We start from the raw sequence: 111751 nt of genomic DNA, 5'->3' as shown, positions 1-111751 counted from the left end.
ACCTTTATTTAACCTGCAAAAATCAATTTTATTGCAGGCTTGTTTGTCATGCAATAAAATATTCAAACTTATATAATTTTCAAAGAGCGAGCAATTCTATGAAAAATCAAGCTATTTTTTCATATCAACTTAACAGATTCCAGTAATTTATTTTAACTATATTTTACCACATCTCTATTTTGTCCGTTAGAGTTATTATGTAGTTTATACTACCTATAAAATTATAAAGATTTAATAAATAATAAACAGGAGCACTGCTCCTGTTTTACATTAAACCTATATATTCTTTATTTATTCTTCACATCATCTATATAGCTTTGAAGCTCCTCAACACACTTAAAAGTTGCTTCTTTACCAAATCAATATCATACTCAACCTCTCTAGCTTCCACTAATTTATTATCCTAGAATAACACTCAGTATTCCACTTTAAAATATATTCAAGCTTATCAGTATCCCATCTATCAAATATACCATCATACTCAAACATATTTGTATCAAAGATAAAATTAACTCCATTATAGTCATTACGAAGTTCCATTTTTCTTTTAACATATCAAGCTGCGGATAGCGCGATTTCTTCATTTGGCGCTTTATATACCTTTTTTAAATCAGCAACAAATATGTTCCTATCCTTATAAGGAACATATCTCATTGAACTTCTAATTTGATGTATTATACAACTTTGAATACTTACATTAGGAAATACTGTTTTTATCGAATCTAGAAGACCTCTTAAACCGTCCATACATGCAATGCATATATCCTTAACTCCTCTATTATTTAAATCATTACATACACTTATCCAGAACTTTACGCTTTCTGATTCACCAATCCAAATTCCAAGTATATCTTTATACCCATCCATATCAACTTCTAAGCATATATACGCTGCTTTAGCCACTATTCTATGGTCATCTCTAACTTTGAAATGAATAGCATCCATATATACAATAGGATAAACCTCGTCTAACATTTTTCTTTGAGTAACCATTTCTATAATTTTTTTTCTTCATCTTCATAGGATTCTGATTTTCTTTCATATTTTCCATGTCCTATTGTTTCCTCCATTTCAGCTTCTAAAAGTTGTTGCATAACATCTTTAAATAATCTTTGTAATAATCCATTTTTACCTGTAACATCTTCAAGAGTTTTACATTTTTTTAATTTCAGCTTCATTATCAATGTTTGGTACTTTTATTTCTTTCATTTGGAATCCTCCTTTTAATTATAAGAATATTATTCCAAATCTACTGCTTAAAAATACATAAAAGGATGTAGTAGATTTGCTTTTACATAAATCTTTCTACATCCTCCAATAATAATAATAATAATAATAATAATAATAATAATATATAGATTAATAAACCCTCTTCCGAAATTGGATAATAAATAAGGAACCACAATTTAACCTTGCAGTTCCTATAATTCATTACTTTTTTATTAGTTTTACTACACCTTCTAAATGCGGAGTGTTTGGGAACATATCCTTAACGCAGCTTTCCACTACCTCATAGCCTGAATCTAATAATACTTTTAAATTATCTACTAAGGTCTTTGGATTACATGATACATAAATTATTTCCTTAGCATTAAATTTAATAACGTATTCTAAAGCTTTTGGATGTACTCCACTTCTTGGTGGATCTAGAATTATTACATCTGGTTTATCTTTAACTGTTTTGATTATTTCTGCTACATCTCCAGCTAGGAATTCACAGTTATTTAAATTGTTAAGTTTAGCATTTTCCTTTGCTGCTTCAACAGCCTCTTCTATAAGTTCAATTCCAACTACTTTTTTAGCATTAGCAGCTGTTATTTGCCCTATAGTTCCTGTTCCACAGTAAAGGTCAAAAACAACCTTATCCTTTGATTCTCCTATATAATCTCTAACTATACTATAAAGGCTTTCTGCTCCCTTAGTATTAGTTTGGAAGAATGAGAAAGGAGATATTTTGAACTTAAGGCCTAACAGTTCTTCAATTATATAATCTTTACCATATAATAAATTAACCTTTTCAGGAACTACTGCATCTGAAAAAGAGTTATTTTCAGTATGTAATATAGATACTAAACTGCCTTTATAATTTTGTTCCTTTAGTACTTCAACATAATCTGATAAGTCAAAATCAATTTGAGTTGTAGTTACTAAGTTAACCATTAACTCTCCAGTATTAATAGCTTTTCTTATTACTAAGTGTCTTAAATAACCTTCTCTTTTCATTACTCTGTAATAAGGTAGGTCTTTATCTTTAAAGTAATCCACAGTAGCCTTAACTATAGTTCTGAAATCTTCATCTACTATTAGACATCCATCTACCGTTACTATACCAAAAGATTTCCCCTTCATATGCATCCCTAATGTAAGTTCTCCACCTTTTTCAAAATCTCCAAAGGTAAACTCCATTTTATTTCTATATTCCCATTGTTCCTTACTTCCAATTATTCCTTTATAATTATCAATAGGAAGGTTTGCATCTATAAATAGGTTCTTAAATTCCTCACTTAATAAATCTAATTGCTTTTCATAAGTTAAATTCTGAGAAGTACAACCTCCACATATACCAAAGTGCTTACAAGGAGCTTCTATTTCATAACTTGCTTTTTCATCTACAGACATTAATTTTAGCTCAGCATAAGCTTCTCTTTTTTTCTTTACTCTCCCAGTAACTACTTGCCCTGGAAAAGCACCTTTTACATATATCTTCTTATTTTCTAAGCTACCTACTCCCATTGATGGGAATTCTGTTTTATCTATTTTAACTTGTACAGTACTTCCTTTTCTCATCTTTACTCCTAAAAAATTATTATATATATGTTTCAATAAGCACTTTACGCTTTCAGATTTTATAGATTTTCAAGTAAAAAGCACATTGATATCTAAATCTTATGAATTGAAAGCATATATATTTTTTAATTAATATATAAGTTTGTTAAAGGCTCCATTACTTAATTACTAACACTGGAAACCTAATTTAATTAAATGTAGAATATTTATAAAACTTATTTAATTGTTTTCTTACCTATAGTCTTCTTAAGTTTAGTTGAAGAACAAATTGGTCCATAAACTATATTCACTAATACATATACCATTAAGAATATTGGTTGTCTTTGAGCAATATAAAATCCGAAAACTCTTAAAACAAGATCGAATATTATTAATAATAAAAGTGATGCTGCTATTACAATAATTTGGTCTATTGCTGAAGCTAATATTCTCTTTAAGAACTTCATAGACTTGCTATCTTCTTTTTCATCATCTACTTCTAATAATGAAGAGTCCCCCTTTAATATTTCTTCACTTGAAGATATAACTTCTTCCTTTTCTAGTATTTCCTTTACTTCTTCTGTTACTGGTTCGTCCCTTAATACTTCTTCATTATTATTATTTTCCAAAACCCGCATCCTCCTAATTAATTAAATTTCTACTACTTAAATTGATAAACTTTTGAATCTATTTTATATAATAAAAAATCATCCTTTATTGTTATTGACTCAACTAATCCATCTAAATTATTTTCTATAGTTTCATCTTTTTTATTATTTTTAACTATATCTATAATAGCATTGTTTAATGCCGTATAATCTCTTTCTGTATTATTTGTCATAGCTTCAGAAAAAGCTGACATAGATGTTTCTTTAAAATCAAACTTTTCTTCATTCTTAATTTGGTCTACATCTAATTTAAAACCAATCTTTAAATTTAAACTTCCCTTAGCCATATTAGAACCATAAAGATTATATCCATAATACATACTTTCCATTCTATTCGGCTCTGGATTTAAATTATCAAAATAAACATACTTTTCATTAACGCTTTCATTATTCTCTTCTTTAATTTTTTCTTCCTTAGTGTACTCTATACCATAAAAGTTAGCTGCTTCTTCTATCCTTGCTGTAATCTCATCATTTAATACATCAACTTCATCTTTTGAATAGTCTTTAGCCCATTCCCCTTCTCCAATAAATGCTTTTTCTTCTTGCCCAGAGGACTTTTCTACCTTTGTGTCTTCCTTTTTTTCATTAGAGGAAGGACTGCATGATGCTAATAAAAAAACCATTGACGTACTCATTATTGCTAAAAATATTTTTTTTATCATAAAATCCTCCTTTGATTTTAAAATTCATTATTATTCTTTCCTAAAGTCACCTTATTATAACATTAACACCTTTACTTTTAAAGTCTTTGACACCTCTTTGACACTTAACTGCCATATTTAATATCACTTTCTCATAATGTATAAATTTAAAATACCCAATTTGAAATGAATAAAAAATCACCTCTATAATAAAGATTTTTTAATTTCCTAATGAATAAAAAAAAAGCTCTTAAAAGAGCTATACACACAAATTATTTTCAGTAATTGATATAAAATTACTACTTTAAATATTTATTGCATTATTTCGAATTATATTTTAGGGTCATCTTCAGATAGCCCTAAAATATAATTTCTTCTCTGTAATTTAAAACAAATTACTTCATCAACTGTTAATTATTAATTGCTAACTGTAAACTACTTTACTACTTGAGAAACTATTATAGCAATACCTATTAAAGCCCCTGCTAAAAATACAGCAACAGCCATATTGCCTTTTTCAAGTTCCTTGTTAAAATCAGCAGGTATTATAGCATCGAAAATCTTATATCCAATTACTAATATAAAAATTCCAAATGCACCAAATAACAAGCTTAGCCCTAAGTTTAAAAGGGTATTTAAAAACATTTCCAAAACCCATTCCCCCTATATGTTATACTTTATTTAATTTTACCATAAATGGTATGTTTATAATATAAAAGATTTGTAACTTTATTATATTCCTACTTGATCTTTTATTTTTTCAAAGGTTTTACTTCCTATTCCATCTATATTTTTTAACTCTTCTATACTTTTAAATCCACCATTTTTTTCTCTATAATCAATTATGCTTTGTGCCTTAACATCCCCTACACCAGTTATTTTTTTCAGTTCTTCTAATGAAGCTATATTAATATTTATTATACTACTATTGTTTGTAGTGCCAGATACTGAGCTAGGAGTTTTTACTACTGATTCATCATTTTTATTAGGAATAATTATAAGCTGATTCCCTCTAAGCTTTTCAGCTCTATTTATTCCATCTATATTTGCTTCAGAAGTTAGCCCTCCAGCTAAATTAATCAAATCTCTTATTATACTTCCATCCTGAATTTCATATACATCTGGATTCTTTACCTCACCTTTTATTTCAACTGTAATTGAAGTATTCTTCGCATTTTCCCTGTCCACATTTGAGCTAGAGACATTAACAGTATTTTCTAAGGCCTCCTCATTACTTTCAGATTCAACATAGATATCCTTCATATATTCATCTTTAAATACCATAGATTTATTTCTCATATATAGAAATAGCGAAGAAGATAAAAATACCATCCCTAAGACAATTATAGATAAAATTCTTATATTTAACCTCTTCTTAATTTCCTCTTTTATTTTCTCAAACATTAAATCCTCCAAAATACTACTTTTTTATAATTATTAACTATTTTTTAAATTTTTAATTATTTTTTAATTAAATATTTTTAAATTATAGAATCATTTTGATATTTCTGTTAAAATATCTTTGTCTATAAAATGTTTGATGTGGGAGAAATTTGTATGAAAAAGTTTATTAAGAAGTTGCTTCTATCCACTTTATTATTTAGTAGTGTACTTTCTACTATGACTGCAATAGAAGCTAAAGCAACAGAATTACCTCCAGTTTATTCTGAAGGTGCAATATTAATGGATGGAAAGACAGGCAAAGTGTTATACTCGAAAAATGAGCATACTCAGTTTGAGCCTGCATCTACAACTAAGGTAATGACAGCTTTAATAGTCCTTGAACATACTAATTTAAATGATAAGGTAACAATAGGAGAAAACCCACCACTTGTAGATGGATCTGCTATTGGTATAAGAGAGGGAGAAATTTATACAGTAGAAGAGCTTATGCTTGGTTTATTACTTGAATCAGGAAATGACTGTGCAGAAGCATTAGCTGAATATGTTGCAGGATCAAATGCTGACTTTGCAAAATTAATGAATGAAAAAGCAAAAGAATTAGGTGCTTTAGATACTACTTTTAAAAATCCAAGTGGATTACATGAAGATGGTCACTTAACCACAGCTTATGACTTGGCCCTTATTATGAAAGAAGCTGCTCACAATGAAGAATTTGTAAGGATAGCTAGAACAGAGTCATATAAATATGTAAATCAACCTTTTTCTGATGGTAGCGAAAAATGGGCAACTAATAGAAATCAATTATTTAATGAATATAGTTCTTACTACTATAATAAAGCTTATTGTGGTAAAAATGGATATACTCCAGAAGCTAATCACTCTTACACTGCTGCTGCATTAAAAGATGATAATATGCTAATAGGTGCATTTTTAAATGCAACAGATAAAGATAATTTTTATGCTAATATAGGACCATTATTTAATTATGGCTTTGATAACTTTGAAACTTTAAAGCTAATAAGTGCTGGAGATATACTATATACTTATAAAATTAATGATGAAATATCTATCCCACTTACTGCTAAAAGTGATTTTTATTATACAAAGTCTATAAATGAAGAAACGCCTACTGTAACTTTAGATTATGATAAAACTGATATAAGTAGACAAGATATTAAAGCTGGCGATGTAATATATAAAGCTAAAATTAATGTAAATGGTGAGACTGTTTCTACTATGGATCTTTTAAGTAGTGTTGATAGAGAATATAGCACTTTAGTTAGAATCAAGGATAGTTTCCAAGATTTCATTAAAAGCCCTCTGAATATAATGCTTGCTATATTAGTAATAGCAATGATTTGCATAGTTTTCAGAATGTTTATTATATCTCGTAGAAGAAAAAATCTTAGAAGAAAAAAAGAAAGATTATTTAGAAGTTAATAATATAAATACCTGTTGTATAATGTTCAATTTTTAGTAATTTTAACAAATTACTTCCTCAATTATCAATTGTTCATTTTAATTAAGGGCTGTCATAAGACAGCCCTTAATTATTTCTTATTATGTCAATTAAACTTTTTATATCTTCTGGTAAGTCAGCTCTCAAACTTAATTCTTTCTTAGTTCTAGGTGACTTAAAATCTAGTCCATATGCATGAAGCGCTTGCCTATTAATAATCGATGCATCTTCTTCTAGTCCATATAATGTATCACCCCATATTGGATGTCCTTGCGAGCTTAAATGAACCCTAATTTGATGAGTCCTCCCAGTTTCTAATAGACATTCTACTAAATCAGAATCCTTGTATCTTTCAATTACCTTGTAATGAGTAATACTTCTTTGCCCTCTATCATCTATTACTCTTCTTATAGTACCCTCTTCTTCAGGTCTATATATAGGTAAATCTATCGTACCTTCCTTGTCTTTCATGTGTCCATGAACTACTGCTAAATATCTCTTTTCAACATTATTATCACTCATATCCTTAGATAGCTCCATATGGGCATACTGATTCTTCCCAATTATTATAAGGCCTGAAGTGTCCATATCTAATCTACTTACAAGCCTAACTATGCATTTTTGATTACTTTCCTTAAAATAGTACATAAGTGCATTAGCCAAAGTTCCGCTCTGGTGCCTTTTTGTTGGATGAACCACCATATTAGGACTTTTATTAACAACTATTATATCTTCATCTTCATATACTATATCAATTGGTATATTTTCAGGATCTATATTTTGACTTTCTTCCTTCATTAGATCAATCAAAACATTTTCTTCTCCCTTTAATACATAATTCATTTTAACTGCTTTATTATTAACGTAAATTCTTTTATCTATAGATGCACTTCTTATTAATCTAGAAGATAAACCAAGTTCTTCTTTTAAATATTCTCTTATCTTTCTACCTTCATATTCCTTTGGAACTACCTTTTTTATATGACTCATCTTTGCCTCCTTTTTTGACAATTAACAATTAGCAATTAATAATTTCAGATGTAATTTGTTCCAAATTACTTTGTTTTTAATTTTTCATTGTGCCATAGCACATTATAATCCCTTTATTAAAAAAGGTGAAATATAGTTAATTAATCTTAATATATTAAAATCAACTAACCTTCAATATTTCACCTTAACCTTTAATTGAATAAATTGTAATCTTCACCTAATAGTATTACTATGTCATAATCCTTATATTCAGATTTACTTATCTTATCAAATTTTTCTATGTCTATGTCTTTCTTTAATAAGTCCTTTAAATCTTTATTGTTAGTTTGAATAACACTCTTCTTTACTGCTTCAGTAGTGTTTCCAACTTCAACATTTTCATATCCAACTGCTAATAGCTTATCTCTTGCTGTAGAGGCTAATCCGTCTATTTTAGTTCCATTTAAAACTATAACTTTAAGATCCTCTCTCTTAATTGATGTTATATTATTAGCACTTGATGGATCCTCCGCATTTAGTGAATTTATTAAATCTCTATTATACTCTCTATCAGCTACTAAAAATGATTCACCATATATATATTGAGGTTCTCCTTGAAGAGTAGTCATAATAATATCGCTAGTTTTTAATCTTATTATCTTCATTCCAAGTGAAACTAAATCTTTAGCTGGAATATTTGTTTCTACATTATCACTAATGGCCTTCAATATCTTTGGAGCCTTAAATATTATAGACGGACTCAGCACCTTATCTGCTAATTTATTCATAAATAGTTGCTGATTCTTAATTCTATCTAAGTCTCCATTAGCTAATCCAGTTCCATCATTATTTTTTCTCCATCTAAAGAACTCTTCAGCCTTTTTCCCATCTAGAAGAACTGTTTCTCCTGCTTTAAAGTTAATATGAAGATCTTGAGCATCATCATCATAATACATATCTTGCTCAATAGTCATCTCTACTCCGCCAATAGCATCAACTATGCTTCTAAAGGCGTTATAATCAACTTCAACTATATAATTTATATCAATATCTAAAAGTGATTCAACCTGTGTTATAACTTCTTCTTCACCACCTAAAACATAGGCAGCATTTATCTTCCAATACCTTTGGTATTCACCTGTATCTAAATAAGCATCTACTTCAATTAGAGTATCTCTAGGTATAGATACTAGATGTACTTTTTTAGTATTAGGATTATAGTTTAAAACCATTATTGTATCACTTCTTCTAATTGACTTATTACCTTGATTATCTGTGTCTCCTATATCCATTCCTAAAACTAATATATTAATCGGATCATTTTTAGAGGCTGGTGGTATTCCAGTTCCTAAATTATTAGTTTTAAGTCCAGATATAAAGCTATAGGCATATAATAGGCCTCCAAGAATTAAGGCAATAATAACGGTAATAATTGAAACTACTATTCTTTTTCTTCTTCTTTTCTTTCTTCTAGCTTCTATTACTCTTCTTCTTTTTATCTGTTCTTCCCTAGTAAGTCTTCTTCTCCCCATGTTGTCATTCTCTTCTCTCCTACTACCCATCCTCTTATTCCTTTCTAACTTTATTCCTTTAACAATAAATAATTTCTTGCTTTTATACTATTTATATCAATAGGAATTCCCTTATTTAATAAGTATTTAATAGTATGAGTTAAGCCTTGAAGAACCCCATTATCTAAGTCTTTAAAGGCTTCTCGTCTTAGTAAGTCCACACCAGGAAAGTTTCTATTTGGTTCAATCATATCTGCTATATAAAGTATTTTATCTAGCTTACTCATATTTTCTTTTCCTGTTGTATGCCATCTCATTGCACTTAATATCTCTTCATCTTCAACTGCAAATACTTCTTTGGCTACAATTGGAGATACAATACTGTGCCATAATTCTTGATTTGCTTCTTCATCATAAGTTAAATTTATATTATTTTTCTTTATTATATCTTGTAATTCATATATAGTCATATTTTTGGCTATATCATGAGAAAGCGCTGCAATTTCAGCCTTATTTTCATCTACCCCATATGCTCTTGCAAGTCTTATAGCCGTATCTGCAACCCCAAGAGTATGAATATACCTATTTTCAATTAAGTTATTTTTAAGGTAGATCTTCATTTCTTCAGTACTAAGCATAATCTTCTCCTTAAATATTACTTTTTAATTACCTTATTACAATAATTATATAAATTATTTGCAATAATATAATCTAAAACTTCCTTAGGAACAAAAAAATCTATTTTCTTTCCTTCTTTAATCCTATCTCTAATAATAGATGAGGAAATTTCTAAATCTATTATATCTAAAAAAGTGATATTTGTGTTGAATTTTTGCTGTATTTTTTCTTTTTGAATTCTTAAATTTTTCTTACTGTACCCCGCTCTATTGAACACTACAAAGTTACAAAGCTTAAATATCTTATCAGGATACTTCCATTTTTCAATATCCATAAGACAATCAGCTCCTGTAATAAAGTACAATTCATTATCATTATTTTTGAAATGTTCTAATGTTTCAAAAGTATAGCTTAAGCCTCTTTTTTCAATTTCATAGTCACTTATTTCAAAATCCTCATAATTTTTTATAGCTTCATATACCATATCATACCTTAAGGAAGCCTCTAAAATATCCTTATCCTTTTTATGAGGGGGGCTTCCTGCTGGTATAAATATTATCTTATCTAATTCTAATTGGTGCTTAGCTTCATAAGCTATATAAAGATGAGCTAAGTGAATAGGATTAAAAGTTCCTCCTATTATTCCAATTTTCATATATCTACCTTGGTAATTCTATCTTAGGTTTTTTTGAGGATTTTTTATATAAAACTATTTTACTTCCTATAGCTTGAATTCCTTCACAACCTATTTGTTCACATATAGAGTTAGAAGCTTCTCTAGCCATTAATCCGCTATTTTCTAACACCTTAATCTTTATTAATTCTCTTGCTTCTAAAGCTTCTTCTAATTGTTTTAAAAAAGTTTCTTCTACACCATTCTTACCTATTTGAAATATCGGGTCCATAGTATTTGCTAACCCTCTTAAATAAGCTCTTTGCTTTCCTGTTATCATATTACTCCTCCTAAATCTTATAAAACATATTCAAATTCAAAGTCATTAAGTCTTACCATATCTCCATCTTCTATGCCCATTTCTCTAAGCTTGTCGAATACACCCTTGTTTCTTAAAACTTTATGGAAGTATCTTAAAGAATCTGCATCATGAATATTTACAGAGTTAAGTAATCTATCAACGAAGGAACCATAAACTACATATACTTTATTTCCTTCTTCTCCATCCTCAATAGAAACATCGTAAGTGAATCTCTTTTCTTCTGGAATATATCTTTCTTCATCGCTAATTTCTAAGTCTTTAATTGGAATTTCAGTAAGCATTCTTCCTGCTTCTTTAATAATGGCTTCTACTCCTGATTTAGTAGCTGCAGACATCTTAAATACCTTATCAAAGCCTAATTCATTTACTTTCTTCTTAAAGTCTTCAAATATCTCTTCATCATAAAGCATATCTGCTTTATTAGCTACAACTATTTGAGGTCTATCCCAAAGCTTAACTGAATATTTCTTAAGTTCTTCATTTATCTTTACAAAGTCCTCAAATGGATCTCTTCCTTCAATTCCTGAAATATCTACGACATGAACTAATAATCTAGTTCTTTCAATATGTCTTAAGAAGTCTAATCCTAATCCTACACCTTCTGCAGCACCTTCGATAATACCTGGTATATCTGCCATAACAAAAGCATTCATTCCCTCAGCTTTTACAACGCCTAAATTAGGCTTTAAAGTTGTAAAGTGATAGTTAGCAATCTTTGGCTTTGCAGCAGTTACTGTAGATAAGAAAGTAGACTTTCCTACATTAGGGAATCCTACAAGACCTACATCAGCAAGTAATTTAAGTTCTAATGTAATCCACATTTCTTCTCCTGGCATACCTGGTTCTGCAAAATGAGGTGCTTGCCTAGTTGGTGTACAGAACTTACAGTTTCCTTTTCCACCTTTTCCGCCCTTTGCAAGAACAAAAACATCATCTTTATGAGAAAGATCTGCAATAATTTTATTGCTCTCAAAATCTCTAATTATCGTTCCTAGTGGAACTCTAATATGTAAATCATCTCCGTCTTTTCCATAACACTTAGAGCCTTCGCCTTTCCCGCCTGCTTCAGCTACAAATTTCTTCTTATATTTAAAGTCTAAAAGTGTTGTTAGACCTAGGTCTACTTCAAAAACTACACTTCCACCTTTTCCACCGTCTCCACCATCTGGTCCGCCTAGAGGCACATATTTTTCTCTTCTAAAGGAAACACAACCATTTCCACCATCTCCAGATTTAACAAATATTTTCGCCTTATCTATAAACATAAAATCACCTATCTTTCATAATTATTCTAACCTTATTCTTATTATTTCAATCTTTCTAAGGTTTATTATATCAAATTTTCAAATGAGCAATTGACAATGTATAATGGGCAAGGGTTATGCATTGTCAATTGCCCATTTACATATAAATAAATTATATTGTTTTCATAAAATAAAGCACCCTAAATTAGGGTGCTTTATGAAAATAATATTATTCTGCTATTTCTTCAAGATTTACTGGGTAAATGCTAACTTTTTTCTTATCTCTACCCATTCTTTCAAATCTAACAACTCCGTCTTCTTTAGCAAAAAGAGTGTCATCTCCACCCTTACCAACATTAGTTCCAGGATGAATCTTAGTTCCTCTTTGTCTAACTAAAATGTTACCAGCTAAAACGAACTCTCCGTCAGCAGCTTTAACTCCTAATCTCTTAGATTCTGAATCTCTACCGTTCTTTGAGCTACCTACCCCCTTTTTGTGGGCAAATAATTGAAGGTTCATCATTAACATACTATTGCACCTCCTCTTTCAACAATCTTATATATTCACTATCTTTTTTACTTCCAAAACTTACTTCTAGAGATTTAATCAAGCTTTCTATACTTTTTTCAAAGGTTAATAGTAATACCTGACACTTCTCTATATCTTGATCTTTAAGATTTGATAAATTGATATGTAAGAAACCATCATTTATCTTATACTTTACATTAAGCTTCAACACCTCTTCAATACCTATCACAGCACCTTGAGATAATACAGAAACGGAATTGCAAATTAAATCATAAGCATCTCCACTTTTCTCTAATTCAACTTTTGATAAAGCATGACCTTCTATCTTAAATCCAAGTCTTAAATTTTCTTTTTTTAAAATTCTAATCTCAATCATAATAATTAAGCTTCGATTTTTTCGATTACTAACTTAGTGTATGGTTGTCTGTGACCAGTCTTCTTTCTGTAGTCCTTCTTTGGCTTATACTTGAAAACTGTGATCTTCTTAGCTTTACCTTGAGATAAAACCTTAGCTACAACCTTAGCACCTTCTACAACTGGTGTACCAACTTTTAAAGCATCACCATTTGAAACTGCTAATACTTCTGTTAATTCAACTGTTGAGTCAACTTCAGCGTTAAGTTTTTCAACGAATATTACGTCTCCTTCTTGAACTCTGTATTGTTTTCCTCCTGTAGATAATACTGCGTACATCAAAACACCTCCTCTTATTACGGTCTCGCCAACCGAGGTACAAAACTCTAAGCTTTGTTTAAAATAAAACCTCTTATGTGCGGTTTAACATCTGCTATTGTACCATACTATTATGTAGATTGTAAAGAAATTTATTCATATTTTTCATAAGCATTTATCTTATAATTTTTAACATTTTCTTTTTGACTATTAAATATTAATGGCTCTATTTTATAGCCCTCAATTCCATCTACAAAATTTAAATATATTTCATTTTTTAACGAATTAATATTGGCAATAAATGAGAAAATATCTCCTCTAACCATCTCTTCATAATTCTTATCTAGCTCAATATAGAAAGATTTAATAGAGTTTTCTTCTTCAGCCTTAATTATTTCATTTTTTATAAGTTTTTCTATATATGATAACTTTAAAACAAAACCTTCCATATTACATCTCTTACAGCCTTCTTCTAAGTATTCATATATAGATTTACCCCTTCTTTTTCTAGCAATTTGGACTAAGTCTAATTCAGTAAATGGAAATACCTTAACATTACCTTTATCTTCTTTTAGTGAATCTTTTAAAGCTTCCATAACTACAGCCTTTTGTGAAAAATCTCTCATATCTATAAAATCTATGACTATTATTCCACCTAAATTTCTTAGTCTAATTTGCCTACCTATTTCTTTTGCTGCTTCAACATTAGTTTCTAATATAGTTTTATCAAAACTTCTACCTTTAATATTCTTTGATGAATTAACATCAATTACATACATAGCTTCCGTCTTATCTATTACAATATTTCCACCACAATTTAAAGCTACCTTTTTATGTCTTAGCTTTATTATTTCCTTTTCAATACCGTAAATATCAAATAAACTTCTGATTCCATTGTACTCTTCTATTATTATGTCCTTGCTTTCACCTAAGGCTCTCTTAACTTCTTTGATATCTTCTTCATTATTAATAATAATTTTGCACTTATTTCCTAAATTCTCGCTAATAACCCTATTTAAAATCATATTATCTCCATAGATTTTACCTAGGTTTAAGCTATACTTTAGTTTTTCTTCCATTTCATAAATTATCTTTAATAATCTTTGCTTTTCATCTAGAAGTAACTCCTCAGTTGCATTTACTGCTTCAGTTCTAATAGTTATTCCATATCCTTCAACAGGGCTTATAATATCTGATATTTTTGATTTTTCTTCCTCATTACTAATTCTTTTAGAGTAATTAATTCCGTATCCACCCTTAGTTACCACCATGAATCTTCCTGGAACGCTAATATTTTTGCTAACCTTAGCACCCTTATTATTTATTGGCTCTTTAATTATTTCAACTAAAAACTCTTGTCCCTTTTTAACGCCTTCTTCTTTTAGCTCCTTGCTAAAATACATATAAGCTTCTTTATCTAATCCAATATCTATAAAGATAGAGTTTATAGCTGGTACTATATTTTTAACTCTACCTTTATAAATTTCTCCTATTTTAGGTTCATTAGAGTTTTCTTCAACAAAAGATTCCATAAGAGTGCCATTATCTTTTATAGCAATTCTTAGTAACGCTTCATCTCTTTCAATGAAAATTTCCCTCATAAAATAATACACTTCCCTAAATAAATTTATATATTGGTATGTATTTATCATCCTTTAATACATACATTTCTTCTCTCTTTATATCTACAAATGCATCTGAAGCTATTTCAGGAATATTCTTTTTAATATACTCTGCAACTAAATCTGGAGATAAGTGCTCTCTGCTTCCTGAAGAAACAACAATATTTAATACTAACTCATCATTGTTTATCCAGTATTTCATTTCCTTAATCATAGTTTTCAAATTAACTTCTTTTTCACCTTTTTTACTCTTCTTAATAGTAGTCCAAGTATCCTCAGCATTTAAATTTTTCATTTTTTCTTCTACAATATTTGAATCTTTACATAGCATCTTTATTGTAAATCTCGCTGCATCAACTAATGCCATACTTTGAGGAATCTTCTTTTCCCCTTCTTTATTAACTACTTTTCTAGCTTCTAAAAATTTAATTCCAGATGCTGTTTTTTCATTTAATCTATTTATAATTTCTTCTTCAGATAATTCTTCTACTAATACTATATCCATATATTCTGCTGAAGAATAAACTCCAACAGATAGGGGTTGCGCTATTGATAATGCCATATGTGGATTAAATCCCTTTGAATATTCCATTGGAAGATCTGCTCTTCTTATTACTCTTTGTATTGTTCTCATTAAATCTAAGTGAGAAATAAATTTAATACTAGATTCTTTAGTAAATTTAATTACGTAACGCACCTTCAAAACACTTCCCTTCTTTAAAGTTAACATTTATTCCACAACCTGTGCATCCTTTTCTACAGTTTTGTGTAAGTTCTGCTTTCTTAGCTTTTTCATTTTCAACTTCTAGATATTTTCTATTAACTCCAATATCTATAAAGTCCCATGGAAGTATTTCATCATAACTTCTATCTCTATATACATAGAAATCTTCATCTATATTACATTCCTTCATAGCTTCCATCCATAGCTCATAATTGAAGTACTCTGACCAACCATCAAATCTTGCACCCTTTTCAAATGCTTTTATTAATAGCTCACAAGTTCTTCTATCTCCTCTAGCAAATACAGCTTCCATAAATGAAGTTTTTTGCTCATGATAATTGTAGTTAATAGCTCTAGTCTTTATAGCACCCTTAACTGCATCTATCTTCTTCCATACCTCTTCTGGTCTAGCCATAGGTGCCCATTGGAATGGAGTAAATGGCTTTGGTACAAGTATTGATGTGCTTACTGTAATCTTTAATCCCTTTGCTCTCTTTTCCTTTGGAATTCCATAATAAACAGCCGCCATCTTTTCTGCAAGCTCACCAATTCCAGCTGCATCTTCTATTTCTTCATAAGGAAGACCTAAGATAAAGTATAGTTTAATAGTACTCCAACCTGACTCAAAAGCACTTTTAGTAGCTTCTAATATTCTCTCTTCAGTTAATCCCTTATTTATAATATCTCTCATTCTTTGAGATCCAGCTTCAGGAGCAAAAGTTAATCCAGTCTTTCTAACCTTTTGGATTTCCTTTATTAAATCTACTGAAAAGGCATCAACTCTTATTGATGGTAGAGCTACACCTACATTCTTGCCACCATGTTCTAATATTAAACTACTAACAAGGTTTTGAATATCTGAGTAATCACATATACTAAGTGATGCTAAAGAAACCTCTTGGTATCCTGTTGCATCTATCATTTTTCTTGCTTGATCTAATAATGTATTAGTAGTTTTTTCTCTTACTGGTCTATAAATCATACCAGCTTGACAGAATCTACATCCATTAGTACATCCTCTTGATGTTTCTAAAACTACTCTATCATGAACTATTTCAGAGTAAGGTACTATCATATCTAAAGGAAAATCTACCTTATCAAAGTTATTTATAATTCTCTTTTTAACTTTTGCAGGAACATCATCATACTTTGGCTTAAATTCCTTTATAGTTCCATCTTCGTTGTAAGTTACATCATATAAAGAAGGTACATAAACACCTTCTATTTTAGCTATTTCTCTTAAAAATTCTTTTTTCTTTCCTTGTCCTTTATATTTTCTATATACATCTAGGACATCATTCATGATTTCTTCACCTTCACCAATTTCAAAGAAATCAACTATATCATATAATGGTTCTGGATTATATGCACAAGGACCTCCAGCCATAATTATTGGTTCATCTTCTCCTCTTTCTGAGGCTCTGTATGTAATACCAGCCATATCTAGCATATTTAATATATTTGTATAACTCATTTCATATTGAAGGGTAAATCCTAATATATCAAACTCTGTAAGAGGATCTTTTGTTTCTAAGCTCATTAATGGAATTCCATTTTCTCTAAGCTGAGCTTCCATATCTGGCCAAGGTGCAAATACCCTTTCACAATATGTATCTTTTCTTTCATTTATAGTATGATAAAGTATTCTTGTTCCTAAATGAGACATTCCAACTTCATAAACGTCTGGGAAACAAAAAGCAAATCTTATGTCAACTTCCTTTGGATTTTTTACTACTTGATTTAACTCTCCACCAACATATCTTGATGGTTTTTCAACCTTATATAAAATATGGTCAGTTAATTTTTTCATACATCTTCCTCCTATAACGGAATTTAAATAGGCGCTGTCACCAACAGCTCAAAATCAAAAATGGAGAATGTAGAACTATTTATTTAATTTTACATTCTTCATTATTCATTTTACCTTGTGCGACAGCACCTATATCTTTATCTTTACTATTCTAGCATATATAAATCTAAAGGTAAATCTATTACTAAGATTTATATAGCTTATTATTCAACCCACTTTTAGTAACATTAGGATTTTGCTTTACATATTCCTCTAAAGTCATATTACCATAACTTTTTAATGCATCAATTAGTTCATCTTCATTTAATATATAAATAAGCTTCATATCATCATCTAAAATATAAAAAGTATTAAACTTATTTCTATCCACCAAAGCTAATACATTAACAAGTCCTTGCTTGTAATAAACTGATATAGTCTTATTTTCTATATAATTATTTTTCAAAATCTTATTTCTTTTTTTAACTATGTTTCCCATAGTTATATACATTGAAGTATGAACTTCCATTCTAGTAATATAAATTATAATTGCAGCACCAATGAAAATACTGAAATTAATACTATGTAGAAATATATAATTGAAAATTCCTATACTAATAAATAACCCTGCTACAATATAACTAATTATGCTTATTATTTTTTGGACTTTTTTAAATAAAATTCTTTTAGTCAAAAGAATTTCCAATATCCTAGATCCATCTAATGGATAAGCAGGTAGTAGGTTAAATACAGCTAAGCCTATGTTTAAATTAATACTTGTATCAATAAAATTATTATTATATCTAAAATTTAAAATATAAAGAATTATTGCAGCTATAATATTAAATAGTGCTCCTGAAAAATACACTATAACTTTTTCCTTTTCTTTAAGGGAATTAATATCTCCAAGTTCTGCATTCATTCCAAAAATATGAAAGTTTATATTATAAAATTTACATCCATATATATGAGCTATAAAAATATGCATTAGTTCATGTAAAATTACCCATACAAAAGCAATTCCAAACATACTGTTATAACTACTTATTAATAATATTAGTATTATTTCTGCTAATATTTTTTTTACGTCTTTTTTCATTTATATCTCCCTATTAATTGCTACAACACTATATAATCACCTTCTATTTCATAAATATTTCTTTTATAACTTTAAGTCACTTTTTAACTCATTATATTTTTCTTCAACAATATTAAGGACCCATTTATAATTTATCCCCACAGACTCAGCCTTATCTAGAACCTTTGTATAATCATAAGTTCTATTAACTTCCGTCTTTATAGTACTATATATCATCTTAGCCTCTTCGTTAGGTAATACCTTTAAAGTAAATACTCCTAAAAACAATAAAAATGTAATTATAAGCCTTCCTATAAGCCTATCTATATATTTAAACTTCTTTTTCTCTTGTTTAGCCCCATAAGTTCCAGCTTTATAGCTATAATTACGTACATTAGAAGTATTAGGATATATATCATCTCTACTAGAAAATATCTTTTCCTTTTTATTATCCTTATCTTTTACCTTCCCTCTCATCTTCTTGTAATAATCACTATAAGCATCTCTATAGTAATTGACCATACACCTCTCTCCCTACCCTTTACATTATTAAAATTTTTTTCTCTATTAATCTATGCAGAGTTGGGATTAAGTATGATTCTAAAGGATTAGATATACATTATGCTATAGCTCCGTCGCATGCTCCAAGTCGCTCTGCGCATAATATATATCTAATCCTTCAATGAAAAAAAATAATAAGCATATGTGCTGTACTAATAATAATAAAAAAACTATTAAAGATTTAAACACTATAGCACATGCAACTGATATATTAATTCAAAAATTTCGTCCCTATAATGGAACAGAAGATAATATAAGTAAAAAAGAAATAATTAAGGCTATTAATGGATCCTTAGAGGAAATGAGCAAATTGCATTATATAAAATAAAGAGAAACTATTAGCTTTAAAAACTTTGTTAAGGAAGATGGATTTTTAATGGATTACCATAAAGAAGTTGAACTATATAGAGAAAAAATGAATGAGTTATTGTAGTTCAATAATGGGATATATAAAAATAAGTATAAAAAAAGCAAATATTCTTAATATGTATATCAATAACATTCAATTGTAAGTGAATATAAATTAGTTGTTTATTATATGCTAAATATAAATATGATTCTAAAGTATATAATCAATATAAATTCCACAGTATTTATTTAATAATGAAAAAATAGAAACTCAATCTAAACTGAGTTTCTATTTTTTTCTTCTTCTAAACATTCTCTATCATATACTTTAAAGAATGGATACCAAAAGAATAAAACGGAATGATATTTTAATTCATTTAGTTTTAGTTATAGGTATCAATGAATTTGATAGAAATATCTTTAGACATTTATGGGAGACCTTAATTACCTTATTTTCAAATAGTGAATGAATCTACTAAATGTACAACCTTAAAGAAGTTTAATAGTCCTATTTTATCAAATATCAATAATAGATTCTCAATAATAAAAATTATATGATAATAACGAGCTGTCACTAAATAACTTTTTCTTTCTTTATAAATCTTGTCATATATGAAATAATTGTTCCCCCGGTAAGCATTGCAAAAATTGATCCAACTCCAAATACCCCACCTAATAACATTCCAACTATACAAAATATAATATCTATAACTGTTTTACAAATTTTATATCTTATATTATACTTCTCTTCTATATAATATAAAACTCCATCAAGACCACTCATTCCAGTATCCACAGATATTAAAATAGAAAATCCTAAACAGATAGAAAGCTGTCCTATTAAGATAAACACAAAAGAGATTAGTAGATTATTTACACTTATTAAACTTCCAATTATACTCATATAAAAATCTACAAAGTACCCACAGATGAAAGCATATAAAAATGTTCCTATTCCTAAAGACTTTCTATTAACTATCAGCGCAAGAATAATAAAAATACCACTATATATAATACTAATTAAACCATAACTTAATTCGAAGTATTTATGAAGTCCTTCTAATAACAAGGTAATGGAATCCCCTCCTAAACCTGATTTTAGAAATAAACTTCCTCCTAAGCCCACAAAATTTATAGCTATTATACTAATTATTACTTTTTTTAACGTCTCCATACTCTCCTCCTTTTTACTCACCCTTAAATTATCTAAGAAATTAGAGCTTACTACAAATATACTTTTGCACCTTTAAGTGAAAATATTAAGTTGAGCACAGAAGGTAAAGTTCCTCATAATAGAATTATAAGTTAGATTAAAGGAGGTTATTATTTATGAATTTACCAAACAAATTTCCAAAAGATTTTTTATGGGGTGGCGCAGTAGCTGCCTGTCAATGCGAGGGTGCATATGATGTCGACGGAAGAGGATTATCTACCTCAGATATCCATGAATATAATAAACATCTTAATAGAGCATGTATTGAAAAAGAAGGTGGCGGCAAATTAGAGGATATTAAAAGAAAGATGGCAGATACTGAAGGTTACTATCCAAAAAGATATGGAATAGATTTCTATCATACTTTCAAAAGTGACTTAGCACTAATGAAAGAACTTGGATTAAAAGCTTTTAGAACAAGTATCTCATGGTCTAGAATATTTCCAAAAGGTGATGAATTAACTCCAAACGAAAAAGGATTAAAATTCTATGATGAACTTATTGATGAAATAATTAAAAATGATATGGAACCTATAATCACTATGTCTCATTACGATATTCCTCTTCATTTAGTTACTGAATACGGTGGATTTGGTAATAAGAAAATGATTGAATTCTTCGTAAGATACGGTGAAGTTCTTCTAAATCGTTTCAAAGGTAAGGTTAAATACTGGATTGTTTGTAATCAAGTTAACTTACTTCCAACTGTTCAATTTGGTTCTCTTGGAATTTATGATGATCAAGCAGAAAATATGGAAGAGTTAATGTACCAAGCAGTACATAATCAATTTGTTGCTGGAGCTAAAATAGTAGAACTAGCAAGAAAAATAGATCCAAATGCTCAAATGGGAACAATGGTTGCGGACGGTACTCTATACCCTGCTTCTTGTAAACCAAATGATGTTGTTTTAGCAATGAAGAAAAACCGTATGCAATATTACTTTACAGATGTACAATTAAGAGGAGAATACCCAATCTTCGCTTTAAGATACTTTAACGAAAATAACATAGATCTAAAAATTGAAGAAGGCGACTTAGATTTATTAAAAAATAACACAATGGATTACTTAGCTATATCTTATTACTCTAGTTCAATTGTGGATTCTACAAAAGATACTATGGCACCTTTTAAAAATTCACTTAATCCAAATCTTGAACCTACACCTTGGGAATGGCGTATGGATCCATTAGGATTCTATAATAGTCTTTCTCAATATTGGGATAGATATCAAAAGCCATTAATGATTGCTGAAAATGGATTTGGTGCATTAGATGTTGTTGAAGAAGATGGCAGTATCCATGACCCTTATCGTATCGATTTCTTAAAGAAGCATATTGAACAACTTAAAGAATGCATAATGGATGGAGTAGATATAATTGCTTACCTTTCATGGGGCCCTATTGATATAGTTAGCTCTTCTAGTGCAGAAATGTCAAAAAGATACGGATATATATATGTAGATATAGATGACCTTGGTAAAGGTACTAGAAAAAGATCTAAGAAAGACTCATTCTACTGGTACAAACAAGTAATAGACTCCAATGGTGAAATACTATAAAATCCAGTTCAAATTTATTATAAAAAAATGCGAATAAAACCGCAAAGATAAATGGACGGCTCATAAGACAAATGGCTGCAAAAAGAAGTTCTAATTTTCGCCATATGCTTACTTTACCGTCCATTTATCTTTTCTAGTAATTCAGCATTTAAAATATTTTAGGAACTTATACTAATTTTTATTGAAATTCAGCTCGTCTGAATTTCTTCATTTAGTAGACCTACATCTATAAGATTAAATTGTTCAAGGAGTTTTTAACATATTGCTAGCAATGGAGGCCGAGCATAATATGTTAAAAACTCCTGTATAATTTAAAACAATTTTTCTAGAAGTAAATTTTCTTTCTTCTCATTCCAACATTCATAACTAAGCCTATAGACATAACTGTAGTTAATAATGAACTTCCTCCATAACTTAGAAGTGGAAGAGTTATTCCTGTTATAGGCATAAGACCTATAGTCATACCGATATTTTGTAACAATGCAAATAGGAAATATGATGCTAAGCCTATACATATTATTGTTCCAAAAGTATCTTTTGATGTTCTTCCTATTGCAATCATTTTAGAAATTAATAGTCCATATAATAGCAGTAAGAATCCAGCTCCTACAAATCCAAATTGCTCTGCAATACTTGCAAATATAAAGTCTGTTTGAACTTCTGGAACATATTGTGGAGCATAACCCACTGAGGTCTCCTTAGTTATTGAATTTCCTTGTATTCCTAATATTCCACCATTTCCTATGCTTATAAGAGATTGTCTTAGCTGATATCCTGCTTGAGAGGTATCAGATTCAGGATTTAAGAAAGATGTTATTCTTTTCTTTTGATAATCTTGAATTAATCCAGAATTCCAAACTATTATAACTGCTATAAGTAATGATAGTAATCCCCCTCCAATTACTCTTATATCTAATCCTGCAATAAAGAATATTCCTACAACTATAAAGAATAAAACCATAGTCATACCCATATCAGGTTGAATTACTATAAATACAGCTGGAACTATTGCATAAAAAGCCATCTTAAAGAAATTCTTAAGTTCATTTATAGTCCCATCCATTTCTTCTAAAACTTTACCTAGCATCATTATTGTTGCTATTTTAGCTAATTCCGCTGGTTGAAAGGATAGTGGACCAAGTCTTATCCACCCTCTTGCACCATTTATATCAGTACCAATAAACATTGTTACTATTAATAACGCAATAGATCCCCAGTAAAAAAGAGGCGTATAAGATTTTAGTAATGTATAATCAATTGCTACTACAAAATATAATGCTACTAAGCATACTACAAACCAAACTGCCTGTCTCTTTAAAAATAGGGTCCCATATTCAACGTTACTTGCATAGTATATATTTACTATTCCAAATATCATTAATGATATCATAGAAAGTAGCATTACCTTGTCTATTTCTTTTAACTGCTTTAAATCTATCTTAAAATTGGATAATGAAAACATATCCTAAACACTCACCTCCATTTTTGATCCTAGGTTTATTATATCCAAAAAACTTATGTTTCTCTATATTATCTTCTATGAATAAATAAAATTTAAGAAATAATTAATTATTCATATCCTAAGTTTTCCTTTCAACTTATATATAAATTGATTCAAATTATAAGTATATAAGTTGTAATAACGTTTTTACATTTTACTTAATTAGCTGAGATAAAAAATATTTCAGTTAAGTAAATACATAATCAACTTATATAAAAATTAAAAGATTGCAGCTTTCATTTAATGCAATTTACGCTTTAAAATTATTTTTCACTCAAATTAATATAGGCACTTAAAATGTAGATTATTTATTGAAACATATATATTAATATTACTTTTATCTAAAGAAAAACTCAGCCTAAGCTGAGCCCCTTATTAATTTCTGTAATTTAAAACAAATTACTCCCTTAATTCTTAATTAATTTTTGATATTTTTAATAGGAATATTAGCTACAAGAGCAGGGTTGTTCCCGTCTACATTTTCACTCTTGCTTACTGTTAATTCAACATCATCAATATCTATTTCTATATATTTAGATAATACCTCTAATATCTCTACTCTTATTTTATCAAGGGTTTCATGAGGTAAATCCCCTCTATCATGTATTAATATTAGTTTTAATCTATCTTTAGCAACATCTTTAGGTGTTTGTCTATTCGAAAATTTCTTAAAAAAATCCACCTCTCTCTCCCCCTTTACTAACGTTTAAATAATTTTTTTAATGATGCGAAGAATCCTTCTCCACCAGTTTTTAAATCCATTAGTGGCACTTCTTCTCCAGTTAATCTTCTAGCTATATTTCTAAAAGCTTGACCAGATACAGACTTTTCATCTAATACTATAGGCTCTCCCTTATTAGTAGATACTGTGATATTCTTATCATCAGGAACTACTCCAAGTAACTCTATTGATAAAGTTTCTATAATATCAGAAATATCTAACATATCTCCTCTTTGAGTCATTTCATAGTTTAACCTGTTTATAATAACAGAATGATCATCTAAGCCTTTAGCATCTAACTTACCAATAACTCTATCAGCATCCCTAACAGAAGTAATTTCTGGATTTACTACAACTACAGCCTTATCTGCTCCTACTACTGAATTTTCAAATCCTTGCTCAATTCCAGCAGGACAATCAATAAGTATGTAATCAAAATCCTCTTTAAGCTGATTTACTATTTTAAGCATATCTTGAGGTCTTATATCATCTTTATCTTTAGTTTGAGCTGTTGGTAATAGACAAAGATTTTGATATCTTTTATCCTTTATTAATGCTTGTTTTAATCTACATCTGTTTTCAATAACATCTGATAATGTATAAACTATTCTATTTTCAAGTCCCATTAAGACATCTAAATTTCTAAGACCAGTATCTCCATCTACTACTACTACTTTTTTATTTAAAGCAGCTAATGCAGTTCCAATGTTTGCAGTAGTTGTTGTCTTTCCAACTCCACCTTTACCTGATGTAATTACTATAGAAATTCCCATTTTATTATCCCTCCAACACTTATATATACATGTTTCAATAAATAAATCACATCAGCGTATTTCTATAAGATTCTAATAAAAAACTGATAGGTAAAATAATCTAATTGAAAGCATATATATTATTTAATTTTTTATTTAAGTTGATAAAATACTTATCTGATATAAATATGATTAATTTAAAGTATAACTTCATAAAACATATAATCTGGTTAAACTTATATATATTTCTTTGGCAAATAAGGTTCTACCACTATATTGTTATCTTTTACTTTAGCAAGCTCTGGATAAGAAGGCTTAACACCATCTTCTGGAGCTATAGTTACAATATCTGCAATTTGTAATATTTCCGGTTGAAGGTTAAAAGCTGAAATTATAGCTTTTTTATTTCCTCCCATACCAGCATGGACTTGACCTTTAATAGTTCCTAGAACCACTATATTCCCGCCTGCATATACTTCAGCACCATGATTAATATCTCCTACAATAACAATATTTCCATAATACCTTACAAGTTGTCCACCTCTTATAGTTTTCTTTATAAATTTAGTTTTTCCTTCATATATCCCATTAAAAATTTTATTTTCTTTTTTTTCCTTAGCTCCAGTTTTCTTTATAGGTTCAAAAACACATTCTTTAATTTGAATCTTATTAAATAAAGTTTCTTTTAACTGTGCTACTTCTTCTTCTTTTAATAAATCTAAGTTCGTTTCTATTTTAATAGATGATCCCTTGTAAAAACCTTTACCCACAGATAACTTTTTAACTAATGCTTCTAGCATATCATCAAAGTTATTAAATCCATCCATATCTATAAAGGCGTTTATTCCGTCACTATTACCTCTAATTTGAATACTATGTACTTTCATTGGCCACCCTCCACCAACTTAAACGTTACTTTTTAAAATTTTTGTCACATATCTATAATTATACAATTAATTTATATATATTAACAACAGTATTTTTTAACAAACTCCCATAAATACCTAATTCCATAATATTTTTCATAACATTATTACAATTATCTTCAAGTATTAAAGATAATATTACAATAATCCTCTAAAAACATCTTATAACCTTTCTTAAATTTTGCAGCTATCAATTTTATCTAAACCTCATTAAAATAAAGAAACTCAGCAAAAGCTGAGTCCCAAATCTTAAATTATAATTTTGAAGAAATTATCTCCATAATTGTGAATTCTTAATTGCCAGTAGTGTCTATCTTTATGCTATCGTCTTTATTATCCTTAAGAGGTGAGTCTTGAACATACTTTCTAAAGGATTCTGATTTTGATGCATATGATGGATCTAACTTTAATAACTCCTCTTTAAAGAAGGCTTCATAAATCGCTTTATGAATAGTTGCACCTTCACTACCTCTACTACCATCGTAGATAGTTGAGAATATAGCTATCTTAGGATCATCTAATGGTGCAAAACTGATATAGTTACCATAAGCCGCTCTACCTTGAATACGATAGTTCTCATCTGTACTAAAGTCGGCAGTACCAGTTTTACCTGCAACCTTTATAGGGAAGTTTGCAAAACTATTATATGCAGTACCATTACTTGGACTAGTATTAACTCTATACATACCATCCTTTACAGCTTGTAAATATTGCTCTGGTATATCTAATTCATCTACAAGCTCAGGCTTATATTCCTTTATTACTTCTCCTGTTGGAGTTGTAACCTTATCTACAACACTTACCTTATACCTTTTACCACCACTAGCTAAAGTAGCTACATAGTTTGCCATTTGGACAGGTGTAGCAAGATTCATACCTTGCCCTATGGCACTAGATATAATTTGACCTGGTGTCTTAATTTGAACTGCTTGGTTATTTATTATATAGAAAGCTATAGCATCTGCTATTACTCCTGCTTCCTCATTAATATCTACGCTTCTATTTTTAGATGTTTCAACTACTGCACTCTTAAATTGAGGTGAAATATCCATAACTTTTTTAATATATGGCACTAAACTTTCAGCAAACTTAGTATTATCTGTTATTTCTTCATCAGTTCCTACCTTTTCTAAAGCTGCTTTCATTTCATTTTTTAATGCAGTCTTTGCTTCCTTTAAGTCGTCTGGATCACTTTCATTATCTTCTATATCAAAAGGCACAAATAAAAAACTATGATAGACACCCTTTTGTAATGCCTCTACTATATCATACATAGGATTTCTTATAGATTGTGCTTTCCATGATTCAAAGTTATATACTTGCCCAAAATCTTCTTGTATTTGAATACCTGTTGATAAGCTCTTTTCATTTTGATCTTCATGTGACATACCAAGACCAAACTTCCATGCATAATGAGCTAAAGTGTCTAAAGCTTCAATGTTACCACCATTAACAGATCCACCATTTTTTTTATATAGTCTATATCCTAGTTCATAAAAATAGTAGTTTGATGAAACTTCTAAAGCCTTTCTTAAGTCTGTAGCACCATTTGCTCTACCTTCAAAGTTTTTTAATATCATTCCTGGTAATTCATCTGTGCTCCAAGTTCCGTTATTATCCATCATAACTTCACCTTCAGTTACTACCCCTTCCATTAATCCAGCTATTGCTGTAATTGGTTTAAATGTAGATCCAGGAGGTAGCAATCCTTGCGTTGCATAGTTAAAAAACTTCTTAGGGTAAGTATCAAACACATCTACTCTTTTCCCCGTATCTTCATCTATAGGGAATAAATAATCTATTCCTCCAGTAGCTCCAGTCCTTTTTATAAATTCTTTGGCATAAGCATCTATATCAGGATCAAAATATTCCTGTGATAATTCATCAGTAAGTTTTCCTGGAATTGAAAAGACATTAGGATCATAATCTGGATAACTTGCCATAGCTATTACCCTACCTGTATTTACTTCTATAGCTACTACAGCACCTCTAGTTGCATTAGGAGCTATACTACTTCTTACTCTTTCTAGCGTATCCTTCAAAGCTTGCTCAGCTGCATATTGAACATTCTTATCTATAGTTAAGTGAACATTATTCCCTGGGTAAGAATCTAATCTAAATAATTCTTCTGTAACTCTACCTTTAGAGTTTACCTTAACTGTAGTTCCACCTTTAACACCCTTTAACTCATTTTCAAAGGCTGATTCTATACCAGCAACACCAATTAAATCTGAAGAAGCATCATAGCCTCTTAATTCATAATTAGTTTCTTTAGAAGAATCTATTGAAGATAGATACCCTAAAGTACTAGATGCTAAAGTATTGTAAGGATAATATCTAATTGGTTCTATACTAACATCTATACCTGGCAAATCATTTAACTTTTGATAAACTATAAATGCAGTATCTTGTTTAATATTTTCAGCAATAGTAACTGCTCTATATCCTTTAAAGCTTTGCATTTTTATAGCATCTTTTACAACCATATATTGTCTTACTTCTTTAAGTGAATATTTAGTTAAAAGTTCATCAAGAATTTCCTTACCAGGCATCTCATCATATTTATCATTATAAGCCTCAAGCCTAGCATTATAAGCCTTATTGGTTTCTCCTTCTTCTTGAACTGGAACTGGATTTACAAGTTCTTGAAGGTTATATATCTTAACAAGTTTATAGAAAGTTTCCTCTGGTGAAATTTTAAGTAGTTCTTTATCTACTAAAGCTATTTCATCATCAGTAAAGTCTGTTTCCTTCCCTTCAAACTCATCCTTCTCTATTTCCTCATTAAGACCTCTATCTCTTTTAAACCTTACTTCAACTATTTTCTTAGTATCAGCATCATCAGTTTTAAAATCAAAATAGAACTTGCCACTACTATCTAACTTTAACAATAAATCATCTTGAAATTCTTCACCATTTTCAGATAAAATCTTAAAAACATTACTCATAGTCTCATAAAAATTTTCATTTTCATCATTAGGCTTAGTATATGTTAAGTTATATGTTTGTATATTAGTAGCTAATATATTACCTTCACTATCATATATCTTACCTCTAGGTGCATCTTCAGATATAAGTCTTGTAGAACTAATATCAGCTCTTTCCTTATAATCTGCATGCTTATATATTTGGAGGTAAACTAATCTTGAAAGTATAGTAGTAAAAAGTACTACCATTATAATATTTAAAACAAAAAACCTAGAAATCTTCTTCTTTTTTTTGGGTTTATTTACTATCATTTAAACCTCCATGACTTCTTTTTATAATTATTATCATAAAGTCTTAAAACAAAATTGTACCCTAGAAACATAACAACAGCATTATAGATTGATGAATAAATACCTATTGTTCCATTAACAGTTTTATCAGATAACTTTAATATTAAAGCTATAGCAAAAACTTTTAATAATGATAAGAACACTGTAGATACAACAGGTATTAATTTCTTTTCTCTATATATGTTTTCACCTATAATTGCTGCAAGTAGGCATAAAAGCATATTAATAAAAGAGTTTACTCCAAAACCATTATAAAAAAATATATCTTGTAGTAACCCTGAAGTTACCCCTATAATAACAGCTTCTTTTCTTCCATAAATAATTGAATAAGCTATTGCAAATGTGAAAATCAAAGTTGGATAAGCACCTTTTATAGAGAAGAAAGGCATAAGAGAGTTATCTAATATTAGAAGTAATAACGAAATTAAAACTAAAATCCACTTCTTCATAAACTACCCTCTAATTCTCATATTTTACTTCCCTAGTTTCTGTAGGGATAATAACAAATAAATCCTCAAGATTACTAAAATCAACATACGGCTTTACTATTGCAGTCTTCATAACTCTAATATCATCTGTTTCTACTGACACTACTTCACCAATTCTGACTTCCTTAGGATAAATCTGTCCAAGCCCTGAAGTTAATATAACATCTCCTTCTTTTATAGCAGAATTAACAGGTAAGTTTGTAACCTTAGTTAACCCATCATTGCTACGAGTTACATATCCTTCTAATATACCTGTAGTTTCTCTAGTGCTATTTACCATAACAGCAACAGCTATATTTTCACTTAATAAGCTTTCAACTATAGCCCAATTAGTTCCTGTACTGGTAACCTGTCCCACAAGCCCCTTATCAGCAACTACTACCATGCCCTTTTTAAGCCCATGATTTTCACCCTTATTTATAACATATCCTTGAGTATAGCTTTCTCCACTATATCCTATAATTTCACACCCAATATATTCATAACTACTTTTAGAATCTGTAAAATTAAGCACTTCTCTTAATCTATCATTTTCTTCCTTAAGCTTATCGTACTCTAATAACTTATTTTTAAGTTCAATATTTTCCTTTGTTAACTCTTTATTTTCATCTTTTACTTCTGAGAAATTAAGAAAAAAGTCTAAAGTCTCCTTTACCTTATCACTAATAGAATAAACAACATTTTGCAATGGATTTATCGTACTGCCTACACCACTTGAAATAGCACCTTTACTTTCACTATTAACCGTGTAAATAATTATGCCTAAAAAGGCAACTGACAGTACTATTACAGTTACTGCCAGTTTGTTTTTAAAAAGCTTCATTATTGGCCTCTTTGAGTTCTACTCAATTCATCAAAATTATCTAAGGCTTTTCCTGCTCCTAAAACAACGCAATCAAGTGGTGACTCTGCGATGTGGACAGGCATATTTGTTTCATAGTTAATTAGTGAATCTAATCCTCTAAGTAAAGCTCCTCCACCAGCTAACATTATTCCTTTTTCCATTATATCTGCTGCTAATTCAGGTGGTGTCTTTTCTAAAGTTGTCTTAATTGATTCTATAATAGCATAAACAGGTTCCTTTAATGCTTCTCTAATCTGATCTTCTGAAACTGTAACAGTCTTTGGAAGACCAGTTATCATATCTCTTCCCTTTATGTCCATTTCTCTTACTTCATCATCTACTTTATAAGCTGAACCTAATTCCATCTTTACTTGCTCTGCTGTTCTTTCACCTATCATTAAGTTAAATTCTTTCTTTATATAAGCGATAATTGCTTGGTCTAATTCGTCCCCAGCAACTCTTAATGATTTGCTTGTAACTATTCCCCCTAAAGAAATTATAGCTACTTCTGTAGTTCCTCCACCGATATCAACTATCATGCTACCAGTAGGCTCTCCTACAGGAAGTCCAGCTCCAATAGCTGCAGCCATTGGCTCTTCCATTAAAACTACATCTCTAGCTCCAGCAAACTTTGCTGCTTCTTCTATAGCCCTTCTTTCAACTTCTGTTACACCTGATGGATAACATACTATTATTCTTGGGCTAGTAAAAGCACTTTTGCTAGATACCTTTTCTATTAATTTCTTAAGCATTGTTTGCGCTATATCAAAATCTGCTATAACACCATCTTTTAATGGTCTAATAGCAACTATATTTCCTGGAGTTCTTCCTATCATTAATTTAGCTTCAGCACCTACTGCTAAAGGTTTTCTAGTTGTACTATTTATTGCCACAACTGAAGGTTCACTTAAAACTACACCTTTACCTTTTACAAAAACAAGCGTATTTGCTGTTCCTAAATCTATTCCCATATCCTTATTACTACTGAAAAATCCCATTTGAATTCCCCTTTCGTTTATATTATTCCTTTTTCTTTCAAACTTACATACTGATTTTTTCCAATTATTAAATGATCTAATAGATCAATTCCTATTATCCTACCACATTCTTTTAACCTAATAGTTATATCAATGTCTTCCTTGCTTGGGGTTGGATCCCCTGAAGGGTGATTATGACAAACTATTATGCTAGAACTACTTCTTTTAAGAGCTTCTTTAAAAATCTCCCTTGGATGAACTATTGAAGTATTTAAACTTCCAACAAAGACATCCTTTAGTCCTATTATGTTATTCTTAGTGTCTAGCATTACTAGTCGTAGAACCTCTTGCTTTAAAAACACCATATCCTTCATTAAAATTCGAGCTATATCATTCGGAGAAGAAATCTTATCTCTTTCCTTAAGTAAAGCTACTTTACTTATTCTCCTAACTAGTTCTCCTACAGCTAAAATCTGACTAGCTTTTTTATTTTTAATGCCTTTTATTTTTGTTATTTCTTCAATTCCAGCATCTAATAAACCTTCTAGTCCATTTAATTCAGATATTATTCTATTGCTCAAAGTGATTATATTTTCCTCTTTAGTCCCTGTCCTTAAAATAATTGCAAGAAGTTCTGCATTATTTAAAGATTCAGGCCCACTTATTAAGAGCTTTTCTACAGGCCTTTCCTCTTCTGGCATATCTATAACTTTAACATTACTCATTTTACACCTCAAAATTGTAATTTATTATAAATATTGCCAAATTACCTATTCCTTAATCTTTTTAAGCATTTTATTTAAAAGGTTCAATGGTAATCCTACTACATTATAGTAGCATCCATTTATACCCTCAACAAACACTCCACCGAATCCTTGAATTCCATAAGCTCCAGCTTTATCTAGTGGCTCTCCAGTTTTTATGTAATCTCTTATTTCCTCATCTGATAAATTAGATATTCTAACTTCAGTATAAAGAGAAGCTTCCTCTACCTTATTATTGTACATATTTATAAGTACTATACCTGAATATACTCTATGAGTTTTACCACTTAGATTTTTTAACATATTATAGGCATCTTCTTCATTTTTAGGTTTTCCTAAAATCTTATCTTCTAGTACAACTATTGTATCTCCTGCAATTATTATTGCATCTTCCTTAAGACATTCTTTAGTGCTTAAAGCTTTTCCTTTAGCTAAACTTATTACATATTCTTCAACATTTCCATTAAAAACAACAGAGTCCTCATCAAAATCACTTACTAATATTTCAAAGTCATCTACTATCCTATGTAATAATTCTTGTCTTCTTAAAGATCCAGAAGCTAATACATATTTCAAATTTATCACTTCCTAATTTGTGCATATTTTTAGTCTTTACAAAAGGTTCAACTAAAACACAAAAATAAAGACAAAGATATTTGTTCCTATCTTATATCTAATATAGTTTATCATTATATAAGCTTTGAAACAAGTAACTTTGCCCCTCTTTGTTTAATTTTTATTTAATTGTAATACTTTTGTTATTATTTCCCATAACCTGCATTTTACTTTTTTATTTTACTTTTTCATTTTACTCAATATTGAATAAATATACTCCAATTCTGAAGCTATATCTTCCCTATTAATATTTTCTTTTAATCCGTCTATATGCCCTTTATATTCCTTTAAAGTTTCTATATTTTCACCTTCTGATAACTCTGGTAGTTTTTTTGCCCAAGCTTTAAAATCATTAGTATTAACTTCTTTAACCTCATCTTCTTTAGTGGTAGTTAATATTTCTAAATAACCTTCAGTTATTACAAAAATTTGCCCTTCAACTTCATTGTTTTTGTCTAAAGGTAAATTTACTTTAATCGCTTCAACACCACTACCTTTTAATGCATCTATAACTGTATTACTATCAGATTCTTTTGTTATTCCAGCTATCACCCTAAACTTACCATCTGAATCTTTAGTTATAAAAGAATCATAATCTGATGGGATGCTTGTTAAAATTTGTTTTGCATTTTCTTCCTTAGAGAAATAACCACATTGAATAAGTGCATAATTCTCAATTTCTTCTTCTTTACTAATATCATTTTCTTCTAAAGCAATATTACCATCTGTTGCTTTTAAATTATTTAAGTTAGGAATAATTTTAAGTAAAAGCCACGCAGAAATTAATCCTATTGCTACAGCTGATAGAGTAGTTATTATTAAAGAAGTAAAAAGTTTTGCTCCATGATTCTTCCTTTTGTAATTATACTTTGTGTACTTCATTCTACCATCCCCCTCTTTCTATACTTATATATATTCCCAATAATAGTGTTATATTCATTATGTAAAATAAAAATAAAAAAATAAGGACTGTAGTACAAACAGTCCCCTTTAAAAAATGTTAAGGTAATTTCAAAGGAATTAATAAAAATAATTTTTGGTTGAAACTCAGAGAGCTGGGCTTCAACCAAAACTCATCATTATTCATTCTTTATCGTGCTTTAGCCTCTTGCTTTCTAATATTTAAATCTTGCTATGTTCTTCTTCATATCTTCTGCTAAATTTCTCATAGTAAGTACTGCATTATTAAATTCTGAAATAGTTGCAGTTTGTTCTTCAACAGAAGCTGCAACCTCTTCTGTTGATGCTGCATACTCTTCTGATAACGCTGAAAGATTTTGCATTATTTCTGTTAATCCATCTTTTTCTGTTTCCATGTCCTTTGATGAATCATTTAATTTATCTAATCCCTCTATAGATTTCTCTACACTATCAGAAATTCCATTGAATTTATTTTCTGTTTCTTTTACTATTTTATCTTCATTTATCATAGCTTTTTCCATCAATTCAATTCTACTAACAGCATTCTTTGTTCTTTCTGTCAAATCTATAATAACTTTTCCTATTTCTTCAGTAAATTTATTTGATTCTTCTGCTAATTTTCTAATTTCTTCTGCTACTACTGCAAATCCTTTTCCGTCTTCACCTGCTCTAGCTGCTTCAATTGCTGCATTTAATGCTAAAAGATTAGTTTGCTCAGCTATTGCCTTTATCATCTTACTAGCATTCCCTATTTCAAAAGCTTTAGAATTAGTATTGTTAATAACATCGGAAATTTCCTTAGTGATTAAGTTTGCATTTTCTCTTTCCTCCGCAACCTTAGCCATTAAATCTAGACCTTCTTTCTTTAGAACATCAACTTCCTCCATAACAATAGTTAACTTATCTAATAAATCTTTGTTTTCTTCAAAACAATTTCCAAGCTTATCTACTTTTACTGTTCCGATTTCAATATCCTTAGCTTGTCTTGTCGCTCCTTCTGCTATTTGAACTACTACATTTGCAATTTCATCAGCTGTAGTATTTACTTGCTCAATATTACTAGTTAACTCCTTAGAATAGTTTGTTACATTTTGAGATAAGTTAGTAGCTTCTTTCATAAAGCTTCTTATATTGTTAACTACTATTTGAATAGACTTACCAACTTCACCTATTTCATCATTATTTCTAATAATGTCTTCAGGAACATCCTTACTTACATCTAAGTTTTGTAAATTAACTGTGAATTCTACTGTTTTCTTTAAAGGCTTAGCTATTTTATCTCCTACATAATAAGCAATACCTAAAACAAATAAAATAAATACTACTCCTAAAAGCAAGAAAATTCTAACTATTCTGCTAAGAGCAGAGTCTATAGAAGCTATAATATCATCTGTTGGAACCCCTACGAATAATGCTCCTATTATTTCCCCTTTTGAATTCTTTAAAGGTTCATAACAAGCTTCATAACCTCTACCATTGATTTGAGTTTCTCCATTATAGGTTTTACCTTGATTTAAATTTTCATATGAATCAGCTGATTTATCTAGTGATGTGGCAACTTGTCTATTTCCACTAGAATCTTTAACCGATGTAGCTACCCTTATAAACTCACTTCCACTTTTCTTAAAAATAGTCGCTTCACCATTAAGTTCATTACCAATCTTATCAATTAGCTTATTGTCATTTTCTATAGATTTACCCTCAGAATCTACTAAAACTCCATTTACTAAATTCACATTACCATATTCGTATTCCATAAAAGATCCAAATGCATTTAAGTCGCTATAAACTTTAGTATCAAAGTTCTGGTGTGCAATCTCAATCATGTGTTTTTTAGCCTGACTATATCCACAAAAAGCTAAAGCTACAACAATTATTGACATTAAAATTGATAAAACTAAAATTAGTTTTGTTTTTATACTTTTCATATTAACACCCCTTTATTACATATCGACTTTTATTTGCAAATATTGATAGTATTTTGATATTTTTCCATAGATTTTAAGATTAATCTTTATTTTGCTTATAGAAAAAGCAAAAAGACCTTATATCAAAATTGTAGTAAATTTTGATATAAGGTCTTAAGCAATATAACTAATATAACTTGTTAATTTATTTTAATTCTTTTAATACTTCTAATAAGTACTCCCAAACATTCTTAACTGATGTTATACTCATATGCTCCTCCGGAGTATGAACATCATAAAGATTAGGTCCAAAGCTTATCATATCTAATTTTCCTAATCTTTCATTGAATAATCCACATTCAACTCCAGCATGAATAGCAACTATTTTAGCCTCTTTTCCGTACATTCTCTTATATACCTCTTGGCATATTCCTCTAACTTTTGACTCGCTATCGTATTGCCATTCTGGATATCCTGCTGTAGTTTCAAATTCTGCACCTAATAAATCTGCTATAGTCTTACTTCTAAGTACTATTTCATCTTTTAAAGATGCTACTGAACTTCTAATTGCACTATCATACTCTACAGTATCGCCATTAGTAATTACTACTCCTAAGTTAGTTGAGCTTTCAACTAACCCTGCTATTTCAACGCTATTAGTATTAATACTATTTGGTATTAAATAAAGTAAGTTTACTGCTTTTTCAGTATCTACTCTTGTAAATACTTTTTCAACTTTTTCTGTATTTTCTAATATTGATACCTTAACTCCTGGATCTTGAGTTTTTAATTCATTTAATAAAACTTCATTCCATGAATTAATTATTTCTTTAGCTTTTTCTAAATCAGCTGATTTTAAAGCTATGATTGCATCAGCTTCTCTAGGAATAGCATTATTCTTTGATCCACCATGAACTTGTGCTAACTTATAATCTAATTCTAATAAGGATTTAAGAATTCTACCCATAATCTTATTAGAGTTTCCTCTTTCCTTATTTATTTCCATTCCAGAGTGACCACCTTTTAGTCCTCTTACAGCAATATGTAAGAAATTGTTATATTCATTAACATCTTCTAAATTTACCTTTAATAAATGCTTACTTCTTACTCCACCAGCACAGCTTACTAATAAATGTCCTTCTTCTTCATTGTCTATATTTAAAAGAATCTTACCAGTAATATTTTCTTTAGAAACAGCCATAGCTCCTGACATACCAGTTTCTTCATCTGTAGTAATTAAAACCTCTAATGGTGGATGAGGAATGTCTGTAGAATCTAATACTGCTAATGAATAAGCAACTGCAATTCCGTTATCAGCCCCTAAAGTAGTATCTGTAGCATAAACCATGTCATCTACAACTCTTAATTTTAGTGGATCTTTTTCAAAATCATGGTCTGTTCCCTTATTTTTTTCACAAACCATATCCATGTGTCCTTGAAGGATAACTGTAGGTGAATTTTCATAACCTTTAGTTCCTGGTTTTTTTATAATTACATTTAATGCTTCATCCTGAACAACTTCTAAATTTAATTTCTTTGCAACGCTAACCAAGTAATCACTTATAGCCTTCTCATTTCCTGATCCTCTTGGTATTTGAGAAATTTCTTCGAAATATTGAAAAACCTTCTTAGGCTCTAAACTTTGTAAAATATTCATAATATTATCTCCTTCCCTTTCTAATATATGTTAGAATTATATTATAAAATAAGTATATCATAGTATATATAATACTTAAATTTTATTTTTTTATTATACTTGTTCTGAAAATTCCTAAAATTTTAATATTTGAGGTGATATTATGCAAAAAACTAAAATGATCTTTACCATTGGTCCAGCCAGTGATAAAGAAGAGATCCTTAGAAAATTCATTAAAATAGGTATGAGTGCAGCAAGATTAAACTTTTCTCATGGTACTCATGAAACGCATAAAGAAAAAATAGATCTAATAAAAAAAGTAAGAGAAGATTTAAACTCCCCTACTGCAATAATATTAGATATAAAAGGTCCTAAGATTAGAACCCATAACTTTGTGAATGATGGAGTTGAACTTTTAGAAGGTCAAGATTTCTCTTTCATATGTGATGATGAAATACTTGGTAATAACGAAAAATGTTCAGTATCATATAAGGATTTATATCATGACGTTAAAGTTGGCGGAGAAATTTTAGTAGACGATGGCCTTTTAAGATTTAAAATCAAAGAAGTAAATGGTAAGGAAATTAAATGTGTAGTTACTGTAGGTGGAGTAATTAAAAATCATAAGGGTGTTAATGTCCCTAATGTTAGAATTAATCTTCCTTCAATAACTGAAAAAGATAAAGAGGACTTAATCTTTGGCTGTGAAAATAAAATTGATTTTGTTGCTGCTTCTTTCATAAGAAAAGCTTCTGACATCCAAGATGTAAGAGATGTTTTAAAAGCTCATGGTGGAGATTATATTCAAATAATAGCTAAGATAGAAAACCAAGAAGGCGTTGATAATATAGATGAAATAATTGAAGTATCTGACGGAATAATGGTTGCTAGAGGTGATATGGGAGTTGAGATTCCTATAGAAAAAGTTCCTATAATTCAAAAGAAAATCATAAAAAAATGTAATGAAGCAGGTAAAATAGTAATAACTGCAACTCAAATGCTTGATTCTATGATAAGGAATTCTCTTCCAACAAGAGCAGAAGCTTGTGATATATGTAATGCTATCTTCGATGGAACTGATGCTATTATGCTAAGCGGAGAAAGTGCTAGTGGTAACTATCCTATAGAAGCTGCTGAAACTATGTCAAGAATAGCAATAGAAACTGAAGAAAATCTTGATTATAATTACTTAAATAGAAGACTTAAGGAACCTTCACTTACTTCTTTCTCAGAAACTATTAGTTACTCAGCTTGTAGAAGTTCAAACCTTCTAGATACTAAAGCTATAGTTGCTGCAACTAGTAGTGGTGCAACAGCAAAACTTATTTCAAAATATAGACCTAAATGTCCAATAATTGCAATTACTCCTCATGAAGAAGTAAGACGAGGATTAAATCTAAACTTTGGAATATTCCCACTTAAATGTGAAATGTTCACCACAACTGATGAAATACTAATAGAAGCTAAAAAAGTAGTAACTAAATTATCCTTTGCTGAAAAAGGAGACGATATAATAGTTGCAGCAGGTATGCCAAATGCAGTAACTGGTGGAACTAATATGCTTAAGATTGAAAAGTTATAAAATGCTAAGCATTTTTTATAATGAAAGAATGAAGAAATGAAAAAATTAAAGAATTAAGAAATTATTATATAAAGCCCTTGCAGATTTTGTAAGAATATCTTTTGTAAAAAATGAGGCTTTGCAGTGCAAAACCTCATTTTTCATTTTTTCATTGTGCCATAGCACTTTCATTATTTCATTATTTAAAGAAGTCTTTAAATAAATCTCCTAAAGAAACTCCCTCGTCAGTATCATTGTATTTTAAGTATTCCTTAGACTTTTCTTCTGCATCCTTTATAGTTAAAGAAACCCTTTTATTTTCATTGTTAACATCTAAAACCTTAACCTTAACTTTTTGTCCTATAGTTAATACATCTGAAGGTTTAGCTATATTTTCTTCAGTTATTTCATTAATATGAACTAATCCTTCAACGCCTGGATATAATTCAACAAAAGCACCAAAGTTTAAGAACTTAACTACTTTTCCTTCTATTACAGCTCCAATTTTTAATTTATCTATGTTCATAGTCCAAGGATCTTCATCTATATTCTTTAGGATTAAAGATACTCTTTCATTCTTAGCATCTACTTCTCCTACAAATACTTCTACTTTATCTCCTTCTTTAACTACATCTTCTGCTTTATTTACTCTTCCCCAAGATAAATCAGTTAAATGAATAAGTCCTGTTATTCCTCCAATATCAACAATTGCTCCTGCTTTAATAAGCTTCTTAACAACTCCTGATCTCTTTTCACCAGACTTTATTGATTTCCATAATTCTTTTTTATTATTTTCAAAGATAGCATCTTCTAAAACTCTTCTTGAAGCAACTATTTTTCTTGCTTTAAAATCTAATTCAATTATTTTAACTTCTAATTCTTTTCCTATTAAATCAGATAAATTAATTCTTTCTCTAGATGCTAAAGATGCTGGAATAAATACTCTTATGCTACCATAATAAGCAACTAATCCACCCTTAACTTCTTCTTTTACATACACCTTTATAGTTTCATCATTATTAAAGGCCTTCTTTATATCTTCTCTTTCAGTAATTTCTAAAGCCCTATTTCTTGATAACTGAACATATCCTTCTCCATCATTAGGTGATAAAACATATACTTTAAGCTTATCCCCTTGATTTACTACTTCTCTTGGATCCTTATCTGTATTTGTTAACTCAGATTTTTCTATAACACCATCAAAGGCATAATTAATATTAACTGTAACTTCCTTATCGTTAACATCAATAACTTCTCCCTCAAGAATATCTCCAGCCTTAATTCTTTTAACATCAAAGTCCTTTAATAAAGCCCCCATGCTTTCCTCTACATTTTGATTTGTCATGTTCTTTCACTCCTTCAAAACAGTATATATGTTTCAATTAATTATTTATATCATTATGGTTATACAAAACTAAAAGTTAATAGAATTATTTAAGTAAAATAGCAAAATCGAAATCATATATATCATTTAATTTTTTATATAAGTTGCTAAAATAATGTCCTTACTTAAATATAATTAAGATGAAAGATAACTTAATTAAAGCTAAAATATTTATCACAACTTATATATACTAAATTAATTTTAGATTATTATGATATTGATTACAAGTTTTATAATAATTAACTTTTTTATTTTTTAATAATATTACCTATATATTTATTATTAGTCAAATTAATTATGATATAATAAATATTAACGAAGTGCTTTATTTCAACTAAAAGTTATTTTATAACTCTTTATCCAATAGAGTTAACCATTAAATAAGAGGTAATTAACGATATACTTATATTGAGTTATCTATTTAGTTAAATATTACTTATTTTTTTATAATTTGGACTTAAATGAAGTTTGTAAATTATATATTTTCTATATAAAATAATAACATAATCTTTTTTCTTGGGGGTGAAACTTATAAAAAGAAAAAATCACAAAAAAATAATATTTACTTTATTCTTGACCTTTATTTTTTTAACCTCTAGCTTTCTTATAGATACTATACCAATATTTGATAGTATTACTAATGGAGAAACAGTAGTATTAGCTAAATCAAAGGGGTCTAGTAGCGGTTTTAAAAGTTCTGGTGGATTTAAAAGTTCAAAAAGTTCAAGTAGTAGCTTTAAATCAAGTGGAGGAAAATCTAATGTATCTAAGACTACTAGTGGATTTAAAAGTGGCTCTTTTAGTAGTGGTAGTTCAAAGTCTTCCTCTAGTAAAAACTCTAGTTCTTCTTCAAGTAGTAGCAATAAAAGCTCTAGCAGCTCATCTACATCAGGTAACTTTAAAAGTGGTTCTTACAGCTCAAGTGTAGATAAAGGCAAGTCTGGAACAACGAAAGGTTTTTCTTCGGGTTCCTATAGTTCAAAAAATGATACAGATACAACTCAAGATAAAGATTATAATAGCAGCACAAGTTATGATGATTCTGGCGGTTCCTTCTTCGGAGACATGATGTTTGGTCTTAATTCTCTGAGAATGTTTAGCTACGGCAGAGGGGGAAGAGGTTTTTCCATAGGATCAATTATAATAATGGCAGTTATATTTATGATTGTAATTAAATTAATAAGATTATATTTAAAAAATAGAAAATACTAATAAATTCTAGGAGGATGGATATGGGAATATTCACAAGAATGTCAAATATGTTAAAATCAAAGGTTAATTCTACTTTAGATGAAATGGAGAATCCAATTGAATTACTAGATCAGAAAATCAGAGATATGGAATCTCAATTAAACAAAGCTAAACTTAATTCTGCACAAATAATTGGAAATGCACATGAAATTAAGAAAAAACTTGATGCAAGTGAAATTGAAGTTAAAGATTATGAAGATAAGGTTAAACTTGCATTATCTAAAAACAATGAAGACTTAGCTAAAAAAGCATTAGCTAGAAAGATTGAAGCTGAAAAGAAACGCGACTCACTAAAAACAAGCTATGAAGCTGCTAGAAGTCAAGCTGATGCAATTAAGAAAAACTTAGCTGCTTTAGAAGCTGAATTAACTAAGACTAGAAATTACAGAGATGAAGCTGCTGCAAGATTTAGCAATGCTCAAGCTAGCCAAAAAATTAATGAAGTGCTTGCTAATGTACAAACTAAATCTAATTCAATTCAAATTGATAGCATAGAAAGAAAGATTCAAAAACAAGAATCTTTAGCTAATGGTCTAGGCGAACTTAGAGATGTTGATACATTTGATAGCGAATTTGAAGCTTTAGATACAGTTGACTTAGATTTAGAGCTTGAAAAGTATAAGAATAATAACTAGGTGCCTATATGTCTAATACAATTGAATTTATAACTAAAGAAAGGGAAACTGTAGGTAAAACTTATACTGATGTAACTTATGCTATAAGCGAAGTTTCTCCCTTTCTTGATGAAAGTATATTAAAGAAAAGAAAGTATTACTCTAAGTTGCCTATCTTAACAAAATACATGGAATTGCTTAATGATGCTGAATATAAAGATAAAAACAAAAAGTTTAGTCTTTTTAAAAAGGATGATACAGTATCTCAATTAACAAGATATAAGCAAGATAATTTAGAAGCTTTTAACCAATTAAATGATTGTTCTAAATGTACTTGCCTAAATTGTATAAAAGAATGTAACTTTAGAAGCTGTAGTGGTTGTAGATCAAACTCCTTTATTAAAAGTTGTGATAAATCTAAAATCAATGTAAGACTTCATAAAGATTTCATTCTAAGTTTAACTAACAATGATACTGGAAGATCTAGTAGATATAAAGTGTTAGCTACAATTGAAAATTGTGAATTAGATAGACTATATATAGCTCTTGAAAATTTAATGGATTCAAATGATAAGCTAATACTGTATTACTATCCTGGAATCTCATCTGATGACTTCGGTGAAATCACTGATGAAGATGAATTTAACTTAGTTGTTGAATCATATGAACAAGCATAAAAAGGACAGCCTTGAGGAGGCTGTCCTTTTTCAATTAACAGTTATCAATTAATAATTAACAATTTAGGATGCAATTCTTTCAGAATTACTTAAGTAAAAAGCTTTATTTAACCCAACGCTTATATTTAACTAAATAAATTTAACATTCATCCACTATCCACTTTGTTAAGTATATCTTATTCGATAAATTGATAAAACTTATCTAGGTCAATACTCCCACTTATTATTTCGTAAGTACTATCTTCAATTCTTATATATTTATTGTCAAACAATCTTATTTTAGTACCATCCTTATTAGTAATATAAACTTTATTTGAATACTCAGTAGGAATCTCCTTATCATACATTCTTAATGTATATCTTGAAAGTTTAGGTATAAAATCATCTATTAAATATTGCTGGTTGCCTTCAGCATCAATAGTCTTATCCTTGATTTCAATTGAAATATAATCACTTTGGATTAAATCCAAAACTTCTGATGCAGCAATATCATTTTTATCACATCCTATTAAGAATAAAGCACAAAGTAATATGCTAATGAATAATTTAACTCTATTTTTCATAAGCCCCTCCACATACTATCTCTCTTTATATGTAATATATTACACAAGCTGATTGTTAAAGTCTAATATTCTAAATCAACACTTATTTAAAGCAAAGCTAAATACAAAACTCATCTTGCTGAATTTTATCCTTTATTAATTTGATTCTTCCAATAGTATTTACTATTATTCCTTTATAACGTAATTGAACTCTAACTATATATTGTGCGTAGAGATACTGGGACTAGCAAGGTCACTTTAGCATAATATATAGTTAGAGTTCTTTTATATAACTATCTTGTAAATACTAGTTCCTTTTCTGTAGATAGTTCTTCATTAAATATATAGTTATCTACATCAAACTTCTTAATATCTTCAATATCTTCTATTTCATTTTGTATTATATATCTACTCATCATTCCCCTAGCTTTTTTAGCATTAAAAGCTATTATCTTATACTCATCTCCCCTAAGTTCTTTAAAAACTGGAGTTATAACATTAATGCTAGGGTTATTCTCTATATTTTCTACTGATTTAAAGTACTCATAAGAAGCTAAGTTAATTATAGTCTTATTATCATGATTGCTTAAATCATCTACTAAACACTCTACTAACTCATTCTTCCAAAATCCATACAAATCTTTAGATTCATTTACTTTAAGCTTGGTTCCCATTTCTAATCTATACTCATTTATTCCATCAAAAGGTCTTAAAACTCCATAAAGACCAGATAATATTCTTAAATGATCATTTGCATAAAATAGATTAGAATCACTAAAACTTCCAACATCCATCCCCATATAAACATCGCCTTTAAAAGCTAGTATTGCTTGTTTAGCTGTATCTAAGGATGGTTCCCACTTTGCAAATCTATCTCTATTTAATGTAGCTAATTTAGTGCTTATTTTCATAAGTTTTTCTAAATCAAAACTGCTGTATTCCTTTATTTCATTTATTATTTCCTGCGATCTTTCTAAAAACCTAGGTTCACTCATAGGTAAATTATTATTCTTTTCTTTAAAGTCTAAAGTTTTTGCAGGAGAAATCACAATTATCATAATTAATCTCCTTTCATTCTATCATTATTTTTTCTTATTCATTTCATTGTAGCAATAATTTATTATATCACTTCTTTTAATTATTCCAATAAATATTCCCTCATCATCTACTACAGGAACAAAATTTTGGTTTGTTGCAAGTGAAATAAGGCTTTCTACATTTGAATTAATCGAAACACTTTTATGTTTTCTTTTTCTTGGTATATCTATTATTCTAACATTTTCTGTATTCTTAAAATTTAAATCTGGAGTATTCTTAAGTTTCCAAAGTAAATCTCCTTCAGTTAATGTTCCAACATACTTTCCATCCTTATCGATTAAAGGAATTGCTGTATATCCGTGATGTTCCATTCTTTCAATAACTTGTCTCATGGTTGCATCTAAATATTCATATATAACCTCATTTTTAGGTGTCAAAAAAAATGCTATATTCATATTTCATCATTCCCCCATACTTTTATTTAAAACAAAGCCATATATATTTTATCATATTTACAATGTAATTGTTTTAGTATCTATGAATTTTAAGATTTAATTAATTTATTGTCCATCTTTTTAACTTTATAGCTATAATTCATATATTCTATTTCGTCCACAATAGTTGAAACTTCCTTATAAACTTCTTCACCACTAAAAGTCTTTTTAACTACAACCTCATTAATAACATTATTATTACACTTTGGACACTTACCTAATGATAAAAATCTCCATTTCAGTGGAACAAAATCATGCTCAATTTCTAACTTTACATTACACCTCGGACATTTTCCAATTATCTTTTCCTTATTTAGCTTATATTCATTTATATTTTCAATATCTACAGCTGGCATATTATAAATATCTTTAATAATATAATTTTTAAGTACTCTAGAATTGTAAATCCTCTTAAACACTTCTGAAGTATAAACTGCATCATTCAATGCATCATGAAGCTTATTATTATCTACTTTAATTTTTAGTTCTTCTAAAGCATTTTTTAAACTTAATGATTTTTTCTTTCCTAAAATCTTTGTAGAGTACTCTTGTAAATCTAAATAATTTTTTAACCAATTCAACTTATTATACTTATGAAAAATTGCATTGTTAATAATTTCTATAATATCATCCTTTGCCCAAGAACATATGACATCCCCTTCGTCTATTAATTCTTGAAGCTTGTCTATTCCTTTTTCAAAACTTAACCCATCTTTTAGATCATCTTCTGTAATATTAGTTATTTCTGAAATTTTAGGATTAAGAACTGGGATTACCTTAGGTTTTATATAAGTCTTAAATTCCTTTAGAGGCTTCATATAGTTGTCTAATTTAATTGCACCTATCTCTATAATTTCGTTATCTAACTCTAAATTTTTAAATTCAGGATTTTCGTCATAAATTTTGGGATAATACTTATGTATTCCTTCTAAATTATTAAATTCTAAATCAATTACTATAAATGCCATCTTTATACCTCACATACATTACTCATATGTATATTATGCCATCTTTTTCAATTTTTTTCACTACTATTTGTATAATTTGCCATAAAATTATGGAGCTCTCTAAAGACAGCTCCATAATTAATTGATATTTTTTATGATTCAAAATCTATACCTGCAAGCTTCATTAAATGAACTGCATTTTGTGTTTCACTTTTTCCCTCTCTAAGCTTATAGTCAAACTTAATATTGTTATTTTCATAATGCTCTTGGAAATTATAGTTCTTAAGCCATGGTCTAGTTAACTCTAAATCACACAACTCTAAATCATGAGTTGATACTAATCCCATAGCATCATTGTTTACTAATTGATTTATAAGAACCTTAGCACCTTCATGCCTATCCTTAGAATTAGTACCTTTAAATATTTCATCTAATAAAAAGAATACTTTTTCTCCCTTTTTAGCAGCTTCTATTAATAATTTTATCCTTAATATCTCTGCATAGAAGGATGATATACTTTCTTCAAGATTATCTTTAGTTCTCATACAAGTATATATATTGAATATCCCACAACTAAAGAATTTTGAACAAGTAGGAGCTCCTATATAACTAAGGATTAAGTTTAGACCAATAGTTCTTAAGAATGTACTTTTACCAGACATATTTGATCCTGTTATTAATGCAACTTTTGTATTAGCTCCATTAACCTTGGCTAGTGAAAAACTATTAGATACTGCCCTTTCCCCTAACATTGGATGAGCTATATTATCACCAATCACTATGTCTTCATCTTTAATAGTAGGATAACTCCAACTCTCAAAGTCAAAATCTAAATTTGATATACTACTTAAAGCTTCAAATTCCCCCATTATCTGAAGCCAAGACTCAAGCTTTCTTCCATTCTTAATTCTCCACTCTTCAAGATTTCTTAATATAAATGCATCTGATAATATAGTTACATTTAATAATAAATAATAGGCATTAGAAGTACTATCTCCTATCCAATCAACTAAATTTTTCAATGCCTGCATTTCTTTGTAACTTGGAGTTCCTTCTACTTTTAATTCTTCCTTTAAATCACATAATAACTTTGATTCAAAGTTCTCTTCTTCTATAAGCTTTAATAAATTAGTAAAGGCTTCTATATCCTTTTTATGATTACTAAATAAATTTATAACACCCTTTAAATCTTTCGTTATAACATTTACTACTGCATAATTTATAATAAAAACTAATATTAAATAGCTTATAGGTAATATTTTTAAAACAACTAATATAATGGACAATGCTGTAAGTCCAATAAATATATATGGTATTATCTTAAACCATAACTTAACTGGACTTGACTTTTTACTCCATTTAATTAAGTCACTTACATCCTTAATTCCGCTTTTCCTTAAAGTTGCTTTAGCTTCGAGATTTTGTCTCCATTTAACTTTTTTCCCTAGCTCTTTTATTGCTTCTTGCCTCTTATTAATTTCCTCTCTAGAAACTTTATCTCTAATAGATAATATTTCAAATAATCTATTTCTCCCAAATTTAGTCTTAGTAGAATTAATCATTTGGAATAATGAATTTCTGCCAAAGATATCTAAATCACTAGTAAAGTTATGATTATCATCTATATATTCTTTTCCATCGTCTTCTTCTTTAAAATCACCATTTATTCTATTTATACCTCTTTTATTTATACATAAAAATATTTCTTCATAATGTTTCTCATTAATTTTTTTATTATGAAAAAAAGCCACTATAATAAAAATTAGAAAACCAATTACTATTGATATTGCCATCACTATTAAGTTTTCTTGCTTATAAAAATAATACCCTGCACCTACTATTAATAGCATAATAATTAACCTAAAAATAGATAGCCTAGATATTATAAATTTCAACTCATTAATCTTTTTTTCGCCTTTTGAAATTTCTTCTTCATAAAAATTAAGCGCTCTACTCATATTCTCACATCACCTCACTGTAGTTATTTTACCATATTTTATATTTTATCTAATAGCTAATTATAATTTTACTTTATAAATAATTCTTCATTTATAGATTATTACCAGTAAATTAAAAAATAATAATAAAAGGCTTAGTACATTTTAGAATGTAGAATGTATAGTGCAGAATGTAGAATTAATGAAAAAAACTCCCTAAGGAGTTTTTAAAACAAATTTATTATCGGTAATTCCGAAGGAATTACTTCCACAATTGTTAATTTTTAATTGCTAATTACTCAAATTACTATATATAGTTTCAAGATTATACTTCATACCTTCTAAATAACTCATATTGTCTTCTTTAGTTTCTAAGCTATATATCTTCACTACCTTTGCTCCTACTTCCTTAGCTAATGTCTCAGCTTCTTTTTCACTAGCTGTAGCTTCACTAAATATTACTTTAACATTATTAGTCTTGCAATAATTAATTAAAGCTTCTAAATTCTTAGGAGTTAATTCACCTTCTCCAAATACATCTGCTATACTTTTTTGAGTCAACCCAAAATCTCTACACAGATATCCAAAGGCTGCATGTCCAGTTACAAAATCCTTATTACTTAGAGAATTGAACTTATTAACATATTCATTATTTAAATCTGTAAATTCCTTTTTTAATTTTTCGAAATTATCTTCATAGTATTCTTTATTATTTGGATCTACTTCACAAAAAGCATTTTTTATATTTTCTGCTTCTTTTATTGCATCCATCAAACTAAGCCAAACATGGGGATCTTTTCCTCCATGATTGTGTTCTTCTATATGTTCTTCATCCATATCTTCATGAGAATGACCATCTTCTAATATGTCCATAGCATTTATATCTTTGCTAGCTTCAACTATTTTTACATCTTTTCCTTCAATAGTACCTAATACTGAGTCTATCCACTCTTCCATTTCAAGACCATTATATAAAAATACATCTGTATCTATTAGGTCCTTTAGATCCTTAGGCTTTGGATCAAAACTATGAGCATCACTCCCATCAGGAACAATAGAGAAAACTTCAACCTTATCTCCACCTATAGCTTCAGCAAAATCTTTAAGTGGATTAATAGTTACTCCAACTCTTAATCTTTCTCCGTCATTTTTTTCTAAGTCCTTACTTTCACATGCTGATAATGAAAATAATAGTACTAACATAAACCCAAGGCATATAATTTTTTTCTTCATATTGCACCTCTTTTTGCAAATGATTTGCATTTATCATAAATTTAATTCTATATTGATTTCCTCTTCTTGTCAATACTATTATTACCATTATTATAATTTTATATAATTAAAATTAATCTTCTTATTATTAAATATTCTTTCTTCTCTAACCTGACATGTAAATATTATTAGCTGAGCAAAATTTGTACTTAGAAGCATATCTAAGGCTGTTTCTATTCTAAAATCATCATATTGCACAAAGGCCTCATCTACTATAAGAGGATATTCTACCCCCTTATAAATCATATCAATAAAAGAAAGTCTTAAAGATAAATATAATTGATCATTTGCTCCATTACTTAACACTCCTCCTGGGAGTATCTCTTTCCCCTTTCTAACCTTCATATCATATGAATCAGATACCATAACATCACTGTATTCATTATTAGTAATCTTCTTAAAATAATCTATAACGTTAGAATTTAATATGGTTCCAAAGTTACCTCTAACCTCTCTTATAGTTTCATTCATATTCTCAATTGCTATTTCACATGATTTTAATAATAGCTCTAACTTCTTTATTTTTTCTTTAACCTCACTTATCTCTTCCTCTATTAGAGGTATTGTCCTCTTACCTATGAACCTATTTTTTAAATAATTTTCAACATCTTTTATTTCTTTTTCTATTTCTATTAATTCATTAGATTTTATAGAAACCTGGTTATCTATTTCCTCTTCTGATGAATAAGAGTAATTTATATTTTCATTAATTATATTCTTAAGCTCTTCTTTTATGGAATCTATATCCTTATCTTTAGTCAATGCTTCATAAGCTGCATTAATACTTTCTAAACTTTTTAATATATCTTCTCTTTGTTTAATCTTTTCTTTTATTTCTAATAATTTTTCTTCTATTTCAGATAATTCAATACTTCCAAGTCCGATATTATCGAGCTTTTCTCTTATTCTTCTTTCTCTTATATTTATTTCATTATTTAATTTTTCAATAGATTTTTCTTCCTTCTCAATATCTATTTTTAATGCTAATACTTCTTTATTTACTTCATCATATTTTGAAAACATAATAATAACTTCGTTAATATCCTTAGCATCAGATGCTTCTAAAATTTCTCTTATATATCCTTCATTAATTTCATAATTTTCTTTTGCTGAATCAATATTTAGTACGCTAATTTGAGCCTCTTTTTCCCTTAACATTATATTTTGTTTTTCAACATATAAATTATATTCATCAAAAAGCTTTAACTTTTTAATAAATCCTTCATAAGAGTTTACAGAAACTAACTTAGTATATTTAAATATCTCCCTTTCTAATTCTTCTATCTCGTCCTTTAATTTTTTAATACTAATATTACCCTTATCTCTACCACTTGATTTTGATTTAAGGGATATTAATCTAAATAGAACTAATGCTAATATTCCAAAAGAGCCTAATAAAATGTATATATTCACCTTAAATATAGTAAGTAAAGTTGAAATAATAGCTAGCAATATAGATACATAAGTAAGAGATTTAACACTACCTATATTCCTCTCCTCATCTGACTTATTATAATTTTCAGCCTTGAATTTAAGCTCTTTTAGTTTTTCTTCATACTTAACTAAAACATCTCTGATTTCATCTCTAACACCTTTAAAGTTTATAGCCTCACCTATCAGCTTCTCTTTATTATTTATATCATCATTTATTTCTTCAATAGACTTATTTAATGATTCATAAGTGCTTATTTTTTCTTTTAAGGTATCCCTCTCCATAGTTGCCTTTATAAACTTATTTTTATCTTCACTAGATAAACCTTCTACGAAAGCCAATCCCTTAGAACTTTCAATAGTCTTAGAGTACATTTCTTTGCTTTCCTTTAAGCTTTTTTCCTCTTCTGACCTCATATCAAGCAAACTTAAATATAATGAGTTTTCATCCTTAATATCACTTATTATTCCTTCATCTATTATTCCATTTCTTGACGAAATACTTTCTTCAATAGATTTTTCTTTCAGCTTTAATTCTTCTTTTTTTCTTAAATACTCAGTAATATCTTCATATTCTTTACGAAGCTTCACTTTTTTTATATATTTCTTATAAATATCTAGATTATTTAATTCTCTTCTAGTTTCTTTTCTTTTCTCTTTTAATGATATTAATAGCTCTTCCTTATCTATATTTTCTTTTGATAATCTATATCCCTCATATCTTTCAGTGTTTAAAGCTTCTAACCTATTTCTTAAAAGATCTAATTCACCTGTCTTCCTTGGCGTAGTTATAGATTTCTTTATGGCTTCAAGCTTTTCAAGCGCTTTTTGCACAGATATATTGTCACTATCACTATTAAGTAGATTTGCTGCCTTATCTATTATTTCTTCTTCCTTATCTCTAGATATGGATACTCCTAATTGGTTTATAAAAAGTGTTTTGTAAAATGTTTGAGAGTTTACATTTAAGAAATATCTTCCTGGTTCATCTTTAGGAATATCTAAAACTTCCTCACCAGTTTCAAGATCTAGAATTTCTGAAGTATCTTCTTTCTTAGTTCCTCCAAAGCTACGGCTAATTATATAACTTCTATTATTGTGAGTTACATAAAGCTCACCTCTTATTTTCTCACCACTTAAAGGCATAAATCTAAGCCTATCATTGCTTTTTATATCCTTTGTTCTTTTTGAATTCATTCCATAAAGCCAAACTCTAATAAAGTTTTGAATGGTACTTTTTCCTTTTTCATTTTCACCATATATTAAATTAATATTATCATTTAACTCTATTACATTATCTTTTAAACCACCAAAGGAAATAATATTTAATTTATTTATAATCATTTAAATTCACTTCCTCCTGTGATAAAGATTGTATTCCAAGCTTTAAGGCCATCTTTAATGCTTCTTTGTCAGATTCATCACCTTGAATTTGTTCTAAAAGCTTTTTAGCAAAAACCCCTTTAATAGAATAATCCTTAGCTATTTCATCAAAATTAAGTTTTATATCTGTCTTATCAATTACCTTAACATAGTAAAACTCATCTCTTATATTCTGTAGTATTACTTCTTCATTAATTCTTAAATAACTTTCTATCTCACCTCTTAGAATAATTTTATATAAATTATTTTTTCTTTCATCTTCAGAAATTGAAGATAGTATTTTTTCTCTAATTTCATGATATCCATCTAAGTTGCTTATATCTACTTCTCTAATACAATAATTTCTCTTAGAAGTTTTTATAAACTCTAAATTCACTGTTCCCTTGCTTACTTCACCTATGACAATGCCCTTATCATCTAATTCATCAAAACCTCTTCCTTGAGGACATCCTGCATAGCTATAAAATGTATTTCCTTCTCTAAGTATTCCACTAAAATTATGTCTATGACCAATAGCTATATAATCAAGATTGCTATCCCTAATATCTTTTAATGTAATAGGATTATACTCATTTCCTTGCTCTGTATTTGATATATCCCCATGAATAACCATGATATTTGTGTATTTTTCATCTATTTCTATATCTTTAATTAAGCTTTCCTTTACATGATGGCTATTGAAAGCTGCCCCCCATACAACTGTATTAAGTTCTTCTAATAATACACTCTCTAAAGTTCCCTTAAAAATATAAGTATTTTCAGGCCAACTAATCATTTTATAAAAGGATTTTGCGAAATAAGGATCGTGATTTCCCGGTGAAATAAATACTCTAATTTTATTAAGTCTCTCTAATTGGTTTTTTATAAATATAAGGGTCTTCTTATTTACTGTCATATTATCAAAAATATCACCAGTTAATAATAAGATATCCACAGTTTCCTCTATTGCAATGTCAATAATTCTTCTAAAAACCTCTAGTAATTCTTCCTTACTTGCAGCAGATATATTTTTATCTAAATCTTTAAATGGCGTATCAAAATGTAAATCTCCAGCTTGTAATATCTTAACTTTTTTCATTTAATCACCTTATTTTCCAACGAACTTTTGTTCTATTTTATCATTTTTCAGTTTCTTATACAATAAGAACAAAGCTCTTAAATATGTATATATAAGCAATTATTTAAATAACAATTAAATAATTGGTATATTTTTCATTTTGCCTGACTTATAATAAATATATAACCTTTATAAATTATTTATTTTTATTTTAAGGAGACGGTATTGTGGAAAAAACAAAGATTATAAAAAAACTAGGCATAGGAAGTTTATCATTAATTACTTCTATTATAGCTATAATATTTTCATTCACTTCTTTTAGCGGGAAGTCTATAGGAGAGGAATTATTAAGTGCAATAGGAATCAAATTTCCATCATTAATAATATCTACACTTCTTTTTATATTATCAATATTTATAGGATATAAGAAAAAAGACAATAAGTACTCTGAATTAGGAATGACTTTATCAATAATTTTTATAGTAATAATAATACTATCCACAATAATTTCTATTTTCTTTAAATAAATTGTGAATAAAAAATACTCAGCCAAAAGCTGAGTATTCTGTATTTAATTTAAATAGTTTAGAATAAATTATCTCTTTTATTCTACATTCTTAATTTCTTACAGTTACTTCTCCTAAACCAACATTTAAATCAAAAGTATATTTTCCTTCATTAGAAGTTTTGGCAGAGACATTTGCTTCCCCTAATCCTGATTTTGTATTAATTCTAATAGGTGCATCTACTGGAACCTTAATATCTGCACTACCTATTCCTCCATCAAACTTAAGGTTACCATTAATATCTCCAAGCTCAACATTAACTTCACCTACGCCACCCTCTATATAAATATCACCACTCTTTTCCTTAGTAACTAAGGAAACTGAACCAACTCCACTTTCTAAATCTAATTTATTAAAGCTTATTTCATCTAAGCTTACTTCTCCTACTCCAGAATTAATCTCAACATTGTTTAACACTAAATCCCTAACATTGAAAGATCCTACTCCAAAGTCTAATTTAAAATCACCATTAAAGCTTCTAGGGATTTTTATAAGAAGCTCACTATAATCATTAACACCTAGGTTTCCAGTTTTCTTTGCTTCTTCAACTATTTGAAAAGTGCTACCACTTTTATTCACATCTACTCCTTTAGAGTAACTACTTAATTCCCCTGTTATTTCAACATTGCTTCCATCATGGTAAATTACTTTTACATCACTTACATCTATTTTCATACTAATCTTATCTATATTGCTAATATCTTCACTTAAGTTTATCTCTTCCTTAGTTGCACTAGAAGAGTAACAAATTTCCCAATTCCCCTTTGAGTATATATAAGGTTTTGATTTTCTAGTTCAGAATAGACTTTTTGTATAGTGTTTGGATTAACTAATTATTCCTTTGATTTTCTACCTTTTTCTATATTTTGTAATTTAAATCTCATAAAAAAAGAAAGAAGCCCTTTGTAATAAAAGTTATACTTTTATTACAAAAAAGCTTCTCCCTTTTGAATGGTGTAACTACTTAATTCTTTGGCGGTATATCCATCCTATTAATTACCTTAGTTATTAATACGATTTTGTGGTTACTTTATTGAATTTTCGTATTGTTCCACCATTCTTTTAACCATTTCACCACCAACGGAACCACATTGTTTTGATGATAGGTTTCCATTATATTCGCTAAATGGAACTCCTAACTCTGATGCAACTTCATTCTTGAATGCACTTAATCCTTTTTTTGCTTCTGGAACTAATGTTTTTGCCATTTGTAATTCCTCCTTTGGCTGATTAATTTGTAAACCGCTTTAAATAATTTTTATTTAATGCTTCAATGTTTACACTATTATCTTAACCATAGCCTGTTTTTATATTCCTAGTAATTCATGGATTAGTTAGCATTATTATTAAATTACGAAGGAGTCTTTAACATATTATACTCATCCTCCGTCGTAAACTCCAAGTCGGCTTACGCACAATATGTTAAAAACTCCTTGAATAATTTAATCTTGTGGATTCTATGATGCTAAAGGAGGAAATTCAGACAAGCTGAATTTCAACTATTATTTAGTGCATAGAGAATTTTAATAGAGTTCTAGCTTAATATAATGACACTTATTAACTTTCAAATTTACAAATTTTAAAATGCTAAGTATTTAAAACGAAAAATTAATGAATGAAAGAAAGAGGTTTTGCTATGCAAAACCTCCTTTATTCTAAATATTCTCTTATAAAAGAATCTATAAAAATTTTTTTATAATCATTCTTTCATTTTTTAATTTTTTCATTCTTTCATTCTTTCATTAATAAAATGCTTCGCATTTTACTACAACTATATGTGAAGTATTCCTAAAAATACTGCAACATAATGTAATGCACTTCCTGCAAGTACAAATAGGTGCCATATAAAATGATTGTATGGCATTTTATCTGCTGCGTAAAATATACAACCAACCGTATATGCTATTCCTCCTAATACAATAAACATTAAAATATTAAATGGTACTAAGAGAAGTACTGTCTTAATATTAATTACAATTATCCAACCCATTAATATATACAAAATAGTTGAAAATGCATTAAATCTGTCTACCCAAAAAGCTTTGAATATTATTCCAAGTAAAGCAATTCCCCATATTACTAATAATAGTTGCATTGATTTTTTATCACTATTCATCAATATTAAAATTATTGGAGTATATGTTCCTGCTATTAAAAGATAAATCGATGAGTGATCTAATATCCTAAGTATCCTTTTTACCATCTTCCCTGGAATACTATGATATAAAGTAGATCCTAAATATAGTATTATCAATGAAATACTATATACCCATACACCGGCTAATGCGTATCCATTTTTACTTTTAGTCGCTGCAATAATTAAAAATATGCTTCCTATAACTGCTAGTATAGCTCCAATTCCATGTGTTACAGCATTAGCTATTTCTTCACCCTTTGTATAAAAATTATATAAAACTTCATTCTTTTTATTGTCCATAATCCTCACTTTCTTCCATATAATACTTTTAATAATTATTTCTCATTTTTAATTATATTATTCTTATTCTTCTCATGTATTTCCACTTTATTTAAATCTCCTGAATAAACTTCAGTATTATTTTTAAAATAAATGAATTTATCTTTACCAATTCCCTTAAATATAACCGGTATCACAGAAGACTTAGCTTCACTATTTAATATATCTAATGAAAACTCAATTAAATTATCCCCTGCATTTACTATATCACCTTCTTGAACAAAGGCATTAAATCCCTTTCCTCTTAAGTTTAAACTATCTATACCTATATGAATTAGAACATCAAAACCTTCAAGAGTCCTAATGGTTATTGAATGCATTTCTTTCGATAAGGTAATAACCATACCTTTTACAGGCGATTTTAATAAACCTTCCTTTGGACTTATAGCAAAACCATCACCTATTAATTTCATAGAAAAAATTTCATCTGGAACTTCTTCTAACCTTATAATTTTTCCTGATATAGGAATATGTATTTCAGCTTTAGTATTAACTCCACTTTTTATTTCCTCTATTTTCTTCTTTTTAACTACTATCTCCTTACCATCCATTATATCTCTTATTTGCTCTTTTAGCATATCTGATTTTGGTCCAAAAACAGATTGAATATTGTCACCAATTACCATAAAATCGACTGCTCCAAGAGATTTAAGCTTACTCTTATTAACCAAAGATAATTTTTTTACAGTAACCCTTAATCTTGTTATACAAGAATCTAGATATTTTATATTTTTAGCTCCACCTAATGCTTGTAATACTTCCTTAGCTAAAGTTCCATCAGAAATATCTATATTTATATCCTCTTCTTCATCTTCTCTACCAGGAGTCTTTAAATCTAACTTCCTTATAATAAACCTAAATCCAAGATAATATATTATAAAGAATACCATTCCTACAATTAGAACCCACCACCAATTAGTTCTATTAGGAATTACACCAAAGAGGATAAAATCTATTAATCCACCAGAAAAAGTTACAGCTATTTTTACATTTAGAAGCTGCATTATCATAAAAGATAAGCCTGCAAAAATGCAATGAACTACAAATAATAAAGGGGCTACAAATAAAAACATAAACTCTATTGGCTCTGTAATTCCAGTCAAAAGAGATGTTAGAGCTCCAGTAAGTAATAATCCAGCAACTAACTTTTTATTTTTTTCATAGGCCTCATTATACATAGCAAGTGCTGCTGCTGGTAGTCCAAACATCATAAAAGGAAATTTACCTGTCATAAAAGTTCCTGCTGTAAATTCAACTCCATCTTTTAATTGAGCAAAAAATATTGCTTGGTCTCCAACTACTAATTGACCAGCTGAATTTATATATTCACCAAATTGATACCAAAATGGAGTATACCATATATGATGGAGTCCAAAAGGTATCAAAGCTCTTTCTATACCTCCAAAAATAAAGGCAGCTATCGTCTCATTAGTACCTATCATATATCTTGAAAAATTTAATAGAACTACTTGAATAGGTGGCCAAATTATGGATAAAATCACTCCTAATATTAAACCTGAAATTGCAGCAACTACAGGAACAAATCTTTTTCCTGAAAAGAATCCCAAAAATTCTGGTAGTCTTATATCATAATATTTTTCATATACAATAGCAGATATTATCCCTATAATAATTCCTCCAAATACCCCTGTAGGAAGAGTAGGTATTCCTAAAACAGTTGTGTACATTGGATTAGTTCCTACTTCATTAATATTGACTCCAGCCATTATTCCAGTAGTCATATTCATTACTAAAAAGCCTACTATAGCTGCTAGTGCTGCAACTCCATCTCCTGAAGACATCCCAATTGCAACTCCTACAGCAAAAAGTAATGGTAAATTATCAAATACTATACTCCCTGCTGATGACATAATATTTGCCATAAGCTGAAAACCTTCTCCTGCAAATAATGGGAAAACATTTAGTATATATTCATTTTCAAATAATGTACCTAATCCCATTAATATTCCTGCTACAGGCAGTAATGCCACAGGTAGCATTAAAGATTTACCCACTCTTTGTAATATTCCAAATGATTTTTTTAGTAATGTAACTATCTTCATTTTATACTCCCACTTATTATATAGTTTATAACTTTTAAATTTATATTCAAAAAAGAATGCCTACTTATAATATTTTACTACTATAGGCATTCTGTAATTCTATCTATTAATTAACCTTTACTTCTTAAAACATTAATAACCCTATGGATATGCATCGTTAAGTAAACTAGTTCATCTTTATTTACTATATAATCATAGTTTTCTTCTATATATTCCTTTATTTTTTCAGCACAATCATAAGCTTCACTATAGCTATTCTTTGCAATTTCTAAAAATTCACCATTATCATCTTGATTTTGACTATTTGTTACTACCCTTTTTGCAAAATACTTTAAATGAGTTAATAACCTATCATAGTTTAAATCATCTTCATTAAATTCTACTGAATAATAGTACCTAATTATATTTAGAATACCTTTCACTATCTTAGTCGTAATCATAGATTCTTTTGCAGTTTCCTTATAACTTGCATTTACTAAATGAAGAGTAATAAATCCTGCCTCATCTTCTGGAAGATTGATTTTAAGTTTCTTATTTAAAAAATCTACTGCCCATAAAGCTACAGTAAACTCTTCCCTATGAATTCTTCTTATCTCTTCTAATAAATCATTTTTAATCTGAACATTATTTTTATAACGTTTTATAGCAAAGGATATATGATCGGCTAATGATACATAAATTTGATTATCTAATTTTCTATTTAATTCTTTTTTTGCATAGGTTATTATTTCATGAGCAAGTTCAAATATTCCATCTGGAATCTGATTAATTAGCTTCTTTATCTTATTTCCAATTCTTTTATCATCTATTACAAATATTTTTTCTATTTTATCTTCCTCTATCTCTTGACCTACTCGCCTATTAAAAGCAATACCCGATCCCATGATAATAACTTCTTTTTTAGTGTTAGGATCTACTGATATAACTACATTATTGTTCAATACTTTCTCTACTATCATTTTTAATTCTCCTTGCTTTAAGAAAAATAAAATACCTAAATTAGGATTAAACTTTTATCCTAATTTAGGTATTGACTGAATTTCAGTAATAATCCAACTTTATCTTAAGAAAATAATATCATTGTATAATTCTACTGTCAACTTTTAAACTACTCAACATTGTTTTACTGGCAATATAATAATAAATGTGCTACCAACGTTCACTTTACTTTCAACATATATATTACCATTATGAAGAGTTACTAATTGCTTAGTTAAGGTTAGTCCTAAACCACTTCCTCCATACTCCTCAGATATATCATTATAAGCTTGTCCAAATCTATCAAATATTGTTTCATGATATTTACTGTCTATTCCTATACCAGTATCCCTTACAGATATTCTTACTTCTTCGCCTAGATCAGTAATTTTAACTTCAATCTTTCCGCCTTCCTTAGTAAACTTAACGGCATTACCAACTAAATTAACGACGCATTTTTCTATTTCATTATCATCGCATTCTATAATTTTTTCTTCTATATCTGGATCAATAATTAGCTCTATTCCATTTGCCTCAATATAATCCTTCATAGAAAGTACAACTTCTTCAACTAAATAAACTATGTCGTGTTCTTTTATTTCAAGCTTATAAGAGCCTGACTCTATTTTTGAAGTGTCTATAATATTATTTATTAAGTTTAGTAATCTATCAGAATTTCTTCTTAATGTACATAAATAATAATCTAGCTTTTCCTTTGGAATATCTTTTTTCTCATTATTTAGTTTTGATAAAAGCTGTTCTATAGAAATAATAACATTTAAAGGAGTTCTTAACTCATGTGATAAATTAACGAAATAATTATTTTTATACTTTTCTATAGTAATTAATTTATCATATAGCTCTTTGTTTTCCTTAAGCTTATTATTTAACTCATAAGTTCTTTGATCTACTAAACTATCTAATATTTTTACTCTATTCCATATAAAATATATTACTAATAACAAAGTAACCCTATACATAAAAAATGCAAATGGTGTTTCCCATGGTTTTTCCCCAACAGTAAATGTAATGTTTGTGGGTTCACTCCAATCTCCAGTTTTATTTCTTGCCTTAACCATAAATGTATATGTACCGGACTCTAAATTAGTATAACTTGCATAATTTCTATTTTCAGCAAGTACCCAATCCTCATCAAGCCCCTCTAATTTGTATGCATATTGAATTTTCACTACATTTCTATAGTCAGGTAGAAAGAAATCAAATTGTATATTGCTATTTTTATAATTCAGATTTATATTTGAAAAATCACTATAATGATTTTCATTACTAGATATACTATCTATTTGTACCTTTGGTAAAAAGCCTTTCTCGTTAAGTTTTAAAGGATGAAAATATGTAAGACCATTAACTCCTCCAAAAAACATTTCTCCATCCATATTTTTATAATAAGAAAATCCGTTAAATTCATTTCCTTGAAGGCCATCAGTTGCATCATAATTGATAAACTTTTCATATGATACATCATATTTAGATATTCCACTATTAGTGCTCATCCAAATATTATCATCTTCATCAATTAATACTCCATTTATAAAGTTATTTGCTAATCCATCTCCCTCAGTATATCTAGTAAAAATCTTATTTTCTTTATCAAACTTATTAAGTCCATATTGTGTTGCAACCCAAATATTATTTTTACTATCTACTGCTATAGATCGAATCGAATTAAAACTTATACTTTTTTCATCATTTTCATCATTTCTGTAAACATTAATCTCGTTTGTATCTATATCTAGACTTATTAATCCACCATCTAGAGTTGATGCAATCCAAAAAAGTCCATCCTTATCTTGAATTATATCTGAATACATAGTCTCTGTTATTCCATTTTTTAAAAAGATATCCTTATAAGATGTAAATTTTTTATCTCTATCAAAATTACATATTCCATCTTTTGTTGCAATCCACAAAATACCTTTATCATCTATATAAAGATTCCTTATATCATTTGATATTAATGAGTTTTTATCATTTCCTTGGAAATATTTTGTGAATTTTTTAGTTAATTTATCATATTTTGTTAAACCATCTTCCGTAGCTATCCATATCTCGTTATCTATTCCCACTATATCTCTAATATTATCACTACTTAATGAGTTATCATCTTCTGAACTACTATACCTTTCTACTTTACCTGTTTTTCTATCAATGACATTTAGACCATCACTTACTGTTCCTACCCAAAGCAAATTTTCATTATCTTCATATATTCCAGCCATCATATTGCTACTTAAAGAATTAGAATCCACAGGATTATTTTTATAATTTTTAAATGCTGTCTGAACGTTAAATAAGCTTATACCATCATATGTACCAACCCATATGGTTCCAGATTCGTCTTCAAATAAACTTAATACATCATTACTAACTATACTTTGGCTATCAAAAATGTTAGATTGATAATTAGTGAATTCATTACTCCCTTCTTCCATTCTGCTTAATCCCTCATCAGTTCCAAACCAAAGGATATTTCTACTATCCTTTAAAATATATCTTATTGAGTTTCCAGCTATAGAATTAGGATCCTTATCATCATGAACATAGCTTTCCATTGTATATGTGTCCAAACTCAGCTTATTTAAACCTCCACCATCCGTTCCAATCCATAAATTGTTTTGATTATCTACAAATAACTTATAAATAAAGTTATCATTTATAGCTAATTTTCCACTATTGTTGTAAAACTTTTTTACTTCTTCAGTATCTTTATTTACTCTATTTAACCCATCAATAGTTCCTATCCATATATTATTATTATCATCTTCAACTATACTATAGATATATTGGCTACTTAGATTGTTTTCACCTTTTTTCTCATCATATGGGTAAAGATTAATAAAATTATCTGTCTCCTCATCATAAACATTTAATCCGTTAGTAGTTGCCACATATATTTTATCATCCTTACCTATTAATATTTCTGTTATGTTATGGTCAGAAATATTACATCCATTTATTCCAGGTAAGTACGTTACATTTTTTTTATTAATAGGATCGATCTTATTTATACCTCTAGAAGTCCCAACCCATATATTTCCGTTGGAATCTTCATTAATTGCGGCTACATAGTTTCCACTAATGCTAGTATTTTTTTCTTTATTGTATCTATATACCTCGAACTTATTCCCATTGTACTTATTTAAACCATCACTAGTACCTAGCCACATATATCCTTTACTATCTTGAAATATATATTGGACAGATGTTTGTGATAATCCGTTTTCTGTTGTTATTTTCTTAAAGTTTATGTTATTTTCATTATTCATTAGAGCTACTACTTCAATATTTATATTTAAAAGCATAGTTAATACTAAAGAAAAACAAACTATTATTTTTACTGCAGACTTCTTCATATATACTCCTCTTTCAGCATAAAATTTACCATAAAGCGCATTTATATTATACCAAACATTTGAATAAATAATATGTACTAATTATCATTTATTCAACAAATATATAATATAGAGACGTATAAATGACAATTTAATTAAAATTGACTATTAAAAATATAAAATTATTTATATAGTTTACGTAATGTAAACATTGACACATCGTCATATTTTTAATAATTAATTCAAGCTTTTATAGATATAGACTTTCCACTAATTAAATACACTTAAATTTAATTACATCATTTTTTTGCACAAAAAAAGACATAGCTTAAATGCTATGTCTTTTTGGCAGGGGCAGTAGGAATCGAACCCACAACCAACGGTTTTGGAGACCGCTACTCTACCAATTGAGCTATACCCCTTCACAACAATTGTTATTATATATTATGTCTTTATAAATGTCAACACTATTAATTCTAATTTTTTATAGCTTCAATTATCTTATTTATATTTGATTTTAAAGCACTATCGTTGCTCTCTAAGCTTAATCCAACATATTTATATTCATTCTTCATTCTACTCTTTAAATCATTAATATCTTCTAAAGATTCATCATAAAAAAATATATTGTTTAAAGAATTATTTAAAGATAACAAGTCATTACTGTCACTAATTTTTGTTACAGTAATCCCAAGGTCTCTAAATAAATAATCAAACTTATCAGTATTAGTAATTACAGTATAATCTTTATACACCTTAATTTCTTCTTTTGATTTAGTTAGGAATTCATCTATTCTCTTAATCAAATTGCTATAGTTTTCTTCATAGTAATTTCTATTTTCAATATCTCTTTCTTGCATAGCAATTTTAATGTTATATAATGCAATTTTATATTCACCAAATCCTAATAAATAATATGGGTTCTCTTGTCCATTTTTTTCTAATTCATAATTTAAAGGCCTTATTCCTCTACTTAAGTTTATTACTCCAAGGTTTGATCCTCTAACATTATTAGTAATATCACTAATCCAAGCTTCATATCCTAGCCCATTATATAAAAACAAATCTTTATTATTTATATTATTTAATACTTTATCTGTAACCTTAAATTCAGCAATATCTTTTTCATTATTAAATAAATATTCTACATTATGTTTTTCCCCGACTATTGCTTTAGTCATATTATATACTTCTTTATTAATAGTTAATATGTTTAAATATGTTTCCTTTTTTTCATCTAGTTCATCTGTAGTATTTGCCATTAATGGATTATAAGAAAAACTTAATCCTAAAAACAAAATAGAAGTAAAAATAACTAAAATATAAGTTAATTTCTTCATTGCAATTTCCTCCAAGGGATATACTTTATTTATATATTATAATATCTTATCATTTACTAAAAAGAATTACAAATTCATTACATATTAATTATATTTGTAATTCAAACATATTTTACCATATGATGGTATCGTTTGCTATACTATATATAATTATTTTGCTTTCTTTTTTTCTTTTATTTGATAGAATATATTATAGGATATTAAGAAAGGAGATATTTTATGCAGTTTTTAGTTAAAAATGTAGAAGAAACTACTGCATTAGGAGTTTCTATAGGCAAGCTTTTAAATGCTGGTGATATAGTTTGCTTAACTGGCGACCTAGGCACTGGGAAAACTCACATAACTAAAGGAATAGCTAAAGGTTTAGGAATCGATGAACATATTACAAGTCCTACTTTTACTATTGTAAATGAATATGATTCTGGCAGACTTAAATTATATCATTTTGATGTATATAGAGTTAGCGATCCCGATGAAATCTACGCTATAGGCTTTGATGATTATATATTTTCTAACGGTGTATCTATAATTGAATGGGCAAATTATATAGAAGAAATTTTACCTAATGATTATCTTCATATATTAATTGAAAAAGACTTATCTAATGGTGAGGATTACAGAAAAATTACTATTACTCCTTATGGAGAAAGATATGATTATATAAACAAGATCTCACCTGAAATAGATTTATAAAATATGGTGCTGTTATAAGGCAGCTCATTATAGTTTGAATTTCACTCAAAGGAGTTAATATAATGAAAATTTTAAGTATTGATTCAGCTTCTAAAGTTGCTACTGTAGCTATATTAGATGATAATAATTTAATTGCTGAGTATACTCTAAATAACAAATTAGAGCATTCTACATTAATAATGGATATAGTTGATAAACTATTAAAAGATTCAGATTTAGATATTGATGACATTAATGGCTTTGTGGTCTCTAAAGGACCTGGTTCCTTTACAGGATTAAGAATTGGTATGGCAACTATTAAAGGCCTTAGTCTAGGTTCAGATAAACCTTATATAAGTATATCTAGTTTAGATGCCTTAGCATATTCTTTTGTTAATTTTGATGGAATCATTTGTCCTATTATGGATGCTTTAAGAAGTAGCGTGTACACTTGCTTATATAAAGGAGAAAATGGCAATTTAAAAAACATAATAGATTACTCTGCTTTAGAAATTGAAGAATTAGTAGAATTATTAAAAGAAAAAAATGAGAAAGTAATATTTGCTGGTGATGCTGTAAATAAGCATAAGGAGTATATATTAGAAAATTTACCTAATGCCATATTTGCACCAGTTCATTTAAACATAATTAGAGCATCTTCCCTTGGAGAACTTGGTCTTAAAAAACTTTTAAATAACGAAAAAGATGATTTAAATTCTTCACCTTTCTATTTAAAGAAACCTCAAGCTCAAAGAGAATTAGAAAAAAGGCTGGCCTTAAAAAATGAAGATAGTCTATAGTCTAATTACTGAGGATGACATAGATGGAATTTATAATATTTCAAAGGATTCCTTCTCTATTCCTTGGAGCTTAAATTCCATAAAAAGTGAAGTATCTAATCCTTTAGCTAAATATGTAGTTGCAAGAGATATTGACTCAAATATTGTTATAGGCTTTATTGGTATATGGATAGTAGCTGGAGAAGGTGATATTACTAATATTGCTGTTGACAAAGGATATAGAGGATTAGGTATAGGTAAAAAATTACTTGAGTATCTTATAAATCTTTGCACTGACTTAAAATGCAATATTATCCATCTTGAAGTAAGAGAATCAAATTTAAAGGCACAAAATCTTTATAAAAGTTTTAACTTTAATGTTGATGGTATTAGAAAAAATTATTATGAAGATAATAAAGAAAATGCAATCTTAATGAGTAAGGATTTACAATTAGCAACTAGCGATTAATAATTAATGGTTTAGATTGCAATTTATTCAAAATTACTAAAAATAAAATGCTAGTAAAATTCTTTAGGAAGTTTTACTAGCATCTTTTATTTTGTATTACAATTTTTATAACTAATAATTTTATATAAAGAAACTTATATTGTTACTAACTATATAAAACTAAACATCTTCAACACTGCTTGTCATATCTATTTGAATACTTTCACCCTCAGGTTCCTCTGAAGTCTTTCTTCTCATACTCTTTACTAATATAGCAACTGTTATTACAGATGAAATTATATCACTCAAAGGCTGCGCTATCCAAACACCATTTACCCCTAATCCAAAAATTCTTGGAAGTATTATTATGAATGGTACTAATAATATAACTTGTCTAAGTAAGCTTAAGAACATCGCTGTCTTAGCATCTCCAATAGATTGAATATAGTTTGATCCTGTAATTGATATTCCTACAATTGGTAACATTAATAAATAAATTCTTAATCCCTTAACTGATATATCCATGAACTTTGGATCCTTATTAAATATTCCAATAATAGCTTCTGGGAAGCTTTGTACTAATATAAATGCCACACATAGTATTATTGTTGCAACTATTAGTGATATCTTATAAGCCTTATGTGCTCTATCTTCTTGCTTTGCTCCATAGTTAAAACCTATTATAGGTTGTGCGCCTTGGTTTATTCCAAATATAGGCATTAAACACATTAAACTAACTGATGATATTGTTGCCATAGCTCCAATAGCTACATCCGTTCCGTATGTTTTTAAAACATTATTTGCAATTACTTGTACTAAACTTGCTGCCATTTGCATTGCAAAAGGTGCAGCTCCAATAGCTAGAATATTCATTACTATTGCCTTATCTAATTTAAGAGATGATTTTTCAAATTTCAAATTAGATTTTCCGCTAATATAATATCTTAAACCTATTAACGCTGTAATTAATTGTGAAATTACAGTAGCTATAGCAGCTCCTTGTATTCCTAAATTAAATACAAATATTAAAACTGCATCTAGTACAATATTAGTTATACATCCAATTATCATAATAGTAGCAGCAAGCTTTGGGTTACCATCTCCCCTTATAGTATTATTTAATGCAAAAGCTACCATATTAAATATATTACCTAAAAGTATTATGTAAATATATGATTTTGCATAGTGCATAGTACTTTCACTAGCTCCAAATTTACTTAAGATTACATCTCCTAATACTAATCCAACTATTGTTAAAATTACTGCAATTATAGCTGCTAAGGTAATTGCATTCCCTATTACCTTTTCTGCTTCTTCTCTTTTACCCTGACCTAGTCTTATAGATATTGTAGTTGTAGCTCCAACCCCAACTAACATAGAGAATCCTAATACTATAGTAGTTATTGGTAGAGTTACTCCAACACCAGTTATAGCTAAAGATCCTACCCCTGGTATATTACCTATAAAAATTCTATCTACAACGTTATATAACGCATTAACTAACATTCCTATAATAGCTGGTACTGAATATTTTAATAATAACTTTCCTATCTTTTCTTTTCCTAATAATTCTTGATGACTCATTAAATCCTCCTTATATACATTTTTTTAATAATGATATCATTGTTTCTTTTTCTTCTTCAGTTAAATTCTTAGTAAGATTATTTTCCCACTCTTTTGCAACTTTATATATTGCATCTCTATGATAGATCCCCTTATCAGTTATAAATATTCTGTAAGCTCTTTTATCATCTTTATCTTCTTTCTTAATTATAAAACCTTCAGCCTCTAACTTTTTTATAGCTCTAGCTGTAGTGCCCTTGTCTATATTAAGCTTTAATGTTAAATCTTCTTGTCTTATTCCATCTTGCCTATAGAGCTCCATTAAAAAATTAAATTGTCCATATCCTAACCCAAGATGGGATAGTTCTTTTAAGAAAAATATATTTCCTTTTCTTTGTATTTCAGATACATATTTAGCTATATTTTCACATTTATATTTATCCAAGGTTAATCTCCTAAATTTAATTACTTTATATTTAACTACTCCATTATATCACTTTTAGTTGCATATACAACTAAATTTTTCTGGTATTTGATAATTATTTTCAATAAAAAGTAATTTATCAGTAATTTTTCTATAAATTAAAAAAGGGCTGTCTCACAAACAGCCCAAACAAATAATTATTTATGTAATTCTTATAGAATTACTAAAATCAATTACTCTTTCAAAACTCCTTTAGGAGTTTTTTATCAATTCTTCATTATTAATTTTTCATTGTACGACAGTACCAATATTTATATCTATATAGAGCTTAACTTGCCCTTCTTTACACTATCAAAATTTGAATCTACATCAAAAATTATACTTGCAACCTTCTTATATACCACATATGTTATCCCACATACCATAATGGACTTAACACCATTAAAAGGTATTAACCCTACTGTAACATAATTTATAGATTCAGCTGGTGTCATCGGCATACCATAAGCTGGTAATAAGAAATATACATTAGCAATTATTCCTACTACTTGCATAACTAAGCTTCCTACTAACATTCCAAGGAATGCTGTTTTCTTGCTTTTATTTTTATGATATATCCAAGCTGCCGGGAAAACTAAGGATGCTCCTATTATAAAGTTAGCTGTTTCTCCAACAAAATAAGTTCCAGTTCCCTTTACTATTAAAATAAGTAAGTTCTTTAATAACTCTATTAGCACTCCTGCAATAGGTCCAAAAGCAAATCCACCCATAAGCGCTGGAATATCACTTAAGTCAATCTTTAACCATGGAAATGGTAGAAAGGGTATTGGAAAATCAAAGTACATTAGCATTACTGCAATAGCGCTTAAAAGTGATATTTTAATAAATTTGTTTAGATTTTTTTGATTTTGATGATTCATTTTATATCTCCTCCCAAAAGCTATCCTCTGGGGTAGTAGTTAAATATTAAATGATATTATTTTAACGAATTAAGCTTTAAGTTCTATTGTTTCTTATCTTTTATAAATAAAAAAGCCCTGATGTAAACTAACATCAGGGCAATAAATTCATAAGAAATAAGATTTGCTAAATTAAAATAAATCAAGCAATATCTAACGCCTTACCTTCTTTCATCCAGACTATACTGTCGGCCTCGGAGTTTCACCGAATCATGCTAAAAATTAGCTCGCGGGCTATACCGCCGGTGGGGAATTACGCCCCGCCCTGAAGATAAATTATTTTTATAATATTATTATATGCTTATTTCTACAGTTTGACAAGTAATTTTTTAACAATCTTCTTCCTTTATTCCTTTCATGGATAAAGATATTCTATTTCTCTTACTATCTACTTCTAGAATCCTTACTTTTACTATATCTCCAAGCTTAACTATGTCTAAAGGATGCCTAACGAATCTATCAGCCATTTGACTTTTGTGAACTAATCCATCTTGATGAACTCCAATATCTACAAAAGCACCAAAATCAGAAACATTTCTAACTGTTCCCATAAGAATCATACCTTCACTTAAATCTTTTAAGTCTATTACTCCAGTCTTTAATATAGGCTTTGGCATATCTTCTCTTAAATCTCTACCTGGCTTTTTTAACTCTTTGATAATATCAGATAAAGTTAACTCTCCAACTTCTAGTTCTTCTGCTATATTTTTAATTCCTTTTTCATTAACTCTTTCTTCAATATCTTTCAGATTATTATTTTTTAGGTCATTCTTAGTATATCCAAGTAATGTTAAAAGGTTCCTTGCAGCTTCATATGATTCAGGGTGGACTGAGGTATTATCTAAAGGCTCACTACTTTCCATTACTCTTAAGAATCCAGCACATTGCTCATAAGCCTTTTGACCAAGTCTCTTAACCTTAAGTAGTTCTTTTCTGCTTTTAAACCCACCTACTTCATCTCTATACATAACTATATTATTTGCTATACTAGCATTTATTCCTGAAATGTAATTTAATAATGATGGTGTTGCAGTATTTAAATCAACTCCAACTTTATTAACTGAATCTTCTACTACTCCTGTTAATGATTCATCTAATTTCTTTGGAGCTACATCATGTTGATATTGCCCAACTCCTAAAGATTTAGGATCAATCTTAACTAATTCAGCTAAAGGATCTTGAAGTCTTCTTCCTATAGAAATAGCTCCTCTTACTGTAACATCTAAATCAGGATATTCTTTAGTTCCTAGCTCAGATGCAGAATAAACTGATGCGCCTGCTTCAGAAACTATCACATAGGCTATTTCTCTATCTTCTTCTTTTCTTAATTCTGAAATCACTTCAGAAATTACTTCTTCTGATTCTCTAGATGCTGTACCATTACCTAAAGATATTACTTCTACATTATGCTTCTTAATTAATGATTTAAGTACTTCCTTAGCTTCTCTTATTTTATTTTGAGGTGCTGTAGGATATACGGTTGTGTTCTCTAAAAACCTTCCTGTACTATCTAAAATTGCAATTTTACATCCTGTTCTAAATCCTGGATCATATCCTAAAACTACTTTTCCTTTAATAGGAGGTTGCATTAATAATGCTTTTAAATTTTCTTTAAAGATTTTTATAGCTCCCTCTTCCCCTATATCAGTAAGCTCATTTCTAACTTCTCTTTCTATAGATGGATATATAAGTCTTTTTAAAGAATCTTTTACCGCTAACTTTAAATATTCATCAGTTATATTATTACCTTTTAATATTTTATTTTCTAAGAATGTTATTATCTTATCTTCATTAACAGTTATTTTTACTTGAAGTATTTTTTCTTTTTCTCCTCTATTTATAGCAAGAATTCTATGAGGAGGTATTCTTCCAACATCTTCACTATATTCATAATACATTTCATAAGGTGTATGTTCTTCACTTCCACCCTTAGTTTCAATTTTTCCTTCTCTAAATACTAAAGCTCTTATCCACTTTCTATAACTGGCTTCATCAGATATTCCTTCTGCAATTATATCTAGAGCCCCATTTATAGCCTCTTCATCAGAAGAAACTCCTTTTTCATCATCTATGTATTTAGATGCTTCTAACTTTAAGTCACCTTTAAAGTTTCCATCTAAAATTGTTTCCGCAAGAGGTTTTAATCCTTTTTCTAAAGCTATAGTTGCCCTAGTTCTCTTCTTTTGCTTATAAGGTCTATAAATATCTTCTACTTCTGTTAAAGTAACTGCTCTTTCTAAGGATTTCTCTATTTCTTCTGTTAATTTTCCTTGCTCATCAATAAGTCTTAATACATCTTCTTTTCTTTCCTTTAAATTTCTTAAGTAAATAAGTCTTTCTTGAAACTTTCTTAAAACTTCATCACTTAAAGCCCCAGTTTGCTCTTTTCTATACCTTGAAATAAAAGGCACAGTATTTCCATCATCAAGTAGTCCAATTACATTATTAACCTGAGTTATACTTATTTTAAGCTCCTCAGATAACCTTCCAACTATATCAACCAATTAATTTACCTCCTATAAAATATACATAAAACTATTATAATATAATTTTTAAAAATTATAAATTATAGTTGAATTAAAGTTTACCATATAAGCATGTAAGTTGTAATAAATATCCTATCTTTAATTGCCTTATATTTATAGTACTTACATTTAATTAAGAGAATTATTTTATTAATTTATATAAAAATTTAATGATAGATGCTTTTAGTTTGATATTTCACTTAAATAATTTTATTACTTTTAATTTTATAAACCTATTATCATATAAATAATTAATTGAAGCATCTCTCTTGATATTATGTCAAATTGGGGTTATAATAATTGTAAAATATTTACAATTGGGTGATTATATGAATAAGATCTATATTTTTATAAATAAAATTATCAATATCCTCCTAGTATTTTTTATTATTTTTTTAATATTAAATCAGTATTATATTATTGATTTTTCCACAACTATTAAATATATATTGTACTTTTTAACTCTAATTTTAATTCTTGTATCTTCAACAAAAGAAATAATAATTAGTAAATCTGGATTAACCAAATTTATAAATTGTATAATTCTATTTAGCTTTATAGTTGGAGGAATTTTTTCAATACTTTCTAATCAAATAAATATGTTTATTTATATATGTATATTATTTTCTTTAATACATGGATTTATAGACCTTATTTATAAAAGAGCCTAGCACCTCTAATTATATTTTTTCATATTTTAATACCTTAAATAATAGTATTAAATATAACTATTATTTGAGGTATTTTTATGAGAAAGAAAATTATTTATTATTCATCTCTTGTAGCCACCTTTATACTATTATCTTTATCATTGTTTTCAAATTTTACATATTCACCTTTTAACGCTGATAATGTAAAGGAAAATATAACATTATTTTCTTCTGATACTTATAAGGGTAGATTAGCTGGTAGTCAAGGAAATTCACTAGTTGGAGAAATAATTAGAAAAAACTTTACTGATAACAAACTAATTCCACTTAACGATGACTATAAGGAGAGCTTTAAAGTATTATCTCCTATAAATAATAATACTCTTCCATATTTGAAAATTGCTTATGATGATGGATACTCTGAATCTTTAAAGTATGGCGTAGATTATAAGGAAGATATGATTAACTTTAGAAAAACTAATTTTACTTTTAGTAATGAAGATAAAATAAATGTTTTTTCTAATTACATTGAAGTTTCAACATCAGAAGGAACTTGTTTATTTTATTTATCTCCTAAAAACGACTTCTCCTTCAGAAGCTCCTTTATTTCAACATTTCCATATGACATGATGGTGATGATCAATACTAATACCTATAATAAAATCTTAGATTCTATTAAAGAAGGAGCAGAAGTTTCTATCAATATTCCTTTCTCTATTGAAGAAAAAGAAATATTTAATATAGTAGGCGTAATAGAGGGAAGTTCAAGTAAATTGCCACCTTTAATCTTAACTGCCCACTATGACCATTTAGGCTCCGATGCCTTAAAAAATATTTATTATGGAGCCTTAGATAACGCTTCAGGAACTTCATTTTTATTAGAAATAGAAAGAGCATTATCAACCTACGGAAAACCAAAGAGAGATATAATATTCGTAGCTTTAAATGCTGAAGAATTTGGCCTTTTAGGTTCAAAAAGCTTTGCTGAAAATAATTTAGATAAGATTAAAGATGCAGAAGTAATAAACTTCGATATGATTGGCAGTGATGGTTATCCGCTAACATTAATGTTAGGTGCATCTTCTAAAGATAAGGACTCTAAACTGCTAGATTCTATAGAAAAAATCGCTAAAAATAATAATGTAGAGACAAAAGTTACTTATGAAAACTCTAGCGATCATGCAAGCTTTAATGACCTCGGAATAGATGCCCTCAGTTTTTCACATAGTGATTTAACTAAAATTCATACACCTAATGATAAGGTTGAATATATTAGTACTGATGCTATAAATAGTGCCTATAGCGTTATTGAAGAAAAAGTTTTTGATTCTTCCTATGGATTTATAACTAAATTTTTCTACGGAAAGACCTCAATATTTATTTTCTCAATACTATTTGCGTTTATAGCTTCCTCACCATTAACAACTTACATTAAAAAAAGAAAAATAAGATAAAAACATAGGGGCTGTATTAAGACAGCCCCATTAAATTTATTCTAAATTCTAATTGCTACTTCAAATCCTTCAGCTACTGCATGCTTAATACGACGAGGAGATAAAGCATCTCCAATAATTCTCACATCTTTTATAACTGACTTAACTTCCCCTTCTATATCCTCTAAAGCTTTAAATCCGAGAGCAAGCACTAGAGAATCACATTTTAGCTCTTCAATATCCCCATTTGAGTTTGTAACTATAACTCTATCCTCTTTAACTTCAGTTAACTTAGTACTACTCATTACATTTATCTCATTTGAAATTAGCATAGATTTTAAAGCTAAAAGATTGTTAAATGCCATAGGTTCTGATAATATACTGTCTTTCATTTCAACTATAGTAACTGTTCTTCCTTTTCTTGCTAAGTGAATAGCTGTCTCACAACCAACAAATCCACCGCCTGCTATTACTATATTTTCTCCAACTCCTATATCATCTACAAGTATATCTGTTGCTAAATAAACATTTTCCTCATCAATCCCAGGAATTTTAGGAACTATTGCCTTACTTCCTGTACTAATTACAAGCACATCAGGCTTTTCAGCCAATATATCATTCTTACTAACATCTTTATTTAATACAACATTTATTTTCAACTTATCTATTTGAGTATCATAATATTTAATCAATCTCTTCAAATCACCTTTAAAATCAGGAGATGAAGCTGGAATAAGATTTCCACCTATTTTTGAACCCTTCTCCCATATTGTAACATTATGGCCTCTTTTAGCAGCTGTAATTGCTGTTTCAACACCTCCTGGGCCTGCTCCTATAATAAGTACAGATTTTTTATTATCTGCTTCCTTAATCTTCTCTCCTTCTCTACCACAAAGAGGATTTACCCCACAGCTTACTGGTTCACCTGAAAGTATAGAAAACATACATTCATTACATCCAATGCACGGAACAATATCTTCAGTTCTATTTTCTTTAACCTTATTTGCCCATTCCGGATCAGCCAGTGAATAATGTCCAATAGCTATAAAATCGGCAGTTTCGTCTTTTAAAATTCTTTCTGCCACTTCTGGATATCCTAATTTGCCATGTCCAACTATAGGTATATTAACTGATTCTTTTATAATTCTTATATACTTTTCATGCAACGCTGCTTCTTGGTATATTGTTGGAATTGCATTCTGCCAACAAGCATGACACCCAATATCTACATGAAGTGCAGTAGCACCTGCTTCTTCTAAATATTTAGCCATCTTTATTCCTTCTTCAATCTCCCTACCACCATCAATTAAATGTACTGGTGTAAATTTATATATAATAGGATAACCTTCTCCACATGCTTTTTTTATTCTTTGAATTATTTCTTTTCCTATTTTCATTCTCCCTTCAAAGCTACCACCATATTCATCATTTCTAGAATTCCACAACGAAGAATGAAATTGATCAATTAAATAACCACCATATCCATGTATTTCTATAGCATCAACCCCTGCTTTCTTAGCTAGATAAGCAGACTTCTCAAAGGCATCTAATAGTTTATTTATTTCATCTTTAGAGAAATACGGATTATTTTCCCCTATATAACCTATCTTCCCTACCCCTAATGAAAGTTGAATACATAACTTTGAACCACAATTATGAACTTTATCAGTTAATTTTTTTATTCTTTCGATTTTATTTTCATCATCTAATAAAAATGAACTTTGAGGCTTTTCAAATTCATCAGAAACCAAAGTAGCTCCTGTTATTATAAGACCAGTTCCCCCTTCTGCTCTAGCTACATAATAGTTAATTGCTTGTTCTGAAAATCCAAAATCATCATCTATATAGTCAATTCCCATAGGTGCCATAACAACTCTGTTTTTCAATTTCAAATTTCCAATACTACCAGATTCAAATAGCTTCATAGATATCTCCACCTTTTTAGTTATTTTATTAACAAATTTATATAAGTTTAACTTATATGCATATTAAAATTATATATTATTCAGAATATTAAATCAATTTGTTTTAATCAAATAGTTTTAATTTTAAACAAAAAGGATGTATCTACATTTGATACATCCTTAATTATTAATTATTCTCTTTTAAATACGCTGTTATAAAATTATCTATTTCACCATTCATAACTGCATTTAAATTAGCTGTTTCTTCTCCAGTTCTATGATCTTTAACCATATTATATGGATGGAATACATAAGATCTTATCTGACTTCCCCAACCCATATCTTTAAGTTCACCAGTTAAGTCTTCAATTTTTTCATTATGTGCTCTTTCTTTTAAATCTATAAGCTTAGATTTAAGCATTCCCATAGCAGTGTCTTTGTTAGAGAATTGACTTCTTTCACTTTGACATTGAACAACTATACCTGTTGGTATATGAGTTATTCTTATAGCTGATTCAGTTTTATTTACGTGTTGACCACCAGCTCCACTTGCTCTATAGGTATCTATTTTTAAATCTTCACTTCTTATTTCTATATCTTGATCCTTAGTCAATTCAGGTAGAACTTCTACAGATGCAAAGGAAGTTTGTCTTTTACCATTTGCATTAAAAGGTGATATTCTAACCAATCTATGAACTCCCTTTTCAGCTTTTAAATATCCATATGCAAACTCACCTTTTACTTTTAAAGTAACACTTTTTATTCCAGCTTCATCGCCTTCTAAATAGTCTATAGTTTCGACTTTAAATCCCTTCTTTTCACACCATCTAGTGTACATTCTAAGAAGCATTTCAGTCCAATCATTAGCATCACTTCCACCTACACCAGCATGTAATGTTAATATGGCATCATTTCTATCGTATTCTCCTGATAATAAAAGTTCTATTCTATATTCTTCTATGTCTTTTTCAATAGATCTTATTTCTCTTATTATTTCATTAATAGATTCTTCATCTTCTTCATCTATTAACTCACCTAATACTTCTACATCCTCAACTCTAGTGACTAAAGAATCAAATCTCTCTATCTTATCTTTTATTCTTTTACTCTCTTTAGTTACTTCTTCAGCCTTTTTTATATCATCCCAGAATCCAGACTCTTGCATCTTAAGGTCTAGTTCTTCTACTTGTTTTACTAGTGCTTCCTTGTCAAAGAGAAGCCCTCATTTCATCTATGAATTTTTTAATATCATTAAGTTTTGAAAGCTCTGCTTCAAGCTTAATTATCATTTTTATCACACCTTTTTTTTAATGAATAATGTAGAATTAAAAATTAAGAATTAAGGAAAAAACTCCTACAGGAGTTTTTAATAATTTAAAAGAATATAATTTTCCTTTTTATTTTTAATTGAGCTACCGTGAAGGTAGCTCATAATCTTATTCTGTCAATTTGGAACAAATTGCTTCCATAATTCTTCACTTTTCATTTTTAATTCTTAATTTGATTGCCCGTAATCACTATACTTCTCTTCCACAGCAGTTTTTATATTTCTTACCACTTCCACATGGACATGCATCATTTCTTCCAACCTTAGGTTCATTTTTAATTGGCTTTTTCTTGCTATCCCCTTCATCTCCACCATGACTAGCTGAAGATTCTTCTGCCACTCTTTCTCTTTCAACTGGCTTTTGAGCTTGGATATGGAATAAGAATTTAACAGTATCTACCTTAATTCCTTCGATCATTTCTTCAAACATAGAGCTACCTTCCATTTGGTATGCTTGGATTGGATCTAATTGCTTATATGCTCTAAGTCCAATACCTTGCTTTAGGTGATCCATATTATCTATATGATCCATCCACTTTTGATCAACTACTCTAAGAAGTATTACTCTTTCTACTTCTCTAAAGTGTTCTTCGCCGAACTCTTCTTCCTTAGCATGATATACAGAATTTAATATATCTAATATCTTATTTACTATTTCTTCATTAGATAACTCTACTAAATCTTCTACTTTTAAAGAATTGTGAGGAAGACAAATGTCTTCTAAGTATTTAATTAATTTTTCAACTTCAGCTTCGAAGTTTTCATTAGCATTTTCTAAATGACCTTTAACAGCATCTGAAACTAACTCATTGATCATAACTTGAATTTGATCTCTTAAGTCCTTACCTTCAAGAACTTCAGATCTTTGCTTATAAATAACTTCTCTTTGCATATTCATAACATCATCATAACCAATAAGGTTCTTTCTGATATCAAAGTTATTTCCTTCAACCTTCTTTTGAGCATTTTCAATAGCTTTACTTACCATTTTATGATCTATGGCTTCATCTTCTTCTAATCCTAGTTTATCCATCAATCCTTGAATTTTTTCAGATCCAAAGATTCTCATTAAATCATCTTCTAATGAAATATAGAATACTGATTCACCAGCATCTCCTTGACGACCAGATCTACCTCTTAATTGGTTATCTATTCTTCTTGATTCATGTCTTTCTGTACCAATTATCTTTAGTCCGCCTACTTCTTTAACACCTTCGCCAAGCTTGATATCTGTACCTCTACCTGCCATATTAGTAGCAATTGTAACACTACCTAATTCACCAGCATGAGATATAATCTCTGCTTCTTGTTCATGGTATTTAGCATTTAATACTTGATGCTTAATTCCTCTTTTCTTTAATAGCGCAGATAAGTATTCTGATTTTTCAATACTTACAGTACCAACTAAAACCGGTTGACCTTTTTTGTTACATTCTATTATATCTTCAATAATAGCATTATATTTTCCCTTAGTATTTTTATATATTAAATCACTTTTATCTATTCTTGCTATAGGTCTGTTTGTTGGTACAACAATAACGTCTAATGCGTAAATTTCTCTAAATTCATTTTCTTCAGTTAAAGCAGTACCTGTCATACCAGAAAGCTTATTGTACATTCTAAAATAGTTTTGGAATGTAATAGTTGCTAAAGTCTTAGATTCTCTTTCAATCTTAACTCCTTCTTTAGCTTCTATTGCTTGGTGAAGACCATCTGAATATCTTCTACCTTCCATAAGTCTTCCTGTAAATTCATCTACTATAATTACTTGGCCATCCTTAACCATATAATCCTTATCTATTTTCATTCCATAGTTAGCTTTAAGAGCTTGAGTTATATAGTGTTGTAATTCTAAGTGATCTGCATCAGCATAGTTGTCTATTCCAAATGCTCTCTCCGCCTTAGCTACACCTGAATCAGTAAGCATTACTGAATTTGCTTTTTCATCTATAGTATAATCTTCATCAGCTAATAATTGCTTAACAAAGTTATCTGCTACATTATAGAACTTAGTAGATTTTTCTCCTGCACCAGAAATAATTAATGGTGTTCTAGCTTCGTCAATAAGGATAGAGTCAACTTCATCTACTACAGCAAAGTTTAACTTTCTTTGAACCTTTTCTTCTTTGTAAATTACCATATTATCTCTTAAGTAATCAAAACCAAATTCGTTGTTAGTTCCATATGTTATATCAGCACCATAAGCTGCTCTTCTTTGCTCAGAATTCAATCCATGCACTATGCATCCTGTTGTTAAACCTAAGAAGTTATATAATCGTCCCATCCACTCAATATCTCTTGTAGCTAGGTAATCATTAACTGTAACTAGGTGAACACCCTCACCAGTTAATGCATTTAAGTATACTGGAAGAGTTGCAACTAAAGTCTTACCTTCCCCAGTCTTCATTTCTGCTATTCTACCTTGATGTAGAACCATTCCTCCAATTAATTGAACTCTATAGTGTTTCATTCCTAAAACTCTTGAGGAAGCTTCTCTACATACTGCAAATGCTTCTGGTAATATATCATCTAAAGTTTCTCCATTATTAAGTCTTTCTTTAAATTCAACAGTTTTATTCTTTAATTCATCGTCAGAAAGCTTTTGCATATCTGAATCTAATGCTTCTATTTTATCTGCAATCTTTTCTAGTTTCTTTACTTCCCTTTCACTGTATGTGCCAAATAGCTTTTCTAAAAATCCCATTTTTATTTTCCTTCCAATTCTTATATTTTAAATAATTATAAGTTTTCGATTTTCATTAATAAATTATACCATTTTAGCAACAATTAATTCAACAAATATGTAACATATTAATAAAATTATAACTAAAAAGGAAGTGCTTCGCACTCCCTTTTCCATTATCTATTGAATTTCTAATTATTATCTACATATAATCTGGTTCTAATAAACCATAATCTCCATCTTTTCTCTTATAAACTACATTAATTTTATTCTCATCTGAATCTTGGAATACAAAGAAATTATGTCCTACTAGTTCCATTTGAAGTATTGCTTCTTCTACTGACATAGGCTTAACAATAAACTTCTTAGTTCTAACAACCTTACCATTTTCTTCAATCACGTCATCTTCAGCAGCAACTTCTTCAATGGCTGAGAATCTTAAAGATTCATGATTTCTTTTTAATAATTTTGTTCTTTGTTTTCTTATTTGTCTTTCTAACTTAGTTACTACTAAATCTATTGACTTATACATATCATCAGTAGCTTCTTCAGCTCTTAAAACTACTCCATTAAATGGTATAGTAATTTCTACCCTTTGTTTGTTTTTTTGGACTGATAATGTAGTCTTAACCTCAACTTCTGGATTAAAGTATTTTTCTACTTTAGATAGTTTTTTCTCTACCATATCCTTTAGTGCTGGTGTTGCTGTAGTGTTTTTTGCTATTACTGAAACTTTCATATAAGTTCATCCCCTCTCATTATCCTTCTAAAAGTTAATTAGTAGAATTAAATTATATATATATTATAACACTAAGTAATCGTTTAAATCAAGGAAAAAATACCCATTTATTATTTTCTCTACTATTTCCATTACATTTTCCTAACTAAATCAACCTCTTATTAGTAAATTGAAAATTGAATTTTCAAAATATTGTTGGGGATAATAAAAAAATAGCTATTAGAATACTAATAGCTATTATTCGGTAAAGCTAGCTGACCTGGATTTTGACCCCACACTCGCCTACTGGAGCTTTTGCTAATAGGAATTACCCCCTCACTACTAACCCTCTCAATTTTCTTGGTAGGACTTACTTCTATACCGCACCATGCTCATAAGGAATTTTTCCTAACTTACGTGGATCGTTTTGCCTGCGACTAGCATCGACTTTCATCCACAGACCTAATCTTTACTATATTATTATATAAAACTTTTAGCAACTGTCAATATATTTATTGAAGTTGCTCCAGCAGCTTTTAATATTTTTTCACATTCAAATAAGGTTGCTCCTGTAGTTATAACATCATCTAATAAAATTATTTTTTTACCCTTTATATTGTTCTTATCTTTAATTTTAAAAGCATCTTTTACATTTTTTATTCTATCTTCTTTAGATAATGTTTTTTGCTCTTTAATATTCTTTGCTTTAATTATATCTTTATATATTTTTATATCTGATCTTCTACTTATTTCTTTTGCTAAAAATTCGCATTGATTAAAGCCTCTATCTTTTAATGCTCTTTTACTACTAGGTATAAAGACTATAGCTTCAGCTTCTATTTTATTTTCTTTAATTAATTCATATAGATAAAAAGCCAGAACTCTACCTGCTGTGAAATTTTTCTTATATTTAAATTCAAGCAATAACTTTTTTAAGGCTCCTTTATAATGACCATAGGATATTACATTATCATCATTAATACAGCGCTTTATAGTACTATTACATAGAGGACAAATACCTATAAATTCTGAATCACAAATAATACATTTATTTATAGGCGGATATATTATATCTAATATTTCTTCTTTAATTTCATTTAGTAATTTAATAATCCCTTTTCCCATATCTTCTTGTTATAACCCCTTGCCATTTCCTTTGCCATATCCATATCTTCAGTTATATCTTTACCCACTAATAGTACTTCGCCATATTTTTTGTCTTTTAAATATTTACCTACATCAGCACAAAAATATAATATTTTTTTATAGGTATATATTTTATCTTCTGAAAATAGGGCTACTATATCTATATTGCTTTCTTTTAAAGAGTACTCTTTTACATCATTAGTTATGATGAATATACTTCTTTTATTCTTATATAAATTCTCTAGTTTTATCGTAGGGTCTTTCTTAAAATGTTTAATTATTTGTATATCTTCTATCTTTAATTCCTTTGTATAATAATTATATAATTTCTCTATTACTTCTTCATTAGGTACGTATATAATTACTTTTCTATTATTACTTTTGAACCACATCAAATAATCATATAAAGAATAAGGCATATCTTCATCCAACTTTACTCTTGTTGTAATTATTCTTGGTTCTACAAAAACCTCATTTCTAATTAAATCTGTAAGCTGGAATGCCGTCCCCATACTGACTATTCTTTCAATAGAATATATTATTATTCTTTTTGAAAATAGGTATAAATATTCAATGTACTCTCTTATGCCTTCCTTAGAAATTGTTGAATAACAGCTTATATCATCTATTATGCATAAGTCAAATGGTCCGTTTACTTCTTTTAATGACTTAAAATTTACAAATATTAAATTGCTTTCACTATCATTATTATCACAAGAATATTTTATGTTAGTGTTACTATTTTTTAATTCATTAATAATTTCTTCGTTACATTTATAGCTATTATGAACGTAAAGTATCCTCTTACCTTCTACTATAAGCTCTTTAATAATATTAAGAAAAATTAATGATGTATTATATGGATTAGTTAGTATAGTTAATAGCTTCGATTGTTTACTATACCACTTATTAATTTTAGATGTACAATAATTAAATTCCTTTAAGTTAGTTATCCTACTATCTTCTAACATAGAAAATCTCCTATTCACTTAATACTTCGCTATCAGTAATATCTAAAATTCTATTTTTAAGAGAAGAGTATCTTTCAACACTTCTTGTGTTATTAACCATATATTGTAGTGCCTTTGGGTATCCAACAACAACAACTAACTCTTTTGCTCTAGTTATTGCTGTATACAATAAATTCTTATTCATAAGAAATGGTGACCCCATAAATGCAGGGGTTATTATAACTTTAAATTCACTACCCTGACTTTTATGAATTGTAATTGCATAGGCTAATTCTAGCTCATCTAAATAGACATAATCATATACTACTCTTCTTTCATCATCAAATATAACAGATATATTTTTTTCTTCTTCATTTATACTTTCAATATATCCCATATCTCCATTGAATACACCTACCCCTTCATTATCTCCATCTCCATTAATTCTAACCCATTTAAGAGAGTAATTGTTTTTAGTTTGCATTACTTTATCGCCTTCTCTAAAAATAACCTCTTTTAACTCTTTTTCTTTTTTATGCTTTGCTTTTGGATTTAAAACTTCTTGAAGGTTAGTATTCAAGTTTTGGACACCTAAAAGTCCCTTCCTAGTAGGGGTTAAGATTTGTATATCTCTAAACTTATCCCACTTCTTATTAAAGCCTGGAAGTCTCCTATTAATTAAATCTATTATTGTTCTAAGAATATCATTTAAATCTTCCCTATTTTCAAAAAAGAAATCGCCATCTCGTCTATTTAGAACTGGCATTTCTCCGTTATTTATTTTATGAGCATTAACTACTATTAGACTCTCTTGTCCTTGTCTAAATATATCTTTTAGTCTAACTACTTTTAAGAAGTTACTTTCGATTAAATCCTTTAGTACATTTCCTGCTCCAACAGAAGGTAATTGATCAACATCTCCAACTATTATTAATCTAGTGCCAAGCTTAATTGCCTTTAATAAACTATTCATAAGCATTACATCTATCATAGATGCCTCATCTATGATAATTACATCTGCTTCTAAAGGTTCATTCTCTCCTCTTTTATAATAAGATTTCCCATCATCATTAACACCCATTTCTAATAGCCTATGTATAGTTTTAGCTTCTCTTCCAGTTGATTCACTCATCCTTTTTGCAGCTCTTCCTGTAGGAGCTCCTAAGACAACCTTCATATTATTATTTTCATATATCTCTATTATAGCCTTAATAATAGTAGTTTTCCCCGTTCCAGGTCCTCCAGTTATTATTTCTATACCATTTTCAAAAGCACCAACTATAGCTTCTCTTTGAGACTGAGCAAATTTAATATTATTCTTCTTTTCGAAAACGCCTACTTCAAATTCTACATCAGCATTTATACTTCTGAAATTTTCTAAGCTTAGAGTTATTATTCTATTTGTAACCCCTAGCTCACAATAATAATATGGAAGTGCAAATACAGAATCAACTCCATCAATTTTCTCAACCTTCACTCTTGAATCTACAGTTAAATTATATAAAGCACCATCAACTAACTCAGTATTAGCTCCTAATAACTTTATAGTTTCCTTAACTAATTCATCCTTAGGCATATATGTATTACCTGATGAAGAAAATTGATTTAAAATATATATAATTCCACTTTGTATTCTAAATTGAGAGGTCGGTTCAATCCCTATACTCTTAGCTATTCTATCAGCAGTTATAAAACCTATTCCTGTTATTTCATCAGAGAGTATATATGGATTATTAGTTACTATATCCCTTGCATTAGCTCCAAAAGCTTTATAAACTTTAATACATTGATTAGTAGTCATTCCATGTCCTTGAAAATAAAGAATAATATCTTTAAGTTCTCTTTGTTCATGGTAAGACTCCTTAATAATCTCAAACTTTTTCTGTCCTATACCTTCAACACCTTTAATTTTATCTATATCATTATCTAAAATTTCTAATGTTTTTTCTTTAAATCTTTCAACTAATCTTTTAGCAGTGATAGGGCCTATTCCTTTAATAATTCCTGTTGATAAATATCTTTCTATCCCCTTTATAGAATCAGGTAAAATCTCTTCATATTCTTCTATATTAAATTGTTTACCAAATTGCTTGTGAATTACCCATTCACCTTTTAATTTAACATTTTGACCTTCTTTCATAAAAGGAACTATTCCAACAGCATTAATAATTTCTTTATCTAAATTTATTTTAGAAACCACATAACCCGTATCTTCACTTTTAAATACAATAGATTCAACTATTCCATTTAAATATTCTGCCATATTATCTACTCCAAATCTTAATTATATTTTAATCATCTTATTTTTATTATATATAAGTTGTAATAAAGATTCTACATATTATTAAGTTGCATTACATATTAGAGATATTTAAGATATGAAGTTATCTTATTAATTTATGTAAAAATAAAAAAAAATATATATGATTTCAATTTAGATAAATTACTAAAAAACATTTTAAACTTATAATATTATAAAACTAGAGCTGTAGATTATTAATTGAAACATACATATAATACATCTTAAATAATACATAATAAAGAATATACATTTCTAATGTGATATAATATAAATAGTAACTAATGGAGGTGCATTTTATATGTTAATTAAAAATTGTAACATAATTTACCTAGACAGAATTGAAAAAGGTAATGTGTTAATTGAAAACAACAAAATTAAAGAAATTAACCCAAGCAACTGTAACGATAAAGAAGTTATAGATGCTGAGGGCTTATATTTATCACCTGGATTTATCGATGTTCATATACACGGTGCTGGTGGTCATGATACTATGGACGGAACTTTTGAAGCTATTAATGAAATTTCAAAAGTTATAGTTAAACATGGTACTACTGCTTTTACACCAACTACTATGACTGTTGCTGTAGAAGATATAAAAAAATCAATGGATGTTATTAAAGAAGCTAAAGAAAACGGAACTGACGGTGCTATAGTTTTAGGTGCCCACTTAGAAGGACCTTTTATCAATCCTAAAGCAATTGGTGCTCAAAATCCTAACTTCTTAATTCCTCCAACTCTTGAAAATTACACTGCTATGGTTGGAGATGCTGAAGATGCAGTAGTATCTATCACTATTGCTCCAGAAGTACCAGGTGCTAAAGAGTTAATAAAAGAATTATCAAAAAGAGGCGTTGTATGTTCAATAGGACATACTAAAGCTACTTATGATGAAGCTATGGAAGGAATTAAATGTGGATGTGGTCACTCAACTCACCTATTTAATGCTATGACTCCATTTGCTCACAGAGAGCCAGGAGTAGTTGGAGCTATATTCGATAGTGAAATTACTACAGAAACAATTTCTGATGGTATCCACGTTTCTTATCCATCACTTAGAATAGCATATAACCAAAAGACTCCTGATAAAGTTTTATTAGTAACAGATGCTATGATGGCTTGTGCAATGCCTGATGGTATGTATGCTTTAGGTGGCCAAGAAGTTGAGGTTAAAAATGGTGCTGCTAGGTTATTAAGCGGAAGCCTTGCTGGATCGATCTTAACTTTAGATAAGGCTGTTAAGAATGTTTATAAAAATGTAGGTCTTCCTCTATATGAAGCTGTTAAAATGGCTTCTTACAATCCTGCAAAACACTGCAAGGTTTCAGATAGAAAAGGCTTAATTAAAGAAGGTTATGATGCAGACTTATTATTATTTGATGATGAAATCAACATTAAGAATGTAATAGTAGGCGGAAAAGTTTTAGTATAGATATCATTAAAAGGGCTGTTTTGAAACAGTCCTTTTTGTTTTATCTGTATTTTTTACTTAACAGCTATCCTCATACGATAGCAAAAATCTATTTCAAATTCTTTCTCTCCAAAAATATCATAAATTCTATTTTTAAATTGAAGTAAATGCGACTTAATTTCTTCTATATTTGATTTTAAGATTGATTGTAATCCCCCTTGGCTTAAAGCAATTGTAATAAATCTTTTTGCATTACAAGTTTCTGTATTAGAAAAAACTATTTCTCTTACATATCTAAAATGTCCACTTTTTTCTATATTCGATAAATGATTATCTTTATTCCATCTAACAAATTTACCATTAGTATCTGAATACTTTGATTCAATTTCATTTACTTTTTTAAAAAGCTTATTATACTCAAATTCAGCTTCCCAGTTACAAACAGGTGGCCAATCACAATCATAAACTGCAAATACTCCCCCAGCTTTTAATATTCTAGATGCCTCTCTCAAAGTAGTTTCTGGATTCATCCAATGAAAAGATTGAGACGACGTAATTATATCTACAGAACTACTCTCTAATCCAGTATTATCTGAGAATGCAGAAATAAATTTCACATTGTCTAAATCCAGTGACTTTTCTCTTGCTATTTTTAGCATATCATCGCTTGGCTCTATTCCTATTACCTTATTACTTATATCACTCCAGATTGTAGTAGAAAGTCCAGTACCACATCCAATATCTACTACAACTGTTGGCTTATCCTCTATATATTTTACTATTATTTCCTTAACCTTCTCAGGACATTTAGGTCTTGCACCATCATAAAGACTTGCAAAGCCCATAAACCTCTCAGCATTAACTTGTAAATTTTCTCCCATAACTAATCCCCCTTTTATAAATACAATATCTAGTCTAAATACAATATTACCATTTAGATTTATTCCCTACTTTTACTAATAATACCATATAAACCACTATACTTATAGTAAACTAATTTTGAATTAAATTAATTTTAAAGACTATATATAATAAAAGACCACTAGCAAAAGCTAATGGTCCATACTTTATATATTTTAAGTTTTTAATTTTAAATACTAAAGGTATTTCTTTATTTCTTCTACCTTGTTTAATTCTTCCCAAGGTAAGTTTAAGTCATTTCTTCCGAAGTGTCCATAAGCAGCAGTTTGCTTGTATATAGGTCTTCTTAATTCTAAGTCTCTAATTATAGCACCTGGTCTTAAATCAAATACCTTTTCTACTATTGCAACTATTTCTTCTTCTGATTTTTTACCAGTTCCAAAAGTTTCAACTTCTATTGATACTGGCTTAGCAACTCCGATAGCATAAGCTAATTGAACTTCTAACTTATCAGCAACTCCAGCTGCAACTAAGTTCTTAGCTACCCATCTAGCTGCGTATGCTGCAGATCTATCAACCTTAGTTGGATCTTTTCCTGAGAAAGCTCCACCACCGTGTCTTCCATATCCACCATAAGTGTCAACAATAATCTTTCTTCCTGTTAAACCACTATCTCCTTGTGGTCCACCAACTACGAATCTACCAGTTGGATTTATATAATATTTAGTATTCTCATCTAATAATTCAGCTGGTACAACTGCTTTTATTACATATTTCATTAAATCTTCTCTGATTTGTTCTTGAGTAACGTCTTCTCCATGTTGTGTAGAGATTACTATAGCATCTATTCTCACAACTTTGTTATCATCATACTCAACTGTAACTTGAGTCTTACCGTCTGGTCTTAAATAAGATAAAGTACCATCTTTTCTTACTTCTGATAATCTTCTTGATAATTTATGAGCCATAGATATTGGTAATGGCATAAATTCTTCTGTTTCATTAGTTGCAAAACCAAACATCATACCTTGGTCCCCTGCTCCAACTGCTTCAACATCGTCTTTTTCGCCTGATCTTGATTCTAACGCCTCATCAACACCCATTGCTATATCTCTTGATTGCTCATCAATTGAAGTTAGTACAGAGCAAGTTTCACAGTCAAATCCATATTTAGCTCTATCATATCCAATTTCCTTAATTGTTTCTCTAACTACCTTTGGAATATCTACGTAGCAATTAGTAGATATTTCTCCCATAACTAAAACCATTCCTGTAGTAACAGCTGTTTCACACGCTACTCTAGCTAAAGGATCCTTAGCTAACATACTATCTAATACTGCATCTGAAATTTGGTCACAAATTTTATCTGGATGTCCTTCTGTAACTGATTCTGAAGTAAATAATCTTTTCATATAATATCTCCTTTCGTTTTTTGATATTAATTCTAGGTTGTTTTATAAAATATCGCCACCGCGACTTTAAGCCATAGATTTTTACGCATTTATTATTTAAAATTTTTAATACGTACTTTTATTTTTTATCCTTTAGAAATTAGTATTCTCAATTAATAATATAAATTTTTAGTTTTCATAATATCATCTTAATTACAATTTCTTTAAGCATAAAAAAAATCTCCTCGATAAGAAGAGATACAAAATCTTAATCTTTCTTATCTTGCAAAAATATTGCTGGAATTGGCACCACACTCAAATTAATGAAGCAGGTTGCCGGGTTTCACAGGGCCCTTTTCCCTCCACCTCTCTTGATAAGAACTAATATCAAATTTTACTTACAGATTATATCATCTTTAATATTAATAGTCAATAATAAATGATTAACTTTTTTACATATTAAATTTTAGCAATAAAAAAAAAAAAAAAAGACAAGAAATCTTGTCTTTGTGGTGGGGGAGGACGGATTCGAACCATCGAAACGAAACGTAACAGATTTACAGTCTGCCCCCTTTGGCCACTCGGGAACTCCCCCTTATTATGGAGCTGGCAATAGGAATCGAACCTACAACCTGCTGATTACAAGTCAGCTGCTCTACCGTTGAGCCATGCCAGCGTATGGTGGAAACAACAGGGATCGAACCTGTGACCCTCTGCTTGTAAGGCAGATGCTCTCCCAGCTGAGCTATGCTTCCATATATATTATCTAAAATTTAAAATGGTGGGGGAGGACGGATTCGAACCATCGAAACGAAACGTAACAGATTTACAGTCTGCCCCCTTTGGCCACTCGGGAACTCCCCCATTTTATGGAGCTGGCAATAGGAATCGAACCTACAACCTGCTGATTACAAGTCAGCTGCTCTACCGTTGAGCCATGCCAGCATATTATTAAATAAATTAAATGGTGGGGGAGGACGGATTCGAACCATCGAAACGAAACGTAACAGATTTACAGTCTGCCCCCTTTGGCCACTCGGGAACTCCCCCATGTTAATTTATTTAATTTAATATCAGTAAATTTGGCTTACCGCCTCAACTGACAATGATTAGTATATATTTATTGTTTCCTAATTTCAAGTGCGTTTTTCGAGCATTTAAGTTGATTAGAGTTATTATATTCTAAAATACTCTCATTTTCTTTTATTTAATACTAATATCTTATTTCAATAAATTTTATAACCTACTCTTATATTTTAACTAAAATATTCTTTTTTATACATTTAATTATATTTTTTATAAGAAACACATATATTGATACAATGAGGGGGGTGCTTAATATAAAAGATACAATTCAATATAATATTCCTAATGCTTATATTAGAATTTCTAACTATCTTAAAAAATATATAGATGAAAATACAATTATAGTTTGCATAGGTACAGATAAGTTTATAGGCGATTGCTTAGGCCCGCTAGTAGGAACTTATTTAAAAGAACAAAAGTGTCCTTTACCTATATATGGTACAATTGAATCTCCAATTCATGCATTAAACATTCATAAAGAATTGAAGAAAATTGATAATCTTCACCCTAACTCAAATAGTAATATATTAGGAGTAGATGCTTCACTTGGACATGGTGAATCTATTGGAACAATATGTATTAGAAATGAACCTATATATCCAGGTAGAGGTGTTGGTAAAGTTCTTCCTAAAGTAGGGAGAACTTCTATAGTAGGAATTATAGATGATAGCGAAGACTCTACCTTTTTTTCAAATAAATCTATTAGACTCCATTTTGTTATGGAAATGGCTAAGGTTATAGCCTCCTCTATAATGTATTCAATTACCATTGATAAAAGATAAAGGGAGCTTAAAGCTCCCCAATAGGACTGCCTTTCAGGCAGCCTAATTAGCAATTAAAAATATGCATTAAATTATGTAATTCATTCTAAATTACCAAAAGTAATACAATTTATATTTTATATTCTAAACTATAAGTTGTACTACAATTACATTAGCCTTACTCTACTAATGTAATTTCACTGTCTGATGAGTGCATTTCTAATTTATCTATATATCCTAAAACCTTACCTGTACCTTCTGCAACAGCTTCTACAGAATTATTTGCTACTTCAACACTAACTCCTGTTTCATTTTCTATTAACTTATCTAGTCCATTAAGTAATGAACCTCCTCCAGTCATTAGTATACCTTTTTCTATTATATCTGAAGCAAGTTCAGGTGGTGTTTTTTCCAATACTGATTTAACACTTTCAACTATTAATGTTACAGACTCTTTTAAAGCTTCATTTATTTCTTCAGAACTAATAACTACATCATCCGGAAGTCCTGTAATTAAGTTTCTTCCTCTCACATTAGTAGTAACATCTCTTGAACCATTAAATACTGACCCAACACTTATTTTTAGTTCTTCAGCAGTCTTTTCACCAATTAATATTTTATACTTATTTCTTACATACTTAATTATAGCATCATCAAAAGTATCACCTGCTACTTTAATAGATGCTCTAACTACTACTCCACCTAAAGAAATTACAGCAATATCTGTAGTTCCTCCACCAATATCAATTACCATAGAACCATTTGGTCTAGTTATATCTAAACCTGCTCCAATAGCAGCTGCTAAAGGTTCTTCTATTAGATGAACTATCTTTGCTCCAGAGTTTCTAGCGGCATCTATAACAGCTCTTTTCTCTACTTCCGTTGCTTGAGATGGAACACACACCATTACTTTAGGAGCTTTAATCTTACTTTTACCATATGCTTTTCTAATAAATTCTTTTAACATCTTTTCAGTAATATCATAGTCTGAAATAACACCATCTTTTAGTGGTCTAACGGCTACTATATTCCCTGGAGTTCTTCCTATCATCTTTCTAGCCTCTTCACCGACAGCTAGTACTTTATTTGTATTTTTATTTATTGCTACAACCGAAGGCTCCTTTAATATAATTCCTTTTCCCTCTGCATAAACTAACACTGTCGCTGTACCTAAGTCTATTCCTAAATCGCCCCTATTTCTCAAAAACCACATTCCTTGTTCACTCCTAATCTTAATAAAACGCTAATAATAAATATTTCAAATGACTATTTTACAATATTTGCCCTATTTCTTATTATATATGGAATATGGTTATCCTTCAATATATTTTAAACTTTTTCATTACATAATTTGCTATAATAGTACTAATTAATCAACTTCTTTATATTTCATTTTTGTAGCTTCTCCACCTCTAATATGTCTTTCTGCTTTATTCAGTTCTAATATTGAATGAGTTTCCTTAGCTATTGTAGGATTTATCTTAGGTAATCTTTCAGTCATATCTTTATGAATAGTACTTTTACTTACTCCAAATACTTTTGCAGTCTTTCTGATTGTGTCTTTTGATTCTATTATATATTTTGCTACTTCTAAAACTCTTTCTTCTATATAATCTTTCAAAAAATTACCTCCCTTTTATTCTAATTTTTTTGTATTCATCAGCTCAAAAAAGAGCTGATGAATATAATTTATTATTCTTCATTAAAAGTAAAATATGTTGTTGGATCTAAATCTTTTCCATTTGAATCATATACTTGAAGGCTTAAATGCTCACCAAAATCTTGGTTAGTAAATATCTTAGAACTTTCTCCTACAGTTCCTATAACAGAACCTTCTGTTACCTTATCCCCAACATTTACTTTTATATCTTTTGATAAATTTGAGTACTTTGTATATAATCCATTTGCATGTGCAATAACAACATAATTTCCATCTTCAGTTTTACTTGAAACTTCTTTTACTTCTCCTATAGCAGCAGCTTTTACCTCAGTTCCAATCGCAGCTTTGATATCTATTCCTCTAATATTTCTACTAGTACCATCTTTCATTGATTGAGGTTTAGGATATGTATATCCTCTTGAAACTAATCCTTCTACTGGATTTGAAAATAACACTTCAGTATTAGTACCTGCTGATACATTAACACCCTCTTCTAAAGGATCTGTATCACCTTCAGCTAATTCATTTTCCCCAGTTTCTTCAACCCTTTCTGCATTTTGCTTTTTAACTTCAGAAGCTTCATTTTTATCAACATTTAGAGTAAACTCACTTTGATTATTACTCCCTTGTTCTAAAGCTTTATTTCTCTTGGTAGTTATAACTGCAACAGTTGCAACTACGCACAAACAAAGGAATAATATTAAATAAAAGCCCTCCTTCCTAAAAAAGTCTTTTACCTTATCTTTTTTGTTAATCTGCATATTAACACCTCCTTTTTGTATTCTTGCCTGATCTAATAAATTAATACAATTTACCTAAGATTTGTTTTCATCAAATTTCTACAACATCTGCTATCTTAAAAATATAGTTAAAACTCACTCATGCTATAATTCTTGCCTATTTCTTTAGATTTAATAACTTAAAACAACAAAAAAGGAGCTGTCACAAAACAGCTCCTTTAAATAATCGATAATTATTAATATATTTCTTCAGAATTACTAAAATCATTTATCAAAACTCTGTAGAACTTTTTCCCTCAATTATTCATTATCAATTATGAATTACTCACTACTCATTGAATTTAATTTCTTTCAATTCAACTCCAGTATAATAATGTTTCAGTATAGAATTGTATTCAGATCCATTCTTAGACATAATATTAGCTCCCCACTGGCTCATCCCTACTCCATGTCCATAACCTTTGCTTTCGAATATAATCTCATTATTACTTATTGTATATTGAAAATTAGTTGAATTTAGTCCTATAGCTAATCTAAAATCTAATCCCCTTATAGTAGCTCCCCCTATTTTAATTTCTTTTATTCCACCAGCATCGCTTCTGCTAACTATTTCTATTTGTTCACTTAAATTATTAACTGTTAACTTAGCATCTTGAAATTTAGAGTTAATTTTTTCTACGAAATCACTAATATTTAATGATAGCTCACCCTTAAACCTAGGTGCTACTTCCTCACCCGTACTCTCTGTAGAAACTAAGTATGGAATATCACCAGAAAATACATCTCTTGAATTTTCCGTTTTACCAGAGCTAGTTGAAAAGAATTGTGGATATTGTACTAACTCCTTATCGTATGATAATACTATCCCCTTAGTTTCATCCACAGCCTTAGAAATTTTATCCCAATTTTCCTGCCCAGCACCATCCCATTTTGCTATTTTTTCTTCTTTTCCTATATATACTTGGCAATGAGTTGTATCACATACATCTCCACCTTTAGCTATATCGCAAGGTCTACCTCTTTTTGCTGCTACATAAGTTCTAGCTGCTACTGCTTGAGCTTTTAAAGCTTCAATCCCAAAGCTTGCTGGCATTTCTCCTGAAACTACACTTTTTACATACTCTTCTATTTTAATATCAACAACTTTATCTTCTTTTGTAATATAAACTTTTATAGTATCTGTACCAGATAAATTAATATAATTATTTTCTTCACTCTCTACTTTTTCATCATCTTTCTCACTAGTATCATTTGCAGGCAATGCCTTTATAATAAAACTAGGAGCAATAATCATAAATATAAGTATTATTGCACTTAAAATAGCTGCAGATTGAAAATCTTTTTTCAAATAAATATCCCTCCTTCTAAGTAGCTATAATTTAATATATGTTACAATCCGTAAAATATAATTTCTTTTTATTAAAAATTTAAATTTAAAAGAACTATAAAACAATCTCTTAACAAGAAGTTTTATAGTTCTTTTATAGGTTAATAAAATAATTACCCCTTAAAATTCCTTTATTTATCTACTCTATAAATATTAGCTCCGAGACCTCTAAACTTTTCTTCTATATTCACATAGCCTCTATCTATATGATATAAATCACTTATTTCAGTACTACCTTGAGCCACTAATCCTGCCAAAATCATAGCTGCACCAGCTCTTAAATCTGTTGCTTTTACATCGCATCCAGTTAAAGAGTCAACACCTTCTATTATTGCAGTTCTACCATCTATCTTTATATTAGCTCCCATTCTAACTAATTCTGCTACATGCATGAATCTGTTTTCAAAAACAGTTTCTGTTATTATGCTTGATCCTTTGCAAATTGATAATAACGCCATCATTTGTGCTTGCATATCAGTCGGGAATCCTGGATAAGGTAGAGTTTTAATATCTACCGGACTCTTTTCTCCTGTTCCATCTACTAATATAGTATCTCCACCCAAACTCTCAAATTTAACACCACACTCTTTTAACTTTTCAATAGTTGGTCTTAAATGATCCTCAATTGCCCCGTTAATAGTTATCTTACTCTTAGTAATTGCAGCCGCTACCATAAAAGTTCCTGCTTCTACTCTATCGTATATAGGTTTATATTCTACTCCTTTAAGTGAATCTACACCCTCAATAGTTATCTTTCCAACTCCAGCTCCATGAATTTTAGCACCCATTGAATTAAGGAAGTTAGCTAAATCCCATATTTCTGGCTCTTCTGCAGCATTTTCTATAATAGTTGTGCCTTCTGCTAAAACTGACGCCATCAAAATATTCTCTGTTGCTCCGACAGAAGGAAAATCTAGATATATTCTATTACCTTTTAATTTCTTTGATTTTGCTTCCACAAAACCATGTCCTATTTCAATATCTGCTCCTAATAACTTAAAGCCCTTCAAATGTAGATCTATTGGTCTACTACCAATATTACATCCTCCCGGCATTGAAATTTTACATTTTCCAAATCTTGAAAGCATTGGACCCATTATTAAAAATGAAGCTCTCATTTTTCTTATTAAATCACTATTCATATTTCCTTCTTTTAGATTAGAAGTATTCATTTTCAAGTCTGTATTATTAATAGTTTCAATGCTACAATCCATTCCTAATAATAAGTCATTTAATACAATAACATCTTCAAGCATAGGAGCATTTTTAATAATTACGTCATTTGGACTTAATATGCTTGCAACTATTATAGGCAAAACAGAATTTTTAGCTAAACTAATATTCACTTCACCCTTTAGTTTATTTCCACCTTCAACTATAATTTTTTCCATATTATCCTCCATTATAAATTGTTAGTATGTTACGAATATCACTGGTGTTCCAAGAATTAAATATTCATCGGAATTATAATGGGTGAATGAAAAATTAATCTTTTCTCCATCATTTAATATAGCTTTAGCGCTACTTCCATTATTAATACTTAACTCTTCTAAGGTATTTTTTTCTATTTTGTTATTTAGTACATCTAAAATATTCTGCTTCTGTTCTTCTATTATTTTTACCTTTACAAATTTAAAATATTTTATATTTTTCGCTGCAATGTTTTGTATTTGTTCTATTTCTTTCTTAAGCTGAATGGTATTAGCTGTTCTTCTATTATTTACATAGGTAATTTGAACCTTTGTATCGATTTTATCCTTCCATACTATAGCAGTAATTTCTTTATAGCTATCTTTGTAACTTATTTCATTGTCCTTAATATCTATATTTTCTCCTAAGTTCTTAATAAAATTTTCCTTAATTATTAGTAATTCATCATCAACTTTTTCTTTTGATATGTAATTCATCCTTATCCCATTACTTACAAATTCGGAATTATTCGAAACATTTTCCTCCAAATAATAAAAATCGGTATTTATTTCATTGTTATTAATTTCATAAGCACCTATAATTAATAAAAAAAATGCCATTATAGGCAGTATTTTTATATATTTTTTAAAATTTAACATATTTATTTCTACCCCCTACCTTTCCTTTAAATTATTGTCCAAAGAAAAAGTTTTTATTCAAAATAAATATCCATAATATAATATATAAAATAAGTTGAAATTTGTGATTAATTGTCAATACTTAAAACTTTATAATTCAAATTTAATAAATAGCTTATAAAATAAAAATACACTTCATTAACATATGCTCCTCTAGGCAATAATGTTATCTATAAATCTTTCTAAATGTATTTCCTAATAAATCAACTTTATATACTATAACCCTTACTACTCGCTTAAAGTTATACATATATTTTGACTTATTATATAGTTTCCTAAAAAGTAAAAAAGCTGCCCAAAAGGCAGCTAAAAAACTATTTTTTTAAAATTCCCCAAGGAGTTTTTTCCTCAATTCTTCATTATTCATTCTTAATTTTTCATTCTTCCTTCTACCCTCTTCTTACTATCTTATAATAAGATCTAGCTGTTAACATATAAATTACACCATATATTAAAGCAAATACTATAAACGATACAACAGTACATAATATAAATAGCTTCGTATTTGTAAGATTTAACACAGATAAAATCTTTACTATAAATGGGAATGCAAAAGAAATATGAATTCCAGCTGTTACTAGTGGTAAGAAGAACACAGTTACTACTTGTGATTTAATAGATCCCTGAACCTCACTATGACTCATACCTACCTTTTGCATTATTTCAAACCTTTCTTTATCATCATAACCTTCTGAAATTTGTTTATAATAAATTATTAAGATGGTCGCCATAACAAATAGTACGCCTAAGAAAATTCCAATAAAGAATAATCCACCATATAATGAGATGGCACTGCTTCTAGCTCCTAATTTAGTTTCACATCTGTAAGTAAATCCCTTCTCATTTAGTCTACCAACAATACTTTCATAAGCTTCCCCTTTTTCAACATCAGTTCCATTTAAATCAATTCCATATAAAAACTCTATTTCCGAAGCATTTTCTCCAAAAGTTTCTTTTTGCTTTTTATATAGATAATCTATCTCATCAAAGTCTTTAACTACTATATACTGACTACTAGCTACATTAGCCGAAATAATACCATTCCCTAAAAACTCATTTACTTTTTCTGATATTTTATACTCTCTATCGAAGACACTAATTGTATCATAATTATACTTTTCACGGTTTGAATATAATAGTACTTCCCCATCTTCTAAACTTTTATTCTCTGAGGTTATTCTATTATAATCTTCAAGACTTACAAAGATAAGATTATTGATATCATTATATATATCTGAATTTGAATTACTATTTGTAACAAACTTGTCTTTATCTTTTATAGCTGCAAAATTCAAATAAGTATATGAAACTTCATTTGTTACTTTTTCATTTTTTGTGGCTTCATTTATTTCATTTACTAATAATTCTTTTTTATTAGCATCACTTCCATCTGAATATACAGAAATATCATATGGATATCTTGTATTAATTATATCTTCCATACCTATCATCATAGAGGAAGTTGAGGATATCATAACTAATACCATTGTAGATAGTATGCATATGTTAGCAAGTCCAACTGCATTTTGTTTCATACGGTAAATCATACCTGCTACACTAGTAAAATGTTTTACATTATAGTAATAATTTTTATTTTTTCTAAGGACCTTTAGAAAAGCTATGCTTCCTGCTGTAAATACTAAATAAGTTCCTACTATAACTAATATAACTGCTACAAAAAATAAAGATATAGCTGCAACAGGATTTTTAGTAGTTAATGAAATATAGTATCCTGCTCCTAAGCATATAACTCCTAAAATAGCCATAGCCCATTTAGTCTTAGGTTCTTTTTCCCCAACATTACTACTTTTTAATAATTCAATTGGATTTGATAAATGAACCTGACGAAGAGAATTGATGAATATAATGATAAATATACTTAAGAATAAAATTATAGTAGATAGAATTGATGACCAAGAAATATAAAAGCCTAGTGAAACCTCTACCCCTATAATCTTCAAAACAATAAGATACATTACTTTATCCAGTAAAACACCAATTGTTATACCTATAGTAAGGCTAATTACTGCAATATACAGGGTTTCAAAAGCTATTACTCTAGATAAATGTTTCTTTTCCATTCCAAGAATATTAAATAATCCAAACTCTTTTTTTCTACGTTTAATCAAAAAACTATTAGTATAAAATAAAAATATGATTGCAAAGATTGCAGTAATTCTATTTCCTAATCCTAATGTTATAGAAATTGTATCACTTCCAACTAATGTGCTTATTCCTTCATTATTTGAAAGAGAATGAATAATATAGTACATAGCTGCAGTAAATATGCAAGTAAGTATATATGGAATATATGTCTTACTATTTTTCTTAATATTGCTTGCTGCGAGCTTTGGATAAAACATACTATTCATTTTTCATTCCTCCTGTTGCTATTAAAGTTAGGGTATCAGAAATTTTTTGATACATTTCTTCATTAGAGTTTCTTCCTCTATATAGTTGATGAAATACCTCCCCATCTTTAATAAATAGTACTCTACTTGCATGGCTAGCTGCTTTAGTAGAATGAGTTACCATTAAAATAGTTTGACCTTCATTATTAATTTCATTAAAAAGTTTAAGTAGACTATCTGTTGCACGAGAATCTAATGCTCCTGTAGGCTCATCAGCTAAAATTAACTTTGGATGAGTAATTAAAGCTCTAGCAACTGCTGCTCTTTGTTTTTGTCCACCTGATACTTCATAGGGATATTTTTCAAGTATATCATAAATACCTAATTTTTTAGCTATAGGATGAAGACGCTCTTTCATCTCAGCATATTCTTTTCTAGCTAAAACTAAAGGTAAAAATATATTATCTTTTATAGAAAAAGTATCTAATAAATTAAAATCTTGAAATACAAATCCTAAGTTATCTCTACGAAAGGCAGAAATTTCTTTCTCTTTAATATTATTAATACTCTTACCATCTAGCACAACCTCTCCACTAGTTGGCTTATCTAATGATGCTAATATATTTAATAATGTCGTTTTTCCTGATCCTGACTCTCCCATTATAGCTACATATTCACCTTCTTCAACAGAAAAAGAAACATTTGATAGTGCCTGAACTTGATTACCTCCAAAACGTGTTGTGTATATTTTTTTAATACTGTTTACTTCTAATATTGACATTTTACATCCCCCTTTATCTTATAGTATAAGTATAATAAAATGACCAAAATGCCTCCATTCAATCCTGTGACATTTCGGTCTTATGACCTTACATTTTTGTAAGGTCTCTTACTCTACTTTAAGATCTATAGATTTTAAATCTATGAAAAACGTACTTCCAACCCCTACCTCGGATTTAACATAAATACTATGAGAAAGTTTATTTGCTGCCATTTTACAGAGGTATAATCCTAGTCCTGTAGACTTTTTATCCGCCCTACCATTATACCCAGTAAATCCTTTTTCAAAAATTCTAGGAATATCTTCTTCTGCAATTCCTATCCCAGTATCAGAAATAGATAATATTTTATCATCATCTATGGAAATAGTTATACTTCCTCTATCTGTGTACTTAATAGCATTGGATAATATCTGTTCTAAGATAAATGATAGCCATTTTTCATCTGTTAATACTATTTTATCAGTATTATTATAATTCAATGAGATTTTCTTTCTTATAAATTGTGAAGCATATTTTCTTATAGATTTCTTAATAATATCATCTAGTTTATATTCTTTAAAAACGAAATCATTAGAAGTACTGTCTAATCTAAAATAACATAAAACCATCTCTACATATTCTTCAACTCTAAATAATTCAGATAATAGCTCCTTATTTTCATTAGTATCTTCACCTTGAAGTATTAATTTCATAACTGCTATAGGTACCTTAACTTGATGAACCCAAGTTGTATAATAATCAATACTTTCATTTCGTTGTTTAGTAAAATCAGTTAAAGTTTTATTATTAATTTCAATTAATGATGAAATCATATTCTGATAGTCTTCCTCTATACTATCACTAGGAGATGGTAACTCATTAGCTATTAATGATATACTTCTCTCAATTCTTAGCAATTCCTTATGTTTTCTATGATAAGATAAAAATTTGCATACAAAATAAATTAATCCTAAAAATATACAAAGTATGGAAGAATATACTACAGCCTCAATTTCTAAATTATATAAAGAAAAGACTCCAATAAATACTCCTATAAAAGCCAAAAATAGTATAACAATATATAAATTTCCTAGAATATACTTGTGTAAACTTCTAAAAATATTGTCCTTTCTCAAATAATCACTTCCTTAAAAAGTTATTCTATAATATATCCTGATCCTATTTTAGTCTTAATAAATTCAACAAGCCCTATTCCATCTAATTTCTTTCTTAATCTTGTTATATTCACAGTTAGAGTATTTTCCTCCACATATGAATCTATTTCCCAAAGCCTAGTCATAAGAGTATCTCTACTTACAACCTTCTTTTTATTTTCCATTAATGTCTGTAAAATTCTATATTCATTTCTTGTTAGTTCTATTTTCTCGCCTTCATAATTCATAGTATTATCATTTAAATTTAATATAGCTCCCCTATGCTCTAAAAAAGGAACCTTCCCAGCTAAATCGTAAGTTCTACGTAATATTGCTTGTATCTTGGCCATAAGCACATTTAAATCAAAAGGTTTTGATATAAAATCATCTCCCCCCATATTCATAGCCATTACAATGTTCATATTATCTGAAGCAGAAGAAATAAATACAATAGGAATATTAGATATTTTCCTTATTTCACTACACCAGTAATACCCATTAAAAAATGGTAACATAATGTCTAAGAGAACAAGATGTGGATTAAAATCTGTAAAATCAGACATTATATTTTGAAAATTATTTACATACCTTACCTCATTTCCCCATGTTTCAATTTGATTTTTCATTAACTCTGCCATAGTTATGTCATCTTCAACAATTAGTATTCTATGCAAATAATCCCCTCCTATATTTGATAATAAGATTTATATCTAACTTATTTCTAGTTTTCTGTATAATAATTCATAACTATATTATACAGAAATAATCATATTCATAAAATGATTATTTCAATATATAAAAAAAGCCACAGAATTTCCCTGTGACTTTTTTATACTAAAATATTAATCATTAACACTTATAGTCTTTATTCTCGCATTTGCTCTAGCTAAAGCTCTCATAGCTCTGTCTATATCAACGTCTTTTTTTTGTTCCAATCTCTTTTCAGCTCTTTCTTTCGCACTTTTTGCTCTAGCTTCATCTATATCTGATGATTTTTCTGCTGCATCACAACAGAATTTTAATTCATTATTCTTAATATAAACTATCCCTGAAGATGTAAATAACTTTTCACTTCCACCTTCTGTTGTAATAGTTGTTGTTGCTGGAACAGTACTTATAATTATAGGAGCATGGTTGGCTTTAAACTCTACCCTACCATCAGTTGTAGATGTAATTAACCCTTTTCCTTGGAATTCTAAAGGATCATTACCTGGAGTAACTATAGTTATTTTAAAATTATTTTCCATAGTTTCATCCCCTAACTTAAGGTCTTAGCTTTTTCGATAGCTTCTTCTATACTTCCAACAAAAAGGAAAGCTGACTCAGGTAAATCATCATACTTGCCTTCTAGTATTTCTTTAAAACCTCTTACTGTTTCTTTTACTGGAACATATCTACCTTGCATTCCTGTGAATTGTTCAGCTACTGTAAATGGTTGAGATAAGAATCTTTGAACTCTTCTAGCTCTAGCAACCACTTTTTTATCTTCGTCTGATAATTCATCTACACCTAAGATAGCTATTATATCTTGTAATTCCTTATATCTTTCCAATATGTTCTTAACTTCAGTAGCTACATCATAATGCTCTCTACCTACTACTCTTGGATCTAATATTCTTGAGCTTGATTCTAATGGATCAACTGCTGGATATATTCCGAGTTCTGTAATACTTCTTGATAAAACTGTTGTTGCATCAAGGTGAGTAAATGTTGTAGCTGGTGCTGGGTCAGTTAAGTCATCTGCTGGAACATAAACTGCTTGAACAGAAGTTATAGAGCCATTTTTAGTTGAAGTAATTCTTTCTTGAAGAGCTCCCATTTCAGTTGCAAGTGTTGGTTGGTAACCAACTGCTGATGGTATTCTTCCAAGTAAAGCTGATACTTCAGAACCAGCTTGAGTAAATCTAAATATATTATCTATAAATAGTAACACATCTTGGCCTTGATCTCTAAAGTATTCTGCCATAGTAAGTCCAGTTAATGAAACTCTCATTCTAGCACCTGGTGATTCATTCATTTGACCAAATACTAATGCAGTCTTATCAATAACTCCAGATTCCTTCATTTCATAATATAAATCATTACCTTCTCTTGATCTTTCTCCAACTCCAGTAAATACAGAAAGACCACCATGTTCTTTTGCTATATTATTAATAAGCTCTTGTATTAAAACTGTCTTTCCAACTCCAGCTCCACCAAATAGTCCAATCTTACCACCCTTTTGATATGGTGCTAAAAGATCTATTACTTTTATACCAGTTTCAAACATTTGTGGTTCTAATGATTGTTCTTTAAAACTTGGTGCTGGTCTATGAATTGGATAAACTTCTTTTATATCTACTTCTCCAGCATTATCTATAGGATGACCAAGTACATTAAATACTCTACCTAATACTTCTCTACCTACAGGTACAGAAATACATCTTCCCATATCTACTGCCTTCATTCCTCTTTTTAGTCCATCTGTAGACTCCATAGCTATAGTTCTAACTATATCATCTCCCATATGTTGCTCTACTTCAACAACTAAGACCTTCTCTCCCATATCTATTCTAATTTCATTATAGATATTTGGTAGATCGTCTGATTTAAACTTTATATCAACTACAGGTCCAATAACTTGAACTACCTTTCCTACTTTTTCAGGCACAGTAATCCCTCCTCACTATTTTTGAGCTTCTGCCCCTCCTACAATTTCTGATATCTCTTGAGTTATCATTCCTTGTCTTATCCTATTATACTTAAGATTTAATGATTGTAAGATGTCATTAGCATTTTGTGTAGCTCCATCCATAGCCGTCATTCTTGCATTTTGCTCACTTACTTTTGAATGAAGCATAGCTCTTCTTATTTTACATTTAAAATATATATCTAAACTTGAATTTAAAACCTCTTCTAAACTAGGTTCTACTAAGAATTGCTCTGAAACTTCGCTATTTATTTCTAATGGAAATAATTTTTCTACTCTAATCTCTTGCTTTATTGCAGACTTAAATTCTGTAAATACTATATTTACTTCTCCTACTTCACCGCTCTTGAACATATATATAGCATCATCATAGATAGCTCTAACTTCTTTAACAGTAGGTATATCGTGGATTTCTACATATTCACGGATTGTATCAAAACCATATCTCCTAACATAAGAAATCCCTTTAGCTCCTACTACTATAATCCTAGCATTGCTTTTATCTTCTATAATCTCATTTAATGTGCTTGCAATATTTCCATTAAAGCCTCCACAAAGGCCAGTATCAGAAGCCATAACAATGTATAGCTTATCTAAATCATTAGAATTAGTGTTAAAGAAAGGACTTTCAAAATCTTCTGGTAATGTAGCTACTAAATTATGAACTATTTCTTCACATAAATTATAGTAGTCTTCATTATCATTTAATTCCTTCCTTGCTTTTCTAAGCTTAGAAGTGGCTACAAGATTCATAGCTTTTGTTATCTTTCTTGTACTTTCAACTGACTTTATTCTTCTTTTTATATCTATAAGTCCTGCTGATCCCAAGTTTCCACCTCCTAAAAAAATGAATAATTAAAAATGAAAAATGAAAAATTTAGGATAAAACTCCTGAAGGAGTTTTTTAAAATCAATTTATTTTTAGTAATTCCTCAGGAATTGCATCAATAATTATTCATTATTAATTCTTCATTTTTCATTTTTTACTTATGCATCTTGCAAGAATAATTTTTTAAACTCTACTATTGAATTTTCCAATTCTGTCTTTATTTCATCAGTTATCTTCTTAACTTCTACAATCTTCTTTAATAAATCTCTATTATGAGTATCCATATACTCTAGTAATTCTCTTTCAAATCTTCTTACATCACTTACTTTAACATCAGATAAGAAGTCATTTACTATTGCATATAATATAACAATTTGGTTTTCAACTGGCATAGGTGAGTATTGATCTTGCTTTAATACTTCAACTAATCTCTTACCTTTATCAAGTCTCTTCTTAGAATCTTTATCTAGATCTGAACCAAATTGTGCAAAGGATTCTAATTCTCTATATTGAGCTAATTCTAGTCTTAATGTACCAGAAACTTGCTTCATCGCTTTTATTTGTGCGTTACCACCAACTCTTGATACAGATATACCTGCATTAACTGCTGGTCTTTGTCCTGAGTGGAAAAGATCTGATTCTAAGAATATTTGCCCGTCTGTAATAGAAATTACGTTAGTTGGTATATAGGCAGTAACATCCCCTGCTAATGTTTCTATAATTGGTAGCGCAGTTAATGATCCACCACCATTTTCTTTAGATAGCTTTGCTGCTCTTTCTAATAATCTTGAATGTATATAGAATACATCTCCTGGATATGCTTCTCTGCCTGGTGGTCTCCTAAGTAGTAATGACATTGTTCTATATGCTACTGCATGCTTAGACAAATCATCATAAATTATGAGTACATCTTTTCCTTGATGCATAAAATATTCACCCATACTACATCCTGCATATGGAGCTAAATATTGTAGCGGAGCCGATTCTGAAGCTGTACCACTTACAATTATTGAATAGTCTAATGCACCAAATTCTTCTAAGGTATTAACTATATTAGCAACTGTTGATTGCTTTTGACCAATTGCAACATAAATACAAATAACATCTTTACCTTTTTGATTTAAAATAGTATCAACAGCAATAGCAGTTTTACCTGTTTGTCTGTCTCCAATTATAAGTTCTCTTTGTCCTTTACCAATTGGAATCATAGAATCTATCGCCTTAATACCTGTTTGTAATGGTTCATTAACTGAACTTCTATCTATAATACTAGGAGCTGAAACTTCAATAGGTCTATATCCAGAATTATTAATAGGTCCTTTTCCATCTATAGGTTCTCCAAGTGAGTTTACAACTCTACCTAATAACGCTTCACCTACTGGAACTTCAACTATTTTATTAGTTCTTTTAACTATATCCCCTTCTCTAATGCCTTCTTCTGAACCTAATAGAACGCAACCAACATTATCTTGTTCTAGGTTTAAAGCCATACCAAAAACATTATTTGGGAATTCTAATAATTCACCTTCCATACAATCATCTAAACCATATACTCTTGCTATACCATCACCTATTTGAATAATAGTACCAGAGTCTATAGTCTTTATTTCTTTTTCATATCTTTCGATTTCTTTTTTAATTATGGAAGTTATTTCTTCAGGCTTAATATTCATACCTTCACCTCTATTCTGTTTTAAGCATCAATTCTTTTAGTTCATTTAATTTAGATTTCACTGTTCCATCAATAACATCGTTATTAATTCTTACATAAATTCCACCTAAGATGCTTTCATCTATTATTTGTTCTAAAATTATATGCTTATCATACTTTTCTTCAAGAGTTTTAACTAATTTATTAAACTCTTCTTCTTTTAAAGGAACTGTAGTTTTAACAATACCAGTAATAGTATTCTTTCTTTCTAAGTCTATTTTCTCCATTTCCTTTAACTTTTCTTCTAAGTAAAGTATTCTGTCCTTTTCTATAAGAATTAATAAAAATGATAATAATTCTTCATCTATATGCCCTTTAAAAATATTTATAAATGTTCTCTTCTTCTTTTTAGTACTAATTTGAGGGTGTTTAATGACTTCATAAAAGTCTTTATTTGTTTCTATAAGGTTACATATTTCTCTTAAATCTTGCAGGTACTGTTGAACTTTTCCTTTTTCCTCTGCAACTTCATATAAAGCTAAAGCGTATCTACGGTCTAAATATTCATACATTATGAATTACCTACCTTAGTTATAAAGTCTCCAATTAGCTCTCTATTCTTTTCTTCATCAATATTCTTTTCTATAACCTTCTTAGAAAGTTCTAAAGCTAAATCTATAGCTTCCCTCTTTAACTGATCTTCAACTTTTTCTTTTTCTCTATTTATTTCAATCTTAGCTCTTTCTAAAATCGTCTTAGCTTCTTTATTAGCCTCATCAACTATTTCTTCATATACTTTTTCAGCCTTTTGCTTATGTCTTTCAGTAATTAATTTACCTTCTTCTCTTGCATTCTTTAGCATTCTTTCATTTTCTATAGCTATCATCCTAGCTTTTTCAGCTTCTTCATCAGCAAAATCCAACTTTTCATTTATTAGATTTTCTCTTTCATTAATAATAGCCTCTACTTTTCCAAAGAAGAAATATTTAAGTATTGCAAAAAGTACTATGAAGTTAATTATAGTTGCAATAAGGGTGCTAGGATTAATTTCCATTAACATATAAAATCGCCTCCCTTTTGGAGTCTAATGATACTATTTTACTCCAACAAATATTAAAAGGATTGATACTAATAAGCCATAAATAGCTGTTGCTTCTGCAAAGGCTGCACCTAACATTAATGCAGTAGTTATCTTACCACTTGCTTCTGGTTGTCTTGCTATTCCTTCAACAGCTTTTCCTGTTGCATTTCCTATTGCAATTGCAGCTCCTATACCTACTAATACAGCTATAGCTGCTCCTAATGCTCTCATTGATAATTCCATAATAAAATCCTCCTTAAATTAAAAACATTTTATAATTATAAATAATATAAACTTTAGTAAAATTAATGTTCAGCCTCTCCTGAGTGCTCTGCTATCATTTTTATATTTATCATAGTTAACATAATAAATATAACTGTTTGAATACCACCATCAAAAATATCAAAGTACGCATGTAATGGTATTGGTATTCCAAGCTGCGCTATAAATCCTACATGACCTAATGCCTCATAACATAACTCAACTAAAAAAGTTGCGGCCAATATATTACCAAATAATCTTAGCGCTAATGAAACTGGAAGCATTATTCTTTCTAATATATTTATTGGTGTTATTATTGCAAGAGGAACTGTATATCCTCTAAAGTAACTTTTTAAACCATACTTTCTAATAGTGTAATATTGAACCATATAGAAAGTTATTAATGCTACACCTACTGTTACACTAAAACTCTTTGTTGGTACTGGGAGTCCAAATAAACCTATTAGATTCATAAATAATAAATATATCGCTAAGCTTCCTATAAAGGGAATGATATCTAAAAATTCCTCTCCCATATTGGCTGTTACTACATTTTTTAATGTAGTATAAATAGACTCTACCACCACTTGCTTTTTATTAGGTCTAAGTTTCATATTCCTTGTTGACCATATTGCAACAGCTGCAATAATAAGAATAGTTATCCATTGCATTACTACTTCTGGTACTATATCAATTTTCATGGGTCCAACATAAAAAGACCATATTGGTTCTAGAGGTTCCACCTAATCACTTCCTTTCCCATTCTTAACCCAATAGATTACAACAAATAAAAAATGGGTTATATATCCTGAAATATATGATAAAAGTTGTATTAAATTATGTAAAAATGGCAACGCTATTAAAATAATAACAGCTATTCTTATAAAATAACTAAGAGGCAATAATAGTTTTCTATCTTTTAATAAAGAATATTCAATAAAAATTCCATTGAGTATAGTATTTATTAAAGATACTATTAATCCTACAAAAAAAATAAGAGCCACTTTTATATTGAAGATAAAGGATAATGCAAGTACAAAAATGAGTCCTGCAATTAAATCATATTTTATCATATTAAGTACAACAGTTTTCATTTCTCTACTCATTTTATCCCCACCTCTAACTAACTCCTGTTATTATAGACCTATGAAAACATTAATGAAAACCTCAAATTCTACTGTTTTTAATAGTAATTTCTAATTTATAATGATTATGAGAGTTTAAGCCTAAATTACTTAAGTAAATTCATTATCTTTTCATTTTTCTTAAAATATAGTTAAAAATACCAACTTCAATTCATTTTTCTGAAAATTTTCCATAATCAAAATATAACCCTATATTCAATGTTAACATTTTCAAACCCTTATTTTTATAATAGAAAGTCAGTTTTTTAATATTTTTATAATTTAATTAAATATCTATTCATAATTACCGATTTTTATAATAATAATTATGAATAATTGCATTTCGCAAAATTCATTTAAATTATTTTATATTTTCTACATATTCATATATTCCTACTTATTATTATCTTAAATTAAGATAATAATTCAAAAAACATCCTAATAATAGAATAAGTTCTTTTCAAAATAAAGCTCCCAAATAATATAAGTTTACTCTTCATTGCATTCCTTAATTAATTAGCTTATATTATTTGGAAGCTATTATATTTTTATAATCTCTATATTAATGTCTCTAAATGAAAAAAACTAGACAAAGTCTAGTTCAGAAAATATATTATCTTAATTATGAAAATGGATGTATCAAACTTTTTCGATTTTGATACATCCTAATAACAACTTTATTTTCTTTCAACAATAAGAGCTGTTCCCATTCCTCCACCTATACAAAGTGTTGCTAAACCTTTTTTAGCATCTCTTTTTTGCATTTCATGAAGTAATGTAACTAAAATTCTAGCACCTGATGCTCCAACTGGATGTCCTAGGGCTATAGCTCCACCATTTACATTAACTTTGCTCATATCAAATTTTAAATCTTTTGCTACAGCTAAACTTTGAGCTGCAAATGCTTCGTTAGCTTCTATTAAATCTAAATCTTCAATATTTAAATTAGCAACTTCTAAAGCTTTCTTTGTAGCATGGAAAGGTCCGTATCCCATTATAGCTGGATCTAATCCTTTTTGTCCATAAGATACTATCTTAGCTAATGGTGTTATACCTAATTCTTCAGCTTTTTCAGCACTCATAACAACAAATGCTGCTGCTCCATCATTTATTCCTGATGCATTAGCTGCTGTAACTGTACCATCTTTTATAAATGCAGGCTTTAACTTAGCCATACCTTCTTTAGTAGCTCCGAATCTTGGGAACTCATCTGTATCGAATACCTTTGGTTCTCCCTTTCTTTGAGGAATAACTACTGGTACTATTTCATCTTTAAATCTTCCTGACTTAATTGCTGCTTCAGCTTTTAATTGAGAATTAACTGCGAATTCATCTTGCTCTTCTCTAGTTAAATTCCACTCTTTAGCTATATTTTCAGCTGTAACTCCCATATGATAATTATTGAAAGCATCCCATAATGCATCATTTATCATTGAGTCAACCATTTTTCCATCGCCCATTCTTTGTCCCCATCTAGATGACTTTAATAGGTATGGAGCTTGTGACATATTTTCCATTCCTCCAGCAACTATAATGTCAGCATCTCCTGCTTTTATTATTTGCGCTGCTAAAGCAACTGTTCTAAGGCCTGATCCACAAACTTTATTAATTGTCATTGCTGGTACTTCTACAGGTAATCCCGCTTTAATAACTGCTTGTCTAGCAACATTTTGGCCTAGTCCAGCTTGAATAACATTACCCATTAACACCTCTTCAACTAACTCGCCTTTAACTCCTGCTCTATTTAAAGCTTCTTTGATTACTAATGCTCCTAAATCTGCTGCGGCTACGTCTTTTAATGATCCTCCAAAAGAGCCTATAGCAGTTCTTACTGCACTTGCAATTACAACTTCTCTCATATTTACATCTCCTTTATTCAATCTTATGAATTATCAAATTTGTTAAACAATTAACACAATTCAATTATACCACTTTATACCTTTTTATCAACCCAATTATTCTAAATTTTCTATATTATCTTAAAAATTCTTCTATTTCTAACTCTCTAATATTGAAATAATTCTCTATAATATCAGCAATTCTCTTAGATGCAAAACCGTCTCCATATGGATTAGCTGCCTTGCTCATCTTTAAATATTCTTCTTCATTATTGATTAAAGCATTTGCATTGCTTACTATCTTATCAATGTCAGTTCCAACAAGCTTAACAGTACCATATTCAACTGCTTCAGGTCTTTCTGTAACATCTCTTAATACTAGAACTGGCTTACCTAAATGAGGCGCTTCTTCTTGTAACCCACCTGAATCAGTCATTACCATAAAACATTTATTCATTAGGTTATGAGTTTCCTTAGTATCTAATGGTGGAAGTAAATGTATTCTTTCTTTACCTCCAAGCTTATTGTTAACCACATCTTTAACTATTGGGTTTAAATGAACTAGATAAACTAACTCAACATCTTCATTTTCTGCTACAACTTTATTTAAGGCATCACAGATGTTTTCTATTCCTTGACCCCAATTCTCTCTTCTATGAGCTGTTATCATAATAACCTTTTTGTTTTTAAAATCTATATTATTTAAAATTTCATTTTCAAAAACATAATTTTCTTCAACTGTATGAAGCATTGCATCTATAACAGTATTACCTGTAATAAATACATCCTTTTCATCAATTCCTTCTCTTAGAAGATTTGACTTCGAGCCCTTAGTTGGTGCAAAATGTAAATCAGCTAAAGATCCAGTCAATTTTCTATTCATTTCTTCTGGAAATGGAAAATATTTATCAAAGGTTCTAAGTCCGGCTTCAACATGCCCTACTTTTATTTGTTGATAAAAAGCTGCAAGAGCTCCTGAGAAAGTAGTTGTAGTATCACCATGAACTAATATCATATCTGGCTTTTCATTTGTGAATATTTCTTCTAGTCCTTCTAAAACCTTATTAGTTATACCTGTTAAGGTTTGTTTACTCTTCATTATATTTAAATCAAAATCTGGCTTTATATCAAATAAACCTAAAACTTGATCTAACATCTCTCTATGTTGAGCTGTAACACAAACTTTAGAGTCAATCCCTTCTCTTTTTTCTAATTCTTTAACTAAAGGAGCCATTTTTATAGCTTCCGGTCTAGTCCCGAATATAGTTATTATTTTCTTCTTTTCCATTTAAGCTTCCTCCTGATATATTAATGCTTAATATTAATAATTAATATATTTTATTATCTGTATTCCATTAAGTTAATTATACACATAACATAATAAATAAACAAACATTTAAATTACCAATATTTACAACAAACATTTTAAACATAAAAAAGAGCTATGGAAATATTTTCTCAATTTCCAATAGCCCATACTTATAACTACTTAATTATCTATTACTTAGTTCCAAATAGTCTGTCTCCAGCATCACCAAGTCCAGGAACTATATATCCATTTTCATTTAACTTTTCATCAATTCCTGCTACATATATATCAACATCTGGATGTGCCTTTTGAACAAATTCAACTCCTTCAGGAGAACCAATTAAGCACATAAGTCTTAAATTCTTAGCTCCTCTTTTCTTAAGCATTGTAATTGCATCTGCTGCTGATCCACCAGTAGCTAGCATAGGATCTACTACTATTACGTCTCTTTCAGGTATATCTTGAGGTAGTTTACAGAAATATTCAACCGGTTGTAAAGTTTCTTCATCTCTATATAATCCAATATGACCTACTTTAGCTGCTGGAATTAACTTAAGCATTCCATCTACCATTCCAAGTCCTGCTCTTAGTATTGGTACTATAGCTACCTTCTTTCCTGAAAGCATTTGACACTTAGTTTTGCATATAGGTGTCTCTATTTCTACTTCTTCAGTACTTAAATCTCTAGTTACTTCATATGCCATAAGCATTGAAACTTCTTCAACTAATTCTCTAAAGTCCTTTGAACCAG

Annotated in this window: 100 protein-coding genes, 7 tRNA genes, 1 pseudogene and 2 riboswitches (1 of these 110 running past the window's edge); of the genes and pseudogenes, 14 read left to right on the top strand and 94 right to left on the bottom strand. The window is 29.0% G+C overall.

The features are described 5' to 3' along the window. Window positions 1-390: 390 nt before the first annotated feature. The 8 genes from GPX08_RS08140 to GPX08_RS08105 form a co-directional block, all read right to left on the bottom strand. Window positions 391-540 (bottom strand): hypothetical protein, encoded by a 150-nt coding sequence (locus GPX08_RS08140; protein ID WP_156626311.1) that lies wholly within the window; start codon window positions 538-540, stop codon window positions 391-393. A 15-nt stretch (window positions 541-555) separates the two neighbouring features. Further along, window positions 556-993, bottom strand: a complete 438-nt coding sequence (locus tag GPX08_RS08135) for a hypothetical protein (RefSeq protein ID WP_156626310.1) — start codon at window positions 991-993, stop codon at window positions 556-558. Between the two features lie 2 nt (window positions 994-995). Next, entirely contained in the window at window positions 996-1178 is a 183-nt protein-coding gene (locus tag GPX08_RS08130; protein ID WP_156626309.1) for a hypothetical protein, read from the bottom strand. 253 nt (window positions 1179-1431) lie between these two features. Further along, window positions 1432-2787, bottom strand: a complete 1356-nt coding sequence (gene rlmD, locus GPX08_RS08125; RefSeq protein ID WP_156626308.1) for a 23S rRNA (uracil(1939)-C(5))-methyltransferase RlmD — start codon at window positions 2785-2787, stop codon at window positions 1432-1434. Between the two features lie 215 nt (window positions 2788-3002). Next, window positions 3003-3404 carry a hypothetical protein gene (locus GPX08_RS08120; protein WP_156626307.1) on the bottom strand — a complete coding sequence of 134 codons (402 nt, stop codon included), beginning with the start codon at window positions 3402-3404 and terminating at the stop codon, window positions 3003-3005. 23 nt (window positions 3405-3427) lie between these two features. Next, entirely contained in the window at window positions 3428-4099 is a 672-nt protein-coding gene (locus GPX08_RS08115) for a hypothetical protein (protein WP_156626306.1), read from the bottom strand. 414 nt (window positions 4100-4513) lie between these two features. Further along, on the bottom strand, window positions 4514-4729 hold the full coding sequence (locus GPX08_RS08110) for a DUF350 domain-containing protein (protein WP_156626305.1): 216 nt from the start codon (window positions 4727-4729) through the stop codon (window positions 4514-4516). 81 nt (window positions 4730-4810) lie between these two features. Next, entirely contained in the window at window positions 4811-5482 is a 672-nt protein-coding gene (locus tag GPX08_RS08105) for a competence protein ComEA (RefSeq protein WP_156626304.1), read from the bottom strand. 153 nt (window positions 5483-5635) lie between these two features. On the opposite strand from GPX08_RS08105, the gene GPX08_RS08100 reads away from it, so the two are divergent. Further along, the gene (locus GPX08_RS08100) at window positions 5636-6922 is read left to right on the top strand and encodes a D-alanyl-D-alanine carboxypeptidase (protein WP_156626303.1); all 1287 of its coding nucleotides are present in this window, start codon (window positions 5636-5638) and stop codon (window positions 6920-6922) included. A gap of 106 nt (window positions 6923-7028) precedes the next feature. Here GPX08_RS08100 and GPX08_RS08095 read toward each other — a convergent pair whose 3' ends face one another. The 14 genes from GPX08_RS08095 to GPX08_RS08030 form a co-directional block, all read right to left on the bottom strand. After that, window positions 7029-7931 (bottom strand): RluA family pseudouridine synthase, encoded by a 903-nt coding sequence (locus GPX08_RS08095; RefSeq protein WP_156626302.1) that lies wholly within the window; start codon window positions 7929-7931, stop codon window positions 7029-7031. A 191-nt stretch (window positions 7932-8122) separates the two neighbouring features. Next, window positions 8123-9472, bottom strand: coding sequence for a LytR family transcriptional regulator (locus tag GPX08_RS08090; RefSeq protein WP_156626301.1), 1350 nt, complete (start codon window positions 9470-9472; stop codon window positions 8123-8125). A 20-nt stretch (window positions 9473-9492) separates the two neighbouring features. Continuing rightward, complete coding sequence (locus GPX08_RS08085) at window positions 9493-10059, bottom strand: HD domain-containing protein (protein ID WP_156626300.1); 567 nt, start codon at window positions 10057-10059, stop codon at window positions 9493-9495. Window positions 10060-10076: 17 nt separating this feature from the next. Further along, window positions 10077-10694 carry a nicotinate-nucleotide adenylyltransferase gene (locus GPX08_RS08080; protein ID WP_156626299.1) on the bottom strand — a complete coding sequence of 206 codons (618 nt, stop codon included), beginning with the start codon at window positions 10692-10694 and terminating at the stop codon, window positions 10077-10079. A gap of 4 nt (window positions 10695-10698) precedes the next feature. Further along, window positions 10699-10992, bottom strand: coding sequence for a ribosome assembly RNA-binding protein YhbY (gene yhbY, locus GPX08_RS08075; RefSeq protein WP_156626298.1), 294 nt, complete (start codon window positions 10990-10992; stop codon window positions 10699-10701). Window positions 10993-11009: 17 nt separating this feature from the next. After that, window positions 11010-12299, bottom strand: a complete 1290-nt coding sequence (gene obgE, locus GPX08_RS08070) for a GTPase ObgE (protein WP_156626297.1) — start codon at window positions 12297-12299, stop codon at window positions 11010-11012. Window positions 12300-12507: 208 nt separating this feature from the next. After that, the gene (gene rpmA, locus GPX08_RS08065) at window positions 12508-12807 is read right to left on the bottom strand and encodes a 50S ribosomal protein L27 (RefSeq protein WP_156626296.1); all 300 of its coding nucleotides are present in this window, start codon (window positions 12805-12807) and stop codon (window positions 12508-12510) included. 1 nt (window position 12808) lies between these two features. After that, window positions 12809-13183, bottom strand: coding sequence for a ribosomal-processing cysteine protease Prp (locus GPX08_RS08060; RefSeq protein ID WP_156626295.1), 375 nt, complete (start codon window positions 13181-13183; stop codon window positions 12809-12811). 5 nt (window positions 13184-13188) lie between these two features. Beyond that, on the bottom strand, window positions 13189-13500 hold the full coding sequence (rplU, locus tag GPX08_RS08055; protein WP_136005970.1) for a 50S ribosomal protein L21: 312 nt from the start codon (window positions 13498-13500) through the stop codon (window positions 13189-13191). Between the two features lie 131 nt (window positions 13501-13631). Continuing rightward, window positions 13632-15080, bottom strand: coding sequence for a ribonuclease (locus tag GPX08_RS08050; protein ID WP_156626294.1), 1449 nt, complete (start codon window positions 15078-15080; stop codon window positions 13632-13634). Between the two features lie 16 nt (window positions 15081-15096). Continuing rightward, on the bottom strand, window positions 15097-15798 hold the full coding sequence (locus GPX08_RS08045) for a DUF2344 domain-containing protein (protein WP_156626317.1): 702 nt from the start codon (window positions 15796-15798) through the stop codon (window positions 15097-15099). Further along, entirely contained in the window at window positions 15782-17635 is a 1854-nt protein-coding gene (locus GPX08_RS08040) for a TIGR03960 family B12-binding radical SAM protein (RefSeq protein WP_156626293.1), read from the bottom strand. The genes GPX08_RS08045 and GPX08_RS08040 overlap by 17 nt, the downstream gene beginning before the upstream one ends. Window positions 17636-17819: 184 nt before the next feature. After that, entirely contained in the window at window positions 17820-18713 is an 894-nt protein-coding gene (locus tag GPX08_RS08035) for a peptidase M50 (protein ID WP_156626292.1), read from the bottom strand. A 63-nt stretch (window positions 18714-18776) separates the two neighbouring features. Continuing rightward, window positions 18777-19214, bottom strand: coding sequence for a peptidase M23 (locus GPX08_RS08030; protein ID WP_156626291.1), 438 nt, complete (start codon window positions 19212-19214; stop codon window positions 18777-18779). Window positions 19215-19374: 160 nt separating this feature from the next. On the opposite strand from GPX08_RS08030, the gene GPX08_RS08025 reads away from it, so the two are divergent. Further along, window positions 19375-19581, top strand: a complete 207-nt coding sequence (locus GPX08_RS08025; RefSeq protein ID WP_156626290.1) for a hypothetical protein — start codon at window positions 19375-19377, stop codon at window positions 19579-19581. A 594-nt stretch (window positions 19582-20175) separates the two neighbouring features. On the opposite strand, the gene GPX08_RS08020 is transcribed toward GPX08_RS08025, so the two are convergent. After that, complete coding sequence (locus GPX08_RS08020) at window positions 20176-20775, bottom strand: hypothetical protein (protein ID WP_156626289.1); 600 nt, start codon at window positions 20773-20775, stop codon at window positions 20176-20178. A 155-nt stretch (window positions 20776-20930) separates the two neighbouring features. Here GPX08_RS08020 and GPX08_RS08015 point away from each other — a divergent pair, with 155 nt between their 5' ends. Further along, on the top strand, window positions 20931-22373 hold the full coding sequence (locus tag GPX08_RS08015; RefSeq protein WP_156626288.1) for a family 1 glycosylhydrolase: 1443 nt from the start codon (window positions 20931-20933) through the stop codon (window positions 22371-22373). A 325-nt stretch (window positions 22374-22698) separates the two neighbouring features. Here the strand turns inward: GPX08_RS08015 and rodA are convergent, their stop codons facing one another. From rodA to pepD, 13 genes are all read right to left on the bottom strand, one after another. Then, on the bottom strand, window positions 22699-23835 hold the full coding sequence (rodA, locus tag GPX08_RS08010; protein WP_156626287.1) for a rod shape-determining protein RodA: 1137 nt from the start codon (window positions 23833-23835) through the stop codon (window positions 22699-22701). A gap of 457 nt (window positions 23836-24292) precedes the next feature. Continuing rightward, complete coding sequence (gene minE, locus GPX08_RS08005) at window positions 24293-24556, bottom strand: cell division topological specificity factor MinE (RefSeq protein ID WP_156626286.1); 264 nt, start codon at window positions 24554-24556, stop codon at window positions 24293-24295. Window positions 24557-24573: 17 nt separating this feature from the next. Beyond that, on the bottom strand, window positions 24574-25368 hold the full coding sequence (gene minD / locus GPX08_RS08000) for a septum site-determining protein MinD (protein ID WP_136005956.1): 795 nt from the start codon (window positions 25366-25368) through the stop codon (window positions 24574-24576). Between the two features lie 215 nt (window positions 25369-25583). Continuing rightward, window positions 25584-26234, bottom strand: a complete 651-nt coding sequence (gene minC / locus GPX08_RS07995) for a septum site-determining protein MinC (protein WP_156626285.1) — start codon at window positions 26232-26234, stop codon at window positions 25584-25586. Between the two features lie 332 nt (window positions 26235-26566). Then, window positions 26567-29512 carry a penicillin-binding protein gene (locus GPX08_RS07990; protein ID WP_156626284.1) on the bottom strand — a complete coding sequence of 982 codons (2946 nt, stop codon included), beginning with the start codon at window positions 29510-29512 and terminating at the stop codon, window positions 26567-26569. Next, window positions 29509-30000 carry a rod shape-determining protein MreD gene (mreD, locus tag GPX08_RS07985; RefSeq protein WP_156626283.1) on the bottom strand — a complete coding sequence of 164 codons (492 nt, stop codon included), beginning with the start codon at window positions 29998-30000 and terminating at the stop codon, window positions 29509-29511. The genes GPX08_RS07990 and mreD overlap by 4 nt, the downstream gene beginning before the upstream one ends. A 10-nt stretch (window positions 30001-30010) precedes the next feature. After that, the gene (gene mreC, locus GPX08_RS07980) at window positions 30011-30862 is read right to left on the bottom strand and encodes a rod shape-determining protein MreC (RefSeq protein WP_156626282.1); all 852 of its coding nucleotides are present in this window, start codon (window positions 30860-30862) and stop codon (window positions 30011-30013) included. Beyond that, window positions 30862-31881, bottom strand: coding sequence for an MreB/Mrl family cell shape determining protein (locus GPX08_RS07975; protein WP_156626281.1), 1020 nt, complete (start codon window positions 31879-31881; stop codon window positions 30862-30864). Before GPX08_RS07975 ends, mreC begins: the two co-directional genes overlap by 1 nt. A 17-nt stretch (window positions 31882-31898) precedes the next feature. Then, on the bottom strand, window positions 31899-32585 hold the full coding sequence (gene radC / locus GPX08_RS07970) for a DNA repair protein RadC (protein WP_156626280.1): 687 nt from the start codon (window positions 32583-32585) through the stop codon (window positions 31899-31901). A gap of 45 nt (window positions 32586-32630) precedes the next feature. Continuing rightward, on the bottom strand, window positions 32631-33200 hold the full coding sequence (locus tag GPX08_RS07965; RefSeq protein WP_156626279.1) for a Maf-like protein: 570 nt from the start codon (window positions 33198-33200) through the stop codon (window positions 32631-32633). Between the two features lie 219 nt (window positions 33201-33419). After that, window positions 33420-34121, bottom strand: a complete 702-nt coding sequence (locus GPX08_RS07960; RefSeq protein WP_156626278.1) for an SPOR domain-containing protein — start codon at window positions 34119-34121, stop codon at window positions 33420-33422. A 233-nt stretch (window positions 34122-34354) separates the two neighbouring features. After that, window positions 34355-36088 carry a hypothetical protein gene (locus tag GPX08_RS07955; RefSeq protein ID WP_156626277.1) on the bottom strand — a complete coding sequence of 578 codons (1734 nt, stop codon included), beginning with the start codon at window positions 36086-36088 and terminating at the stop codon, window positions 34355-34357. A gap of 184 nt (window positions 36089-36272) precedes the next feature. Next, the gene (gene pepD / locus GPX08_RS07950) at window positions 36273-37724 is read right to left on the bottom strand and encodes a beta-Ala-His dipeptidase (RefSeq protein WP_156626276.1); all 1452 of its coding nucleotides are present in this window, start codon (window positions 37722-37724) and stop codon (window positions 36273-36275) included. Between the two features lie 142 nt (window positions 37725-37866). Between pepD and pyk the strand changes: the two genes are divergently transcribed. Beyond that, the gene (gene pyk, locus GPX08_RS07945; RefSeq protein ID WP_156626275.1) at window positions 37867-39285 is read left to right on the top strand and encodes a pyruvate kinase; all 1419 of its coding nucleotides are present in this window, start codon (window positions 37867-37869) and stop codon (window positions 39283-39285) included. Window positions 39286-39463: 178 nt separating this feature from the next. On the opposite strand, the gene rpsA is transcribed toward pyk, so the two are convergent. Further along, window positions 39464-40609 (bottom strand): 30S ribosomal protein S1, encoded by a 1146-nt coding sequence (rpsA, locus tag GPX08_RS07940; RefSeq protein WP_156626274.1) that lies wholly within the window; start codon window positions 40607-40609, stop codon window positions 39464-39466. Window positions 40610-41179: 570 nt separating this feature from the next. Here rpsA and GPX08_RS07935 point away from each other — a divergent pair. The 3 genes from GPX08_RS07935 to GPX08_RS07925 are packed head-to-tail and all read left to right on the top strand — an operon-like array spanning window position 41180 to window position 43190. Beyond that, window positions 41180-41860, top strand: coding sequence for a hypothetical protein (locus GPX08_RS07935; protein WP_156626316.1), 681 nt, complete (start codon window positions 41180-41182; stop codon window positions 41858-41860). A 20-nt stretch (window positions 41861-41880) separates the two neighbouring features. Beyond that, entirely contained in the window at window positions 41881-42534 is a 654-nt protein-coding gene (locus tag GPX08_RS07930; RefSeq protein ID WP_156626273.1) for a PspA/IM30 family protein, read from the top strand. An 8-nt stretch (window positions 42535-42542) separates the two neighbouring features. Then, entirely contained in the window at window positions 42543-43190 is a 648-nt protein-coding gene (locus GPX08_RS07925) for a DUF1292 domain-containing protein (protein WP_156626272.1), read from the top strand. 176 nt (window positions 43191-43366) lie between these two features. On the opposite strand, the gene GPX08_RS07920 is transcribed toward GPX08_RS07925, so the two are convergent. The 8 genes from GPX08_RS07920 to GPX08_RS07885 form a co-directional block, all read right to left on the bottom strand. Then, window positions 43367-43753, bottom strand: coding sequence for a hypothetical protein (locus GPX08_RS07920; RefSeq protein WP_156626271.1), 387 nt, complete (start codon window positions 43751-43753; stop codon window positions 43367-43369). Window positions 43754-44025: 272 nt separating this feature from the next. Then, entirely contained in the window at window positions 44026-44790 is a 765-nt protein-coding gene (gene yaaA / locus GPX08_RS07915) for a peroxide stress protein YaaA (RefSeq protein WP_156626270.1), read from the bottom strand. Between the two features lie 24 nt (window positions 44791-44814). Continuing rightward, on the bottom strand, window positions 44815-45225 hold the full coding sequence (locus tag GPX08_RS07910; protein ID WP_156626269.1) for a CBS domain-containing protein: 411 nt from the start codon (window positions 45223-45225) through the stop codon (window positions 44815-44817). Window positions 45226-45314: 89 nt separating this feature from the next. Continuing rightward, a complete protein-coding gene (locus GPX08_RS07905; protein ID WP_156626268.1) occupies window positions 45315-46232 on the bottom strand; it encodes an exonuclease in 918 nt (305 codons plus the stop codon). A 131-nt stretch (window positions 46233-46363) separates the two neighbouring features. Further along, entirely contained in the window at window positions 46364-48169 is a 1806-nt protein-coding gene (locus GPX08_RS07900) for a DNA mismatch repair protein MutS (protein ID WP_156626267.1), read from the bottom strand. A 270-nt stretch (window positions 48170-48439) separates the two neighbouring features. Next, window positions 48440-49381 (bottom strand): zinc ABC transporter solute-binding protein, encoded by a 942-nt coding sequence (locus tag GPX08_RS07895; protein WP_156626266.1) that lies wholly within the window; start codon window positions 49379-49381, stop codon window positions 48440-48442. Between the two features lie 90 nt (window positions 49382-49471). Further along, on the bottom strand, window positions 49472-52195 hold the full coding sequence (locus GPX08_RS07890) for an AAA family ATPase (RefSeq protein ID WP_156626265.1): 2724 nt from the start codon (window positions 52193-52195) through the stop codon (window positions 49472-49474). After that, the gene (locus tag GPX08_RS07885) at window positions 52182-53312 is read right to left on the bottom strand and encodes a DNA repair exonuclease (RefSeq protein ID WP_156626264.1); all 1131 of its coding nucleotides are present in this window, start codon (window positions 53310-53312) and stop codon (window positions 52182-52184) included. The genes GPX08_RS07890 and GPX08_RS07885 overlap by 14 nt, the downstream gene beginning before the upstream one ends. A 203-nt stretch (window positions 53313-53515) precedes the next feature. On the opposite strand from GPX08_RS07885, the gene GPX08_RS07880 reads away from it, so the two are divergent. Beyond that, window positions 53516-53818 (top strand): hypothetical protein, encoded by a 303-nt coding sequence (locus GPX08_RS07880; RefSeq protein ID WP_156626263.1) that lies wholly within the window; start codon window positions 53516-53518, stop codon window positions 53816-53818. Window positions 53819-53908: 90 nt separating this feature from the next. Here GPX08_RS07880 and GPX08_RS07875 read toward each other — a convergent pair whose 3' ends face one another. The 8 genes from GPX08_RS07875 to GPX08_RS07840 all read right to left on the bottom strand — a co-directional run bounded on the left by GPX08_RS07875 (window position 53909) and on the right by GPX08_RS07840 (window position 64067). Continuing rightward, window positions 53909-54532, bottom strand: coding sequence for a DUF4097 family beta strand repeat protein (locus tag GPX08_RS07875; RefSeq protein ID WP_156626262.1), 624 nt, complete (start codon window positions 54530-54532; stop codon window positions 53909-53911). Window positions 54533-54882: 350 nt separating this feature from the next. Beyond that, on the bottom strand, window positions 54883-55065 hold the full coding sequence (locus GPX08_RS07870; protein ID WP_156626261.1) for a small, acid-soluble spore protein, alpha/beta type: 183 nt from the start codon (window positions 55063-55065) through the stop codon (window positions 54883-54885). Between the two features lie 563 nt (window positions 55066-55628). Further along, entirely contained in the window at window positions 55629-56294 is a 666-nt protein-coding gene (locus GPX08_RS07865) for a hemolysin III family protein (RefSeq protein WP_156626260.1), read from the bottom strand. Window positions 56295-56329: 35 nt separating this feature from the next. Continuing rightward, window positions 56330-58396, bottom strand: a complete 2067-nt coding sequence (locus tag GPX08_RS07860; RefSeq protein WP_156626259.1) for a PTS glucose transporter subunit IICBA — start codon at window positions 58394-58396, stop codon at window positions 56330-56332. A gap of 110 nt (window positions 58397-58506) precedes the next feature. Continuing rightward, window positions 58507-59355: a PRD domain-containing protein gene (locus GPX08_RS07855; RefSeq protein WP_156626258.1), complete on the bottom strand. Its 849-nt coding sequence runs from the start codon at window positions 59353-59355 to the stop codon at window positions 58507-58509. Window positions 59356-59508: 153 nt separating this feature from the next. Then, on the bottom strand, window positions 59509-62748 hold the full coding sequence (locus GPX08_RS07850) for a histidine kinase (protein ID WP_156626257.1): 3240 nt from the start codon (window positions 62746-62748) through the stop codon (window positions 59509-59511). Between the two features lie 325 nt (window positions 62749-63073). After that, window positions 63074-63149, bottom strand: a tRNA-Trp gene (locus tag GPX08_RS07845). Between the two features lie 54 nt (window positions 63150-63203). Further along, window positions 63204-64067, bottom strand: coding sequence for a zinc ABC transporter solute-binding protein (locus GPX08_RS07840; RefSeq protein ID WP_156626256.1), 864 nt, complete (start codon window positions 64065-64067; stop codon window positions 63204-63206). 219 nt (window positions 64068-64286) lie between these two features. Between GPX08_RS07840 and tsaE the strand changes: the two genes are divergently transcribed. From tsaE to rimI, 3 genes are all read left to right on the top strand, one after another. Continuing rightward, a complete protein-coding gene (gene tsaE, locus GPX08_RS07835; protein WP_156626255.1) occupies window positions 64287-64760 on the top strand; it encodes a tRNA (adenosine(37)-N6)-threonylcarbamoyltransferase complex ATPase subunit type 1 TsaE in 474 nt (157 codons plus the stop codon). Between the two features lie 62 nt (window positions 64761-64822). After that, window positions 64823-65539, top strand: coding sequence for a tRNA (adenosine(37)-N6)-threonylcarbamoyltransferase complex dimerization subunit type 1 TsaB (gene tsaB, locus GPX08_RS07830; RefSeq protein WP_156626254.1), 717 nt, complete (start codon window positions 64823-64825; stop codon window positions 65537-65539). Further along, the gene (rimI, locus tag GPX08_RS07825) at window positions 65523-65987 is read left to right on the top strand and encodes a ribosomal protein S18-alanine N-acetyltransferase (protein WP_156626253.1); all 465 of its coding nucleotides are present in this window, start codon (window positions 65523-65525) and stop codon (window positions 65985-65987) included. Before tsaB ends, rimI begins: the two co-directional genes overlap by 17 nt. Window positions 65988-66146: 159 nt before the next feature. Here rimI and GPX08_RS07820 read toward each other — a convergent pair whose 3' ends face one another. From GPX08_RS07820 to GPX08_RS07805, 4 genes are all read right to left on the bottom strand, one after another. Next, window positions 66147-67550 (bottom strand): MATE family efflux transporter, encoded by a 1404-nt coding sequence (locus GPX08_RS07820; RefSeq protein ID WP_156626252.1) that lies wholly within the window; start codon window positions 67548-67550, stop codon window positions 66147-66149. A gap of 10 nt (window positions 67551-67560) precedes the next feature. Next, a complete protein-coding gene (locus GPX08_RS07815; RefSeq protein WP_156626251.1) occupies window positions 67561-67974 on the bottom strand; it encodes a MarR family transcriptional regulator in 414 nt (137 codons plus the stop codon). A gap of 296 nt (window positions 67975-68270) precedes the next feature. Continuing rightward, complete coding sequence (locus GPX08_RS07810; RefSeq protein ID WP_156626250.1) at window positions 68271-68873, bottom strand: ECF transporter S component; 603 nt, start codon at window positions 68871-68873, stop codon at window positions 68271-68273. A 198-nt stretch (window positions 68874-69071) separates the two neighbouring features. Next, a riboswitch (FMN riboswitch) is annotated at window positions 69072-69189 on the bottom strand. 52 nt (window positions 69190-69241) lie between these two features. Further along, window positions 69242-71416: a S1 RNA-binding domain-containing protein gene (locus GPX08_RS07805; RefSeq protein ID WP_156626249.1), complete on the bottom strand. Its 2175-nt coding sequence runs from the start codon at window positions 71414-71416 to the stop codon at window positions 69242-69244. Window positions 71417-72185: 769 nt separating this feature from the next. Here GPX08_RS07805 and GPX08_RS07800 point away from each other — a divergent pair. Then, entirely contained in the window at window positions 72186-73541 is a 1356-nt protein-coding gene (locus GPX08_RS07800) for a M28 family peptidase (RefSeq protein ID WP_156626248.1), read from the top strand. A 41-nt stretch (window positions 73542-73582) separates the two neighbouring features. On the opposite strand, the gene GPX08_RS07795 is transcribed toward GPX08_RS07800, so the two are convergent. From GPX08_RS07795 to GPX08_RS07765, 7 genes and pseudogenes are all read right to left on the bottom strand, one after another. Further along, window positions 73583-75445, bottom strand: coding sequence for an FAD-dependent oxidoreductase (locus tag GPX08_RS07795; RefSeq protein WP_156626247.1), 1863 nt, complete (start codon window positions 75443-75445; stop codon window positions 73583-73585). A gap of 166 nt (window positions 75446-75611) precedes the next feature. Continuing rightward, window positions 75612-76655: pseudogene (locus tag GPX08_RS07790) on the bottom strand (peptide chain release factor 2). Window positions 76656-76941: 286 nt separating this feature from the next. After that, window positions 76942-79455: a preprotein translocase subunit SecA gene (gene secA, locus GPX08_RS07785; protein ID WP_156626246.1), complete on the bottom strand. Its 2514-nt coding sequence runs from the start codon at window positions 79453-79455 to the stop codon at window positions 76942-76944. A 181-nt stretch (window positions 79456-79636) separates the two neighbouring features. Next, window positions 79637-80173 carry a ribosome-associated translation inhibitor RaiA gene (gene raiA, locus GPX08_RS07780; RefSeq protein ID WP_156626245.1) on the bottom strand — a complete coding sequence of 179 codons (537 nt, stop codon included), beginning with the start codon at window positions 80171-80173 and terminating at the stop codon, window positions 79637-79639. 459 nt (window positions 80174-80632) lie between these two features. Then, window positions 80633-81277: a ComF family protein gene (locus GPX08_RS07775; protein WP_156626244.1), complete on the bottom strand. Its 645-nt coding sequence runs from the start codon at window positions 81275-81277 to the stop codon at window positions 80633-80635. After that, the gene (locus GPX08_RS07770) at window positions 81250-82269 is read right to left on the bottom strand and encodes a hypothetical protein (RefSeq protein WP_156626243.1); all 1020 of its coding nucleotides are present in this window, start codon (window positions 82267-82269) and stop codon (window positions 81250-81252) included. Before GPX08_RS07770 ends, GPX08_RS07775 begins: the two co-directional genes overlap by 28 nt. A 10-nt stretch (window positions 82270-82279) precedes the next feature. Continuing rightward, entirely contained in the window at window positions 82280-84511 is a 2232-nt protein-coding gene (locus GPX08_RS07765; protein WP_156626242.1) for an ATP-dependent RecD-like DNA helicase, read from the bottom strand. Between the two features lie 337 nt (window positions 84512-84848). Between GPX08_RS07765 and nagA the strand changes: the two genes are divergently transcribed. After that, window positions 84849-85979 (top strand): N-acetylglucosamine-6-phosphate deacetylase, encoded by a 1131-nt coding sequence (gene nagA, locus GPX08_RS07760; RefSeq protein WP_156626241.1) that lies wholly within the window; start codon window positions 84849-84851, stop codon window positions 85977-85979. A 53-nt stretch (window positions 85980-86032) separates the two neighbouring features. Here the strand turns inward: nagA and GPX08_RS07755 are convergent, their stop codons facing one another. The 8 genes from GPX08_RS07755 to GPX08_RS07720 all read right to left on the bottom strand — a co-directional run bounded on the left by GPX08_RS07755 (window position 86033) and on the right by GPX08_RS07720 (window position 89260). Continuing rightward, window positions 86033-86839 carry a methyltransferase domain-containing protein gene (locus GPX08_RS07755; protein WP_156626240.1) on the bottom strand — a complete coding sequence of 269 codons (807 nt, stop codon included), beginning with the start codon at window positions 86837-86839 and terminating at the stop codon, window positions 86033-86035. Window positions 86840-87055: 216 nt separating this feature from the next. Next, on the bottom strand, window positions 87056-88231 hold the full coding sequence (locus GPX08_RS07750) for a methionine adenosyltransferase (RefSeq protein WP_156626239.1): 1176 nt from the start codon (window positions 88229-88231) through the stop codon (window positions 87056-87058). 254 nt (window positions 88232-88485) lie between these two features. Next, a riboswitch (SAM riboswitch) is annotated at window positions 88486-88591 on the bottom strand. A gap of 129 nt (window positions 88592-88720) precedes the next feature. Then, window positions 88721-88805: transfer RNA gene (locus GPX08_RS07745), tRNA-Tyr, on the bottom strand. A gap of 6 nt (window positions 88806-88811) precedes the next feature. Then, window positions 88812-88886: transfer RNA gene (locus GPX08_RS07740), tRNA-Thr, on the bottom strand. A gap of 3 nt (window positions 88887-88889) precedes the next feature. After that, a tRNA-Val gene (locus GPX08_RS07735) sits at window positions 88890-88965 on the bottom strand. 24 nt (window positions 88966-88989) lie between these two features. Further along, window positions 88990-89074: transfer RNA gene (locus tag GPX08_RS07730), tRNA-Tyr, on the bottom strand. Window positions 89075-89080: 6 nt separating this feature from the next. Further along, window positions 89081-89155, bottom strand: a tRNA-Thr gene (locus tag GPX08_RS07725). Between the two features lie 20 nt (window positions 89156-89175). Then, a tRNA-Tyr gene (locus GPX08_RS07720) sits at window positions 89176-89260 on the bottom strand. Window positions 89261-89532: 272 nt separating this feature from the next. On the opposite strand from GPX08_RS07720, the gene yyaC reads away from it, so the two are divergent. Continuing rightward, window positions 89533-90078 carry a spore protease YyaC gene (gene yyaC, locus GPX08_RS07715; protein ID WP_156626238.1) on the top strand — a complete coding sequence of 182 codons (546 nt, stop codon included), beginning with the start codon at window positions 89533-89535 and terminating at the stop codon, window positions 90076-90078. Between the two features lie 157 nt (window positions 90079-90235). Here the strand turns inward: yyaC and GPX08_RS07710 are convergent, their stop codons facing one another. The 22 genes from GPX08_RS07710 to GPX08_RS07605 form a co-directional block, all read right to left on the bottom strand. Next, the gene (locus tag GPX08_RS07710; RefSeq protein WP_156626237.1) at window positions 90236-91270 is read right to left on the bottom strand and encodes an MreB/Mrl family cell shape determining protein; all 1035 of its coding nucleotides are present in this window, start codon (window positions 91268-91270) and stop codon (window positions 90236-90238) included. 156 nt (window positions 91271-91426) lie between these two features. Then, complete coding sequence (spoIIID, locus tag GPX08_RS07705; protein ID WP_156626236.1) at window positions 91427-91678, bottom strand: sporulation transcriptional regulator SpoIIID; 252 nt, start codon at window positions 91676-91678, stop codon at window positions 91427-91429. 71 nt (window positions 91679-91749) lie between these two features. Continuing rightward, entirely contained in the window at window positions 91750-92478 is a 729-nt protein-coding gene (locus tag GPX08_RS07700) for a peptidoglycan DD-metalloendopeptidase family protein (RefSeq protein ID WP_156626235.1), read from the bottom strand. Between the two features lie 307 nt (window positions 92479-92785). Next, on the bottom strand, window positions 92786-93751 hold the full coding sequence (spoIID, locus tag GPX08_RS07695; RefSeq protein ID WP_156626315.1) for a stage II sporulation protein D: 966 nt from the start codon (window positions 93749-93751) through the stop codon (window positions 92786-92788). Window positions 93752-93975: 224 nt separating this feature from the next. Further along, window positions 93976-95235, bottom strand: a complete 1260-nt coding sequence (murA, locus tag GPX08_RS07690; protein WP_156626234.1) for a UDP-N-acetylglucosamine 1-carboxyvinyltransferase — start codon at window positions 95233-95235, stop codon at window positions 93976-93978. 21 nt (window positions 95236-95256) lie between these two features. After that, window positions 95257-95913 carry a hypothetical protein gene (locus GPX08_RS07685; RefSeq protein WP_156626233.1) on the bottom strand — a complete coding sequence of 219 codons (657 nt, stop codon included), beginning with the start codon at window positions 95911-95913 and terminating at the stop codon, window positions 95257-95259. Between the two features lie 428 nt (window positions 95914-96341). Continuing rightward, window positions 96342-98324, bottom strand: a complete 1983-nt coding sequence (locus GPX08_RS07680) for an FtsX-like permease family protein (RefSeq protein ID WP_156626232.1) — start codon at window positions 98322-98324, stop codon at window positions 96342-96344. Continuing rightward, window positions 98317-99084: an ATP-binding cassette domain-containing protein gene (locus GPX08_RS07675; RefSeq protein ID WP_156626231.1), complete on the bottom strand. Its 768-nt coding sequence runs from the start codon at window positions 99082-99084 to the stop codon at window positions 98317-98319. The genes GPX08_RS07680 and GPX08_RS07675 overlap by 8 nt, the downstream gene beginning before the upstream one ends. 108 nt (window positions 99085-99192) lie before the next feature. Continuing rightward, window positions 99193-100200: a sensor histidine kinase gene (locus tag GPX08_RS07670; RefSeq protein WP_156626230.1), complete on the bottom strand. Its 1008-nt coding sequence runs from the start codon at window positions 100198-100200 to the stop codon at window positions 99193-99195. A 20-nt stretch (window positions 100201-100220) separates the two neighbouring features. Further along, a complete protein-coding gene (locus tag GPX08_RS07665) occupies window positions 100221-100892 on the bottom strand; it encodes a response regulator (RefSeq protein WP_156626229.1) in 672 nt (223 codons plus the stop codon). A 168-nt stretch (window positions 100893-101060) separates the two neighbouring features. Continuing rightward, window positions 101061-101465, bottom strand: coding sequence for a F0F1 ATP synthase subunit epsilon (locus tag GPX08_RS07660; RefSeq protein ID WP_156626228.1), 405 nt, complete (start codon window positions 101463-101465; stop codon window positions 101061-101063). 11 nt (window positions 101466-101476) lie between these two features. Continuing rightward, window positions 101477-102868, bottom strand: coding sequence for a F0F1 ATP synthase subunit beta (gene atpD, locus GPX08_RS07655; protein ID WP_156626227.1), 1392 nt, complete (start codon window positions 102866-102868; stop codon window positions 101477-101479). Window positions 102869-102883: 15 nt separating this feature from the next. Then, window positions 102884-103735 carry a F0F1 ATP synthase subunit gamma gene (locus GPX08_RS07650; RefSeq protein ID WP_156626226.1) on the bottom strand — a complete coding sequence of 284 codons (852 nt, stop codon included), beginning with the start codon at window positions 103733-103735 and terminating at the stop codon, window positions 102884-102886. Window positions 103736-103894: 159 nt separating this feature from the next. Beyond that, window positions 103895-105409, bottom strand: coding sequence for a F0F1 ATP synthase subunit alpha (locus GPX08_RS07645; RefSeq protein ID WP_156626225.1), 1515 nt, complete (start codon window positions 105407-105409; stop codon window positions 103895-103897). 10 nt (window positions 105410-105419) lie between these two features. After that, on the bottom strand, window positions 105420-105959 hold the full coding sequence (locus GPX08_RS07640) for a F0F1 ATP synthase subunit delta (RefSeq protein ID WP_156626224.1): 540 nt from the start codon (window positions 105957-105959) through the stop codon (window positions 105420-105422). Then, on the bottom strand, window positions 105959-106441 hold the full coding sequence (locus GPX08_RS07635; RefSeq protein ID WP_156626314.1) for a F0F1 ATP synthase subunit B: 483 nt from the start codon (window positions 106439-106441) through the stop codon (window positions 105959-105961). Before GPX08_RS07635 ends, GPX08_RS07640 begins: the two co-directional genes overlap by 1 nt. A 39-nt stretch (window positions 106442-106480) precedes the next feature. Continuing rightward, a complete protein-coding gene (atpE, locus tag GPX08_RS07630; protein ID WP_136007982.1) occupies window positions 106481-106711 on the bottom strand; it encodes an ATP synthase F0 subunit C in 231 nt (76 codons plus the stop codon). 62 nt (window positions 106712-106773) lie between these two features. Then, window positions 106774-107472, bottom strand: a complete 699-nt coding sequence (locus tag GPX08_RS07625; RefSeq protein ID WP_156626223.1) for a F0F1 ATP synthase subunit A — start codon at window positions 107470-107472, stop codon at window positions 106774-106776. Next, window positions 107473-107835 carry a hypothetical protein gene (locus GPX08_RS07620; RefSeq protein WP_156626222.1) on the bottom strand — a complete coding sequence of 121 codons (363 nt, stop codon included), beginning with the start codon at window positions 107833-107835 and terminating at the stop codon, window positions 107473-107475. Window positions 107836-108530: 695 nt separating this feature from the next. Further along, a complete protein-coding gene (locus GPX08_RS07615; protein WP_156626221.1) occupies window positions 108531-109712 on the bottom strand; it encodes an acetyl-CoA C-acyltransferase in 1182 nt (393 codons plus the stop codon). A gap of 115 nt (window positions 109713-109827) precedes the next feature. Continuing rightward, window positions 109828-110979 (bottom strand): UDP-N-acetylglucosamine 2-epimerase (non-hydrolyzing), encoded by a 1152-nt coding sequence (locus GPX08_RS07610; RefSeq protein ID WP_156626220.1) that lies wholly within the window; start codon window positions 110977-110979, stop codon window positions 109828-109830. A 212-nt stretch (window positions 110980-111191) separates the two neighbouring features. Then, window positions 111192-111751 carry the 3' portion of a uracil phosphoribosyltransferase gene (locus tag GPX08_RS07605; protein WP_156626219.1) on the bottom strand. The gene runs 70 nt beyond the window's last position, so 560 of the gene's 630 nt are visible here — the last part of the coding sequence; its start codon lies beyond the right edge, outside the window — the gene reads right to left on this strand; the stop codon is at window positions 111192-111194.

Source organism: Clostridium tertium (assembly GCF_902652255.1).
GTDB classification, from domain to species: domain Bacteria; phylum Bacillota; class Clostridia; order Clostridiales; family Clostridiaceae; genus Clostridium; species Clostridium tertium_A.
This window is presented reverse-complemented; position numbering and strand designations above follow the sequence as displayed.

Coding starts and splice junctions, on each gene's coding strand:
- GPX08_RS07955 (WP_156626277.1), bottom strand. CDS start 36,088: ATGAAAAGTATAAAAACAAAACTAATTTTAGTTTTATCAATTTTAATG.
- GPX08_RS08025 (WP_156626290.1), top strand. CDS start 19,375: ATGAAAAAAAATAATAAGCATATGTGCTGTACTAATAATAATAAAAAA.
- GPX08_RS08030 (WP_156626291.1), bottom strand. CDS start 19,214: ATGGTCAATTACTATAGAGATGCTTATAGTGATTATTACAAGAAGATG.
- rlmD (WP_156626308.1), bottom strand. CDS start 2,787: ATGAGAAAAGGAAGTACTGTACAAGTTAAAATAGATAAAACAGAATTC.
- GPX08_RS08060 (WP_156626295.1), bottom strand. CDS start 13,183: ATGATTGAGATTAGAATTTTAAAAAAAGAAAATTTAAGACTTGGATTT.
- GPX08_RS07800 (WP_156626248.1), top strand. CDS start 72,186: ATGAGAAAGAAAATTATTTATTATTCATCTCTTGTAGCCACCTTTATA.
- GPX08_RS08105 (WP_156626304.1), bottom strand. CDS start 5,482: ATGTTTGAGAAAATAAAAGAGGAAATTAAGAAGAGGTTAAATATAAGA.
- minD (WP_136005956.1), bottom strand. CDS start 25,368: ATGGGAATTTCTATAGTAATTACATCAGGTAAAGGTGGAGTTGGAAAG.
- rimI (WP_156626253.1), top strand. CDS start 65,523: ATGAAGATAGTCTATAGTCTAATTACTGAGGATGACATAGATGGAATT.
- GPX08_RS07640 (WP_156626224.1), bottom strand. CDS start 105,959: ATGTATGAATATTTAGACCGTAGATACGCTTTAGCTTTATATGAAGTT.
- GPX08_RS07925 (WP_156626272.1), top strand. CDS start 42,543: ATGTCTAATACAATTGAATTTATAACTAAAGAAAGGGAAACTGTAGGT.
- tsaB (WP_156626254.1), top strand. CDS start 64,823: ATGAAAATTTTAAGTATTGATTCAGCTTCTAAAGTTGCTACTGTAGCT.
- GPX08_RS07660 (WP_156626228.1), bottom strand. CDS start 101,465: ATGGAAAATAATTTTAAAATAACTATAGTTACTCCAGGTAATGATCCT.
- rpmA (WP_156626296.1), bottom strand. CDS start 12,807: ATGTTAATGATGAACCTTCAATTATTTGCCCACAAAAAGGGGGTAGGT.
- rpsA (WP_156626274.1), bottom strand. CDS start 40,609: ATGACAAATCAAAATGTAGAGGAAAGCATGGGGGCTTTATTAAAGGAC.
- GPX08_RS08050 (WP_156626294.1), bottom strand. CDS start 15,080: ATGAGGGAAATTTTCATTGAAAGAGATGAAGCGTTACTAAGAATTGCT.
- GPX08_RS08135 (WP_156626310.1), bottom strand. CDS start 993: ATGGTTACTCAAAGAAAAATGTTAGACGAGGTTTATCCTATTGTATAT.
- GPX08_RS07840 (WP_156626256.1), bottom strand. CDS start 64,067: ATGAAGAAATTAACTTATATTTTAGTTATTTTTACTTCTATTTTGTTT.
- GPX08_RS07820 (WP_156626252.1), bottom strand. CDS start 67,550: ATGAGTCATCAAGAATTATTAGGAAAAGAAAAGATAGGAAAGTTATTA.
- GPX08_RS07810 (WP_156626250.1), bottom strand. CDS start 68,873: ATGAATCATCAAAATCAAAAAAATCTAAACAAATTTATTAAAATATCA.
- GPX08_RS08140 (WP_156626311.1), bottom strand. CDS start 540: ATGGAACTTCGTAATGACTATAATGGAGTTAATTTTATCTTTGATACA.
- pyk (WP_156626275.1), top strand. CDS start 37,867: ATGCAAAAAACTAAAATGATCTTTACCATTGGTCCAGCCAGTGATAAA.
- GPX08_RS08090 (WP_156626301.1), bottom strand. CDS start 9,472: ATGGGTAGTAGGAGAGAAGAGAATGACAACATGGGGAGAAGAAGACTT.
- GPX08_RS08020 (WP_156626289.1), bottom strand. CDS start 20,775: ATGGAGACGTTAAAAAAAGTAATAATTAGTATAATAGCTATAAATTTT.
- GPX08_RS07765 (WP_156626242.1), bottom strand. CDS start 84,511: ATGGCAGAATATTTAAATGGAATAGTTGAATCTATTGTATTTAAAAGT.
- GPX08_RS07960 (WP_156626278.1), bottom strand. CDS start 34,121: ATGAAGTACACAAAGTATAATTACAAAAGGAAGAATCATGGAGCAAAA.
- GPX08_RS07855 (WP_156626258.1), bottom strand. CDS start 59,355: ATGATAGTAGAGAAAGTATTGAACAATAATGTAGTTATATCAGTAGAT.
- yaaA (WP_156626270.1), bottom strand. CDS start 44,790: ATGATAATTGTGATTTCTCCTGCAAAAACTTTAGACTTTAAAGAAAAG.
- GPX08_RS08130 (WP_156626309.1), bottom strand. CDS start 1,178: ATGAAGCTGAAATTAAAAAAATGTAAAACTCTTGAAGATGTTACAGGT.
- obgE (WP_156626297.1), bottom strand. CDS start 12,299: ATGTTTATAGATAAGGCGAAAATATTTGTTAAATCTGGAGATGGTGGA.
- tsaE (WP_156626255.1), top strand. CDS start 64,287: ATGCAGTTTTTAGTTAAAAATGTAGAAGAAACTACTGCATTAGGAGTT.
- GPX08_RS07875 (WP_156626262.1), bottom strand. CDS start 54,532: ATGAAAATAGATGTAAGTGATGTAAAAGTAATTTACCATGATGGAAGC.
- GPX08_RS07905 (WP_156626268.1), bottom strand. CDS start 46,232: ATGGCATTTATAGTAATTGATTTAGAATTTAATAATTTAGAAGGAATA.
- GPX08_RS08040 (WP_156626293.1), bottom strand. CDS start 17,635: ATGAAAAAATTAACTGACCATATTTTATATAAGGTTGAAAAACCATCA.
- GPX08_RS07610 (WP_156626220.1), bottom strand. CDS start 110,979: ATGGAAAAGAAGAAAATAATAACTATATTCGGGACTAGACCGGAAGCT.
- GPX08_RS07635 (WP_156626314.1), bottom strand. CDS start 106,441: ATGGAAATTAATCCTAGCACCCTTATTGCAACTATAATTAACTTCATA.
- GPX08_RS07795 (WP_156626247.1), bottom strand. CDS start 75,445: ATGAAGCTATTTGAATCTGGTAGTATTGGAAATTTGAAATTGAAAAAC.
- GPX08_RS07900 (WP_156626267.1), bottom strand. CDS start 48,169: ATGAGTAGAGCGCTTAATTTTTATGAAGAAGAAATTTCAAAAGGCGAA.
- GPX08_RS07920 (WP_156626271.1), bottom strand. CDS start 43,753: ATGAAAAATAGAGTTAAATTATTCATTAGCATATTACTTTGTGCTTTA.
- GPX08_RS07990 (WP_156626284.1), bottom strand. CDS start 29,512: ATGATAGTAAATAAACCCAAAAAAAAGAAGAAGATTTCTAGGTTTTTT.
- GPX08_RS08080 (WP_156626299.1), bottom strand. CDS start 10,694: ATGAAAATTGGAATAATAGGAGGAACTTTTAATCCTATTCACTTAGCT.
- GPX08_RS07885 (WP_156626264.1), bottom strand. CDS start 53,312: ATGAAAAAAGTTAAGATATTACAAGCTGGAGATTTACATTTTGATACG.
- GPX08_RS08100 (WP_156626303.1), top strand. CDS start 5,636: ATGAAAAAGTTTATTAAGAAGTTGCTTCTATCCACTTTATTATTTAGT.
- GPX08_RS07850 (WP_156626257.1), bottom strand. CDS start 62,748: ATGAAGAAGTCTGCAGTAAAAATAATAGTTTGTTTTTCTTTAGTATTA.
- mreD (WP_156626283.1), bottom strand. CDS start 30,000: ATGAAGAAGTGGATTTTAGTTTTAATTTCGTTATTACTTCTAATATTA.
- yyaC (WP_156626238.1), top strand. CDS start 89,533: ATGAGGGGGGTGCTTAATATAAAAGATACAATTCAATATAATATTCCT.
- GPX08_RS07775 (WP_156626244.1), bottom strand. CDS start 81,277: ATGGGAAAAGGGATTATTAAATTACTAAATGAAATTAAAGAAGAAATA.
- GPX08_RS07910 (WP_156626269.1), bottom strand. CDS start 45,225: ATGAATATAGCATTTTTTTTGACACCTAAAAATGAGGTTATATATGAA.
- secA (WP_156626246.1), bottom strand. CDS start 79,455: ATGGGATTTTTAGAAAAGCTATTTGGCACATACAGTGAAAGGGAAGTA.
- GPX08_RS08120 (WP_156626307.1), bottom strand. CDS start 3,404: ATGCGGGTTTTGGAAAATAATAATAATGAAGAAGTATTAAGGGACGAA.
- GPX08_RS07680 (WP_156626232.1), bottom strand. CDS start 98,324: ATGAATAGTATGTTTTATCCAAAGCTCGCAGCAAGCAATATTAAGAAA.
- GPX08_RS07750 (WP_156626239.1), bottom strand. CDS start 88,231: ATGAAAAGATTATTTACTTCAGAATCAGTTACAGAAGGACATCCAGAT.
- GPX08_RS07890 (WP_156626265.1), bottom strand. CDS start 52,195: ATGATTATAAATAAATTAAATATTATTTCCTTTGGTGGTTTAAAAGAT.
- GPX08_RS07870 (WP_156626261.1), bottom strand. CDS start 55,065: ATGGCAAAAACATTAGTTCCAGAAGCAAAAAAAGGATTAAGTGCATTC.
- GPX08_RS07620 (WP_156626222.1), bottom strand. CDS start 107,835: ATGAGTAGAGAAATGAAAACTGTTGTACTTAATATGATAAAATATGAT.
- GPX08_RS08085 (WP_156626300.1), bottom strand. CDS start 10,059: ATGCTTAGTACTGAAGAAATGAAGATCTACCTTAAAAATAACTTAATT.
- atpE (WP_136007982.1), bottom strand. CDS start 106,711: ATGGAATTATCAATGAGAGCATTAGGAGCAGCTATAGCTGTATTAGTA.
- minC (WP_156626285.1), bottom strand. CDS start 26,234: ATGAAAGTACATAGTATTCAAATTAGAGGTAATAGTGACGGAATAAAC.
- nagA (WP_156626241.1), top strand. CDS start 84,849: ATGTTAATTAAAAATTGTAACATAATTTACCTAGACAGAATTGAAAAA.
- GPX08_RS07770 (WP_156626243.1), bottom strand. CDS start 82,269: ATGTTAGAAGATAGTAGGATAACTAACTTAAAGGAATTTAATTATTGT.
- GPX08_RS07685 (WP_156626233.1), bottom strand. CDS start 95,913: ATGTTAAATTTTAAAAAATATATAAAAATACTGCCTATAATGGCATTT.
- GPX08_RS08115 (WP_156626306.1), bottom strand. CDS start 4,099: ATGATAAAAAAAATATTTTTAGCAATAATGAGTACGTCAATGGTTTTT.
- GPX08_RS07865 (WP_156626260.1), bottom strand. CDS start 56,294: ATGGACAATAAAAAGAATGAAGTTTTATATAATTTTTATACAAAGGGT.
- mreC (WP_156626282.1), bottom strand. CDS start 30,862: ATGAAGCTTTTTAAAAACAAACTGGCAGTAACTGTAATAGTACTGTCA.
- GPX08_RS07615 (WP_156626221.1), bottom strand. CDS start 109,712: ATGAGAGAAGTTGTAATTGCAAGTGCAGTAAGAACTGCTATAGGCTCT.
- GPX08_RS08035 (WP_156626292.1), bottom strand. CDS start 18,713: ATGAAAAAAGACGTAAAAAAAATATTAGCAGAAATAATACTAATATTA.
- yhbY (WP_156626298.1), bottom strand. CDS start 10,992: ATGATAACAGGAAAGCAAAGAGCTTATTTAAGAGGGTTAGCAAATACT.
- GPX08_RS07700 (WP_156626235.1), bottom strand. CDS start 92,478: ATGCAGATTAACAAAAAAGATAAGGTAAAAGACTTTTTTAGGAAGGAG.
- GPX08_RS07755 (WP_156626240.1), bottom strand. CDS start 86,839: ATGGGAGAAAATTTACAAGTTAATGCTGAGAGGTTTATGGGCTTTGCA.
- GPX08_RS07975 (WP_156626281.1), bottom strand. CDS start 31,881: ATGGGATTTTTCAGTAGTAATAAGGATATGGGAATAGATTTAGGAACA.
- GPX08_RS07895 (WP_156626266.1), bottom strand. CDS start 49,381: ATGAAGAAAAAAATTATATGCCTTGGGTTTATGTTAGTACTATTATTT.
- spoIID (WP_156626315.1), bottom strand. CDS start 93,751: ATGATTATTGCTCCTAGTTTTATTATAAAGGCATTGCCTGCAAATGAT.
- GPX08_RS07645 (WP_156626225.1), bottom strand. CDS start 105,409: ATGAATATTAAGCCTGAAGAAATAACTTCCATAATTAAAAAAGAAATC.
- GPX08_RS08095 (WP_156626302.1), bottom strand. CDS start 7,931: ATGAGTCATATAAAAAAGGTAGTTCCAAAGGAATATGAAGGTAGAAAG.
- rplU (WP_136005970.1), bottom strand. CDS start 13,500: ATGTACGCAGTATTATCTACAGGAGGAAAACAATACAGAGTTCAAGAA.
- raiA (WP_156626245.1), bottom strand. CDS start 80,173: ATGAAAGTTTCAGTAATAGCAAAAAACACTACAGCAACACCAGCACTA.
- radC (WP_156626280.1), bottom strand. CDS start 32,585: ATGAGTAATGTTAAAGTTATAGATATGCCAGAAGAGGAAAGGCCTGTA.
- GPX08_RS07675 (WP_156626231.1), bottom strand. CDS start 99,084: ATGTCAATATTAGAAGTAAACAGTATTAAAAAAATATACACAACACGT.
- GPX08_RS07860 (WP_156626259.1), bottom strand. CDS start 58,396: ATGAAGATAGTTACATTACTAAAAAAATCATTTGGAATATTACAAAGA.
- rodA (WP_156626287.1), bottom strand. CDS start 23,835: ATGTTTTCATTATCCAATTTTAAGATAGATTTAAAGCAGTTAAAAGAA.
- GPX08_RS07930 (WP_156626273.1), top strand. CDS start 41,881: ATGGGAATATTCACAAGAATGTCAAATATGTTAAAATCAAAGGTTAAT.
- GPX08_RS08015 (WP_156626288.1), top strand. CDS start 20,931: ATGAATTTACCAAACAAATTTCCAAAAGATTTTTTATGGGGTGGCGCA.
- pepD (WP_156626276.1), bottom strand. CDS start 37,724: ATGAATATTTTACAAAGTTTAGAGCCTAAGAAGGTTTTTCAATATTTC.
- GPX08_RS07710 (WP_156626237.1), bottom strand. CDS start 91,270: ATGTGGTTTTTGAGAAATAGGGGCGATTTAGGAATAGACTTAGGTACA.
- murA (WP_156626234.1), bottom strand. CDS start 95,235: ATGGAAAAAATTATAGTTGAAGGTGGAAATAAACTAAAGGGTGAAGTG.